Genomic DNA, 112,753 nt, shown 5'->3' with positions numbered 1-112,753 from the left:
ACGCGCGGTCCCGGAGTGAACGGACGCACCACGTCGGCGTATCCGGCGTCCACGATCGCGCGGAACCGGGCGCGCTCCGGTTCGGACGTGTGGGTCTTTCCTTCGAACAGCTCGGGATCCCACACGTCGTCGTCGGTCGGTGCGACGTTCCAGTCACCCACCAGCACGATCTGGGCATCGGGATCCGCCGCGAGCCACGACTGCGCGTCGTCGCGCAGGGTGTCGAGCCAGGCGAGTTTGTACTGGTAATGCGGGTCTTCGAGCGTGCGGCCGTTGGGCACGTAGAGACTCCACACCCGCACGCCCCCGCATGTGGCCGCGATGGCGCGCGACTCGACGACGGGATCGATCTCGGGATCCTTCCCGAAGGCCGGCTGGTTCTCGAACGCGACCTGCACGTCCTCGAGGCCCACCCGTGAGGCGATGGCCACGCCGTTCCACTGGCTCACGCCGACGTGCGCGACCTCGTACCCGATCTCCGCGAACCGCTCGTACGGAAACTGCGAATCCTTGCACTTGGTCTCCTGGATCGCGAGGACGTCGACGTCGCTGCGGGAGAGCCAGTCGACGATCCTGTCGACGCGAGAGCGGACGGAGTTCACGTTCCAGGTAGCGATACGCACGGGGGTGAACCCTACTCGAGCGGTACGGCGTATCTGTATCGGTGATGCGGGACGAATCCCATGGCCCGGTACATGGCGATCGCGGACTCGTTGGACGATTCGACCTGCAGGTAGGCATGCGTCGCGCCGCGCTCACGACCCCATTCGATGGCTGCTGCGCACACGAGCGTTCCGAGACCGCGGCGTCGGTGAGCGGCCGCCACCTCGACGGCGCTCAGGCCGACCCAGCGGCGGTCGTCGGGCGCCGTGGTCACCGCGGCGCGAGCGATCGCCAACGTCGTCGTGTCGTCTCCCAGTCGCAGGAACCCGACGACCCCCTGCCGAACCGCTTCCAGGACCGGGCCCGCGGCGTCGGGGGTGCGCTGGCCGCGGTAGTGATACGCGTCGAACCACTGCGGGTCCGGTGACGAGCTCACGACCACGGGCGGGCTGGGCGGCGAGACGAACTCGGTGACGTCGGCGGCCATCACCACGACGTCGAGCAGCGACTGCCACCCCGGCGGGACCGCGCCGAGACGGTCCGGCAACAGCAGCCGCGTCGTCAGGCCGCGGGCGTCGTACCAGGCTCGGATGGCGTCGAGCGATCGGTCGTCGGCCTCGGCGCCGAGCGGGACCGCCGAATTGGCACGGCCGGTGAACCCGCTCCCGGCCTTGAGCAACCAGCCGCCGATCCACTCCTGCTCCAGACCCGCCCACCCGTCGGCCGCAGCGTGCTCGAGTGCGCGAATCTCCGACGTCCGAATCGGCCGCGGCGCAATCTCTTTCATCGCGACGACCTGATCGCGGGTCACCTCGACACGGTCGCCTCGCTCCGAGATCACCACGATCGTGTCGTCGTCGATGTGGTCGACGACGCCGACGACGTCGGTCATGGGCCGCGGCGATCCGGCGGGGAGCCGGTATCGGACGACTACTCGCGGTCGGTCAGCCGTCATGCCCGAAGGGATCGTCGACGGTTCCGGGGGTCCAGCTCAGGCCGGGGACGCCCCATCCCATCTTCTTGATCGCCTTCTTGGCCGCGCGTGCGTTGCGGCCGACGAGAACGTCGACGTAGAGGAAGCCGTCGAGGTGGCCGACCTCGTGCTGCAGCATGCGGGCGAAGAATCCGGTGCCCTCGACCTCGACCGGTTCGCCGTGCTCGTCGGTGCCGGTGACCTTGGCCCAGTCCGCGCGGCCGGTGGGGAACTGCTCACCGGGGACGGACAGGCAGCCCTCGTCGTCGTCCTCGGGGTCCGGCATGGTCTCGGGAATCTCGGACGTGGTGAGAACGGGGTTGATCACCGCGCCCCGGCGTCGGCGCACCTTGCCGTCGGCGTCCTGGTCCGGGCAGTCGTAGACGAACAGCCGCAGCGACTCACCGACCTGATTGGCGGCCAACCCGACCCCGTTGGCGACGTCGAGGGTCTCGTACATGTCCGCGATGAGTTCTGCGAGTTCGGCCGGACTCTTGGACACTGTCTCGGTCGGGGTGTGCAGAACCGGATCGCCGACGATCCGAATCGGGAGAATTGCCATGGTCGACGAGAATACGCGGGGATCACTTCGGGTCGGTCGGGAGGACAGGCCGTTTCGTGCGACTCGCCGCCCCCGCCAAAAGCCGCGTGGGGGCTCCGACCGTGGTTGAATGTGCCTGAACAACAGTGATGTAATTCGGTGCGACAGTTGATGTGCGTTAGGCCGGCAGTCTTGGGTTCCGCGGGGGATGCGACGCACTGGGGTGACCCGGGCGCGAGCTATGGCAGGGCCTATGGCGATTGAGGAGCGAGATGGACAGCGCAGCAGCGCGTAGTCGCGGCCAGTCCGGCGGTGCCGACAAGGCCGCGGGCGAAGCAGGGGACGACGGACTGACCCGACGTGAACACGACATTCTTTCCTTCGAGCGACAGTGGTGGAAATACGCCGGCGCCAAGGAAGAAGCGATCAAGGAACTGTTCGACATGTCGGCCACCCGGTACTACCAGGTGCTGAACGCGCTCGTGGATCGCCCGGAATCGTTGGCCGCGGACCCGATGCTCGTCAAGCGTCTGCGTCGGTTGCGGGCGAGTCGTCAGAAGGCCCGGGCCGCACGGCGACTGGGATTCGAGGTCTGACCGGCTCACCGCCCGTCGAGGCGCCCTCGTCTAGGGTCGAACCCGTGACCCAGCCTGCTCCCGACTCGTCCGGGCCGCCTCTGCGTGCGCTCGCCATGGTCCTCATCTCGCTGGCCATCGTGTTCGCCACTCTCGGATTCTTCTCGCTCACCGGCGCGGGAACCGAGCAGACGCCGGCGGCGGCGAGCGTGAGCACCACGACCACGTCGTCGGCCCCCGCGGCCGCACCGAACTCGTCGGCCGCTGCGGCGCCCACGTCGTCGGGGTCCGCCACGACCAGCACCTCGTCCGCCCAGCCGTCCATCCGAGTGCTGAACAACAGCAACGTCAGCGGCCTCGCGGCGACCACGGCGAGCACCCTCGAAGCGGCCGGTTTCACGGTCACGGAAACCGGGAACTACAGCGACGGCACCATCCCGACCACCACCGTCTACTACGACGAGTCGTCGGCTCAGGAGCGCACCGAGGCGCAGCGGATCGCCACCACGCTGGGGGTGAGCGCCGAGCCGCGGTTCGCCGGCATCGCCGATTCGACGCCCGGCATCATCGTGATCGTCACCCAGTAGCCGAACGGACCCGAAGGCGCTGGTTATGATTTGCCCGAACACCCTCTGAACTCCCTAGGAGAAAAGCTGATGGCTCGCTGGCAGCAACGTCCGATCCGCTTTGCGGCACCACTGATGGCCGTCGCCGCATTCGGTCTCGTGGCGTGCAGCCCGGGCGAGGAAGCCAGTGACGTGCAGGGCACCACGCCGCCGATCTTCACCGGATCGCCCAACCCGAGTGCATCGGCGGAAGGCGGCGAGGGCGGCGAAGGCGGCGGTTCGGGTGAGAGCCTCGTAGGTGAGCTCGACTCTCCTTCGGGTCAATCCGTCGGCTCGGTGACCTTCACCGACGAGGGTGACCACCTTCAGGTGTCGGTCCAGGCCGAGAACCTGACACCCGGATTCCACGGCTTCCACATCCACCAGGTCGGTGTGTGCGAGCCGAATTCGGTGGCACCCACGGGCGGCGCACCGGGTGACTTCCTCTCCTCCGGCGGTCACCTCCAGGTGGGTGGACGTACCGAGCACCCGGCCAGTGGCGACCTCACCTCGCTGCAGGTGCGCGAGGACGGAACCGCGGAACTCACGACGACGACGGACGCAGTCACCCTCGACGATCTGCGCAAGGGCGTCTCGGTGATCGTGCACGCGGGTCCCGACAACTTCGCCAACATCCCCACCCGCTACACGCTCCCGGACGGTGCGCCGGTTCCCGACGAGACCACTCTGATGACCGGCGATGCGGGCGGCCGAGTTGCGTGCGCCGTTCTGAAGTAGTCACCGCAGTACCGTTCTCGTCGTCGCCCCGCCCGACCATCGGCGTCGAGTGGGAAATTGCGTTGGTGGACAAGACGACTCGTGACCTGTCCAATACCGCTGCGGAGATCATCGAGCGTGTCGGCGATACACCGCGCGTCACGAAGGAGTTGCTGCGCAACACCGTCGAGCTCGTCACCGGGGTGTGCGACACCGTTGCCGAGGCGATGGACGACCTCAGCGGCTCTCTCGCGATGGTGCGCCGTGCAGCGGAGCCGCTGAACGTCGATCTCTTCTGTGCCGGAACGCATCCCTTCGCCGAATGGTCGTCGCAGCAACTGACGAAAGCTCCGAGTTACGACGAGCTGATCGAGCGCACGCAGTGGTGGGGCCGGCAGATGCTGATCTTCGGCGTCCACGTGCACGTCGGTATCCGATCGGCCGACCGGGTGTTCCCGATCCTCAATTCCATTCTGCTGCAATACCCGCACCTGCTGGCGCTGTCGGCGTCGTCCCCGATGTGGGCCGGGTCGGACACCGGGTACGCGAGCAACCGCGCGCTCATGTTCCAACAGCTGCCGACGGCGGGACTGCCGTTCCAGTTCGAGGACTGGTCGCAGTTCGAGGGGTTCGTCCACGATCAGCTCAAGACGGGCGTGATCGATCAGCTCGGCGGAATGCACTGGGACATCAGGCCCGTCCCGCGCCTGGGCACGATCGAGATCAGGGTGTGCGACGGTGTGTCCACCAAGCGCGAGCTCGGCGCCCTCGTCGCGCTCATTCACTGCCTGGTGGTGCATCTCGACGAGCGGCTCGACGCGGGTGAGACCCTCCCGACGATCCCGCCGTGGCACGTGCAGGAGAACAAGTGGCGCGCAGCGCGTTACGGGCTCGACGCGGAGATCATTCTCGACGCCGACAGCAACGAACGTCTGATGACCGACGACCTGTCCGATCTACTGGAAAAGCTGACGCCGGTCGCGGTGCGGCTGGGCTGCGCCGACGAACTTGCTGCGGTGGCGGACATTCCGCGCCGAGGTGCGTCGTATCAGCGGCAGCGACAGGTGGTCGCGTCGGGCGGCGATCTGCGCGACGTCGTGGATTCGCTTGTCGCCGAACTCGATACGTAGTCTGATCCCGACAAGCCTCCGGCCTACTTCTTGTCGTCCGGCTCCATCTCGTTGATCGCGAACAAGCCGTCGCGACCTCGCTGCTCGCGGTAGGCGACCCGGCCCACCGAATGCGCGATGACCGGGGCGGTCAGCACGGTGAACATGCCGACGAGCACCAGCATCCAGATGTCGACGTTGCCGCGCAGGCTGATGATGGCGCCGATCAGAACCGACAACAGGCCCACCACTTGGGGTTTGCTGGCCGCGTGCATCCGCGAGAGCGTGTCGGGAAAACGGACCACACCGATCGCGGCGGTGAAGGCGAGTATTGCTCCGACCAGGATGAAAAATCCCGAGACGACGTCCAGCACGAGTTTCATCGGTCCTCCTTGGTGAGACCGTCGTTGGTCTCGATGTCGGCCACGCGGAAGCGGGCGACGCTGACCGAGCCGACGAACCCGACCAGAGACAGCGCCACGATGGCGGGAACCAGCGTCGTGTCGCGGCTGTAGACGGCCCACGTCGCGATGCCGCAGGCGGCGAGCGCGATCAGGGTGTCGACCGCGACCAAGCGGTCGAGCGTGTTCGGGCCGGCAAGAAGGCGGTAGGTGGTGATCACCGCCGCAACCAGCAGCAGCACACCGGAAATGGCCAGGACGACGATCACGATTGGTTCCCCTCGTACTCGTCGCGATGCAACGGTGCCGGCTTCCAGTCCGACGGGCGTTCGAACGACTCGATGAAGTACTGCTCGTACTTGCCGATGATGCGCCGGAACTGCTCGACCGACTTCTCGGTGCCCACGTCGAGCACGTGCACGTAGAGCAGTCGCCGACGCTTGTCGATCTCGAGCACCATGGTGCCGGGCACCAGGTTCAGAGCGTCGATCAGCAGAGTCAGCACCAGGTCGGACTGAATGGACACTCGATGCCGCAGAACACCGGTGATCGGCGGCGGTCCGGGACGCAGTGCGGCCCAGGCCACCTGAGCGCTCGAGATGACGGAGTAGTACACGACGACCGAGATCAGCTTGACCAATGCGCGCAGATGCACGCGGCCTTCGACGTCGACGCGCGGGAGCGGAAGGGTCAGCATGATGATGGCGCCGACTGCGAGTCCGCCGAGGATGTTCGCGGCGCTGACGTTGCCCCACAACAACACCCACACGAAGGTCAGCCACAGCAGAACGAACAGCCGTAGTACGCGAGTTCGGTTCAGCACTCTCATCGCTGCGCCTCCACGGGGTCGACGGTGGATCCGAGCACCGCAGTGATGTACACCGAGCGATCCCGAAGGTCGTCCGCCGCACGGTCGCTGATCCCGATGAAGCGTCCGGCGAAGACCGTCAGAGCGAGACCGACTCCCACCAGAGCGATGGTCGGCACCAGCATCGCGACCGGCATGCGGCCCACGTTCTCTCTCGTGGCGAACTCGATGTCGGACGAATCGTCGATCAGCGCAGAGGGAGTGGCGTCGGACAGATCACCGTCGGGGGCGTCCGCACGGGGGCGCCAGAACGCCTTGGTCCACACGCGTGCCACCACGTAGAGGGTGAGAAGCGACGTCACCGTGCCACCGGCGACGAGAACCCACGCGAGCGCGCTGCCCTGCGCCGCACCCGCCTGCAGGAGAGCGACCTTGCCGATGAACCCCGAAAACGGCGGGATACCACCGAGATTGAGGGCCGGAATGAGGAAGGTCAGCGCGAGCAGCGGGCTGGCGGCGGCGAGTCCGCCGAGACGCCGCAGCGACGACGACCCGGCTTGACGCTCGATCAAACCGACGACGAGAAACAGCGTCGTCTGCACGATGATGTGGTGCGCAACGTAATACACCGAGCCGGACAGGCCGGACCGCGTGGACAGCGCGACGCCGAAGATCATGTAACCGATGTGGCTGACGAGAGTGAACGACAGGAGTCGCTTGATGTCGCTCTGCGCGATGGCGCCGAAGATACCCACGATCATCGTCAGCAGACCGCAGACCATCAACACGTTGTCCAGCTGCCCGCCGGGGAAGAGCAAGGTGTGCGCCCGGATGACGGCGTAGACGCCCACCTTCGTCAGCAAGCCTGCGAACACCGCGGTGACGGGCGCCGGAGCCGTCGGGTAGGAGTCCGGAAGCCAGGCCGAGAGAGGGAACACCGCGGCCTTGATTCCGAACGCCACCAGCAGAAACGCGAAGATGGCCAGCCGGGTGCCCTCGGGGACGGTGTCCATGCGCAGCGCCATCTGCGCGAGGTTGAGGGTGCCCGTCGCCCCGTAGGCGAAGCCGATGCCCGCGAGGAAGATGAGCGAGGACACCATGGACACCATCACGTAGGACACGCCGGCGCGCACCCGATCGGCGCTGGCGCCGAGCGTCAACAACACGAACGACGCGGCCAGTAGTACTTCGAACCCGACGTAGAGGTTGAAGAGGTCGCCGGCCAGGAATGCGTTGCAGATTCCGGCCGTCAACGCGAGGTACGTGGGCAGGAAGATCGAGGTCGGTTGATCGTCACTGCCGTCGCGAATGCCCTGACCCACCGCGTAGACCATGACGGCGAGCAGCACGATCGTCGACACCACCAGCATCAGCGCCGACAGGCGGTCCACCACGAGCGTGATGCCGACGGGCGAATCCCAGCCGCCGACCTGCACGGCCGTCGTGCCGTCGCGGTCCGCGAGGTGGAGCAGAACTCCCGAGATGGCGACGACGGCCACCAATGCCACGAGTGCGAGCAGTCGCTGGGCGCGGGGACGGCGGCCCACGACGAGGCACGCCGCCGCGGCGAGCAACGGGATCAGAACGGGGAGCGGCGTCAGGATGCCGGTCAACGACGAGGAGAGGGTCACGACTTGCTCCTCTTCACGGTCGAATCGTCGGCATCGGGATTCGTCTCGAGGGCGAGATCGTCGTCGAGGTCGTCGTCGTCGTCGTCGTCGAAGTCACCGTCGTGCAGGTCGACGTAGCACTCCAGATCCTCGATGTTCTCCAGCTTCTCGAGTGGGATGGGATTTCCGCCGGAGTCGAACGCGTCGCCGCTGAAACTCGGCTCGCCGGTGATCGGGTCGTCGGACCGGTCGTGATCGGGCGCGTCGGCGGGTGTGCGGCGCTGGGAGATCTTCTTGTCCTCGGGGTCGTCCTCGAGGGTGTCCGCGACGTTGATCGTGTAGGAGCGGTAGGCGAGCGCCAGGACGAACGCTGCGATGCCCATCGTGATCACGATGGCGGTGAGGATCACGGCCTGAGCCAGGGGATCGGCGTCGCCCTGTGCGGTTTCGGACGTGCGGCCGAAGATGGGCGGGGACCCCGCCGTTCCGCCCGACATCAGGAGCAGCAGGTTGATGCCGTTACCGACGAGCATGAGCCCCAACAACATTCGCGTGATGCTGCGCTCGATCAGCAGGTACACCCCGGCCGAGACGAGAGCGCCGACGACGACGAGCAGAGCCAGGTTGGCGGTCATTGCTGCTTCACCTCCACCTGGGCGTCGAGGCGGGCGCCGAGACTTCGCAGCACATCCAGAACCAGTCCGATCACGATGAGGTAGACGCCGACGTCGAAGAAGAGCGCGGTCACCAGCTTGATGTCACCCAGAATCGGAAGCGTCACCTCGAAGGTGGCCGACGAGAGCACGGGTGCGCCGAGGAACAACGACACCAGGGCGGTACCGCCGGCGAAGAACAACCCGAGTCCGAGGATCTTGCCGGCGTCGATGGGAACGGTCTCACCGATCTCGTATCGCCCGCCGGCCAGGTAGCGGAGCACGAGCGCGAGTCCGGCGGTGAGGCCACCGGCGAATCCGCCGCCCGGCGCGTTGTGGCCGCTGAAGAAGAAGTAGATCGACAGCACCATCATCGTGGGGAAGATCAGCCGAGTGGTGACCTCGAGGACGAGGATGCGCTGGCGAGGGTCGAGCAGTTCGCTTCCGCTGAGCCAGGTGATCTCGTCGACCGCCTGCTCGGGGTCCATGGCGCCCGGTGCGTCGGACACCTTGGGGGCGCTGCCGAACCGCCGATTGCGGAACACCAAGGAGGCGACACCGGTTGCCGCGACGAGGAGCACCGAGATCTCGCCGAGTGTGTCCCAGGCGCGGATGTCGACGAGGAGCACGTTGACGGTGTTCCGGCCGTCGCCGAGGTAGTAGGCGAGATCGGGAAGCAGCTCGGCGATCGGCCGCGAATTGCGGGCGTTCACCGCGTAGCCACCGATGATGGCGACGGTGGCGCCGACGGCGAGCGCGAGCAGCACCCGCGGACCTCGGTGCCCGATCGACTTCCGTTCGTCGACCTCGGCGGGCAGTTTACGCAGCACGAGCACGAAGACCACGAGGGTCAGGGTCTCGACGAGGAATTGAGTGAGTGCGAGGTCCGGCGCGCCGTGCAGCGCGAAGATGACGCCGCAGCCGTAGCCGGTGATGCCCATCAGAACCACGGCGGCGAGACGGTTCCGCATGACGGTGGTACCGATCGCGGCGGCGATCATGACCACGCCGACGACGAGCTGAATCGGCGTGTCCCACAAGCGAAGCTCGATACCGGTGCGGGTGAAGGCGGCCAGCGCGATGACGGGGAACAGAACCGTGGTGGTCAGGATGGTGGCCTGGGTGAGAGGCAACGAACCGCGCTGCGTGGTGCCGGTCAGGCGAAGCGAGATCGTGTCCATCGCGCGCAGCACGCCATCGTAGATGCGGTCGGCGTTGCCGAGCGGCGGCTTGGCGAACCGCAACCGCGCCACCTTGCGGTGAGCCAGGTAGACGGCGAGGCCCGCGACGATCACCACCGCCGTCAGTGCGAGCGGGATGTTGAAGCCGTGCCACAACGCCAGGTGGTACTCCTTCTCGTTTCCGAGCGGCAGCGTCTTGGTGTACGGCGAGAGGATCGGGTCGACGAGGGGAGCGCCGAGCCCGGCAACCGCGCCGAGGACGGCGAGGAACAGCGGCGGGAACAGGAACAGCGGGCCGGGGGCGTGCATGTTCGCCACGGCCGGGCTCGGTTCGCGGAGCTGTTTGCGGCCGAACGCGCCCCACACGAAGCGGACGCTGTAGGCCAGCGTGAGGATGGAGCCGACCACCATGGCGGCCAGGGTCACGACAGCAACCGTCGGGTCGAGGACGTCGGTGTGCAGCACGGATTCGAACGCGGTTTCCTTGCCGACGAAACCGATGAAGGGCGGCAGCCCCGCCATGCTCGCCGCAGCCAGAGCCGCGATCGCGCCGAGCACGGGCGCCCTCTTTCCGAGGTGGGCGAGCTTGCGGATGTCGCGTGTTCCGGTCGAGTGATCGATGATGCCGACGACCATGAAGAGCGTCGCCTTGAAGAAGCCGTGCGCGATCACCATCGTGAGGCCGGCCAGCATCGCCGTCTGCGATCCGAGTCCGACCAGCGCCATCAGAAATCCGAGCTGGCTGACGGTGCCGAACGCGAGGACCAGTTTGAGGTCGTGGACGCGCAGCGCGCGCCAGCCGCCGAGCAGCATCGACCCCAGTCCGAGGACGAGGATCGTCACCCGCCACGGCGGGGAATCGGCGAACCCCGGTGCCAGTCGGGCGACGAGATAGATGCCGGCCTTCACCATGGCGGCGGCGTGCAGGTACCCGCTGACCGGAGTCGGCGCGGCCATGGCGCCCGGCAGCCAGAAGTGCATCGGAACGATGGCGGACTTGCTCAACGCACCGACCAGAATCAGCACGATCGCGACACCGGCCAGCCACCCCGTCGGAGGGTTCGCCACGAGGTCGGAGAGGTTGTAACTGCCGCCGACCTGACCCAGCACGATCATGCCGACGAGCATCGCGAGACCACCCGCCGTGGTGACCAGCAATGCCTGCGTCGCGGCCCGGCGGCTCGACGCACGCTCGGCGTAATGACCGACGAGCAGGAACGACAGGACCGTCGTCAGTTCCCAGAAGATGTAGAGGATCAGCATGTTGTCGCTGGTCACCAGGCCGAACATGGCGCCGGAGAACGCGACCAGCTCCGCCGCGAAGATGCCGAGACGAGGCTCGTCGTTCTCGAAATAGCGGCTGCAATAGATCAGAATCAACGCGCCCACGCCCAGGACGAGGGTCGACATGACCGCCGCGAGCGAATCGAACTGCATGTCGAAGTTCATCGACAGTCCGGGAGCCCACTCGATGTGCAGGCGCTGCTCGGTGTTCCAGTTCGCGACTACCCAGCCGAGGCTCGCAAGGGGAACCGCGGCCAGCACGAAGAACGAGTTGCGACCGAAGCGGTGAACGAGGGCAGGGGCGAGCAACGCTGCGACGACATGGGCAATGAGAATTACGAGCAACAGGCACTCCGTCGTAGAGATGGGCCGGCGGGGTGTCTTGTACGAAGACGCACTCCATACTACGGTGCGCGGCTCGGCTACATTGACCGGCAATGAGCCCGGGTGAGAGCGCAGTCATCAGGACAGCGGCGCTGGCCTACGTTTCCGGTGGGCGACTGTTGCAGGCTCGGTCGGTGGGGAAGACAGCGTTCTGGATGGTCGGCGGGAAGATCGATTCGGGGGAGAGCGCGGTCGACGCACTGCACCGCGAGGTTCGGGAAGAGTTGGGCGTCGACGTCGTCTCCTCGACGGTGGCGCTGCTCGACACGTTCGTCGCCGAAGCGTTCGGACACCGACCCGGCACGGCGCTGCACATGACGTGCTTCACCGCGGAGCTCACGGGTGAGCCGAAGGCCACGAGCGAGATCGCCGAGCTGCGCTACTTCACCGTCGACGAGTACGCAGCGATGCCCGATGTCGCACCGGGGTCGATGCTGGTCTTCCGCCGGTTGCAGCGAGACGGCATCATTTCCTGACATGCGCTTCGACAACGCGACCCTCGACGCGATCATCGCCGGCACGGTCACGATGACGTTCCGGACCTGGGACCGCCCGCGTGTCCTCGTCGGGACCCGGCTGCGCACGCGTCGCGGTGTCGTCGAGGTGACATCCGTCGAGAAGGCGGGACGGCTGACGAAGGCCGACGCCGCCGCGGCCGGATTCGAGTCCCTCGCCGTGCTGCGCGAGTTCCTCGCCAGGAAGGACGGCGACACCTACCGCATCGGGGTGGCGTTCGCGGGCGAGGATCACCGCATCGCGCTGCGTGAATCGACGGACGTCGACGGGTTGGACGACGCGCTGAAGCACAAGCCGTGGGCCATGGACATTCTGTACGCGATCGACGCGCAGCCGGCGGTGCTGTCGACGATCATCGCGGACCAATTCGGTTGGGAACGTGCGCCGTTCAAGCGTCGGGTGCGTCAGCTCAAGGAGCTCGGGCTGACGGAGTCGCTGGAGGTCGGGTACCGCATCAGCCCGCGGGGGAAGGCGTATTTGGAATCGAAGGCCTGATTCCCTGCACAGAGCGGAGGCCGCAGTACACCACCACCGCGAACATCAGCCACTGACCGAACCTGTCCGTCGACCCGAAGGTCTCCGGGGTGTAGCCCACGACGCTGGATGCACCGTCGAACAACTCCGCCAACGACGCACCCACCAGTGCGGTGTTGCTCGGCAACATTGCCGCCGTCGCAAACACCCCGGCCATCGCGGGCACGGCAACGGCCAGCGCCCGCACCGAATCGTCGCCGTCACCGGTGTCCGCAGGAATGGTCAGCGAGCCCAGGAGCAGCGTCGCTCCGAGTCCGGTGAGAACGACGGCCAGAACGGACTCGGCTTCGGATCGCACCAGTGCGGAGACGAGTGGGGACGCGGCGAGAAGAAGGAGGCCGATCCACGGCATCGCCCGCGCACGCACCCGCCACGCCAGCGCGGCCCCCAGAATCAGAGCGCCGACGCCGGCGAAGAACGGGATGGACTGCGGAAGCTGTTGCGCCGCACGCAGAGACGACCAGACCGACACCGCCGACGCCGTCACCGCGACGGTGGCCAGCGGTAGCCGGGCGTCGTGGTGGTCCCACCGTCTGCTCACCACGTCGACGGTGAGAACGAACGCCGCGACGGCCACGGCCGCAACCACCCACCGCCCGTAGCCCCCGTCCGGGATGCGGCGAACGATCACCGCCGCGGCGACCCGGCCGACCACAGCGACGACGGCTGCGTACATCACCATCCGCGCCGCGACCGATCGGTCTGGACCGGCCGGGACGTCGGACGATTGCGGTGGATCCACGGTGCACGCGGCGCCGGTCACGACGACGGCCACCAGCAGCCACCATGCCGCTTCACCGAACACGCTGGAGCTGTACGGGAACGACGGAGCGTACTGATTGGACAGCCCGTCGACCACGCCGTTGGTCGCGGACAGCAGATATCCGCCGCTCACGCCGCCGGCCAATGCGATCCACCCGAGCCTGGACCGCCTCGTCGCGTAGGCGGCGGTTCCGACGAGAGTGCCTGCGGCACAACACTTCAGGACGTGCAGGAAGGTGAGAACGTCGACACTTGCAGCGTCCGGGACGGTGACCTTGACGAAGGTCACGAGGATCGCGCATATCGTGATCACGACCCAGACCGGACGCGGGGACCGGGCAGCGAACCACGACCACGTGGCGTAGGTCAGGACGATCGCGAAGGCGCCGACGCTGGTGGCCGTCGCCTGTGCCGTCAGCCATCCCGCGGTGTCGTCGACCGAGGCGTTGAAGACCCAGCCGTCGCTGCGGGGACTGGCGAAGACGAAGCCGCCGAGCACGCCGGCGAGGACAGCGGTGACCGCGAGCAGTGCCGGGCGGGCGTACGCGAAACGTGTCATCCCAAAGGAATCTATCGGTCGATTCCGTGAATGGGGAATCGATCGACCACCGAGCGTGGTTGCATCGAAGCATGACGACTATTGGCTCGAAAGCAACGACGCTGCTCGAACTCCACCAGCCGGGTAACCCGGTCATCCTCCCCACCGTGTGGGACGCATGGTCCGCGAACCTGGCCGTGTCGGCCGGATTCACCGCGCTGACCGTCGGCAGTCACCCCGTGTCGGACTCGATCGGCAAGCCCGACAACGAGGGCATCACCTTCGACGAGCTGCTCGCCCGCATCGTTCAGATCACCAGCGCGGTCGACGTGCCCGTCTCGGTCGACATCGAGTCCGGCTACGGCGAGGACCCGAAGCGCCTGATCGACGGTCTGATCGAGGCCGGCGCGGTGGGCCTGAACATCGAGGACACGGTCCACGGTGAGGGTGGCCGTCTGCGCGAAGCGCAGGAGCACGCGGACCTCGTCGGCGCGCTGCGCGCTGCGTCGGACGCCACCGACGTCCACGTCGTCATCAACGCCCGCACCGACCTCTTCGTGAAGAAGATCGGCGACGAAGGTGATCGCGTCGACCGCGCCATCGAGCGGATGAAGCTGGCCGCAGCCGCCGGAGCCGACGTTCTCTACCCGGTCGGGTTCCACAGCGACGAAGACCAGAAGCGTCTGACGTCCGAGCTTCCGTTGCCGGTCAACGCAATCGGGCACGCGGGCAAGAGCGAGAAGGCGTCGTTCGGGCCGCTGGGTGTGGCCCGTGTCAGCTTCGGCCCGACGTGGCAGATGGTGCTCGGCGAGTACGCGAACGAGGTCCTGAACCGCTGGAAGTAGGGCCCACCTCCCCCCGCTGTGCGCGAATTCCGCCCCTATAGGGCACTAATTCACGCACGGGTGGAGTAGCGGCGCAACGACTCCACCTGAACCGGATCCAAGGACGGGCGGACAGCGAGTCTCGCAGCGTCGACGTCGGCGGCCGACACGGTCGCGGCGTCGACGCTGCGCCGCATTGCGGCCAGGGCCGCTTCGCGCAGTACCGCCGAGCAGTCGGCGGCCGAGTAGCCGTCCAGCTCCTCCGCGAGCGCGTCCAGATCGACCTCCGGCGCGAGCGGAATCGACTTGGACGCGGTGGCGAGAATCGCTTTGCGCGCCTGCGCATCCGGCGGCGGGACGAAGACCAACTTCTCGAGTCGCCCCGGCCGCAGCAGAGCGGGGTCGATGAGTTCGGGGCGGTTGGTGGCCCCGAGCACCACGACATCACGCAGTGGTTCGACGCCGTCCAGTTCGGTGAGCAGCGCAGCGACGACACGATCGGACACACCCGAGTCCGAGCTCTGACCGCGTCGCGGCGCGAGGGCGTCCACTTCGTCCAGAAATATCAGCGACGGTGCCGAATTGCGTGCCCGCTCGAACAACTCGCGCACGGCCTTCTCGGATGCGCCGACCCACTTGTCCATCAGCTCGGCACCTTTGACGGCGTGCACGCTGAGCTGACCCGAGCTGGCGAGCGCACGAACGACGAATGTCTTGCCGCAACCCGGAGGGCCGTAGAGCAAGACCCCACGCGGTGGGTCGACACCGAGCCGGGCGAACGAGTCGGGGTGTCGGAGCGGCCACAAGACCGCTTCGGTGAGCGCCTGCTTGGTCTCGACCATGTCGCCGACGTCGTCCAGCGTCAGACTTCCGACGGCGAGTTCCTCAGTGCCCGAACGCGACAGCGGCCTGATGACGTCGAGCGCACCGACCAGATCGTCCTGTGTGAGCTCGGGCTCCGTCCCGTCCCGGTTTGCGCGGGACGCTGCCCGCAACGCCGCTTCTCGGCAGAGCGAGGCCAGGTCCGCGACTACGAAGCCCGGCGTCCGCGACGCGATGTCCGCCACGTTCAGCTCGCTCTTCGGAACCTTGCGCAGCAGCACCTCGAGCAGCTGTGCCCGAATGGCGCCGTCCGGCAACGGAAGTGACAGCGCGCGGTCGCAGATGTCGGGCGAGCGAAGCCGTGCGTCGGTCGAATCGGGATGCGCCGTCGTGCAGATCACCGCCACGCCGGGTACGTTCACGACGTCCCGCAGTTGCTCCAGCACAAGCGCCGCAACGGGTTCCGGTGTCGAGGGCAACAGAGCGTCGACGTCGGTGATCAGCAGAACCCCGCCACCGCGGACGCGGTCGACGGCGGCAGCCACCGCGGATTGTCGACCCTCGGCGGCGAGCGAGCCCACCGTCGGCCCGTCGAGTTCGACGACGGTTCTCGTCGCGGCGACGGCGCGGGCCAGCGTCGCCTTGCCCACTCCGCCCGGTCCGGTGATCAGCACACCCAGGCGTGGGGACGCGCCCAGGGTGCGCAGCAGGTCGGGCTGATCCAGAGCGAGGTCCAGCCATTCGTCGAGCTTGGCCGCCTGTGCGCGAGAGCCGACGAGGTCGTCGACGGGTACGGCCGGCGCCAGTGGGGCGGCCGGTGCATCATGGACGACGGGTTCGTCGAGAGCGGCAAAGCCCTGCAGACCGGCGACAGTCCCAGCCCACCCGACGGCCGAATTGGGTTGCACGCTCACCGGTCCGCCCGCCGGGGTCACGTCGGTGACGGTCAGCAGTTCTGTGGTCCAGGTGAGACCGAAGGTGCGCGAGAGACTTTGGGTGGTCGCGCTGGTGCTGGTTCCGGGGCCGAGGTCGCGTGGCAGTAGTGACACCGTGTCGCCGACGGTCAATACCTTGCCCAAGAGCGCTTCTCGCAGAGTCGACGGTGCGATGGACGCCGTGGCCAGTGTCGATCCGGAGACCGTCACGGTCTTGGCTCCGTACACCGTCACCGGTGACACCACGACCGACGCGTTCTCCTTCAGCCCGACGTTGGACATGGTGACGTCGTCGAGAAGTGCTGTACCCGTGGGTGATCCGTCGGGAGCGAGGGCGACGACGGCGGCGGTGCGGCGCGCACCGACGAGCGCGACGGCATCCCACTCGCGCAGGCCGAGGGCGGCGAGCACCTCGGAGTGAAGACGCACGACACCGCGACGCGAATCGGCAGCAGAGGTGGTGAGGCGAATCGTCAGCGCCAGTTGTGCGGGCGGGCCGGAGGCCGGTGGGTGGTGATCGGTCGTCACCCGTCCCAGACTAGCCGCGATAAAGTGCGCACATGCCCCATGCACTCGTCGTCTTCCACGAACGCGATCACGAACTCGGACTCCGGAACATCGGGACGATCGCGCCCGCACTGCGCGAGCGCGGTTACGAGGTGGATGCCGTGACTTTCGAAGCCGGGCAGTCTGCGCCCTCCCTCGACGGCGTCGACGTGCTGGTGCTGATGGGCTCGCCGGACGCTGCGTACGACGACACGCTGCCGTGGCTCGGCGCCGAGATCGAGTTCGTCGAACAGGCTGTCGCGCAGGATGTTCCGACGCTGGGAGTGTGTTTCGGTGGCCAGCTGCTCTCCCGCGCCCTCGGAGGAAGCGTGCGCCGAGCGGACTCGGAGGAGATCGGTTTCGTCACCGTCGAATCCGACGACCCCGAACTGATCGCACCCGGCCCGTGGATGCAGTTCCACTACGACACGTTCACCGTTCCGCCGGGTGCGACGTCGGTTGCGCGGACCGCGGCGGCGGAGCAGGCCTTCGTGCACGGGAAGCACCTGGGAATCCAGTTTCATCCGGAGATCGACTCGGACGTGTTCGAGTCGTGGGCGCAGGGCTGGGAACGCCGGGGTGAGCGGGAGCAGGTGGAGGCGGAAGTCGATGTCCCGGCACTGACGAAAGACGTCGCTGCGCGCGAAGCGGAGTCGAAAATCGCCTGCGGGCGACTACTGGATGCGTTCCTGCGTCTGTAGCGAGAACGACAACCTCTAGCGCGGTCGACGCAGACCCAGCCGAGCCGACGACGCCCGTCGACCCGCGGGTTGCCGGCGTCGCGTCGCCCGTCGGACTGCCCGTCGCTCGGCCGGCTTGGCGTCCCAGGCCTCCGGGCGTGCCGCCACCCACCGCTGGGATCGCACCGCGAACGGGATGTGAATCAGGTACATCACGATCAGGATCATCACCAACACGAACGGGTAGGTGATCAGCAGTGCGGCGCCGAGTGCGACGAGCACGAGCAACCCGGCCGCGAGTCGCGGCGGCACGGACACGGTCTTGAGCGCCAGCGTCGGGATGCGGCTGACGATCAGGCCGGCGGTCAGGACCATCCAGACGGCGACGACGTAGAACGAGTCCCACCACCCGTCGCCCCACTGTTGATCGGCCGCCAGCGGGAAGAGAGCGACGAGCGCACCGGCCGGCGCCGGGACTCCGGTGAAGTACTCGCCGGCGAAGGACGGCTGGGTGTCGTCGTCGAGCAAGGTGTTGAACCGCGCCAACCGAAGAACGATGCTGACCGCGAAGACGAGCGCGATGACCCACCCTCCGCTGCTGCCCTCGAGAAGCGTCACGTACAGGACGAGGGCGGGGGCGACGCCGAACGAGATGGCGTCGGCGAGCGAGTCGAGCTCGGCGCCCATCTTGCTGGTCGCGTCGAGCAATCGGGCGATGCGACCGTCGAGCGAATCCAGCACCGCCGCCGCGCCGACCATGGCGAGAGAGAGCCCGGGGTTGCCGTCGAGAGCGAACTTGACTGCCGACAGACCGGCGCAGAGCGCCAGGATGGTGACTGCGCTCGGCAGCAGCCGAACGGGTCGCCTGCGCTCGGTCCTGGTGGCGCCCGGCTTGCTCACGCGGACTGTGGTGTCGGGAGGTGAGCGAGGACGGTCTCGGCGCCCACCGCGCGCTGACCGACGGACACCAGAAGGTGCGTCCCCGCGGGGAAGTAGGTGTCGACGCGTGACCCGAACCGGATCAGCCCGTACGTGTCACCGATCGGCAGCGTGTCACCGGCCTTCGCGTCGCAGACGATGCGGCGCGCGATCAGACCGGCGATCTGCACCACGGCGATGTCGTGACCGTCGGCGGTGCGCAGATGCATGCTGTTGCGCTCGTTGACCTCGCTGGCCTCGGCCAAATCGGCGGACAGGAACTGCCCTGACTTGTGGACGACCGACTCGACCACGGCAGTGACGGGACTGCGCTGGACGTGCACGTCGAGAATGGACAGAAAAATGCTGACCCGCGGGACGGGGTCGGTGCCGAGGGCGAGCTCGGCGGGCGGGACGGCGGTGTCGACCAGCGCCACGGTGCCGTCGGCGGGAGCGACGACCACTCCGGCGCGGTTCGGCGGAACGCGCGTCGGATGGCGGAAGAACGTTCCGACAGCGGCGGCGGTGAGAAGTCCGGTACGACGCAGGGCAGGGTGCTTGCGGCCGAGGGCGGCGAGAACCAGGGGCGGTGCGACGAAGCGCAGAGCCTCGGGATGTAGCGGCGGAACGGTGCTCCGGACGAGGTCGACGACGTGCCCCAGCCCGGAACTGTCGGGCGTGCCGTTCGGTTGTGGTCGGCGCGCCACGATCTCCTCCAACTGTCGAATTCGTCCCCCGGACACAGAAAGCGGGGCCCCCGACACTTTACGTGAGGGGCCCCGCGATCCGGACGACGAGTGGGATCAGACCCGACTGCGACCCGTCACTGCCTTGACGATGAACAGCAGGATGCACGCGCCGACGAGGCAGGTGATGAAGCTGAAGATCAGCCCGCCGCCGGCCACATCGACTCCGAGCACGCGCAGGAGGAAACCGCCGAGGAGGCCGCCGATGATTCCCACGACGATGTTCAGGATGATGCCCTGCTGAGCATCCGTTTTCATGATCTTGCTGCCGATCCAGCCAGCCAGTCCGCCGATGATGATCCAGCCGATGATTCCCAGACCCAACATGTGATGCCTACTTCCGAGTCGTGCAGGCTCGTGTTTCGAGCCGCGCACTGAGTCTTACCCCGGCGAATACGGGATCAATCGGTAACAGGGTCACGAAAAGATGTCACTTCGGGGTCACGACAAGAATTTCGTCTTCGTTGTCACCGTTGTCGGTCGTCACCAGCAGCGAGCCGTCCGGTTGCGCCGACACGGTCCGGATCCGCCCGTGAGTTCCGCTCAGCGCGTCGATCTTCGACTGCTCGGTCACCGTCTTGCCGTCGTCGGAGATCTTCAGCAACAGCACCTCCATGTCCTTCTGCACGCCGACGGCGAGGGCGCCGTTCCACGACCCCCACCGGTCTCCCGTCAGGAACGATCCGCTGGCCGTCGCGACGGTCGCCGGACCGGAACTCCACGTGGCCGCGACCGCGCCCGGTACCCGCTCGGGGTCGGTCATCGCGACGGACTCGTCGTATCCGCGGCCGTTGCGGTCGGGTCGGTACCCGTAGTTCGCGCCCGGCTCGAGGAGGTTGACCTCGTCGTCGCGCGAGGTTCCCTGCTCGACGGAGAAGACCTGGTCGGTGCCGGGACGAGCCGCGAGTCCCTGGACGTTGCGGTGTCCGAGCGTGAAGATCGGGCTCGTCGGATCCGGGTTGTCGGCGGGCGGCTGTCCGGTCGCCGCGTCGACGCGAAGTACCTTGCCGCCGAGCGAACCCCGGTCCTGCGGTACCGATCCCTGCGCGGAGTCGCCCGTTCCGATCAGAAGGGTGCCGTCCTCTCGGGGGAGGATCCGGCAGCCGCCGTGGCGGCCGGACGTCACCGGGAAACCGTCGACGACGGTGCGAACTGGGGTGAGCGACGACCAGTCCGCGGCGGCCGTCCACGACTGCACGCGGATGTCACGCGTCGACGAGTCCTCGAACCCCTGGCACGTGTAGAGGGTGCGGGTGGAGGCGAAGTCGGGTGCGAGGGCAATTCCCATCAGCCCGGTCTCGCTGCCCGCGAAGAATCCGGTCATGTCGGCGGCGACCGTCCGCTGCTGCCCGTCGGTTCCGATGGCGACGAAGCGGCCCGAGCGTTCGCCGGTGAGGATCGTGCCGTCGGGTGCGCGCACTACGTCCCACGGGTGATCGAGACCGGACGCGAGGACGGTGACGTCGACGTCCGGCGGGGGTCCCGCAGCGGGCTCGGTCGCGGGCGTGTCCGTGGAAGCGCTGGTGGGGGCCGCGGTGCTCGATACCGGACCGGCGTCGGCGGTGGTGTCGCCGGAACTGCACGCGGAGACGAAGGCGAGCGTGCCGACGGCGGAGAGGGCGGCCAGAGCCAGCCGCCGAGACTGGGATGTGTGCGTCATCCCTCCACGGTACGAGTCCGTTCTGCCGCATTCTTGATCCTGCGGAGCGTGGAGTTCATTCCGGCGACGAGTTCGTCGTCGAATCGGTCGATGCCGCCGAGCACGCGATCGATCAGAAAGTCCGACACTGCGCTCGTTCCGCCGGGTGCCTCGCGCCGCTCGGTCACCCGCGTTCCGGTCGGAATTTCCTCGAGGGTGTACGACCAGGTGGTCTTGTTCTCCGCGACGCGGAACGCCAGGGCCGTGTTCTCGTCGAAACGCACGACCTTGCTGGACGTCGGCCAGAACAGCGGCCCGCGCTGGTTCAGGTTGATCGTGCGGGTCCCGACCTTGACGTCACCGCCGAGGACCTTCATGACGCGGCACTGCGGGCTCCACTCGCTCATGCGCTTCAGGTCGGACACCACCGTCCACACCTCGGCGGGGGAAGCGTCGACGTCGATGGTGGCCGAGAGTGACTTGGACAAGGGTGACCTCCGGGAAACGTGTGCCGCGGACAAGTAAGTGTGAACGGAGGGTACAGGTTTCACTATTCGCCCGGAAGGGACACATCCCACACGTTCACGTCGACGTCGCCCGCGGTCAACTCCGTCCCGAGCGCGGTGTTGACCGAGTCGGCCGCGAGTCGGGCCACGGTCCGTGCCAGTTCCTGGATGTCGAATCCGTACTCCGCGGTCAGCCCGATCGCCACCCCGGTGCAGGTGTGGCCGTCGATCTGCAGGTCGACGGACGACACCGAGCACCCGGGAATGTCGACGCCGCGCAGGACTGCGAGGCGAACGACGATGTCGCTCACGCGCAGGGTGTCCCCGGCGTCGGGTGTCGGATAACGCGCGTCGAGTGGCCACGACCGGCGGGTGGTGTCACGGACGCTGCTGAGAATGCGGCTGCTCAGGTCGAGCCAGCTCGGCTGCTCCTCGTCGCGGAGTTCACGTGCGGCGCGGTCGAGGACCTCGTCGAACCGGCCGGATTCGTTCACTGCCATGTCGCCATCCTCTCTCTCAGCGCGGTGCGCGCTCGGTTCAGTTGCCCGCGTACGGCGCCGGGCGACATGGTCAGGATCTGACCGATCTCCACCTGTGACAGTCCCTCGACCTCGCGAAGCAACCAGCACGCTCGTTGCCGCTCGGGCAGGGTGGCGAGAGCGTCACGCAGGGCGGAGAGGAACTCCGAACCCGACAACTGTGCTTCGGGGCCGGAGGACGCGTCGGCGACCACCGTCTCGAAGATCCAGTCCTCGGCGGGTTTCGGTATTCGCCGCCGGCGTGCGTCGATCGCCTTGTGCGCGGTGATGCCGAACAGCCAGGTGCGTAGTTTGGCGTCGGACCTGAAGTCGTCCAACCCTTTCCAGGCCGCGACGAACGCGTCCTGAACCGCCTCTTCGGCCGCGCCGGGGTCCGACAGCATGTTCAGCGCGTAGCGGTACATCGCCGGGCCGTGCTTGCGGACGATGTCGTCGAACGCGCCTCGGTCGCCGAGTGTCGCGGCGCGGACGAGACTGTCGTCGGACCTCTCCGATGGGACCGTCGACCTCATTGTGTGAGCCACGTCACGGTAGCGTGCGGTTTCGGCGCGTTGTCGCGACTCATTGAGCGAACAACCACACGAACGGAAGGATCGACTTCGATGACCACAGCATCAAGTGTCGCCGACAAGAGCGACGCGTCCACCGGCACCTCCAAGGATCTGGTCGGAAAGCTCGTCGCATCGGACGGTCGCACCACGATCGCCGATGTCGTCGTCTCCAAGATCGCCGGTATCGCAACCCGCGAAGTCCAGGGCGTCCACGACGTCGGTGGCGGCGCGACCCGCGCGATCGGCGCACTGCGCGAACGCATCCCGGGCGCACGCGTCAACCACTCGCAGGGTGTCTCGGTCGAGGTGGGCGAGCGTCAGGCTGCGGTGGACATCGACATCGTCGCCGACTACGGCGTCTCGATCGCGGACCTGGCCGCCGGCATCCGTCGCAACGTCATCGCCGCCGTCGAGCGTATGACCGGTCTCGAGGTGACCGAGGTGAACATCACGGTGCACGACGTCTACCTCTTCGAGGAAGAGTCCGACGACCGCGGCTCCGAAGAATCCACCTCGCGAGTTCAGTGACCGAGTCCGTCGATCCCGTCGACACCATCGCCGCGGCCGTGACGGCCGTCGACGGTGTCGCGGGCTTGCACGGTGGAATGTTCGGTGAAGTCGGAACCTACCTTCCCGGTAGACGAGTCGCCGGTATCACGACTCGCTCCGACGTCACCGAGGTTCACGTGACGCTCGACTTCGGAAGCGACATTCGTGCCGTTGCCGATCGGGTTCGCCGTGCGGTGTCCGCGATCGTCGACGGGCGGGTCGACGTCGTCGTCGAGGACGTAGCTTCTCGGTAGATGGAACGTCGCGACGAGGGGTGTGCCGATGAGCAGCAACAGCGGTGAGTACCGCGCCGCTCGGCGTGCTGCGATTCGTGCCCACCACCCCGATGTCGGCGGCGACCGGGACTCGCTCGCGCGAGCACTGGCCGCCGTCGATCACGAATTTTCACGACGACAACCCGCACCCACCGTGGTGCGGGTTGCTCGCCTCTCGGCCCGGCGACGAGCGTGGGCCGGGCTGCGCACCACCGTTCGCCGCCTACCGTCCCGCCGCAAGTATTTCGACCTGTAAGACCCTGAAACCTTCTCGACCACAGAACTTCTCGCCACAGAACTTCTCGCCACAGAACTTCTCGCCACAGAACTTCTCGCCACATCACTCGATCGGAGCATCATGAGTTCATCCACCGTCGGCCTGTTGGCAGGCCTGCTGATCGCCGTTGCCGCTGCGGCAGGGGGCTTCACCGGATTCCTCATCGCGCTGATCCTCGGCGCCGCCGGGTTCGCCCTCGGTGCGTACCGCGATGGCGAGCTCGACCTCGACTCCCTGCTGAGAGGCCGCGGCCGTGGCTGATACGCCCGTCGCAGAAGCTGACACCCCTGCAACCGACACCCCAGCGCGAACCGACGCCCCAGCGCGACCGTCGGGCACCGAGACTCTCGCCGAGCCCGGCGAGCGGGGTCGACTGACTGTCAAGGACCGCGTCGTCGAGCGCATTGCCACGCGGGCGATGAGCACCACGGACGGCGTCGCGACGGGCAACTCCGGCCTGGCGCGGCGAAGCGTGTCACGAGTGCATGTGTCCAACAACAACTCTCACGTTCGTGCGCAGGCGGAGATCGGAATCGACTGGCCGCGCTCGGCGGCCGCTGTCGCCGCGGACGCGCACGAGAACATCACCCGTCACCTCGCCGACGCCGGAGTCGAGACGGACTCCGTCGACGTTCGCGTCACCAGCGTTCAGGACGCCGGTTCCTCCCGCGGTAGCGGTGCGGACGGATGGGACAAGTCCACTGCTGCACAGGATCTGAAGGCGGCTCTGCCGCCGCGCGCCCGTCCTGCGGCTGCGCCGATCGCGCTGATCCTGTCTCTGCTCCTCGTCGCACTCGGTGCGGTCGCGGTGCGAGATGCCCTGGTCTACGCGAACGCGATCACCGGGCAGCCGTGGATCGGATGGGTGATCGACCATGTCGACGGCACGACGGTCCAGCCGTGGATGCTCCCCGCCGGTATCGGCGTCGCGGTCGTGGGTCTGTTGATGGTCATCGCTGCACTCAAGCCGCGCGCCAAGCGTTTTCGGCCGGCCACGGCGCCGGACACGTGGGTGAAGAAGGACGACGTCTACAAGGTGGTTCGCAACGCTGTCGTCGGCGTCCCCGGTGTCGAAGCGGCGAAGGTCAAGGTGACGAAGCGGGCCGCGAAGGTTCGCGTCGTCGGAATCGGCGGCGACACGTTGCGTGCGTCGGTCGACGAGGCGGCCGGTCGCCGCGTGAGCGTGCTCGACGGCTCACCGTCGGTGAACGTCTCGGTGAAGGATCCGTCGGCCAAGCGAAAGGCAGCCGAATGAAGCGCGGTGCAATCGTTCTCGACCGAATTTTGGTACTGCTGATCGGCCTTGCGCTGGTCGCAGTCGGTGTCGGCGCGGCGGCGTGGCAGATGGACCGCCTGCCGTTCACACTCGACTCGCTGAACGTCTCCGGCTACACCGATGTGAGCGAGCAGGGTTGGTGGCCGTGGGCACTCGGCGCCGGCGGTGTCGTCGTCGTACTGCTCGGCCTCGCACTGCTGGTGAAGCAATTTCCCAATCGCCGAGCGCCCGCGGTGTCGGTCGCGCTGCCCGAGGGCAAGTCCGGTTCGCTGACGTTCGACGTGGACGCCGTCGGAGCGCGAGCGGCGAACGAGGCGTCCGAGATCGAGGGCGTCAAGAGTGCTCGCTCGCGCACTGCCGTGGAGAAGGGTGTCCGCGTGGTCACCCTGCTGGTCACGATGAACAAGGACGCGGACGTTCCCGTCGTCTTCGATCGCCTCTCCGACATCCGCTCCGGAATCGGCACGGTGGTCGAGGGGACGCCGTTGGCGGTGCGGGTGTTGGTGTCGGCGGCCTGAATTTCTACGATCCGACCAGCAACAACACGATTGCCAGCAGCGCCGGAATGCCCTGCACCGACGCGCCGCGGATGAGCTTACGGTCGGTCACGGCGAGCAGAGTCCCCGCCGCGAGCATCGAACCGGTGCCGAAGTAGATCAGCGTGGAGCCGACCGTGTGGTTGCCCGCGAGATGGACGACGACGCCGATGGCGGTGCCGACCGCCAGGAACAGGTTGTAGAACCCCTGGTTGAAGGCCCACCGCTCGACGACCGGCGCATCCGCGGCGCTCACGCCGAAGGTTTTCATCCCGGCGGGTTTGGTGATGAAGAACGCCTCCAGCACGAAGATGTAGACGTGGATGAGTGCCGCCAGTGCGGCGAAGGCAAGACCGATGTTCGTCACGCGAGAACCATACTCCGCTCTTGACTCAAGAACGGAATTAGCGTTCAGTTCTTGGTGTGGCGTACCGCAGAACTCCCGCAGTGCAGGATCGACTGGCGGCCTCGCGCGCCCGAATAGTCGACGCCGCAACGCAATTGGTGGCCGAACACGGCTACGCGGGCTGCGCGGTGTCCGCCGTGGCCGCCCGCGCGGACATCGGAACCGGCACCGTATACCGGCATTTCTCCAGCAAGGGCGAACTGTTCGCCGAGGTTTTCCGGACCTCCTGTACCCGCGAGGTCGACGCCGTGCGTGCCGCCCACGGCGACGGGTCGGCCGAATCCGTCGTCGCGTCGATGCTCGTTTTCGCCCACCGCGCACTGCGCGCACCGACCATGGCGTACGCACTTCTGGTCGAACCCGTCGATCCGTTGGTCGAGGCCGAGCGGCTCGCGTTCCGTCGCGCATTCCGAGATTCCCTTGCGGAGTCGATCGACGTCGCCATCGAGGACGGTTCCATCCCACCGCAGGACAGCGCCGTGACCGCTGCGTGCATCGTCGGCGCGGTCGCCGAAGCGTTGGTCGTGCCGCTGGCGCACCACGTGTCGAGCGATGCGGTGACGGACTCGCTGGCTGCATTCGTTCGAAGAGCTATCGGCACCAAGGAGCGGGATAAGTCATGAGCAGGACACACGAGGTCATCAATCAGGTTCCGCCCCTAGTCGATTACGACGTGGCAGACTACCCACCCATCCTCGAGGCGCTCGTGCGAGCCGGCGCCGACGACAGCCTGGGCGAGCTCCATCGCGTCGGCGTGCTGGCGGGCGGTGAGGAAGCGCAGACGTGGGGTGATCTGGCGGAGGCGCACCCGCCGCAGCTGCATACCCACGACAGGTACGGCAACCGGGTCGACGTCGTGGAATACGACCCCGCCTATCACCGATTGATGAGTACCGCAGTCGAATTGGGCCTCCACGGGGCGCCGTGGGTCGACGAGAACCCGCACGCCCACCTGGTGCGTGCGGCCAAGATGGCTGTCTGGGGTCAGACCGACGCCGGCCACGGTTGCCCGATCTCGATGACCTACGCGGTGGTCCCGGCGTTGCGCCACAACGCGAAACTTGCTGCCGCATACGAGCCGGCGCTCACCTCGCGTGTCTACGACCCGCATCTCGCGGTTCCGGAGACGAAGCTCGGATTGATCGCCGGAATGTCGATGACCGAAAAGCAGGGCGGGTCCGACGTACGCGCCGGAACCACCAGGGCCGTACCGCAATCCGACGGAAGCTACCTCCTGACCGGACACAAGTGGTTCACGTCCGCGCCGATGTCGGACGTGTTCCTGGTGCTCGCGCAGGCGCCCGGTGGCCTGTCCTGCTTCTTCCTCCCGCGTGTACTCCCCGACGGTTCACGCAACTCGATGTTCCTGCAGCGCTTGAAGAACAAGCTGGGAAATCATTCCAACGCGAGCAGCGAGGTCGAATACGACGACGCCGTCGCCTGGTTGGTCGGCGAGGAGGGCCGCGGCGTGCGAACCATCATCGAGATGGTGAACATGACCCGACTAGATTGCACCATCGCGTCCGCGTCGAGCATGCGGGTCGGCACCCTGAATGCGGTGCACCACGCCGTGCACCGAAGTGCGTTCGGTAAGCACCTCGTGGACCAACCGCTGATGCGCAACGTTCTCGCGGACCTCGCCGTCGAAGCGGAGGCGTCCACCACCGCTGCGCTGTGGCTGGCATCGCTGACCGATCGCGCCGCCGGCGGTGACGAGCACGCGCAGAGTCTGCGCCGGGTGTCACTCGCGGTGAGCAAGTATTTCGTCTGCAAGCGCGCGCCCATGCACGCCGCCGAGGCTCTCGAGTGCCTCGGCGGCAACGGGTACGTCGAGGACTCCCGGATGCCGCGGCTCTACCGCGAGGCGCCGTTGATGTCGGTGTGGGAAGGGTCGGGAAACGTGGCGGCGCTCGACACCTTGCGTGCCATGGCGAAAGCCCCCGAGTCGTTGCAGGTGTTCTTCGACGAACTCGACTCCGCCGCAGGTCACGACCGCCGATTGGACGCTGCGGTGGCGTCGCTCAAGGAGGGATTCGCCGACTTCTCCACCGTCGAGCACCGGGCCCGGCGGCTCGTCGGCGACATGGCGCTGGCTCTGCAGGGCGCACTGCTGGTGCGCACCGGGAATCCCGCGGTTGCCGACGCGTTCTGTGCGAGCCGGCTGGGCGGCGACTGGGGCAGTGTCTTCGGAACCCTGCCCACGGGCGTGGACACCGGGGCGATCATCGAACGATCTGTCCCGAAAACGGACGACTGAGACTGTGATCGTTCACTAAATATCGCTTTGACCTGCGCGAACGCTGGTGTGTGGCGTAGCTTTGTCGAGACGGTCACGTACGACTGTGTACCTCCTGTCGGGGAGCGCAAAGATGTTCGGTGTCAATGCAGGTCAGCTCGCGCTGGTACGCGCGATATTCAGTGACGAATTCACTCGCAACGGTGTCGATTACGACGCGTTGATAGACATCGCTCAGGGCGACATCACCGGGTGGATCGCCGATCTGCACTTCACGGGACTGTTCACGCCGTCCGAGTTGGACGCGATGACCTGCCTGTGGCGGCGTGATCCAGCTGCGCTTGCGTCCGTTCTTCTGGGCAGCGCGGACGAGGTCGGCGCCCGCGACGGCCAGCTCGCCCTGGCCTGAATTCTATGGGGCCTGAATTCTATCGGGCCTGAATCCAGCGGGCCTGACGTCAGCGATTCTTGGCAGGTCGGTTCGACGCCGCGCGCTTCGCTTCGCGTTCGGCCTTGATGCGCGCGTTGTCCTTCTGAACTTCGACGAAGCTGGCACGCTCGCGCACCAACCACTCCGGGGGATCGGCGACGAGTTCCGCGATCTGATCCTCGGTCATCGCATCGGACACACCGCCGCGGGCGAGCCCGGCGTTGGACACACCCAGCTTCTGTGCGACGACGTCCCGAGGAAACGGCCCGGTGCGACGGAGCTCTTCGAGCCACGGCGGCGGCGACTCACGCAGCGCGTCGACCTCGGCGCGGGTGATCGGCGAGTTCCGGAACTCCTCCGGTGTTGCGGGGAGGTAGATCCCGAGCTTGTTCGCCGCGGTCAAAGGCTTCATCGTCTGCGATTTCTTGTCCGGACTCACGCGCTCACCCTAACGTGCATTCGCCGTCACCTACGCTGAGCGCGTGAGCGCAGAGCCCCCCACCCACGCGGAACGTTTGCGCTGGTTCGTTGCCGTCGCGGACGAACTCAGCTTCTCGCGCGCCGCGAAGTCGTTGGGCATCGCGCGCCAGCGCCTCAGCGCCGCGGTCATCGCACTCGCCGACGAGGCCGGCACCCCGCTCTTCGAGCCCGGTGACGGACCGACCACGCTCACCGACGCCGGACAGTCTCTGCTCCGTGACGCCAGAACCGCGGTGGCGGAAGACGACCGACGGCGCGCCGAGGCAGCCGCCGCGGCTCCCGAGGTCCCCACCCTTCGCGTCGGGTTCGTGCCCGGGGTGACCGTGACGAAGTGGACGCGAATCTGGGCGGACCGGTTCCCGGACATCGCCCTCGAGGTCGGTGTCGTCGAGGCCGAGGATCAGGAACTCGCGCTGCGCGAGGAACGAGTCGACGTCTGTTTCGTGCGGACGCCGATCGACCGCGAGGGTCTCGACGTCGTCTCGCTCTACACCGAGCTGCCGGTGGTGGTGGTGCCGAAGGATCACCCGGTGTCCCTCTTCGCCGAGGTCACGCTCGGCGACCTGGCCGACGAACGGATCCAGGAGGTCACCGACACCGTGCCGACGGTGCTCGAGATGGTGGCGGCCGGTGTCGGTCCCGTGATCCTGCCGCACTCGCTGGCCCGTCTCCACAGCCGTCGTGACCTGGTGTTTCGCACCGTGACCGACGCGCCGACGACGCAGATCGCCCTGGCGTGGCGGCACGACGGAACAACCGAGGTCATCGAGGAGTTCCTAGGAGTGGTGAGGGGCCGGTCCGCGCGCAGTTCACGCTCGCCGCGCACCGCGGCCCCCTCCACTCCGAAAAAGCCGGCCAACAAGAAGCCGCCTCAGAGGAATCCGGCCCAGAAGAAGCCGGCCCCGAAGAGTCGCCGAGGCCGTCGATAGCCGTCGATGGAAAGGTCCCCCACATGCCCGACCGCACACTCGCCCCCAACGGCGTCATCGCCACCCAACCGCTGAACAAGCGTCTGCGCGTCACCTTCGCCGGGAAGGACGTCGTCGACACCACCGGGGCGATCCATCTGCTCGAGAAGGGCCATCGGCCCACGTACTACATACCGCTCGCCGACGTACGCAGCGAATTCCTGGAAGCCACCGACACGTCGACGGTCTGCCCCAGAAAGGGAACCGCGCGATACTGGAGTCTCGTTGTGGGAGAACGTCGTTCGGCCGACGCACTCTGGAGCTACCCCGATCACTACGACGATGCGCTCGATCTGTCCGAGTACGTCTCGTTCTACTTCGATCGGGTGGACGAGTGGTTCGAGGACGGGGTTCGCATCACCGAACCGTCGGCGCCTGCGGGCCCGACTTTTTAGGTCCATAATTTCCCCTGTCGAAAGGGACCCGTGACACAACCTGCGCAACAGAACAAGCCTGCGATTCTCACCGTCGACGACGATCCCGGAGTCTCGCGAGCGGTGGCACGAGACCTTCGCAGGCGGTACGGCGAGAAGTACCGCATCATTCGGGCGGAATCGGGTGCGTCCGCCATCGATGCGCTCAAGCAGATGAAGCTGCGCGGGGACGCGGTCGCGGTGATTCTGGCCGACTACCGGATGCCGGCGATGAGCGGAATCGAGTTCCTGGAGAAGGCCATCGACCTGTATCCGATGGCCCGGCGCATCCTCCTCACGGCCTACGCGGACACCGATGCGGCCATCGAGGCCATCAACGTCGTCGACCTCGATCACTACCTGCTCAAGCCGTGGGATCCGCCGGAGGAGAAGTTGTACCCGGTGGTCGACTCGCTGCTGGACGTGTGGGCGACGTCCGACTTCCGTCCCGCCGAGGAAACCAAGATCATCGGCCACCGGTGGGCGTCGCGGTCCTCGGACATGCGGGAGTTCCTGGCGCGCAACCAACTCGCCTACCGCTGGTACATGTCCGACGAACCCGAAGGACAGCGTCTGCTGTCGGCGGCGGGACTCGACGGCAGCCGGCTTCCGGTGGTCGTGTGCGCCGACGGACAGTGCCTCGTGGAGCCGACCGACGCCGAACTGGGGACTCATCTAGGCCTCAACACGTCGCCGTCGGAGAAGTTCTACGACCTCGTCGTCGTGGGCGGAGGGCCGGCCGGCCTCGGAGCCGCCGTCTACGGTGCGTCGGAAGGTCTGCGCACGGTGCTCATCGAACGGACGGCGACCGGCGGACAGGCAGGTCAAAGCTCGCGCATCGAAAACTACCTCGGATTTCCCGACGGCGTCTCGGGGTCGCAGCTCGCCGACCGCGCCCGTCGTCAGGCCACTCGATTCGGCGCGGAACTCATCACCACCAAGGACGTCGTGGCGCTCGAGGTCAACGGATCGGCGCGCACGGTGCGCTTCGCCGACGGCGACTCCGTCGACGCGCACACCGTCATCCTGGCGACGGGCGTCTCCTACCGCCGCCATCCCGCGGAGGGGATCGACGATTTCTCCGGCCGGGGAGTGTTCTACGGCTCCGCCGTCACGGAGGCGCCGCGCTGCACGGACCAGGACGTCTACATCGTCGGCGGCGCCAACTCCGCCGGTCAGGCCTCGATGTTCCTCTCGCGAGGTGCGCGGTCGGTGACGATCGTGGTGCGCGCACCCTCGCTCGAAGCGTCGATGTCGTACTACCTGATCCAGCAGATCGAGAACAACCCGCGCATCTCGGTGCGCACCTGCTCGGAGGTGATCGGCGTGGCGGGCAGCGATCACCTCGAGTCGATCACGCTGCGCAACAACGCCACCGAGACGGAGGAGACCGTCGACGCCGGTTTCCTGTTCCTGTTCATCGGCGCAGCGCCCCGCACCGACTGGCTCGACGGAATCGTCGTGCGTGACGAGCACGGCTTCGTCGTCTCCGGTCCCGACCTACTCGTCGACGGCAAACGTCCGGCGGGGTGGAGCCTGGAGCGTGCGCCGCACCATCTCGAGACCAGCGTGCCGGGCATCTTCGCGGCGGGCGACGTTCGGTCCGACTCCGCCAAGCGGGTCGCGTCGGCCGTCGGCGAAGGCGCCATGGCCGTCATGCTCGTCCACCGCTATCTGACATCGTCTTAGAAGGAACAGCTCATGACCGAGCTCGAATGCAACCCCGAGGAACTGAAGACGCTCTTCCTGTTCGAAAGCCTCACCGACCACCAGCTCGAGCAGCTGTGCGTGAACGGGCACGTCGAACGGATCGAACCGGGACCGGTGTACTCGGAATCGGACCCCGCCACGTGCTTCTACGTCCTCCTCGAGGGCGAGTTGGTGCTGTCCAAACAGTCCGGTGGCGACGACGTCGAGCTCAACCGCACCTCCCAGCGCGGGGCGTATTCGGGCGCCTGGCAGGCCTACCTCGGTGAACGGGCGCCGGCGAACTACCAGGGGTCGATGCGGGTGACCAAGCCGTCGACGTTCTTCGTCCTCGACGCCGACAAGTTCGGACCGCTCGTTCGCGAGTGGTTCCCGATGGCCGTCCACCTGCTCGAAGGGCTGTTCTTCGGAAATCAGAGCAGCAGGCAGGCTCTCGATCAGCGCGAGCGGCTCCTCGCCCTCGGGTCGCTGTCGGCGGGGTTGACCCACGAGCTGAACAATCCGGCGGCGGCGGCGGTGCGGGCCACCTCGTCGCTGCGAGACCGGGTGTCGCACATGCGACACAAGCTGGGAGTGATCGCGTCGGGCGTCTATTCGCACGACACCATTGCGACCCTCGTGCGGCTGCAGGAGGAGGCGGCCGAGCTGGTGGCCAAGGCTCCCGATCTGACCCCGATGGAGGCGTCGGATCGCGAGGACGAGTTGGGCGACTGGTTCGAGAGCCGCGGCATCTCCGGGGGCTGGGACATGGCGGCCACGTTCGTGCAGGCGGGCCTGGACGTGCCGTGGCTGGAGCGGGTGGTGGCCTGTGTGGACAACAACGACACCGTCGAGGGCGCTGTTCGGTGGCTGAATTACACCGTCGAAACCGAGCTGCTGATGAACGAGATCGCCGACTCCACGACCCGTGTCTCGACGTTGGTGAACGCGGCCAAGCAGTACTCGCAGATGGACCGTGCCCCGTATCAGCGCGTCGACCTGCGGGGACTGCTCAAGAGCACCCTGGTGATGCTGGGCCGCAAGATCGGCGACGACGTGAGCGTGGTCAAGGAGTTCGATCCGTCTCTCCCGCTGGTGCCCTGCTACGCAGCCGAGCTGAACCAGGTGTGGACCAACCTCATCGTCAACGCGGTACAGGCGATGGAAGGCCACGGGACCTTGACCATTCGTACGCGGCGTGAGGGCGAGTTCGCCGTCGTCGAGGTGTGCGATACAGGCCCGGGCGTTCCGGAAGAGATTCGGTCACGGATCTTCGAACCGTTCTTCACCACGAAGGCGGTCGGTGAGGGAACGGGCCTCGGTCTGGACATTTCCTGGCGCATCGTGGTGAAAAAGCACAAAGGTGATTTGAGGGTCGAATCGGAACCCGGAAACACGCGCTTCCAGGTGCGAATCCCCCTCGACCCCGAGCCGGGTGCAGAAATCCCGGTCGCGGAAGGATTCGATACAGAAGGTTCCGAGCAGGAAGGTTCCAAGCAGACGGAAAGGGCGTCATGACCGATATCGAGGGAATCGACACCACCGTCCCGCCGAGCGGGCCGGGTTGTGTCGAATGCGAACAGGCCGGCGGTTGGTGGGTTCATCTGCGCCGGTGTGCGCAGTGTGGACACGTCGGGTGTTGTGACTCGTCACCTTCCCGGCACGCGAGCGCCCATGCCGTGGACACCGGGCACCCGATCGTACGCAGCTTCGAACCGGGCGAGGACTGGTTCTACAGCTACACCACCCAGGAGATGTACTACGGACCTGAACTTGCTGCGCCGCAACATCATCCGCTGGATCAGACGACACCCGGCCCCGCGGACAGAGTTCCCTCGAACTGGCAGTCGCTCATTCACTGAATGATCGGCTTCGACAGGGTATGGTCCCGGGTGCGGCCCGCCGCATTCCACGCACCATCGCTACCCAGGAGCCATCTGTGCCCACCCGTTCCCTTTCTCGTTTCTCCCGCAAGACAATCCGCGTCGTCTCGGTTCTCGCAGTCAGCGTCGGCCTCGCCGGCGGCGGCGCAGCGCTCGGTTCCACCGTTGCCTCCGCCGCACCCGTCGTCTGTTCATCTCCTCCGTCCGCCAACGACATTCGCGTCGACGGCATGGCAAGTTGCGGGGCGCAGGCCACCGGTGCAGGCGTCGCCGGTGCCACCGCCACCGAGAGCGGCACCGCCGTCGCCGTCGCCGACACCGGCGGCCGGTCCAACGCGTACGCCACCGGGTTCGGCACGGCACTGAGTTCGGTGATCGGTCTGGGAACGTCCTACGCCATCTCGATCGGCGGCGGAATCACGCAGTCGCAGGCCGTCGACGGAAACACCACTGTCGCCATTGCCGGATTCGGCGGCGGCGCCACCGCGGTGGCCGCGGGCGTGAACTGCGAAGGCATCAATTCCTTCGCCTTCAATGCGCGTACCGGAATGGCGTGCATCGCCGGAAGCTGATTCCAGCGGTGATCTAGCCTTTTCGACATGGCTGATTCCGTTCTCGCGATCCTGTGCGCGCTCGCCGCGGCACTGTGCATCGCGATCGGAACGGTCGTTCGGCAACGATCGGCGTCCGAGGTCGCCGACCACCAGGTCGGCGCCCTCGGGCCCATCACCACGCTCGTACGCAAACCGTCGTGGTGGGTCGGCACCGTCGTCGGCTTCGGCGGGTACGCATTTCAGGCCGCGGCTCTCGGTCTGGGATCGCTCCTGCTGGTCCAGCCGCTGTTGGTTCTCTCTTTGCTCTTCGCGCTGCCGCTCGGCGCGCGTTTCTCCGGTCGCCCCGTCCGCCGAATCGATTGGCTCTGGGCGGCTGCTCTCACCGTGTCCATCGCCATTCTCGTGGTGGTCGGCGACCCCCGCCCTGGTGTCGCACGGGCCGAGACCCGGCACTGGGTCGTCATCTGTCTCGTCGGACTGCCCTTCGTCGCGCTGTGCCTGTGGGGCTCGCGCCACGGCAGCCGCAACCGTCGAGCGTTGCTGCTCGGGTTGGCCGGCGGCGCTCTCTTCGGTGTCGCCGCAGTGCTCACCAAAGGCGTCGTGCACCTCGCGGGCCGCGGACTCGGGCACGTGCTCGGGTCGTTCGAGTTCTACGCACTCGTCGTGGTCGCCGTCGTGGCCATCTCCATACAACAGTCCGCGTTCCAGGTCGGGGCGCTACAGGCATCCTTGCCCGCCACGACGGTGATGGAACCCCTGGTCGCCTCGATGCTCGGCTTCGTGGTGCTCGGCGAATACCTGCACGCCGACCGCGCCGTGTCGGCCGTCCTCGTCGTCGCGGTGGCGGCGATGATCGCGGCGGCGGTCGCGTTGGCGCGGGGGGCGGCGCACGAGGTGGAGCCGGGTGATCAAGCCGACCCCGGGGGCCGGAGGCCCTGAAGTTGACTCGGGGGCACCCTCACGCCGATAGATCGACTCGGGGCGCCCCTCACTCGGGCGGCGGCTACCTCGGAGCGCCGTTAGTCTGGCTCGCATGAGTTCGATCGCGGGCGTGCTCTTCGACATCGACGGCGTGCTCGTCACCAGTTGGAAGCCCATTCCCGGCGCGGCCGAGACCGTGGCGCTGCTCCGTGAACACGACATCGCGTGTGCGTTCCTGACCAACACGACGTCCAAGACGCGTGAGCAGATCGCCGAGTCGCTCGGTACGTCCGGCATCGAGGTGCACGCCGACGAGATCGTCACGGCAGCGACCCTCACCGCCGACCACCTGCGTGCGAAGCATCCCGGCGCCCGGTGTGTGCTGCTCAGCAGCGGAGAGATCGCGGCGGACCTGCCCGGCATCGACGTCGTCGACGAGGATCCGGACGTCGTCGTCCTGGGCGGCGCGGGACCGGAGTTCACCCACGAAGCGCTCAGCAAGGTCTACGACTGGATGTGTCAGGGCGTTCCCGTCGTCGCGATGCATCGATCGCTGATGTGGTCGACGGCCGAGGGGCTGCGCATCGACACCGGTATGTATCTGACCGGGATGGAGTCGGCGTCCGGGAAGACGGCCACGGCCGTCGGCAAGCCCGCGCCGCTGGGGTTCCGGACGTCGGCCGAGCGGATGGGCGTCGACCCCGACTACGTGATGATGGTGGGCGACGACCTGGACAACGACGTGCTCGCCTCGCAGGTCGTGGGCATGCACGGTGTTCTCGTCCGCACCGGGAAGTTTCGTCAGGAACGTCTCGATCGGCAGGGACGCGACCAGTTCGCGATGCAGCCCACCCACGTGATCGACTCCGTGGCGGATCTGCCGGGGGTCTTGCGGCTGTGAGTGGAGCCTGCGGAACGAACCGGAGCAGATGGCGTGAACCTTGCACTCTCGGGTGTCGAGTGCTAGAAATTGGAGTTGGCACTCGCGAACTGTGAGTGCCAGGTCGGGACGGTGAGATCAGGGATCCATCGACACCCCTGCTCGTCCGTCGCGGGCACCGAATCCGGCCGGCATGTGTCACCCCAAATCCGGAGGATCACTTCGCAATGGCCAAGATCATCGCGTTCGACGAAGAGGCACGCCGTGGCCTCGAGCGGGGCTTGAACAGCCTCGCCGACGCAGTCAAGGTGACGTTGGGCCCCAAGGGTCGCAACGTCGTACTCGAAAAGAAGTGGGGCGCCCCCACGATCACCAACGATGGTGTGTCCATCGCCAAGGAGATCGAGCTGGAGGACCCGTACGAGAAGATCGGCGCCGAGCTGGTCAAGGAAGTTGCCAAGAAGACCGACGACGTCGCCGGTGACGGAACCACCACCGCGACCGTTCTCGCTCAGGCACTCGTCCGCGAAGGCCTGCGCAACGTCGCAGCCGGCGCGAACCCGCTCGGCCTCAAGCGCGGCATCGAGAAGGCTGTCGAGGCCGTCACCGCCTCGCTGCTCGAGTCCGCCAAGGAGATCGACACCAAGGAGCAGATCGCTGCCACCGCCGGTATCTCCGCAGGCGACCCGTCCATCGGCGAGCTCATCGCCGAGGCCATGGACAAGGTCGGCAAGGAAGGCGTCATCACGGTCGAGGAGTCCAACACCTTCGGCCTGCAGCTCGAGCTCACCGAGGGCATGCGCTTCGACAAGGGCTACATCTCCGGTTACTTCGTGACCGACGCCGAGCGCCAGGAAGCCGTCCTCGAAGACGCCTACATCCTGCTCGTCAGCTCCAAGGTCTCGACCGTCAAGGACCTGCTTCCCTTGCTGGAGAAGGTCATTCAGTCGGGCAAGCCGCTCGTCATCATCGCCGAGGACGTCGAGGGCGAAGCTCTCTCCACCCTCGTCGTGAACAAGATCCGCGGCACCTTCAAGTCCGTCGCCGTCAAGGCACCGGGCTTCGGTGACCGTCGCAAGGCGCAGCTCGCCGATATCGCCATCCTCACCGGTGGCGAGGTCATCAGCGAAGAGGTCGGCCTGTCCCTCGAGGGCGCCGGACTCGAGCTGCTCGGCACCGCGCGCAAGGTCGTCATCACCAAGGACGAGACCACGATCATCGAAGGTGCCGGCGACGCCGACGCCATCGCCGGTCGCGTCAACCAGATCCGCGCCGAGATCGAGAACTCCGACTCGGACTACGACCGCGAGAAGCTGCAGGAACGTCTGGCCAAGCTGGCCGGCGGCGTTGCGGTCATCAAGGCCGGAGCGGCAACCGAGGTCGAGCTCAAGGAGCGCAAGCACCGCATCGAAGATGCCGTGCGCAACGCCAAGGCAGCCGTCGAAGAGGGCATCGTCGCCGGTGGCGGCGTGGCACTGCTTCAGTCGGCGCCTGCACTCGACAGCCTGAAGCTCGAAGGCGACGAGGCAACCGGCGTGAACATCGTTCGCGTCGCGCTGTCCGCACCGCTCAAGCAGATCGCGTTCAACGCAGGCCTCGAGCCCGGCGTCGTCGCGGACAAGGTCTCGAACCTGCCCGCAGGTCACGGCCTCAACGCCGCGACCAACCAGTACGAGGACCTGCTCGCCGCAGGCATCAACGACCCGGTCAAGGTCACCCGCTCGGCGCTGCAGAACGCAGCGTCCATCGCGGCTCTGTTCCTCACCACCGAGGCCGTAGTCGCCGACAAGCCCGAGAAGGCCGGTGCGCCCGCGGGCGACCCGACCGGTGGCATGGGCGGCATGGACTTCTGAGTCCCGTTCACTGAAAAGCCCGGCTCCCTCTCACGAGGGGGCCGGGCTTTTTCGTGCTCGGCAGGCAAGATGGTCGGCATGGAGTCGACGACGGTCCGTGCAGGCGTGCTCGACGTAGCGGTCGAGCGGTACGGCGACCCCGGCGGCCGCCCGGTGGTGCTGCTGCACGGATTTCCCTACGACACGCGCAGCTACGACGACGTTGCGCGACTTCTCGCCGACGCGGGGCGCGACGTGGTGGTGCCGTACCTACGGGGGTTCGGGCCCACTCGTTTCATCGAACCCTCGACGATGAGGTCCGGTGAACAGGCGGCACTTGCCCACGATCTGCGCGAGTTGATCGGCGCCCTGGGACTGCGCGAGCCGATCGTCGCCGGCTACGACTGGGGCGGGCGGGCCGCCTGCGCCGTCGCCGCGTTGTGGCCGGAGCTGGTGTCCGGACTGGTGAGCGCTACCGGCTATCTGATCCAGGACATCGACGCGGCCACTCGAACGCCCGCACCGCCGCACCTCGAGAAGCGCTACTGGTATCAGTACTACCTGCACTCCGAGCGTGGCCGGGCCGGTCTGTCCGAGTATCGCGCCGAGATCGCCCAGACTCTGTGGACGGACTGGTCGCCGACGTGGCGGTTCGGCGATTCCGAAATCGCCGCTACCGCACAGTCTTTCGACAATCCTGACTTCGTGGACGTGGTGGTGCATTCGTATCGCCACCGCTACGGTCTGGAGCCGGGCGATCCGGCGTATGCGCAGACGCAGGATGCGCTCGCAGCGCAGCCGTCGATCGATGTGCCCACCATCGTGATCGATCCGACCGAGGACACCGTGGCAGGGCTGTACGGCGCGAGAAACCACGGCGAGAAGTTCACGGACCTCCGAGATGTTCGGCAGGTCGACTCGGGGCACAATCCGCCGCAGGAGCTTCCCGGTCAGTTCGCCGACGCGATCCTGACGCTGTAACTGGGGGTTGACCCAGAGAGGTGTTCTGGGTCACTATACCTGTCAGACAGCCGGACAGGTTGAGTCGACAAGGAGCACAGAGTGACCGAGACCCGCATAGAGAAAGACCTTCTGGGCGAGCGCGAGATACCGACGACCGTGTACTGGGGCATCCACACTCTGCGCGCACTGGAGAACTTTCCCATCACCGGTCGCCCGATCTCCACCAATGCGCACCTGGTCCGGGGACTCGCAGCCGTGAAGTGGGCCGCCGCGGCGGCCAATCAGGACCTCGGCATTCTCGACGCCACCCGCGGCGAGGCCATCCGCACCGCGTGCGAGGAGATCCTCGCCGGTCAGTGGCACGAGCAGTTCGTCGTCGACGTGATCCAGGGTGGCGCCGGGACCTCGACCAACATGAACGCCAACGAAGTGATCGCCAATCGCGCACTGGAAATCCTCGGGCACGCCCGCGGTGATTACTCCAGGCTGCATCCGAACGAGCACGTCAACGCGTCGCAGTCCACCAACGACGTCTACCCCACCTCGGTGAACATCGCGACGGTCTTCGCGGTTCACGAACTGATCGCATCGATGAAGGTGCTCCGAGATGCGTTCGGGCGCAAAGCGACCGAGTTCGCGTCCGTCGTCAAGATGGGCCGCACCCAGTTGCAGGACGCGGTACCGATGACGCTGGGCCAGGAGTTCGGCACCTACGCGATCATGATCGACGAGGATTGCGCGCGACTCGACGAAGCTGCTCTTCTGGTGCACGAAATCAACCTCGGAGCCACCGCGATCGGCACGGGTCTGAACGCCCCGGCCGGCTACACGGAGTCGGCCGTCGCTCACCTGCGCACCGTCACCGGGCTGCCGCTGGTCACGGCGACCGACCTGATCGAGGCGACGCAGGACGTGGGACAGTTCGTGCACCTGTCCGGTGTGCTCAAGCGCGTGGCCGTCAAGCTCTCCAAGATCTGCAACGACCTTCGGCTGTTGTCCTCGGGCCCGCGTGCCGGACTGAACGAGATCAACCTGCCTCCGATGCAGGCCGGATCGTCGATCATGCCCGGCAAGGTCAACCCCGTGATCCCCGAGGTGCTCAACCAGGTGGCGTACGAGGTGATCGGCCACGACGTCACCATCACGATGGCGGCCGAGGCAGGACAGTTGCAGCTCAACGCTTTCGAGCCGATCATCGTCAAGTCGCTGTCCGAGGGCATGGCCCACCTGAGCGCCGCGTGCCGCACCGTGGCGCACCGCTGCGTTGACGGCACCACCGCCAACGTCGACCTGCTGCGCGAGCGTGTCGAGAACTCCATCGGACTCGTGACGGCGCTGAGTCCCTACCTGGGTTACGTCGAATCCACCGCCATCGCGCAGGAGGCGCTGGTCAGCGGACGGAACGTCGTCGACCTCGTGCTGGAGAAGGGTCTGCTCGGTCGCGAAGAGCTGGACCGATTGCTGAGCCCCGAGCATCTCGCCAACCTGCGGGTGGCTCCCACCGAGCACTCCGTTGCTCCCGAAACGTCGACGAGGTAGAGCCATGAGTATCGAGAACCCACCGCAGAAGCAGGCGTTCAGCGAGGAAGACCTCGGTTATCGAAAGGAGTTGGCGCCGCGGCAGATTCAGATGATCGCGATCGGTGGCGCCATCGGCACCGGCTTGTTCATGGGCGCCGGCGGCCGGCTGCGCGACGCCGGGCCCGCTCTGGTTCTGGTGTACGCGCTGTGCGGGTTCTTCGCCTTCCTGATCCTGCGCGCCCTGGGCGAACTGGTGATGCATCGCCCGACATCAGGATCGTTCGTCTCCTACTCCCGCGAATTCTTCGGCGAGAAGGTCGCTTTCGCGGCGGGGTGGTTGTACTGGATGAACTGGGCGATGACGGCCGTCGTGGACGTGACCGCCGTGGCGCTCTACATGAACTTCTTCAAGAAGTACTGGGCGCCGCTCGGCAACGTCGACCAGTGGGTGTTCGCGCTCGCCGGCCTGGTGCTGGTTCTGGGGCTCAACCTGGTGTCGGTCAAGGTGTTCGGCGAGCTCGAATTCTGGTTCGCGCTGATCAAAGTGGTTGCGCTGGTGACGTTCCTGGCCATCGGCGTCTATTACGTCATCTTCGGTACTCCGATCGACGGGCAGGATCCCGGACTGAGTGTTCTCACCGACAACGGCGGCCTGATTCCGAACGGCGTGCTGCCGGCGATCGTGGTCATCCAGGGTGTGGTGTTCGCGTACGCCTCCATCGAGCTGGTCGGCACCGCAGCCGGCGAGACCCAGAATCCGGAGAAGGTGATTCCGAAGGCGATCAACACGGTCATCGTTCGGATCGTGGTCTTCTACGTCGGATCGGTGCTCCTGCTGTCGCTTCTGTTGCCCTACAGCAGCTATCGCGCCGGGGAGAGCCCGTTCGTGACATTCTTCGGTGCCATCGACGTTCACGGTGCGGACGCGATCATGAACCTCGTGGTTCTCACCGCTGCGCTGTCCTCACTGAACGCAGGTCTGTACTCGACGGGTCGCATCCTGCATTCCATGGCGACAGCCGGGTCGGCACCGACATTCGCTGCGCGCATGAACAAATCGGGTGTTCCCTACGGTGGCATCGCGCTCACGTCGGTGGTGACGCTGCTCGGAGTCGTTCTCAACGCGGTCGTGCCGGCGCAGGCGTTCGAGATCGTGCTCAACTTCGCGGCACTCGGCATCATCAGCGCCTGGGCGGTCATCGTGGCGTGCCAACTGAAGTTGTGGTCGTTGTCCAGGAGAGGCGTGATGACCCGGCCGTCGTTCCGACTCTTCGGGGCTCCCTACACCGGATACGCAACCCTCGGCTTCCTCGTGTGCGTCGTGGTGCTCATGGCGTTCGACAAGCCCGTCGGCACCTGGACCGTGGCGTCGATCCTGCTGATCGCGCCGATGCTCGTCGGTGGTTGGTACTTGTGTCGCAACCGGATTCGAGAGGTAGCTGCGCGCAGTGAATGAGTTCGTGACCCTGCTGACCACCGGCGGCACCATCGCCAGCAGTCGAGACGAGCGCGGCGTGTCGCGCCCCATGTCCGGACTCGGTATCGAGCTCGACTGCGTCCGAGTACGCGAGGTGATGACGAAGGACAGCTCGGCCCTCGAACTGGGCGACCTCGACACGATCCGTCTCGCCGTGGTCGACGCCCTCGCGGAGGACGGCTGCGTCGGCGTGGTGGTGCTGCACGGAACCGACACGATGGAGGAGTCGGCGCTGCTCGTCGATCTGTTCCACGACGACGAGCGCCCAGTGGTCTTCACCGGTGCGCAGCGCACCGCCGACCACCCGGATCCGGACGGCTCACGCAACATCGCCGACGCCGTGGCGGCGGCGCAGTCCGAGCGCGGCGTGCTCATCGCATTCGGTGGACGTTTGCTTCCGGCTCGCGGTGCGATCAAGATGCACACCGCTGACCTGGACGCGTTCCGCTCGGCCGGGTCTCGCCGCCCGAAACCCCTGCCCTGGAACCCCATTGCCGACGTGCGAGTGGACGTCGTCGCCCTTTACCCCGGCGTCGACGGTGCGGCTATCGAGGCGTTTCGCGGGCAGGGGGCGTCGGGCATCGTCCTCGAAGCCATGGGCTCGGGCAACGCCAACCCACGGGTGGTCCGCGCGGTGAAAGACGCGGTGGCTGCGGGCATTCCCGTCGTCGTCACGACTCGGGTGCCGTTCGGGGAGACCTCGTCCACGTACGGCGGCGGAGGCGGTGGTCACGACCTGCTCGAAGCCAGAGCAGTGTTCTCCCGCGAGCTCCGGGCCGGTCAGGCGCGCATCCAGTTGGCCGCGCTGATTGCGGCGGGCGCATCCCCGGAGGCTGTGGTCGACGCGTTCGCGTGATCAGCGTCCCGGCACGTAATGCCGTGGGCTGTCTCGCTTGTCGACGGGTGGGAGGTTCCGGTCGGGCGTCTCGATCAGTGGAGCGTCGGAGGGCGCTCGCCCCGAGATGCGGTCGTGAGCCGCCCGGGCGCGCGGATGCAGCAGTCGGCGATCGGGTATCACCGCCGCGACGACGCGCACTGTTCGGCAGACGGCACGGAACCATCGTTCGTCTCGCTCTGTCCAGGTGTAGCCGAGCAGATCGCGCACGGACTGGTCGTACAGGCCGACGGTCATGCGAACCGCGCTGCGTTGGATAGGCTTTCGCAGAACAGCCCACACCGGCTCGGGTAGCCACGACATGGCCGGTGGCACCGCCAGAGTCGACAGGTCCAGAACGTCTCGCGCCGCCTTCGTGTCCTCCAGGACATCGCTGCACATGTGATCCCAGTACTCCTGGAACGCCTCCCAGCTCTCGGGCACCGGTCGCATACTCATTCCGTAGAGGCGATACCAGGTGACGTGTTCGTCGAACAGTTGCCGCTTGTCAGCCTCGGTGAGGCCGCCGACGAAGTGCTGTGCGGTGAGGACGGTGCCCATGAAGAACGTGGCGTGGGCCCAGTAGAAGGTGTCCGGGTCCAGCGCGTGGTATCTGCGTCCCTTCGCGTCGACACCCTCGATGTCGTTGTGATACTTGCGGATTCGTGCTCCGGTTTCTGCTGCCCGGTCGCCGTCGAAGACCACGCCGCCGATGGGGTAGAGCGATCGGAGCAGGCGTTGCCATCGCTCGGTGTAGAACGTGGAGTGTTCCTCGACCGCAGCGCCGAGTCCGGGGTGCATGTTCTGCATGGACCCTGCCCACAGCCCCTGAAGCATGCCCCGCCAGTCCCCGAAGTACTTCCAGGTCAGTGTGTCCGGCCCCAGCCCGGTCTGACTACGCATGTTGTCACAGTAAGGTTGACAACATGCGTAGTCAAGAGGAGCGGAACGACGAGCGACGCCGCGCGCTCCTGCGCGCGGGCATCGAACTACTGGGCGCGGCCGACGGTCCCGCGGTCAATGTGCGCGCGGTGTGCGGCGCCGCAGGCCTCACCGAGCGCTACTTCTATCAATGCTTCGGCGACCGTGACTCGTTCGTACGCAGCGTGTACGAGCACGTCGCGCGCGAGGCACACGATGCGCTCGCGGACACGTCGGGAGATCCGGCTCGCGCCGTGGACGCGTTCGTGACGCTGATGGTCGACGACCCGACGCGGGGACGCGTCCTGCTGATCGCACCCTTCGCGGACCAGGCGCTCTCGTCGGCCGGGTTCGGTGCCGTCCCCGCGTTCGTGGGGCTGGTGAGCGAGCACCTCCCCGCCGACCTCGACGAGGTGGACCGTCGACTCACCGCGACGGCGGTGGTCGGTGCGTTGACCGGGCTGTTCACCTCGTACCTGCGCGGGGAGCTCGACGTCGACCGGGATCGGTTCGTCGAACACTGCGTCCGCGTCACACAGCTGCACTCATGACACGGCGGCACTTCATGAAACAGCGCCGCCCCTGAGAGGGGCGGCGCTGTCCAATGCGACCTACTTGACTGCGAGTTCGCCCAACTCGTTCCAGTCGGACTGGTCGACCTCCTGGCTGATGATCTTCGGAGTCTCCTGCAGGTACGGCGGAAGATCCTTCTGCGCCTGCTTGAAGTGATCCGAATTCACATGTGCTGCACCGGCGTCGGGGTCCTTGAACGCCTCCACCAGAACATACTCGGTGGGGTCGTCCAGGGTGCGCGACCAGAAATACCAGAGGCATCCCTCTTCGGCCTGGCAGGCCTGCGTGAAGTCACGCGAGATCTCGGGCCAGTTGTCGGCGTGCTCGGCCTTCACCTTGAACTTTGCGGTGATGAAGATCAACGTATTTCCTTTCGTCCGGTAGGACTCTCACGGTACAAGGATGGCGCGGCCGCGAACCCGACCGTTGTCCAGATCGTCGATGGCGGTCTGGAAGTCGTCCAACGCATAGGTCTGGGTGTGCAGGTTCACGGCGCCGCGGGCAGCGAGCGACATCAGATCGCACAGGTCGTTGTACGACCCGACGAGGTTGCCGACGATGTTCTTCTCCGCCGAGACGAGGTCGATTGTCGGCACGTCGACGTTCTCGCCGTACCCGATGACGTGGTAGTCGCCGGCTCGGCGCGTCATCGCCAATCCTTCGGCGGTGGAACCGTTCTCGCCGACGAAATCGAGGACGACCTCGGCGCCGACACCGCCCGTGAGTTCCATGACCTGGTCGACCTGGCTGCCGTCGGCCACCACGGCGTGATCGGCGCCGAGTGTGAGGGCGAGTTTCACGGCGTCCGCGTTGCGGTCGATCACGATCAGTTCCGCGGGAGAGAGCGCCTCGAGCACCTGAATGCCGATGTGCCCCAGCCCACCTGCTCCGATCACGACGCACTTGTCGCGCGGAGTGAGGCGCCTGGCCGCCTTCGCCGCCGCGTGGTACGCGGTCAAACCGGCGTCCGCGAGGGCTGCGACTGCCGACGGTTCGAGTGAATCGTCGATCTTCACGACGGTCCGGGCGTTGGTGCGGAGGTAGTCCGCGTAACCGCCGTTGGTGTCGATGCCGGGGAAGTCGCTTGTCTCGCAATGGACGTCGTCGCCGGACCGGCATGCCCGGCACAGGCCGCACGTGACCAAGGGATGCAGGATTACCTTGTCGCCCTCGCGGACGTTCGTCACGGCCGACCCGACGGCATGTACCCAGCCGGCGTTCTCGTGTCCGATCGTGTACGGCAACGTGACGCCGGACTTCTCGGCCCACTGGCCTTCCAGGATGTGCAGGTCCGTGCGGCACACGCCGGCTCCGCCGATCTTGACGATGACGTCGAGCGGACCCTGTACCTCGGGGATGGGAACCTCGGTCATCTCGAGGTTCTTGTGGTACCCGACCACTTGAACTGCGCGCATCGAACTCATCGGTGATTCTCCTGTGTCGTAAGGCCTGTCACGGCGGTGAGCGGAACGAAGGCGCCTTCGAGCCGCGGAACTTGCTGCTCCTCGGATCCGGGATAGCGGGTCTGCAGCAGCCCACGGCAGAAGTGGGCGTTCCCGTCGATCGACACGCGAGTGGCGCGAGCCCGATGCATCACCATCGTCAGGTCGCCGGTGTGCGGGCGGCCGGTGTGATCGACGAGTGCCGGTGCGGCGGGGTCGACGCGCAGGCCCAACGCGTCGCGTCGGCGAAGCAACGCGGTGGACGTGCGATCGTCGGGGAGGTCGCCGAGAACTACTGTGGTCAGGTCGGATTCCGTCGCGTCGGCGTGCGCCCGCAGCCATGCGGTGAGCGATCGCTCCATCGCCGCCACGTACGCCTTGCGCCGAAAGGTTGCTCGTAACTCCTCGAGATCCTCCTCGGCCTCGTGCCCGAACGTTCCGCGGTAGCCGGCGTCGGCGGCGAGGCCGGCGTTGATCTTCTCCGAGTCGTGATGATCGTCGAGTTCGACGATCACGGTCTCGGTCCACGGCAGTTCGCCCAGTACGTCTTTCGCGTCCCCCGCCATCAGATACGCGAAATTCGGTGAGCAGAACGATGTCGGCAGGCGAAGGTGCACGTGCACTTCCCCGTCCTCGACCACCAGCGAGCGAACGAAGCCGAGATCGGTGATGGGCTCGTCCAGTTCGGGATCGAAGACCGCTCCGAGTGCCGCGTAGGCCTCGTCGTGCTTCGAGACTGCAACAGCCGCCGTCACGTCAGACCGCCGCCAGATCGGCGCGCTCGGGCTGACGCGGGCCGGTCTCGGTCTCGTCCGCGTCGGGAAGCTGCAGCTCTTTCGGTACCGGAATGTCGTACAGCTTGGCCGCATTGAGGCCGAGCACCTTCTTCTTCTGCTCGATCGTGATGGGCGCGTACTCGTCGAGCGATTCGGAGATCTGGAAGTCGACGAATCCTTCGACCAGCCACTTGGGTGTCCACAACGCGTAGTCGGAGGAGAAGAAGATGCGGTCCTCTCCCAGCCAGTACAGCAGCTCACCCATGATCTGCCCGAAGTACTTCGGACGGGTGTGCATGAACGGGATGGCGACGGCGAGGCCGGCGTACACGTTCGGCTCCTGGGTGGCGATCCAGCAGAAGTCCTCGAGCCGCGGCAGGCCGCAGTGCTCGACAACGAAGTTGAGGTCGGTGAAGTCGGTCGCCACGTGGTCGACGTCGGCCACGTCGAACGCGTCGCGGTCGAGCGGGCGGATGGTCGGTCCCTTGTGCACGTGGATGTTCTTGATGCCGACCTCGCGGCAGACCTCGAGGTAGCGACGCGTCCAGTCGTCGTCGAGCTTGTATCCGCGGGAGTCGCCGTGCCACTCGGCGGTGTACAGCTTGACGCCCTTGAGTCCGAAGCGTTCGGCGTCGGCCCGCAGCTGATCGAGACCACGCTCGCCGTTGCGCGGGTCGAAGTGATGGTTGTAGGTGAGCTTGTCGGGATGGGCCGCGGCGAGCGCGGACGCCTCGTCCGTCTGCCCGAAACCGCGGTGGTAGAACTCGCCGAGGTGAGCGGGCTGGAAGATGGCGTGATCGACGTGCCCGACCTCGAACAGGTCGTGCATCAGCCGCTCGCCGCCCTGGTAGAGGTACTCCTCGTACGTCCACAGCTCGCTCTCCGGCGACAGGTTGCGGTGGTAGTCGTAGAAGCAGTCGATGAACTGCTTGCCGTGAATGTTGCGCTGGTTCTCCACCCGCGCGTCCCACAGAGCGACGTGGGCGTCGACGATGAAGTAGTTCTCGCCGTCCTTGGTGTACATCCTGGTGCCTCCCGGTCCTCGAGTGACGTCCGTCACGTCGATCTGTCCCGACAGTAGGACCGCGAACCACGCCCGACGAGGTCTCCGCGTCTCAATTCGAGACGCAACCTCGAGTCCCGTGTCGGCGAGAGAATGTAACCTCGATCACATGACCGAAGCCGAAGGTCTGGTGCGCGCCAGGGTCCATTCGGAGCCTCTCGCTGCCGTGTCGCACCGACTTCTGGCCTCCTGGCATCGGAGCCAGGAGTACGGGGTCCCGCTCGACGAGGTCGTCCCCGTGTTCTCGGGAACCTACGACGGTGAGTCGCTCTTCTACCGCTGTGGCCGCGAAGTTCTCGACGGATTGCGCGACACCCTGGCGAACGAGCCGGTGTCGATGATGCTGACCGACGCGGACGGTCTGGTGCTGGACCGCATCAGCGCGAACCGCGAGCTCCTCGACGCACTGGACCGCGTGCACCTGGCTCCGGGCTTCTCGTATGCCGAAGACCGGATCGGTACCAACGGGCTCGCCCTCGCACTGGCCGATCGATCCCCGGCGGTGGTGCGGGCCGACGAGCACTACTCGCTGTCGCTGTCCGGCTACACCTGCGCCGCCGCGCCCGTGTTGGATCCGCTGACCGGAATGCTCGAAGGGTGCGTCAACCTCACCACCTGGTCCGAGTCGTCGTCGGATCTGTTGCTGGCACTCGCCCAGTCGGCGGCGAGCAACACCGCGGCCATGATGCTCGCCCGATCGCAAGGTCAGACGCCGCGGCCGGCTCCGCGTGGTGAAGTGTTCCGCGTCGAGACCGCACGCGGGGGCAGCAGCATCGACACGCTGTCGCAGGTCTGGAGGAATGCGCTCGGAGCCACGGAAAGTGCTCTGGAAGAACATGGTTCGGTGATCCTTGTCGGTGAGACCGGTACCGGGCGCGCCACGATCCTGGCTCGGGCGCTACGGCGGTTTCGCCCCCGTGGTCGCATCCTGAGCGCCGGTGTCCCCGCCGCTCGCGACGTCGACGCCTGGCTGGACCTCTGGACACCGGAGTTGCCGAAACCCGACACTGCCGTGATCATTCGCGACGTCGACCGACTGCCCGTGGGCGGCGCCGACACGTTGGCGGAACTGCTGCGCCGTGCGGGCGACGCGGTGCCGATCACTCTCACCGCCGCGAGCTACGACGATGTTCCCGCGTCGCTCACCCGCCTGGTCCGCTCGGTCGTCGAAGTGCCACCCCTGCGGACTCGACCCGACGACATTGCGCCGCTCGCGCTGCATCTGGCGGGTCGAGTGCGTGGCCGTGGGGTCAGTCTGACTCCGTCCGCGGAGCGCGCACTGCGGGAGTATTCCTGGCCCGGGAACGTCGCGGAGTTGGCGACGGTGATGCGGCGCGCCGCGGTGCGAGCCGACGTCGTCGGAGTCGATCACCTACCGCCGGAGGTGCTGTCGCGCACCACTCACCGGTTGACCCGCATCGAGACGTTCGAGCGCGACGAGATGATTCGCGTGCTCAGCAGGCCGGGGATCACGATGGCCGACGCGGCGGACGAACTCGGAATGAGCCGCGCGACCATCTACCGCAAACGTGACCGGTACGGCATTACGCTGCGTCCCTGAACTTCGGGTCCCTGAACTTCGGGTCCCTGAACTTCGAGCCCCTGAACGCCTACGCTTGACCGCATGGCAGCGAAGTCTCCGGCGATCGAGGTCGAGGTGGGCGCACGCACCGTCCGCGTGTCCAATCCCGACCGGGTGTACTTTCCCGAAAGTGGCGCCACCAAGCGTGATCTCGTGAACTACTACCTCGCGGTGGGCGACGGCATCGTGAACGCTCTGCGCGAACGCCCGTGCATGCTGCACCGGTTCCCCGAGGGTGTGGCGGGGGAGAAGGTACATCAGAAGCGGCTTCCCCACGGTGCGCCGGACTGGATGGAGACGGTGAAGGTGACCTTCCCGCGCTACAACCGTACGGCCGACGAACTCTGCGTCACCGAACTCGCGCACGTGATCTGGGCGGTGCAGATGTCGACCGTCGAGTTCCACCCGTGGAACAGTCGCCGCGCCGACGTCGAGATGCCCGACGAGTGGCGCATCGACCTCGATCCGATGCCCGACTGCCCGTTCGACCGTGTTCGCCGCGTCGCGGGCGTGGCGCAGGAGGTGCTCGACGATCTCGGCGCCACCGGATGGCCCAAGACGTCAGGAGGCAACGGTCTGCACGTCTACGTACGCATCGATCCCGCCTACGGCTTCAAGGACGTACGCAGGGCCGCACTGGCTTTCGCCCGCGAAGTGGAACGCCGGGCGCCCGACGACGTGACCACCACGTGGTGGCGAAAGGACCGCGATCCGACGAAGTTGTTCGTCGACTACAACCAGAACGCGCGCGACCACACCATCGCGAGCGCGTATTCGGTACGCGGAAACCCGAAAGGGACTGTCTCCACACCCGTTTCGTGGGACGAGGTGCCCGACGTCGAGCCCGCCGACTTCAGCATCTTCACCGTTCCCGACCGCTTCGCGAAACTCGGTGATCTGCACGCCGGCATCGACGACGCGGTGTTCTCGCTGGACCCGCTCATCGAATGGGCGGAGCGCGACGAGCGTGAAGGACTGACCGAACCCGAGGAGTGATCAGACCGAGAGTGCGGCGAGCACCTCCGCCGCGGCGCGGCGCCCCGACCGAACGGCGCCGTCGAGATAGCCCGGCCACTTCTCGGCCAAGTCGGCTCCGGCCCAATGGATTAGGCCGTGTCGCAGCTCCGTCGAGCGGATGACCCGGCCGCGCGCCGGGATCGAGGTGGGTGCGCCGAGCAGCCACGGTTGCTCGGACCACGTGAAGTCGTCGACGACCCTCGGTGCACCGGCCTTCGGTCCGAACAGCCGAACCAACTCCGCCAGAACCACCTCGCGGCGGTCGGGCAGTGCGAACAGTTCGGCTGCAGCGCGTCCGGCGCTGAACGCCACCAGCACACCCGGACCGTCGTCGGATCCGGCGTTGCCGTCCACGACCATCTGCACGGGTCCGTCTGCGTCGATCACGGTGCCGGTCAGTCCCTCTGCGCGCCACCAGGGCCTGTCGTAGACGGCGATCGTCTTGGCGTAGTCACCCATCGACGACGCCTGTAGGTGCTCGGCCACCGCGGCCGGCAGCGGTGGGTGGAAGTCCATGCCGGACGCGATGGGCAGCGGCACGGCCAGCACCATCGCCGACGCACGAACGGTGTCCCCGGCGGCGGTGACCATGTCGATGCCGGTGGCGTCCTGGTGGAGCGAGACGACCGGCGATCCGGTGCGGGGCGGCGACGACAGTTGCTGTGCCACAGCGTCGATCAGGGCGCCCGTACCCTCCACGAAGAAGCGTTCCTGCGCGCCGCCCTTCACGGACGTGAGGGCATGGACGCCGCCGGCGGCCTCGGCGTACGCCAGCGCGGCGTTCACGGGGACGTCCTCGGGGTCGGCTCCGAACACCAGGCGGAACACGCAGTCGAGAACACTCCGAGATTCGCCCGACCGAAAGCACTTGCGGGTCAGAACATCTGCCATCTCGTCGTCGGAATGGTTGCGTCGCGACAGCAGCGCCATGCGCGCGAGACCCAGGCCGAGCGAGAGCAACACCCGCGGAGCGAGCGGCGGAATGTCGCCGTGGTGGCGGTAGACGTGATCACCGAGGGCCATGATCTGATCCGCACCGTGCGACGGCAACGGCTCCGCAGCGGTGGCGATCTGCAGTTCGTCCGCCAGTGCGATGACGGCGGTCTGGTCGGCGCCGATCCAGTGCGCCCCAAGGTCGACGTGGACTCCGCCGACGTCTCGGGTGAGGACCTTGCCCCCGATCCGGTCCGCCGCCTCGAGCACCACCACACGGTGCCCCGCGCGCTCGATGTCCACCGCGGCAACGAGGCCGCTCAGACCGGCCCCGACAACGACGACGTCCCCCGACATGAAATGGAGAGTAGCCGAGGGACGTCGCCTGTGCTGCGGGTCTGGCGGCAGGTATCAGACCGTACGGGTCAACCGGTCCGCCAGGAGCTTGGTGAACTTGGCCGGATCCGCCAGTTCGCCGCCTTCGGCCAGAAGTGCCATGCCGTAGAGCAGTTCGGCCGTCTCCGCGACCCCGGCATCGTCGGGCCGCTCGCTCTGGGCCTTCTTCAAGCCGGTGACCAGCGGGTGGTCGGGGTTGAGTTCGAGGATGCGCTTCATGTGCGGAACCTCCTGCCCCGATGCCCGATACATCTTCTCGAGGGTGGGAGTGATGGAGAAGTCGTCACCGACGATGCAGGCGGGCGAGGTGGTCAGGCGCGACGAGAGCCGCACCTCCTTGATGTTCTCCTCGAGCGTCGAGGTCATCCAGGTGAGCAGGTCCGCGAAGTCCTTCTCCTGCACCTCACGCGAGGCCTCGGTGGCCTTCTTCTCGTCCTCCGACTCGAGGTCGACGGCGCCCTTCGCGATGGACTGGAACGCCTTGCCGTCGAACTCGGGGACCGAACCGACCCACACCTCGTCGACCGGGTCGGTGAGAAGCAGAACTTCGATTCCCTTGTCGCGGAACGCTTCCATGTGCGGGGACGACTCGATCTGCTGTCGGGACTCACCCGTCATGTAGTAGATCTTGTCCTGCCCGTCCTTCATCCGCTCGACGTACCCGGCGAGCTTGGTCAGGCCTTCCTCCGAATGCGTCGAGGCGAACGACGAGAGCTCGAGGATGGTGTCGCGGTTGTCGGTGTCCGCGAGGAGGCCTTCCTTCATGGCCTTGCCGAACTGCGACCAGAACGTGTCGTACTTCTCCACGTCGAAGTCCTTGATCGTCGAGAGCACCTTCTTGGTGAGGCGACGACGGATCGCACGGATCTGCCGGTCCTGCTGGAGGATTTCGCGAGAGACGTTGAGGGAGAGGTCCTGTGCGTCGACGACGCCCTTGACGAAGCGGAGGTATTCGGGGATCAGGTCGTCGCAGTCGTCCATGATGAAGACGCGCTTGACGTAGAGCTGAACACCGACCTTGCTCTCGCGCATGAACAGGTCGAACGGTGCCTGGGACGGGATGAACAGCAGCGCTTGGTATTCGAACGTTCCCTCGGCCTTCATGGGGATGACCTCGAGCGGTTCGTCCCAGGCGTGGCTGACGTGGCGGTAGAACTCCTTGTACTCCTCCTCCGACACGTCGTCCTTGGAGCGAGCCCACAGCGCCTTCATCGAGTTGACCGTCTCGTCGGTGACGGTCTTCTCTCCGTCGACCTCGGTCTCGGACTTCATGCGAATGGGCCACGCGATGAAGTCGGAGTACTTCTTGACGAGTTCCTTGATCTTCCACTCCGACGTGTAGTCGTAGAGGTGGTCCTCGTCGTCGGCCGGCTTGAGGTGCAGGGTGACCGAGCTGCCCTGCGGAGCGTCGTCGACCTCTTCGATCGTGTACGTGCCCTCGCCGCTCGATTCCCAACGGGTGGCGGTGGATTCACCGGCGCGGCGGGTGAGGAGAGTGACTTTGTCGGCCACCATGAAGGTCGAGTAGAAGCCGATGCCGAACTGGCCGATGAGTTCCTCGGACGCCGCCGCTTCCTTGAGCTTGGCGCGCACCTCGGCGGTGCCGGACTTCGCCAGCGTGCCGATCAGGTCGACGACCTCGTCGCGCGACATCCCGATTCCGTTGTCGCGGATGGTGAGCGTCCGCGCGTCCTTGTCGATCTCGAGGTCGATGTGCAGATCGGACGTGTCGACGTCGAGATCCTTGTTCTGATAAGCCTCGAGACGCAGCTTGTCCAATGCGTCCGACGAGTTCGATACGAGTTCTCGAAGAAACGAATCCTTGTTCGAGTAGACCGAATGGATCATCAGGTCCAGTAACTGCCGGGTCTCGGCCTGGAACTGCAGTTCTTCGACTTGTGCGGTCACGTCACTCCTCCTGCGGGCGGGCTGGTCAACACGGGAATTTTACTCTTGACGGTCGAGAGGAACCGCCGCGGCATCGTGTCGAGATCGGTGACCGAAGAGCCGTGGACCTACGGATCGATGGTCGTGGTGATCCGCGTCGTCGACGGGGCGGCGGGCGTGGACCCGAAGCCGAACGTCACCGGCGGGGTCACAGGCGCGAGGTGGCCCATGTCGTCGCCCTTCCAGATGACCTCGGCGGAGGTGACGCGGCGCTGATCGCGGGCGCCGTAGTACTCGCGTCGGCCGAATCCGGCGGTTCCGCGAGTGCGGACGCCGCGCAACACGATCCGTGCGATGGGGTCGGTGATCGTGGCGAACCAGGGCGCGGTGGCGATGGGGCCGGGAACGAGACCGAGTAGCCGGCCCAGGGCGGTCTGGCTGCCGACGACGTACTTCACGGTGAGGTCTCCGGCGACCACCGTGACGGTGTCTCCGGACACCGAGTGCGTCACCGGGTCGATGCGGGTCTCGTCGAAGGTGTAGGTGGTGGTGACGAAGTCGCGCACGGCCTCGCTGGGTGCCAACAGGACGCGGTGGCCGTCGGCGAATTCCATCATGACGTCGGTGAACTCGCCGAGATGCGAACTCGGCCAGTGACCCACCACGAGTCGGGTACCGCTGGAGGTGCCGATGCCCGTTATGTCGCCGTCGAAGCGGAGTCGTGTCACGTTGTGAGCCTAGCTGGGCACACAGGAGCGGAGCCTGCGGAGCGACCGAGGCACACTGGAGGTATGACTGCATCCTCCACGCTCGGCCCGACGGCCTTCGTCCTCTTCGGCGCGACGGGCGACCTCGCGAAGCGCATGGTCCTTCCCGCGTTCTACCAACTGGCACAGGCGGGTCTGCTGCCGACGCAGTGGACGTTGATCGGCAACGGTCGCGGACGCAAGACCGGCGACGAGTTCCGCGACCACGTGCACGAGGCGCTCACCGAGTTCGGCCCCAAGCCCGAGGACGGGCCCTGGGAAGAGTTCTCGAAGCGACTTCGCTTCGCGGGCAACGGTTTCACGGTCGACGACCCGGGCGATCTCCCGTCGGTCGTCGCGGAGGTGAAGAAGGATCTGGGCGAGGACGCGCAGCTGGTGCACTACATCGCGTTGCCGCCGAGCACGTTCGTCGACTACACCGACGCGCTCGCGCAGCACGATCTGGTGGAGGGTGCGCGCGTGGTGTACGAGAAGCCGTTCGGGACCTCGCAGAGCAATTTCGAGAAACTGGACGAGGCGGTGCACAAGGTTCTGAAGGAGGATCAGGTCTACCGAATCGATCACTTCCTCGGTAAGGAGAGCACGCAGAATCTGCACATCCTGCGTTTCGCGAACGGGATGATCGGCGGCGTCTGGAACCGCGAGCATGTGGAGCAGGTGCAGATCGATGTCCCCGAGACTCTCGACATCGACGACCGCGCCGAGTTCTACGACGCCACCGGCGCCGTTCTGGACATGCTGGTGACCCACCTGTTCCAGGTCGCTGCTGAGGTGGCGATGGAGCCGCCGCTGAGTCTCGGCGCCGAGGACCTGCAGACCGCCCGCGAGTCGGTGATCGCCGCGTTCCGTCCGCTGAACACAGACGAGGTCGTGCTGGGTCAGTACGAGGGCTACACCGACGTCGAGGGAATTGCCGACGACAGCACGACCGACACGTACGTCGCCGCGCGTCTGTGGGTGGACACCGACCGGTGGCGCGACGTTCCGTTCGTGCTGCGGACCGGAAAGATGCTGGGTGTATCGGCGCAGCGTGTCAGCCTGATCTTCCGTCGCCCGGAGGGACCGGTGAAGCACCTGCCCGCCGACGGGGCCGTCCTGACGTTCGACCTGTCGGGGAACGGGAAGATCGACATGGCGATGACCGTCAAGGAACCCGGTCCCGACGCCGATCTCGCGATCGGCCACCTGACGCTTCCGCTGGAATCGGTTCCGGAGGCCAACCCGCTGACGCCGTACGCGCGACTGATTCTCGACGTACTCGACGGTGATCGCTCTCTCTTCACCCGGCCCGACGGTCTCGCCTACGTGTGGGAGGTGGCTGCCCCGCTGCTGAACGCGAGGCCGGCGGTGCAGTCGTACGCAGCGGGCAGTATGGGGCCCGCAGCGGCGGATGCGCTCGCCGAACCCGCGGGGTGGCTTCTGCACGACTGAACGGGGCGAGTGACGAGAAAGATGCTCTGCGACAGAGCTTTTGCCTCGTTCGGCGTACGGTCCGTGCGGCCAGAACGGGCAAACGGACTTTTAGTCACGAAGTGCTCCTCGGGGCCGTTCGGGCGGCGATAGCATCGCCGCGAGTGCTACCGATCGGTTGCGCTCGACACCCCAGCGGAAGGCTTTGCACATGCTCGGAGAACTCATCAGTCAGATCGTCGCGGGACTCACCAGTGGCCTCGGCGAGAACCTCGGAGAATTTCTCGCCGATCTGTTCGGCACGTCCGGCAGCGGCTTCTCCAGCTAGCTCCAGCCAAACGTTCTGCGCCGGTTGCCTTTTAACGGCAGCCGGCGCAGACGTTTTCCGGCGCACGAGTGTCTCAGCGTTCGGGCAACAGCATCCATGCGGCGAGGTAGAGCAGCACGACGGTTCCGAGCGAGACGAAACCCCCTGCCACCACGAGCGCGCGGACGAGTGCGACGTCCCAACCGGTGACCTGTGCGATGCCGCCGCACACGCCGCCGATCCACTTGTCGGATCCGGAACGGAAGAACTCTGTATCGGTGATTTTCGTGTCGAATGTCATGACCGAAATCATGCGTCGCGGTGCGGCCCGGCACATCGGGGACAACCCGGATCTGTCACCCTGAACTTTGCCGACCCCGAGAGCGCGGGAAGGGTTTCGCGGCTCGGTTCGTTGCAAGGTCCATGACCACCAAGAGCGCAACCTTCGACTTCTCCGGCTCCGTGGTACTGGTGACGGGAGGCGGATCGGGTATCGGGCTTGCCATCACGCACGCGTTCCTGGATGCAGGTGCGAACGTCGTGATCACCGGCCGCAGCCAGGATCGCCTCGAGCGAGCGTTGGCGGACATCGGGTCCGACAACGGTCTGGCCGTCGCGGCCGACGTCGGAAAGTCCGACGACGTACGCACTCTCGTCGACACCGTGATGTCCCGGTTCGGCAAGCTCGACGTCGTCGTCAGCAACGCGGCAGGATACGCGTCAGGTGATCTGACCGAGTTGCCCGAAGACGAGTGGGAGGCCATGCGGGCAACCAACGTCGACGGGTTCTTCCATCTCGCGAAGGCGACGCTGCCGCTGCTCGCGCAGTCGGGTGGCAATCTTGTTGCGGTGTCGAGTGTGTCGGGCCTGCTGGGTGATTGGGGCCAGGCCGGATACAACGCAACCAAGGCCGCCGTCTCGAACTTCGTCCGCTCGCTGGCACTGGACTGGGGCCCGAACGGCGTGCGACTCAACGCCGTTGCACCGGCGTTCACGGTCACCGACCTCACGCGCGACGTCCTGGACGGCGGCCCCCGAACGGCAGCGCTGGAGAACCGTACGGCACTCGGACGTGTCGGTCAGCCCGTCGACATCGCTCCCGCAGTGCTCTTCTTGGCAAGTGACGCGGCGCAATACGTGACCGGTGTGGTGCTCCCGGTCGACGGCGGAACTTCCGCGTCGACCGGGCAGGCACACATGTGACCGCTGGGCCCTGATCGTCACACGAATGCGAAGGGCTCACCCTGGTGGTACTTCTGCAGTGTCTCGGAGATGGTGCGCCGCGACGGCGGATGAAACGCGAAGGCGTGGATCGCCGACGCCAAGTACCCGATTTCCGGATTGCGGATGAAGTTGATCCCGCCGAGCGTCTCGACGGCGGCGGCCGTGGCGCGAACCAGTGATTCGCGAATAGATATGCGCGCCAACAACAGTCGTACCGAAATGTCTTCGCCGCGTTCGCCCTCGTCCACGGCGCGGGCGATGGCCTCGATGGCGCCCATCCCGGCCTCGACGTCTGCCGCCGCCCGAACGTATCCCTCGTAGTCGTTCTTGCCCGCCGCGAGGACCCGCTCGAGGAGGTTGCTGGCCGCGCCGAGGTAACTGGCCGCGACGAGCATTCCGAACCAGAGGTAGCCGGTCATCTCGGTTTCGCCGTCCGGGTCGTCCTCGCCGTTGAGCAGAACGAGATCGGCAGGCACCTCGACGTTTTCGAGCACCACCTCTTCGCTCTCGGCCCCCGCGAGGATCGGACTGGTCCAGAATTCGCGAACGCTGATGCCCGGGAGCGACGCCGGGATGAGCGCGATCGCACGCTCTCCGGTGTCGACTTCCACACTCGCAGTGAGCAAGTCCATCGATCGGGACAGGCTGCACGGCTTCTTGGTGCCGTTGATCACGTAGACGTCGCCCGTGCGTACCGCCTTCATGGTCGGAACGAACACGCTCCCGCCGGTCACGCCCTCCGAGAAGCCGGACGCGACGATCGCGTTCTGCTCGACCAGAGACTTCACCAGCGCACGGTCGTCGTCGCTACCGCTCTGCGAGAACTCGTGCAGCGTGGCGAGCGAGAGGTGGTGCATGGTCGTACCCGCTCCGAGTGACGGTGACCGGCTTCCGAACACCCGCTGGATGCGCACCACGTCGAGGGCCGACGCGCCCAGGCCGCCGGCGTCGGCGGGGATCGTCAACTTGGTCCCGCCCGCCGATCGGAACTGTTCGATCACCTTGCTGTCGTGGCCCTCCATCTCCATGAGCGGCGTAGAGTCGAGGTAGTCGAGCAGATCCGGGAAATGTTTTCTGACGAGTTCCCGCTCTCGTTCCATAAATGCGGTCATCACAATCCTTCGTGTTCACGATGATATTTCTGCTCTCGACGATAGCAACAATTCCGCATCCATGAAATGGCCCTGTATTGGGTAAAGAATCAGTAAATCACCCAAACCGGCCAATGGATTGTTTCGAAACCGAAAGTGCCTTGAACAGCATCGATGCCACACCGACTGACACTGTGACGGCAAAATTTCGACAGCGGCCAATCTGGCCGCACCGACGCTACGAATAATGAATATCCAGCGGATTGCACGGTAGAAAAATACTGCCTGTGACGCACGATCTCTCAGCCCGACGACGGTTCTTTTCCGCATGCGTCCGGGTGAGCCGGAACACGAAAACAAAGGTGACCATGTCCACGAACAGATTGGTCAAGCGGCTGCAGGGCGACGACCGCGTCGAACTCTTCCGTGCGGCCCGCGCCAGCGACTTCAGTCCGTACTTCCGGGTTGCCGAATCCGTCACCGCACCCGTCGTCCGCATCGAGGGCGACGAGAAGATCATGCTCGGGTCGAACAACTACCTCGGTCTGGCCGACCACCCGGCGATCAGGGCAGGTGCGCACGACGCACTGAACAAGTTCGGCGCCGCGGTGACGGGCAGCCGACTGCTCAACGGCACCCTCGATCTCCACATCGAACTCGAGAACGAGATCGCCGAGTGGCACGGAACCGACGACGCGCTCGTCTTCACGACCGGCTACCAGACGAACCTCGGAACGATCGCGGCGCTCGTCGGACCCGCCGATCGCATCGTGGTCGACGGCGCCGCCCACGCGTCCATCCGCGACGGCGCCGCTCTGTCGGGGGCGCGAGTGGTGAAGTTCGCGCACAACGACCTCGTCGATCTCGAGCGCGTGCTGTCCCGGCCGATGGAGGGCGACGGCGCCGTCCTCGTCATCGTCGACGGCCTCTACTCCATGGAAGGCGACCTGGCCCCCATGGACGCAATCGCCGCCCTGTGTACCAGGTACGACGCAGCGCTCATGGTCGACGAAGCGCACAGTCTCGGCATCTTCGGGCCGAACCGCACGGGTGCAGCGGAACTGTTCGGAGTGGCGAATTCGGTGGACGTCAAGATGGCGTCGCTGTCGAAGGGCCCGAGCTCCACGGGCGGGTTCATCACCGGATCGACCGATCTCATCGACACCCTGCGCGTACAGGCTCGCGCGTACATCTTCACCACGTCCGGTGTGCCGGCGGCGGTCGGCGCTGCGCTTGCCGCGGTCAGGTTGATCAGAAGCAGTGAAGGCGCCGACCGCGCCCGACGCGTTCTGGACAACGCACGGGTCCTCCGAGAGGGCCTTGCCGCGCAGGGCGTCACCGTCGGCGCGCTCTCACCTGCCCCCGGCGGCGAAACGGCGTCGCCGATCGTTTCGGTACACGTCGGGGACGACCTGCTCGCCGTGGGACTGTGGCGCAGCCTGTTCGACAAGGGTGTGTTCGTCAGCACCGCAGTGCATCCCGCGGTTCCGCGCACCGGCGCCATCCTCCGGCTCTGCGTGATGGCCGACCACACACCGGCCCAACTGGCCGAGGTGACCGAGAAGATCGCCGAGACCGTCGCCGAGAACAAGGCGTGGGTGTGAGAGTCGCCGTCACCGGCGCCACGAGTGACTTCGGGGCGGCAATTCTGCCCGCCCTGCTGGATGAATCGGACGTCGATTCGGTTGTGGGACTGGGTCGTCGAGATCTGACGATCACCCATCCGAAGCTCGAGTTCGTGCGCCGCGACATCAGAGCGGACGATCTCGAACAGATCTTCGCCGGTTGTGAGGTGGTGATCCACCTCGCGTTCGTCGTGGAAGAAATCCGCGACAAGTCGATCACCCACGACATCAACATCAACGGTTCACGCAACGTCATCGACTCGGCGTATGCAGCCGGAGTCTCGCGCGTCGTCGTGGCGTCGAGCATCAACGCCTACGGCCCGCGGCTGCGTGACGAGCCGCTGACCGAGGACGACTACCCCGAGGGCGACCCGGACCGCTACTACTTCCACGACAAGGCCGAGGTGGAGCACTACGTCGAGTGGTGGCTGCGTCGGCACCCCGGCGAGATGACGATCTCGATGCTGCGGCCGACCTACATCATCGGTCCGGCATTCGACAACGACGGCATCGACCAGTTGACCGGCCCCGTCGGTGTCTTCCCGCAGGCCGACCTGGCTCGGTACCAGTTCTTGCATCAGAACGACATGGTCGACGCGTTCGTCCGGGCAGCCAAGACCGACCTCGTCGGACCGTTCAACCTTGGTCCCGACGGAAGTCTCGGAGTCCGTGAGCTGGCGGCCATGCAGGGCCAGATGATGTTCGACGTTCCCGAGCGACCCGCGATCGTGTTGGCCGACATCGCTTTCCGGCTCGGGCTCACTCCCTTCTCCGGTCAGTGGGTGACCGCGGGCGAAACCGAAGTCGACTCGACGAAGCTGAAGAAGACCCTCGGGTGGGAACCCAGCATGACGTGCAAGGACGCGGCCGCGGTCATGATTCTGCTGCAGGGCAAGTCGTTGCTCCGCACCGACGACGCACTCCGAACGCACGCTGCCTGCGAGGCCGCGCTCGAACCGGCCACCCGACACTGCGGGACGCCGTCGACCCGGTTCGAGCACCTGCAGATCGAGTGGGGCTCGGGTCGATCGAACGCAGCCGGCGCCGCACACGTGGAACTGCACGACCCGGGCGACGGGCCTGTCGCAATCGTCGTCGTGCCGGTCGGGTCCCACGCGCGTTACCACTCGGCGTTCGCCGACGAGATCGCCGCCGCCGGCATTCGGGTTGCGCTGGTCGACCTTCCGGGCCACGGGCTCAGCACCGGGCGGCGAGGCCGCGTGAACACCGCGCAGGTGACACAGGTGCTCGACGCCGTCTCCGCCGAGGTGACCGATCGCTTCGGCTCGGTGCCCACCGTCGTCACGATCCGCCGCAGTCGCGGGCAACAGGGAACACTCGACACGATACGAACGCGGGTCACCGGATTGCGGACGGCGACGCCGATCAACCCGTCCGACCGGTTGCTTCCCGGCGCCGTCACCAGCCTCGGCGTCGTCGCGACCCACCTGGTCGAACGTCCCGACGAGGTCGTCGAGCTCGTCTTGCACCGAGTGTCCTGAGCCCTCCTGTTCACCGAGTGGTCACCGATTCGTTGCCGACCCGGTTTAGCGTCTGCGCTCGTGACCGACCTCGACGACCGCTTCGACGCCTTCTCCGCCGTCGACCTGTCCGATACGTCGCGCTTCGCCGTGCGCGACGACGACGATGACGATCCGGTGCTGCTCACCGTGCCCGACGGCCGGGTGGTGGACACCTGGCGCGAGGACTACCCGTACACCGAGCGCATGACGCGCGAGGAGTACGAGATGCAGAAGCGGTTGCTGCAGATCGAGCTCCTCAAGCTGCAGATGTGGACGAAGGACACCGGGAAGCGTCACGTCATCGTGTTCGAGGGACGCGATGCGGCCGGCAAGGGCGGCACGATCAAGCGGTTCATGGAGCACCTGAATCCGCGCGGCGCTTCCGTTGTGGCGCTGGAGAAGCCGTCGCCTCGGGAGTCGACGCAGTGGTACTTCCAACGCTACGTCGATCACCTGCCGGCGGCCGGCGAGATCGTCCTGTTCGACCGCTCCTGGTACAACCGCGCCGGAGTCGAGCGCGTGATGGGATTCTGCTCCGACCAGCAGCACGCACTGTTCCTGAAGCAGACACCGCTCTTCGAGCGCATGCTGATCGACGACGGCATCAGCCTCACCAAGTTCTGGTTCTCCGTCTCGCAGCTCGAGCAGCGCACGCGCTTCGCCATCCGCCAGGTCGATCCGGTTCGCCAGTGGAAGCTCTCGCCGATGGACCTTGCCTCGCTCGACAAGTGGGACGCCTACACCTCCGCGAAGGAGGAGATGATCGGCGCCACCGACACCGACCTCGCGCCCTGGACGACGGTGAAGAGCAACGACAAGAAGCGGGCTCGCATCAACGCGATGCGCTTCGTGCTCAACAAGTTCGACTACGCCAACAAGGACGTCGAGGTGGTTGGCCCGACCGATCCGCTGCTGGTGGGGCGGTCCCGGGACGTGATCGGCGAGTAACCCCCTCTGTGCGCGAAAAACGCCCCTGGAGGGGCCTTTTTCGCGCACAGGCAGGCGTAGCCTGCCCCCATGGACACGGTGGCGGTGCAGGTCGGTGACGGTGCGGTCCTGACGGTTCGGCTACACCCCGGCCCCGACGGTGCGCCGGTGGTGGTGATCGTGCCCGGTCTCGGGGTTCCGCCGGAGTACTACGACTTCGTGGCGTCCGCCCTGGTGAAGCGCGGGCTCAATTCCGCGACTGTGGAATTGGGGCGCGGCGGCTATCAGTCGATGGTGGCCGCCGACTTCCCCGCCATGTTCGAGGTGGTGCGTGAACGGTTCGACCGCAGCACGCCCTATCTGCTCGGCCACAGTCTCGGTGGTCAGCTGTCCATCATGTACGCGTCGCGCATCCGGGGCCGGCTCGGCGGACTGATCCTGGTCGCGTCGGGGTCGCCGTTCCACCGCGGGTACGGATTACGTTCGCCGGGAATGTATCTCGGCGCCGCGGCCGTCTCGTTCACCGCTGCGGTGGCGGGTCACTGGCCCGGTGATCGGTTGGGAGCGCAGGGTTTCGGGCGCCAGTCGAAGGAGTTGGTGTCCGACTGGTCCCGATTCGCGCGGACCGGAAAGATCGACCCGGTGGGTGCCGACATCGACTACGAGGAGCGCATCGCGCGCCTGACGCTCCCGGTGCTGTCCATCTCTATCGAAGGTGACGACCTCACTCCTCCGCGGTCGATGAAGAACCTCGTTGCCAAGATGCCGAAGGCGGACGTGACGATCTGGCACGAGCCGAAAGACCTGGGGCACAACGGCTGGATCGTCGACTCCTACGGAGTGGTCGAGCGTACGGCGCAGTGGATCAGGCAGTGACGGGGCTCAAGCAGTGAGCGTGTTCCACAACCAGTCGTAGGCGAGAGCCGTCTTGAACGCCAACTGCTTGTTGTCGGCCGCGCCGCCGTGCCCGCCCTCGATGTTCTCGTAGTACCGCACCCGGTGACCCTGCTCTTCGAGAACCGCCGCCATCTTGCGGGCGTGACCCGGATGAACTCGATCGTCGCGGGTCGAAGTCATGATGAGGATCGGCGGGTAGTCCGCGTCGGGGTCCACGCGTTGGTACGGCGAGTACTCGGAGATGAACGCCCACTCCTCGGGGTCGTCGGGGTTGCCGTATTCGGCCACCCAGGACGCGCCGGCGAGGAGCAGGTGGTAACGCTTCATGTCCAGCAGCGGAACCTGACATACCAAGGCGCCGAACAACTCCGGGTACGAGGTGAGCATGATGCCCATCAACAGACCGCCGTTGCTGCCGCCCTGCGCGCCGAGCTGTTCCGGCGTGGTGATGCCGCGTGCGACGACGTCGCGTGCCACCGCCGCGAAGTCCTCGCCGACCTTGTGCCGGCCGGCCCGCAGCGCCTGTGTGTGCCAGCTCGGCCCGTACTCGCCGCCGCCGCGGATGTTTGCGACGACGTACGTGCCGCCCCGCTCGAGCCACGCCGCTCCCATGGCGCCGCTGTACGCGGGGGTCATCGAGATCTCGAAGCCGCCGTACCCGTACATCAGAGTGGGGCCGGGTCCCGAGTCCGGACGGCGCACCACGAAATACGGAACGGCCGTGCCGTCGTCCGAGGTGGCGAAGAACTGCTCGACGGTCAGTCCGGTGGAGTCGAAGAATGACGGCGCCTGCTTCAGCGGACCAGCCGCCTTCCCCACCTCACCGAAGAGAAGCGTTGCGGACGTGAGGTACCCACTCGAATTGAGGAAGAACTCGTCGCCCCCCTCGTCGCTGTCGGTGCCGATGATCTCGATGTCGGTGAGCTCGGGGAGTCCGGTCATCGGCTCGACGGTCAAACCGTCGTCGCTCGGGGTGGCGACGAGAACAGCCGACTTCACATCTCGCAGAACCACCATGAGCAAGTGGTTTTCGGTCCAGGCGTACTGGTGCAAGGAGGTGTGCTCGTCGGGAGCGAACAGCACCCGCAGTTCCCGCGAGCCGGCCAGGTAGTCGTCGAAGTTCGCGGCGAGCAACGTTCCCGCGGCGTGCTCGGTGCCGCCGACCGACCACGGCGTCATCGTGCGAACCAGAAGCCAATAACGGTGTACCGAGACCGACGCATCGGTCGGGACGTCGATCAGAACTCGGGTCCCGTTGTCTTGCAACAGGTACGTCTCGGAGTTGAAGAAGTCGGTGGCACGTTGAGCGAAGCTGCGTTCGTACCCTTCGGTGTTGTCGTACCAGGCCGAGACGGCCACGTCTTTCGTCTCGCCCTCGAAGACCACGTCGGCCGTCTCGATCGGGGTCCCGCGGCGCCACCGGGCGGCGAGGCGGGGGTACCCGGAGTCGGTCAACGTTCCCTCACCCAGATCGGTTCCGACGAAGACCGTGTCCTCGTCGATCCACCCGATGTCCGTCTTTGCCTCACCGACGACGAACCCGCCATCGGCTTCGTCGCGGAATGTCTTTGTCTCGAGAGAGAACTCGCGCACCACCGACGCGTCGGCGCCCCCGCGCGAGAGCGTCACCAGAGCCAGTTTCTGCGCGGGACGCAGAACGGCTGCGCCCTTCCACACCCAGTTCTCCCCCTCGGCGTCGGCGAGAGCATCGAGGTCGACGAGGATCTCCCACTCGGGGGAGTCGGATCGGTACTGCTCCATGCTGGTTCGACGCCACAGTCCCCGTGGGTGATCGGCGTCCTTCCAGTAGTTGTAGAGGTGCGGGCCGCGTGCGCGCACGTACGGAATCCGCGCATCGGTGTCGAGGATGCTGCGAATGCGGTTTTCGAGATCGGTGAATGTGGACCCCGACGCGAGGTCGGACACCGTCGCGTCGTTGCGTGCGCGCACCCAGTCGAGTGCATCGTCGCCGGTCACGTCTTCGAGCCAGAGGTAAGGGTCGGTCACCGCAACAGTCTGCCTGAAACAAGCTGTGCCCGATTGAGCTAGTTTCACCTCTGTGACCTACCTGTGGGAGCAACACACCTGCCTGCCACTGGAAGCAACGGCCGACGTCGCCGAGTTGGCGCGGTACCCGGCGCGGTCCTATCTGTCCGTGAACGTCGGGTATTCGCCGCATTCCTTCGCCGTCTCGAACGCGTTGCTCGACGACTTCCAGCGAAAGGCGTTGGACGACGGACGTTTCGACCTCGTCTCCAGCGCCTCGGACATCGATGAGGCGCTGGCTGCGGGTCGACGGGCGCTGGCGTTCGACCTCGAGGATTCCGGACCCCTCGCGGGTGATCTGGACAACGTGCGGCACTTCTACGCCCGCGGTGTCCGCTCGCTGCTGCCGTCGTACAACCACGCGAACGCGGCGGGATGCGGATGCCTGGACGCGACCGACACCGGACTGACGGCCCACGGCCGCGACCTGGTGCGAGAGATGAACGCTGTCGGCATGTTCGTCGACGGATCGCACTGTTCCGTTCGGACCGGACTCGACATCGCGGAGGTCACCGAGGTGCCGATGATCTACAGCCACTCCAATTTCGCGTCGGTGTGGTCGCACCCGCGCAACATCACCGACGATCAGGCGCGGGCGTGCGCGTCGACCGGCGGAGTGATCGGGATCAACGGGGTGGGGATCTTCCTCGGCGTGTACCGGCAGGACCAGCGGCGTGAGCGCGTCGAGGCCATGGCCGACCACGTCGAGTACGGCGTCGACCTCGTCGGAATCGGGCATATCGGTGTGGGATCGGACTATTCGTTCGATCACGCGGAGTTCAACGCGGCCCTCGCCGCACACCCGGAGGCGTTCTCCGACGAGTACACCAAATACGGACCGCTGCACTGGGTACCGCCGGAGGACACGGTCACTTTGCCCGATGTGCTCCGTTCGCGAGGGTTCGACGACGCGGCCGTCGACGCGGTGTTCGGAGGAAACTTCCGCCGAATTGCCGATCAGGTGTGGAAGTAGCCGCCGAGTGGGTACTACCCCGTCATGACTTCAGTTCCAGACATCACCCTGAACAACGGCAACACGATCCCGCAGCTCGGCTTCGGCGTCTTCCAGATCGATCCGGCCGACACGGCAGCAGCCGTGCGCACGGCCCTCGAAGTGGGCTACCGCCACCTCGACACCGCCGAGATGTACGGCAACGAGAAGGAGACGGGCCAGGGAGTGCGCGACGCCGGCATCGACCGCGGCGACGTGTTCATCACCAGCAAGCTCAACAACGGCTACCACAAGCCCGACGACGCGCGTCGTGCGTTCGACGAGACGCTGAAGAAGCTCGGCTCGGATTACGTCGACCTGTTTCTCATTCACTGGCCGCTGCCGACCCGCTACGACGGTGACTTCGTCTCCACCTGGAAGGTCCTCGAGGAATTCGCGAAGGACGGACGCGCGCGCAACGTCGGCGTCTCGAACTTCCAGCAGGCACACCTCGAGCGGCTCGAACGCGAGTGCGACCTCACCCCGGCGGTGAACCAGATCGAGGTGCACCCGTACTTCACCAACGGCCAGGTGCGTGCGTACGGCCAGGGCAAGAACATCGCCACCGAGGCCTGGTCGCCGATCGCGCAGGGCAAGGTTCTGGACGATCCGCGGATCACCGAGATCGCGAACGACGTCCAGAAGAGCACCGCTCAGGTGGTCTTGCGCTGGCACATTCAGCGCGGGGACATCATCTTCCCGAAGTCGGTCACCGAGAAGCGTGTTCGCGACAACTTCGACATCTTCGACTTCGAGCTGAGCGACCGGGCGATGGAAGACATCACCGCACTCGACAAGGGCGAGGAAGGCCGCACCGGCCCGAACCCCGACACGTTCGACATGATTCCCGACTGATTCGACGCATGAAATAAACACACGAAAGGTCCGGTTACTTCCTGGTAGCCGGACCTTTTGATGTGTGTCCGTATCGACCGGACTAGGGTGTGTTTTCGTGACCTCACACTATGACGTCGTTGTCCTCGGAGCCGGCCCCGGTGGGTATGTCGCTGCTATCCGCGCGGCACAACTTGGGCTCAAAACCGCCATCGTCGAGAAGAAGTACTGGGGCGGTGTCTGCCTGAACGTGGGCTGCATCCCGTCCAAGGCTCTTCTCCGTAACGCCGAACTGGCACACCTGTTCGCGAAGGAAAAGAAGACCTTCGGGATCTCCGGTGACGCGTCGTTCGACTTCGGTGCCGCGTACGACCGCAGCCGCAAGGTGGCCGACGGTCGCGTCAAGGGCATTCACTTCCTGATGAAGAAGAACAAGATCGACCAGTTCGACGGGTTGGGCAGCTTCACCGACGCCAACACCATCGAGGTCGATCTGAGCAAGGGTGACACCGAGACGCTCACCTTCGACAACGCGATCATCTCGACCGGCAGCGTGACGAAGCTGCTGCCCGGCACCGAGCTGAGCAAGAACGTCGTCACCTACGAAGAGCAGATCATGGACAAGGAGCTTCCCGGCTCCATCCTGATCGTCGGCGCCGGCGCGATCGGCATGGAGTTCGCGTACGTGCACAGCAACTACGGCGTGGACGTCACCGTGGTCGAGTACCTCGACCGTGCGCTGCCGAACGAGGACGCCGACGTCTCCAAGGAGATCGAGAAGCAGTACAAGAAGCTCGGCGTGAAGATCCGCACCGGTGCGGCTGTGCAGTCGATCGACGACGACGGCAGCAAGGTCACCGTCACGATCAAGGACAACAAGTCGGGCGAGACCGACACGGTCACCGTCGACCGCGTGATGCAGTCCGTCGGTTTCGCACCTCGCGTCGAAGGCTTCGGCCTCGAGAAGACCGGTGTCGAGCTGACCGACCGTGGCGCCATCGGCATCACGAACACCATGCAGACCAACGTGCCGCACATCTACGCCATCGGTGACGTCACGGCAAAGCTGCAGCTCGCTCACGTCGCAGAGGCGCAGGGCGTGGTTGCGGCCGAGTCGATCGCGGGCGCCGAGACGCTCCCCATCGACGACTACTCGATGATGCCGCGTGCCACCTTCTGCCAGCCGCAGGTCGCCTCGTTCGGGTTGACCGAGCAGCAGGCGAAGGACGCCGGCCACGACATCAAGGTCGCCACGTTCCCGATGACCGCCAACGGCAAGGCGCACGGCCTCGGTGACCCCACCGGCTTCGTGAAGCTCATCGCCGACACCAAGTACGGCGAGCTGATCGGTGGGCACCTCATCGGACCGGACGTCTCCGAGCTTCTTCCCGAGCTGACTCTCGCTCAGAAGTGGGACCTGACTGTCACCGAGTTGGCGCGCAACGTACACACCCACCCGACGTTGTCCGAGGCGCTGCAGGAAGCGATCCACGGCCTCGCGGGGCACATGATCAACTTCTAGGCTCCGCCACCTGTGCGCGATTCAGGCCCCTCCAGGGGCGGAAATCGCGCACAGGGGGGTCAGGGGTGAGCGGCGCTGTACGCCCTCCACCCGCCGAACTCGGTGATGTCTGTGCCGCGCTCCGATGCGTCGCGAGAACAACAAAAGCCGAGGACCCAGCGTCCGTCGGACAGTTCGACCTGTGTGAGCCCCATGGGCGCAGGCAATCCTGCAACGAAGGTGCCGAGGTGGGCCGCCGCCATCCGGTAGACCTCACCGGCGATGGGGGCGCCCTCGCCCACTTCGTGGCGCACCAACCCCGGTTTCGGCGGATCCGTGTGCAGGTCGACCAGGCGGTACGCGTCGGACGTGGTGACGTCGCCCATGAAACGTGCCCTGCGCGCGGTCAATTGGGGTGCGGCGGGGAATCCGCGCAGGTGGGCGCCGACAACGAGCACGTCCACGCCTTCGTCGCTCAGCATGTCCGCAGAATCTGCGCCGACTATCCGCGCAGCCACGTCGAGCGCTACCTGATCGGCGAACGCCGGAGTCACCGTCATCACTCCGAACGGGTGGCCGTCCGCGGTCTCCTGGCCGGGGACGGCGACAGCCGCCATGTCGAGCAGGTTGCAGAAGTTGGTGAAGGTTCCGAGTCGTCGGTTGATACCGATCGGATCGTGCTGCACCGCAGCGATAGTCGGATGTTCGGTCGTCGTCGGTAGGACCAACGCGTCGACGTCGGCGAGCAGGGTCGCGGCAGTCCGTCGGGCCGCCGTCAGCGTGGCGAGGTCGTCCACGTAGTCGTGGGCGGCAGGATTTTTCGCGCCCCGCACGATCGCCGAGACGGTGTGATCCAGACCGGCCGCGCCCTTCTCGACGAAGTCGCCGACGGCGGCGTACCGCTGGGCCACGATGGCGCCGTCGTACAGCAGGAGAGCTGCATCGAGCAACGGCTCGATGTCCACCTCGACCGTCTCGAAGCCCTTGTCCACCATGGACTTCACAGTTCGGTCGAACGCGTCGCGATACTCCGGGGCGAGAGCCGACAGGTTGGCCGACGTCGGGATCGCTACCGCGGGCGCGGCGGATGCAGACAGCGGGACGGTGGCCGGCCACGGCCGGCTGCGCGGGTCGTCATCGTGTGTGCCGATCATGTATCGCGTTGCGCGGGTGGCGATTGCGAGGTCGGCGGCGAACACGGTGACGGTGTCGTAGTCGACGCACGCGGGAACGACGCCGGCAGTCGGGATCAGTCCGAGCGTCGTTTTCACTCCGACGATTCCGTGGAATGCGGCCGGGACACGACCGGATCCTGCTGTGTCCGTGCCGATTCCGATGTCGGCGATCCCGAGGGCAACGGCGACGGACGAGCCCGAGCTGGAACCGCCGGAGATTCGCTCCGAATCCCACGCGCACCGGACCGGGCCGTACGGGCTTCGGGTGCCGACGAGTCCGGTCGCGAACTGATCGAGGTTGGTCTTGCCGAGAACCACTGCGCCCTGCTCGACCAGTCGCGCGATCGCCGGTGCTGTGACCGTGGGGGTGTAGGCAAACTCCGGGCACGCGGCCGTGGTGGGCAACTCGGCGACGTCGATGTTGTCCTTGACCGCGACGACCGTGCCGGCGAGGGGGAGGTCGGCGCCGTCCGCGAGGCGCTTTTCCACCGCCGCCGCGTCGGCGAGAACGTCGTCGCGGGAGCGGAGCGTGATCCAGACTTCCGGACGGTCGACCTGGTCGATGCGGTCGAAGGCAGCGTGAACACGCTCGGTAGGCGTCGTCGTCATGGTTCGAAACTCTACGAGCGCGGGATTTCTATCAAGTGATAGAAAGTAAAGAGGTTGTTACCGGAAGTCGCGCTCGATGCGCAGCGTCTGAATCACGGTGGCCAAGCCGTCGTACTGCGTGACGAGCAGGCAGAACTCGATCAGGCGACGGTCGTCGAAGTGTGCCGCCAGCGCAGCCCACGACGAGTCCGACAGATTCTTGGTGTCCACCAGCTCGTCGACGGACTTCAGAATGGTGCGCTGACGCTCCGTCAGTCCCTCCGCCTCCGGTCCCTCGAAGATGCGGTCGCGGATCTCCGCCGTCACCCCGGCGCGTTTGCCGATGCGGATGTGGTGATCGAGTTCGTACCCACAGTCGCGGCGATGGGCGACGCGCAGGATGATGGTCTCGGTGTCGTGACGGTTGATCTTCCCGCCCGGCATCAGCCTGCCGCTGTAAAGAAGCCACGCTTGGAACAGCGAACCGGTGAGACCCAGCGTGTTGAACAAATTGGCCGCCGGAACCTTGGCAACCTTGGCTGCGATCTTCGTGAGACCGAGATTGACGACGCCCAATTCCTTGCGGCGCGTGCCCGACTTGATCCGCGGAGTAGTCACCGTATGAAACTTACCCGACGGTAAGGAAGCTGGTTGCTCAGTACGTTCGAGGGATTCCGAGAACCTTCGTGGCGTCGACGGTCAGGCCGAGTCGCGAGGTGGGTTTCAGTACGGGCACATCGGGGGCGGCCCCCGAGGCGAGCGCTCCGACGACGTCGGCTCCGGCGATCACGAAGTCCGACGTGGCGCGCCGAATGTGGTTGGCCGACGTCGCGAGCACCACGGAGGTGGCGCCCAGCGACTTCACGATCGTCATCGAGTTCAGTGCGTTCTGCACGGTCTGATTGGCCTCGGTCTCGGCGTGCACGCGCTCGGGGTCGAGGCCACGCGAGACGAGCCAGTCACGCATGACCTCGCCTTCGGCGACGCCGTTCTGACGATTTCCGCCCGTGACGACGACGGGCGAACTCGGTGATGCCTGCGCCCCCTTCAGGCCGGCCTCGAGTCGGTCGACGAGTTCCGGGCGCATCGAACCGTCGGGCAGGAGCCCGAAACCGAGGACGACGATCGCTGTGTCGGCACCGTTCAGGACGGGGGCGTAGTCGATGGTCGATTCGGCTGCGGTGGAGATGGTGTCGAGTGCGGCGCGTACGCGCGTGGCAAGGTCGGGATCGAGGGTGTCCAGCCGGACGAGTGCGGCGTCGCGGGCTGCGGTGTCACCACCTGCGTTCGTGTAGAACGCCTGCAGCGCAACGACATTGGCGTCGGACGGGGCAGTGGCGGTGAGGGAGCCGAGGGCGGCGAGTCCCGATTTCGTACTTGCCGGTGACCAGGTCGGCCTGCGCGGAGTTGTACCGGTCGGCGGGTGCGAGCGCTGTCTCGGCGGCGGCAGCGGGTGCGAACGCGACGAGCATCGCTGCGACCACTGCGACGGAGGGCCCGGTGAACCGCATGATGTGACAGTAGCTCACGTATGTGGCTGATGTGAACCGTGGGACTCAAGTTACATTGCTGTGATTTGGGTTGAGCAGCAGCAGGTTTGGGCGGCAGTCCTACTTCAGAACGTACGGCGACACACTGCTGCGGTGCTCGTTGATGTCGAGCGCTTTGCCGAGCGGGGGGAACGCGCGCTGCGGGCAGTTGTCACGTTCGCAGACGCGGCAACCGGCTCCGATGGGTGTCGCCGACGCCGTGTCCCCGAGGTCCAGTCCGTCCGCGTAGACGAGCCGTGAGCCGTGGCGCACCTCGCACCCCAGTCCGATCGCGAACGTCTTGCCCGGTTCGCCGTAGCGCGCCGCCCGGCGTTCGACCGTTCGCGCGATCCACAGGTAGCGGCGGCCGTCGGGCATCTCGGCGATCTGCGTCATGATCTTGCCCGGGTACGCGAACGTCTCGTACACGTTCCACAGCGGGCAGGTGCCGCCGCTCGACGAGAAGTGAAAACCGGTGGCCGACTGACGTTTCGACATGTTGCCGGCGCGGTCGACGCGCACGAACGAGAACGGAACCCCCCGCAGCGACGGCCGTTGCAGGGTGGAGAGACGGTGGCAGATGGTCTCGTAGCTGATGGAGTAGAAAGCCGACAGCCGCTCGATGTCGTAGCGGAACGTCTCGGCCATGTCGTGGAAGTGCGCGTAGGGCAGCACCGTCGCGGCCGCGAAATAGTTGGCGAATCCGAGGCTCGCGAGCGATCGGGACTCGTCGGTGGTGAAGTCGCCTTCGTCGACCATCCGGCGAATGAGGTCGCCGCATTCGAAGTAGGCGAGTTCCGCTGCGAACCGGAACACCTTCTGTCCGCCCGACAGGCGCGGCGAGATCTCGAGCAACCGCGTCTTGGCGTCGAAGCGATGAAGGACGTTCTCGCCCAGATCGATTCGTTCCACGACCTGAACGTCGTACAGGGTGCGCAGGCGCTTGGAGATCTCGCCGGAGAAGTCGCCTCGGTGCGATCGCAGTTTGGTCGCGAGATCCTCTGCAGCTCTGTCGAGTTCGTCCAGGTAGTTCTGGCGCTCGTAGAAGTGGTCGCGCACTTCCTCGTGCGGCTTGCTGATGGCGCCGCTTCCGCTGCCGTCGGCGAACCTGTCCTCCGTTGCCAGGGCGAGCTGGGCGGTGGTGTTGCGGTAGCGACGATGCATGTTCACCATGGCCCGCGCGAGCGACGGATGTGACGCGACCAGATCCGAGAGCTCTTCGACATCGGCGTCCGCGCCGACGTCCTGATCCAGCACCACCTCGCGGAGTTCGGCCACCAGACGGGTGTCGTCCTGGGAGGAGAAGAACGTGGTGTCGACGCCGAACACCTCGGTGATCCGAGTGAGAACGGCGACCGACAGCGGGCGCACGTCGTGCTCGATCTGATTGAGGTAGCTCGCCGAGATGTCGAGTTGCTTCGCGAGCGTGACCTGACTGAATCCGCGCTCGGTACGTAGTTGTCGGAGCCTGGTCCCGACGAAGGTCTTGGCCATGCAGCCAGGGTACTAGCGGTGCGAAACCCGCCTTGGCAACGCTGTTAATTCTGTGAGGCAGCGGCGGACTGCAGCGCGAAGAGACAGGCATTCGAGTCGTTCGACCACGGGAAGCAATCGGGCGGCGCCCGGCAGATCGGCGGGAAGCGCGGTCATGCGCACCGCACGGTACTCACCCGTGGCCCATGCCTGCTTGAAGCCCGTGGTGCCGACACCCAGATCGATCCGATCGACGCCGATCTCGCGGGCGCGATCGAGCAGAGCTTCCAGCATCTGGTGTCCGGGTTGGGCGTCGGAATACGCAGGGTCGTAGTGGGTGAGCCAGCCTTCCAAGGTCGCATCGGAGCGCACCATGAACAACTGGCCGACACCGACGTCGCCGATCGTGAGGCGGGCGACGACGAGACGGCCGGCGTCGGCTTCTGCGTCGAGAACCGAGCGGACCAGATCGCCGACCGGCGGCGCGAGGTAGTCCGTACGGTCGTGGCCCTCGACGGCGACCGCGGACAACCGGGTCATGTCGTCCCAGCTCATGTCCAGTTCGGCAGCGCTGGTGAGGAACTCGACGGAGATGGGCGTTCCTGCGTCGACGTAGTCGCGGCGTGTCGACCGAAGCCGGCGACGCGCTCCGCGGCTGCGCAATCCGATCGCGCCGGGACCGCAGGAGGGCACGTCCACGACCGTGACGGCGGCGGAATCTCCCACCGTCGACCGCCACTTCGGGCTGGTCGTCACATAGGCGACTGACGGGTCGCGCCCGTCCATGGCGGCGAGATGAATCCCGATCCGCTGCGCCGCCAGTGCCGACCACAACGCGTCGACTGCACGTGCGTCCTCGGCCAGAATTTCGCCGATCATTCCCAAGCTGTCGCCCGTGACCCGCGCGACGCGCAGCGGACCGTATCGGCGCACGAGCAATGGAGCGAGTGCCACCAGCCGATTTCCGCGGTGAACCGTCACGAGCAACGGTCGACGCGATCGCCGCAGTCGGACCGAACCGCGCGAGTACTCCGGACGCGCCGCGACGTGCCGCCCGACCCGCGCCGCCAGGTCGTGCCATTCGGCCCACAGGGCATCGGTGAGCACGACGCCGATCGACGCGGTGTCGGCGAGAGACTCGACCGCGTGCGTCGGACTGTATGAATCGTTCACTACACAAACCGTACCGAAAGTTTGTTTTGGACGTTTAGTCCGAATGAATGAACCTCGACAACGTGCGGAGAAGTGATATGCGTCACACCAGCCGCCGTCGGCCGATCGTCGCGGTCGCGTGTGGCCATCAGCAAAAAGTACGCCTGTACTGCTATTTTCCATCTCGTCGGACGGTCATCTTCGCAAAATTAGCTCTCCTTGCGAAAATCGTAGCCTGTGTTCGCAGTCGTAGCTGGTAGACACCCCTTTTTGCGTGTGCCATTCTCGGAAAGTACATCCGATATGCCTGGCAAGGCTGCGAAGTCCCGCCAGGGAACAGAGTCAGCAAACAGAGACGGAGCTTTTGATGTCGACCACCGGCACCCCGAAGACCACCGAAGAGATCCAGCAGGACTGGGACACCAACCCCCGCTGGAAGGGCGTCACTCGCAACTTCACGGCACAGCAGGTCGCCGATCTGCAGGGCACTGTCGTCGAAGAAGCCACCCTCGCTCGCCGTGGTAGCGAGATCCTGTGGGACCTCGTGAACAACGAGGACTACATCAACTCGCTCGGTGCCCTCACCGGCAACCAGGCCGTGCAGCAGGTTCGCGCCGGCCTCCAGGCGATCTACCTCTCCGGCTGGCAGGTCGCCGGCGACGCCAACCTCTCCGGCCACACCTACCCGGACCAGAGCCTCTACCCGGCCAACTCGGTGCCGTCCGTCGTGCGTCGCATCAACAACGCGCTCCTGCGCGCCGACGAGATCGCCAAGATCGAGGGCGACACCTCGGTCAAGAACTGGGTTGCCCCGATCGTCGCCGACGCCGAGGCCGGCTTCGGTGGCGCGCTGAACGCCTACGAACTGCAGAAGGCCATGATCGCGGCCGGCGCAGCCGGAGTGCACTGGGAAGACCAGCTCGCGTCGGAGAAGAAGTGCGGCCACCTCGGTGGCAAGGTGCTCATCCCGACCCAGCAGCACATCCGCACGCTGACCTCCGCGCGTCTCGCGTCCGACGTCGCCGGCGTCCCCTCGGTCATCATCGCCCGCACCGACGCCGAGGCAGCCACGCTGATCACCTCCGACGTCGACGAGCGCGACCGCGAATTCCTCGACGGAACCCGCACCGCAGAAGGATTCTTCGGCGTCAAGAACGGCATCGAGCCCTGCATCGCGCGCGCCAAGGCATACGCCCCGTACGCCGACCTCATCTGGATGGAGACCGGCGTGCCGGATCTCGAGGTCGCCAAGAAGTTCTCCGAGTCCGTCCGCAGCGAATTCCCGGACCAGCTGCTGGCCTACAACTGCTCGCCTTCGTTCAACTGGAAGGCGCACCTGGACGACGCGACCATCGCGAAGTTCCAGAAGGAGCTCGGCGCAATGGGATTCAAGTTCCAGTTCATCACCCTCGCCGGCTTCCACTCGCTCAACTACGGCATGTTCGACCTGGCGCACGGCTACGCCCGCGAAGGCATGACCGCGTTCGTCGACCTGCAGGAGCGCGAGTTCAAGGCCGCCGAAGAGCGTGGCTTCACCGCCATCAAGCACCAGCGTGAGGTCGGCGCCGGCTACTTCGACCGCATCGCCACCACCGTCGACCCGAACACCTCGACGGCGGCGCTGAAGGGCTCGACCGAAGAGGGCCAGTTCCACTGATCCCCCTCTCGGCGTAATTCAACGCACCAGTCAGGCGGCTCGCGACATCCGTTGCGGGCCGCCTGACTCGTACCCGCCCGGTTCGCTCGTACCCCTGCAGGGTTACCCCCATCTTCCTTTTCCTTTGTGCTGCAACGCTTTTTAGGAGATTCTGTGACCGTCGAGAGGGTGGGGGTGGTCGGTGCCGGGCAGATGGGCGCCGGCGTCGCCGAAGTCTGCGCCCTCGCCGGGGTCGACGTGCTCGTGTACGAACCCACACGCGAACTGCGGCAGCTCGGGCGTGCCCGAGTGACCGACTCTTTGGACCGCGCGGTGCGCAGCGGGATCCTGACCGAACGTGAGCGCGCTCGATCGCTGAAGTGTCTGCGCTTCGCCTCCGACCTAGGGGAGTTCCGAGACCGCCAACTCGTCGTCGAAGCGGTGGTCGAAGACGAGAAGATCAAGTGCGACATCGTCGAAGAGCTCGATTCCGTCGTCGTCGATCCCGGTGCCGTACTCGCGTCGAGCACCTCCTCGATTCCCATCCTCACGCTGAGCAAAGCGGCGCAGCACCCCTGCCGCGTGATCGGTCTGCACTTCTTCAACCCCGTCACCGTCCTGCCGCTCGTCGAACTGATCTCCACCGACGCCACCGACGCCGACGTGATCGCTCGGGCCGAGGCCTTCGCGACCGACGTGCTGGGCAAACAGGTCGTCCACGGTCCGGATCGATCGGGCTACGTGGTCAACGCTCTACTCGTGCCGTATCTGCTGTCGGCCATTCGCATGCTCGAATCCGGAATCGCGTCCAAGAAGGACATCGACCGCGCGACGGTCCTCGGACTGTCGCATCCCGTGGGCCCGCTGGCCCTGTCCGACCTGATGGGCCTCGACACCGTCAAGATCATCGCCGAGAAGATGTACGACGAGTTCGGCGAACCGCTGTACCGCCCACCGGCGCTGCTCGCCCGCATGGTCGATGCGGGCCGATTGGGTCAGAAATCCGGCGAAGGGTTCTACGAATACCGTCGCTGAGTGACACGTCACAGTGACTCTCCTACAACTTCGCCGTCACACTTGTCGATCGTCACCCAACTGTCCCAAAAACAGGCTTCGATCCCGTTTTGGACGCTAGGTTCTAGCTCGACTCGCTCACCGCTGTGCTGAGTTCGGGGTGCAGTGCCCACTGGGGTGCAGGACGTAGGGGGATCGACATCGCAATCACAACAGTGTTCACGTCGCGGGTCACGACGGGAATGCGCACCTTCGGTCGCTTCGCGGATCTGTCCGTCGCGGCGTTCGTCTCCCTCGTCCGAGACATCGCTGGGCTGCGTTTCCCCACGCGTGAAGCAGTCGACCAGGCATGGTTCATGGTCACCGTCACCGTGCTTCCCGCGATCCTGGTGTCGATCCCGTTCGGTGTCATCGTCTCCGTCCAGGTCGGCAGCCTGACGACCCAGATCGGCGCGACGTCCATCGCCGGGGCCGCCGGCGGGCTGGGAGTGATCCGACAGGGCGCACCCATCGTCACGGCCCTGCTCCTGGGCGGTGCAGCCGGCTCGGCCATCGCCGCCGATCTCGGCGCTCGTACCGTGCGCGACGAGATCGACGCGATGCGCGTGATGGGTATCGATCCGATCCGTCGCCTCGCGGCCCCCCGCTTGGCGGCGATGCTCGTGGTTGCACCGTTGTTGTGCTCACTCGTGATCTTCATGGGCCTGATCGCCGGCTACGTGGTGAACGTCGGTTTCCAGGACGGCACCCCCGGCAGCTACCTCGCGTCGTTCGGTTCGTTCGCCTCGATGGCCGACCTCGTCGTCGCGCTGGTGAAAGCGGAGATCTTCGGAGCGATCGTGGTCCTGGTCGCCTGCCAACGTGGTTTCGAGGCCACCTCCGGCCCGCGCGGCGTCGCGAACGCGGTCAACGCATCGGTCGTCGTCGGTGTCATCTCGGCGTTCGTCGTCAACGTCCTTGCGACGCAACTCGTGTCCATGTTCCTGCCACAGAGACTTGGCTGATCCCACGTGACTATCTCTCGCTACACGCCCCCCGGGACGTCGCCCCTGATTCGCGCCGGACGCAGCGTCGTACGCGTGCCGTCCAGTGCCGTCGAGCACCTCGGGCATCAGATCACCTTCATGCTGCAGGTGCTGGCCGCCATCCCGCACACCCTTCGTGCCTACCGCCGGCAGACGATGCTCGTCCTCACCGACATCACCTGGGGCAGTGGCAATCTCGTCGTCGGCGGCGGCACCGTGTCGGTCCTGGTGATTCTGGGCGTCGCGGTGGGTTCCTCGATCGGCATCGAGGGCTACAACGCCCTCAACCTGGTCGGCATGGGTCCTCTCACGGGCTTCATCTCCGCGTACGCGAGTACCCGTGAGCTGGCACCGATGATCGCGGCCATCGGTTTCGCGGCGCAGGCCGGATGCCGAATGACGGCCGAGATCGGGGCGATGCGCATCTCCGAGGAGATCGACGCACTCGAAGTCGTCGGCATCCGCTCGATCCCGTTCGTGGTCACCACCCGTGTGATCGCCGGAATCGTCACCATCATCCCGCTGTACCTGCTGACGCTGATCCTGACGTACCTGTCGGCGTCGTTGGTGGTGTCCCTCGTCGGCAACCAGGCATCCGGGACGTACGACCACTACTTCTCGACGTTCCTACAGCTGACCGATCTGGGTTATTCGCTGCTCAAGGCGACGATCTTCGTCGCCGTCGTCATCATGATCCACGGCTACCAGGGTTACTACGCCACGGGTGGACCGGAAGGTGTCGGGCGAGCCTCGGGTCGCGCCATCCGGGCGTCGCTCATCGCGATCGTCATTCTGGACATGATTCTGACCGTGGTCATCTGGGGTGTCGACGTCGGCATCAGGATTTCGGGGTAGGGCGACATGGCTGTCTTCGACGATCTCTCCCGCCGTTCGGCCGGCCCCCGCATGCTGCGGCTGCGGGGTCTGGTGCTGGCCGTCGTGCTCGTGCTCGTGGCCGTGCTGCTGTACCGGTACGCCGTGGGCGACTTCAAGAGCAAATTCGACGTCACCATCGACACCGCCTCTGTCGGTGACGGTTTGGCCGTGGGGTCCGATGTCAAGTACCGCGGTCTGCCCGTCGGTCGAGTCGACGAGATCGAGTCGCTCGGCTTCGGGCAACAGCGCGTCCACGCGAGTATCGACCCCGCGTCTGCGGCCGCACTCACCGACGACACGACGGTTCGCTTCTCGTCGGCGACCGTGTTCGGTGCGACGGTCATCGAGCTGTTCTCCGAGGGCAAGGGGAATCCGCTTCGTCAGGATTCCGTCCTGAAGCTCGGCCCGGAGACCGAAACCGCAACGGTCACCGGCGTTTTCCGACGCCTCGCGACCCTCACGGACGTGCTGGACGCGGACAACACCAACCGCGTGCTCGACTTGATGTCGCGGGTGTCGAACGAGTTCGGTGACAATCTCGAGCCGTTCTTCGACACCGCTCAGATGCTGGCCGAAACGCAACGAGCTCCGCTCGGGTGGAAGCTTCAGCGCGGAGCTGTGCTGGCCGACGGACTGAGAACCTCGATCGGACCGGTGACCGACGTGATCAGCCAGGTGGTCGACAGCAGTGAGTACTTCCAGAACCCGGTGAACCGAGACCGCGCGATCAAGGCGATGTCCGGACTCGGCACCGGTCTCACCGTTCCTCTCGGTGACCTGTTCCGAGACAACAACGCCAACCTGAAGCCGGCCATCGACACGTTGTTGGACATCGTGTTGCCGGTCGCGCTGTCCGCGGGAACGCTGGCGCCGTCCTACCAGCGCCTTCCCGGAGTGCTGAAGGGGGTCGACGATGCGTTCCCCAACGTCGACGGAAAGGTCCAGTTGCAGCTCGCCGTGATCGTGAAGAACATGCCCACTCTCGCCGGCCCGGCGGCGACGTTCGCGAGCCTGGCCGGAGTGCCGCGATGAGCCGGCGCGCAGAGGTGAAGTCCACCGCTGCAGGCATTCCCACGGGAACGCTGGTCAAGCTGGGCGTCTTCGCGGTGGTGGCGATCCTGTGCCTCGTCCTCGTCGGTGGCGCCCTGGGCAACGGATCGGGCGCCGAGCGGTCGTCCTACGACGCGCGATTCAACGACGTGTCCGGTCTGTACCAAGGTGACGACGTCCGCATGTCCGGTGTTCTGGTCGGCACGGTCACCGGTATCGACCTCGACGGCGGACAGGCCAAGGTGTCCTTCGACGTCGATGCCGACCGCGGTCTGCGCTCGACCACGAAAGCCGCTGTGCGCTATCAGAACCTGCTCGGTCAGCGGTACCTCGAGCTGGTTCCGTCGGACGATCAGGGGTCGGAACTGCCGTCTGGGTCGACGATCAGCGATGACATGACCATCCCGTCGTTCGACATCACCACCCTGTTCGACGGATTCCAGCCGATCTTCGACACCCTCGACACGAACCAGGTCAACCTGTTCGCGCAGAACGTGTTGGACCTCGTGCAGGGCGACGGTTCCGGACTCGGTCCGGTTCTCCGCGATCTCGACGGCCTGACCACTTACGCCCAGCAGCGCGAGAACATCATCGTTCTGCTCATCCGCAACCTCGGAGCCATCTCGGGTGTGGTCGGCGAACGGTCCGAACAACTCGGGCGACTCTTCGCCGAGCTCGATCGGGTGGTGTCGACCTTCGGCAACCAGGCCGACGAGCTGCTGAAGGCGGTCGACGACATCAACACCGGTCAGGGTCCGTTCCTCGACATCGGTGAACAACTCCGCGACATCTACGACTCCTCGTACGGCCCGCTGGACGGCCAGTTCCATCGCCTCGTTCCCGGTGCGCAGCAGATCGTGGATCTGCTGGCCATGACGCCCGGCCTGCTGCGTTCCTTCGACGACTCGCTGAAGTCCGCACCGGGGGGCGCGACGTACGCCTGCTCGTCCGGCGACACCGACATTCCCGGTATCGGTTCGGTCGTGCTCGGAAACCAGAAACTGAAGGTGTGCAAATGAGTTCGGTTCGCGCCGGCAGTCAGACGCTGTGGGGGATCGTCGGCATCGTGGCCGTGGTGGTCGCGATCGTCGCCGCCGTCGTGGTGTACGTGCTTCCGATCGGACACGACACGTACACGGCTGCATTCGAGACCACCGGCGGTGCCCACGCGGGCGACGACGTCCGTGTGGCCGGCATCTCCGTCGGCTCGGTCAAGTCGATGGAACTGGTCGACAACCACGTCGAGGTGACCTTCGAGGTGAAGAAGGGCATGGTCCTCGGCGACGCGACGTCGGTGGGAGTTCGGCTTTTGACGCCCGTCGGCGGCCGCTACCTCTCGCTGGTACCCGCCGGGGACAACGAGCTGCCGAACGGTCAGATTCCGATCGAGCACACGCGGGTCCCGTTCACGCTGTCCGACACCATCGAGTCCGTCACCCCGATTCTGCGCGACCTGGACGGAAAGACGTTGCGACAGACGGTCGCCGAGATCGACAAGGCGGTTCAGGCTCAGCCCGACGCCATCCGTGACGTCACCAACAATCTGACGTCTCTGACCGGTGTGATCGCGGACCGCCAAGACGATCTGGACAAGAGTCTGAAGGTCGCGGACGAGTACATCGGCGAACTCGGCACCGATCGAGAGATCCTCCTCGGGCTTCTGAAGCAGATCGGCATCATCACCGCCAAGCTGGGAGCCAAGCGCATGGACGTCGCGTTGGCCGCCGACAAGCTGTATCGACTGTTCAACCTGCTGCACCGGCCCATCGTGGCCCTCGATCAGGGGCTCGGGCCGTCGATCGACGAGATCGAGAAGATCGTGGCCACTCTCAAGCAGTCGACGACGCCGCTCGACGATGCGATTTCGGCCGGCCGTGAGTTCGCGGACTCGATGTCGGGACTGCTCGACACCGGCAGGGGGCCCGTGATCGACCGTAGTGCCGCCGTGGTCACCGGGACGGACATCTGTGTCCCACTTCCAGGAAAGGTGTGCTGACGTGGCCGCTGGCAAGAAATTGGTCCTCGGCGCCGTGGTACTGGTGGTGGCGATCGGGGCGGGGACGGCGGCGTCGTCCGCAGCGCAGCTGATCGGTACGTCGTCGTCCGACGTGTGCGCCGAGCTGACCGACTCGGTGGGTCTGTACGAGGGCAACAACGTCACCCTGCTCGGCATCCCGGTCGGTGAGGTCAAGACCATCGAACCGCAGGGCGATCACGTGCGGGTGACGATGTCGGTGCAGGACTCGCTGCAGTTGCCGGCCGACATCGGCGCCGTGACCATGTCGGACTCGATCGTCACCGATCGCCGTCTGGAACTGACCAAGACGTACGGCGACGGCCCGACTTTCGATCGCAGCCAATGCATTCCGCTCGAGCGCACGCGTACGCCCATCGGCATCAGCGACACCCTCGAGGCGGTCAACAAGCTCGGTGCGGAGCTGCTCGGCACCACCTCGACCACCGATCCGAACAACCCGCAGCCGCCCAAGGAGCAGATCCTCGGCGACACCCTGCGGTCGCTGAACACAGCGCTGGACGGGAGCGGTAACGAGCTGGGTACCGCGCTGTCGCAGATCTCGTCGCTCGTGGGCAATCCCGCCGACAAGGACACCCTTGTTCGCCGCATGATGGACAACATCGACCTGCTGACGACCACGTTGGTCGATCGGTGGCCCGATATCACGTTGCTGATCGAGAACCTGAAGCAGGGTCTCGGTGCGGCGGGTGACTTCTCGGAGCGCTTCGCTCAGGCCATCGACCTCACGGTGGAGTTCCTCCCGATCCTCGGAAAGGTTCTGCCGAAGGTGGCGCCGACCGTCTACAAGATCTTCGACGTCCTGGTGCCCATCGTGGCCATCGTGCTGAACAAGGTGGGCGACATCGCGAGCATTCTCAGCCGCGTGCCCCGAGCGACCCAGCAGGTGAACACCATGTACGACCAGACGAATGCTGCTGCGGCACTGACGTTTGCTCCGCCGAGCTTTCAGCTGCCCGACGCCATGGGCAAGACGGTGAACGTTGATTTGGTTCCGCTGATCCTCGGTGCGGCGGGTACGCGATGAAACGCGCAGTCGCGGCTCTGCTGGCCCTCACCCTGACCGCCACCGTGTCCGGGTGCGGTGCGTCGATCGCGGACCTGCCGGTGCCGGGCAGCTACGTCTCCGGTCCCACCTACGACGTCGACATCCAGTTCTCGAGCGTTCTGAACTTGCCGGCCAAGGCGAAGGTGGTTCTCGACGGTGTGGACGTCGGGCTGCTCGACTCGGTGACACTGAACGGAAACTCGGCGGTGGCCCGTGTGTCCATTCAGGACGCGGTGAGTCTGCCCGCCATGACGCGTGCGGAACTTCGCCAGGGCACTCTCCTCGGTGAGATCTACATCGCGTTGGAGCGCCCGACGGACGGCGGCGGACAGGGGTCGTCGCTGCGCGACGGCGACGTGATTCCGCTCGATCGAACCAAACCGGCGGACAACGTCGAAGACGTCCTGCGAGGGTTGTCCGAGGTGGTTGCCGGCGGTCACATCGCCGACTTCCAACGGTCCATCGATCGGTTCAATCGGGCGATCCCTCAGGACCCTGCGACCGTCGATCTGATCAACAACAAGGCTCGTCAGGCCCTGACGGATCTTGCGACGCACTCGGGCGAACTCGACCGCATTCTGAACTCGGCGGAAACCGTGACGAAATCCTTCGTGGACAAGTCCGACACCCTCGAGACGATGCTGACCGTCGGTCCGGAACGGGTGGGCGGTCTCGCCGACGCGTTGCTGGTGGTGGTGAGCGCGCTCATCGACCTCGGGTACATGTCCCGCGGAATCGGCGACCTCGTCAACCCCATCGCGGGTGACCTGAAAAGCGTTCTGTCGACGCTGAAGCCGACCATCCTCACGGTCGCGAACGCCGACCTCAGCATCCCGATGCTGGCGTCGCAGATGGACGATCTGCTGCGCGAGAAACTGGTGCCGTTCTTCGCGTCGACTCCCAACGTGCGCATCACGTCGGTGTCGGGCGAGAGCAGTCCCGGTGCGGCGCCAGTGGATCGGGCCAACGAGATGATCACGGTACTGCGATCGATCGGAATCGTGCGATGAAGAACTCGATCCTCTCGGCGTCGGCCCTCGCGCTGGTCGCGGTGGTGGGCGTCGGTTACCTGGCGTTGGACGTTCTCGACATGGACCCGCGCCGGGACTACTCGGAGATCACCGTGCCCCTCACCACGTCCGGCGGCTTGACCGAGTCGTCGCGAGTGACGTTGCGCGGCACGGCGATCGGCACGGTCGACCACATCGACGTCGGTGCCGACGGGTTGCGCGCGGTAGTCAGAGTGGATGCATCGCAACAGATCCCGACCGGCACCGAGGTCAAGGTGTCGAACCTCTCGGCCGCCGGCGAGCAGTTCCTGGACTTCCGCCCCGCGTCCACGTCGGGTCCGTATCTGCGCGACGGGGACACCGTGGCGGCGGAGAACGTCGACGTCTCGCCCAGTGTGAGCGACACGTTGGCGGTGGCCGACGCTCTGACCGCGGAGATAGACTCCAACGCGATCGGCGGCATCGTGAACACGGTCGATGTGGCGACTCGGGGCCGGGAAAGCGATGTCGACAACATCGTCGAGGTGCTCAGGCTGCTCTCGCTCACCCTGTCCGACCGTAAGGATCAAGTACGACGGTTGTACTACAACCTGCAGGTGCTCGGTGAGAAGAACTACGCCGATCAGCTCGGGCCCCGCCTTGCCGATTCGGTTCCCGAGTTGTCCGCGTCGGGTGATGCGCTCGAGCACCTCATCAACTCGTATCAGGCGTATTCGTATGTCGGCGAGAACGTCTGGGACGGCGAACTGGGCCGCCTCGTTCCGAAGATCGACGAGTACATCAGCCAGCTCTCACCCGACCTCGGCTTCATCTCGACGGTGCTGCGTCCGGTGACCAAGCCCCTGAGGCCGCTTCGGTTCGACGCGGGTGCGCTGGTGAACATGCTCGAGCAAGTGTTCCCGCAGGGTGGTCCCGCGAGGGTCGCCGTGACGCTGCCGGACAAGTAGAAGCGTCACCGACAGATCAGCTTTGAACGCTCCACCGATAGAAGAGAAGGCACGCATGACCATCGATCTCGACAAGAAGACGTCCGACGACACCGCCGCGGCGAAGGACACCGAGGCTGAGCCCACCGAAGCCAAGGAGGCCGACGCCACGGACAAGGCGCCCCGATCGCGCGGGCGGATCGTCACCGTCGTCGCCGTGGTGGTCGCCGTGATCGCTGTCGTGGCCGCTGTGGTCGCGGGCCTCGCGTGGCGTTCCGCCGACAGCGCACTGACCGCCGATCGTGCGGCAGCCGCGGACCGGCAGACCGCGATCGACACGGCCCGTGCGTACACCGAACGGTCACTGACGTACGCCCACACCGATCTCGACGGATTCTTCGCCGGTGTCGAGGACGGCACGACCGACGCTCTGAAGGAGCGCTTCGAGGGTGTGCGAGACGTGTTGTCTCAGATCATGACTCAGTCGCAGGTGGTGGCGTCGGGCAAGGTGAACGCGGCAACGGTGACGGGCCAGGACGGTGACACGTACACCGTGTCGGTGTTCGCGACCCAGACGACGCAGAACCTGCAGCAGCCCGAACCCGGTGCGGTGCCGACGTTGCTGACCGTGACCGTCCAGCACGACGGTGACCAGTGGCTCGTCACCGATTACGGCGCCGACACCGGCCAGTGACGGTCAGCTGTTGGTTGCACTGACGAACTGCGCGACTCCTCGTAGATCCTGATCGATGTCGGTGAACCCGGCGTCGCGCAGGATGTCGGTGAAGGTCGTTTTCTCGAACATACGGATGCCGCTGACGGCCGCCCCGGCGGTGACCGCTGCTCTGAGCGGGGCGAACGAACCCCCGTAGCTGGTCATCAGGGCAATGCGTCCACCCGGTTTGACCACGCGCACGAGTTCGCCGACGACCGTGAACGGTTCCGGCACCAAATACAGTGCCGCGTAACAGCACACGGCATCGAAGGTCGCGTCGGCGTAGGGGAGTGTGCGAGCGTCGCCCCGAACGTAGGCGGCGCGGGGACCGCGATTGTCTCGAACAGCTCGGGCGAGCATCGGAGCGGAGATGTCGAAGCCGACTGCGATGCCGTCGCCGCCCAGTTTGCCGGAGAGGAACTTCGTGAAATTGCCGGGCCCGCACGCGACGTCGAGGACGGTCATGTCACCGCCGAGTCGAAGGTCGGCCACGGCGCGGCGTCGTTCGTCGTCGACCGACATGCTGGAGACACCCATCGCGATCCGGCCCAGTGCCGGGCGCCAGAGGTTCTCGTATATCGCGGCGACAACGGGATTGTTCATCGCGTGCTGCGCGATGGTCGGTGTCGGTGCGTTCGCAGCCTCGGGAAGAACGTCGACGTATCCGTCCGAGGTGCTCACGCGCGCGGCGCGCGCCGTGTCGATCATCTCGGCTGCGCGATGCAGTGCGTCGTCCGCGGAGGGCTGGGCGTGGCGGGCTGCGTCCATGTCTCACGGTAGCGCGCACATCGCCCGGGAGTCGATGGAGTTCGTCTGCACTACGGGACCGTCGGACGGTGCTGTTGCACGAAGTTTGTGGAGATAAACGGGCACGTCGTCCCATGAGCGAGCCAGACCCGGTAGGAAGAACAACAGCAGCGAGATCGTCGCGGATGGGGTGGGCACAGATGGGGTGGGTACAACAGTGGCAGTGATTCGGACACGAGTGTTGGTGATCGGTACCGGGTTCTCCGGAATCGGGATGGCCATCAAACTGAAGGAGGCCGGTCACCACGATTTCGTGATCGTCGACAAGTCCGACGACGTGGGCGGCACGTGGCGAGACAACACCTATCCCGGGTGTGCGTGCGACGTTCCCTCACACCTCTACTCGTTCTCGTTCGAGCCGAACACCGAGTGGTCTCAAATGTGGTCCGGGCAGCCCGAAATTCTGGCCTACCTGCGCAGGGTCGTCGACAAACACCAACTGCGCGAACACATTCGGTTCAACCGCACGTGCGCAGGCGGTCGGTGGGATCCCGAAGAGGCGGTGTGGCACATCGACACCGTCGAAGGTGACACGATCGTCGCGCAGTTCGTCGTGTCGGGAGTCGGTGCGCTCCACATTCCCAACGTCCCGGACCTGCCCGGTGCCGACAGCTTCGACGGTCCGGCGTTTCATTCGGCGCGGTGGGACCACTCCGTCGATCTGACCGGCAAACGGGTCGCGGTCATCGGAACCGGCGCCAGCGCAGTCCAATTCGTGCCGCAGATCGTGGACCGGGTCGCCGAACTGCAGCTCTATCAGCGGACCCCGGCGTGGGTGACACCGCGCAGGAACTTCCGCATTCCGTCGGCAGCACGGACCGCGTTCCGCTCGATTCCCGGTGCGCGACGGCTGTTCCGCGACGCCATCTACTGGTTCGCCGAGACGCTGGCGTTCGGGCTGAACGGTCGCCCGTACCTGATGCGGCCGATCGAGAAGGCGGCGAAGAAGAACATCGCCAAGGCAATTGCGGATCCGGCGCTCCGCACGAAGCTGACCCCCGACTACCGAATCGGCTGCAAGCGAATCCTGGGCTCCAACACGTACTACCCGGCTCTCGCGCGTGAGCACTCGCACGTGATCACCGACGGGATCGAGAAGGTGACCCCGCGCGGCATCGTCGCCCGCGACGGCGTCGAACGCGACGTCGACGTGATCATCTATGCGACCGGTTTCCACGTGACGGACGGATTCGAGAGCATCGACATCGCCGGCCTCGAGGGAACGCGTCTCGTCCCGCACTGGGAGGAGAACGGAATCCGGACGCACCTCGGCATCACCGCCGCCGGCTACCCCAACGCCTTCTTCCTGCTCGGGCCGAACACCGGGCTCGGGCACAACTCGGTCGTGTTCATGATCGAGCAGCAGATCTCGTATGTCGTCGAGGCGATCGGGCTGGTCGACTCGGCGTCTGCGCAGGCCATCGTCGTGCGCGACGAGGCACAGGACCGCTTCGACACCGAGCTGCACCACAAGCTCTCCCGCGGCGTCTGGTCCACGGGTGGATGCACCAGCTGGTACCTCGACGCGTCAGGTGTGAACCGCACCATCTGGCCGGGAGGTACGTGGCAGTACTGGCTCCGCACCCGCTCGGTCGACCCGAGCGACTACGAGTTCATCGGAGTACGCCGCGATACCCCCACCGAGATCACAGCACTCGAGGAGGTGTCGCGGTGAGGTCGTTCGACCGCAAGGTCGCGGTGATCACGGGCGCCGGTTCGGGAATCGGCGCGGCGTTGGCGCTCGAACTGGCGAGGCGCGGCGCGCGTCTCGCACTGTCCGACGTCGACTCCGCAGCCGTGGCGAAGACAGCCGCGGGATGCGAAGGCCTGGGCGCCGAGGCGGTCCCGTTCACCCTCGACGTGAGCGACCGCGCGGCGGTATACGCGCACGCCGACGAGGTTCGTTCCCACTTCGGAACGGTGAACCTCGTGGTCAACAACGCGGGCGTCGCGCTCGGCGGTGACGTGATCGACATGTCCTGGGAAGACTTCGAGTGGTTGATGAACATCGACTTCTGGGGAGTCGCGCACGGCACGAAAGCGTTCCTGCCTGCACTCGTGGAGTCGGGTGACGGGCACCTGGTCAACATCTCCAGCGTGTTCGGTCTGGTGGGGGTTCCCGGCCAGAGTGCCTACAACGCAGCGAAGTTCGCGGTCCGCGGGTTCACCGAAGCTCTGCGGCAGGAGATGCGGATCGCGGGACACCCGGTGGGCGTCACCTGCGTACACCCGGGCGGCATCAAGACCAATATCGTCAAGTTCGCGCGCGGCATGGACGACATGGGCGATCCGGAGACGCGGTCGAAGGCATTCCAGCGATTCGCCGTCACGAAGCCGACCCGAGCTGCCAACGTCATCCTGGCAGGAGTGGAGAAGAACAAGCCGCGGGTGTTGATCGGTCCGGACGCGCGCGGCTTCGATGCGGTGCCGAGGGTGTTCGGTCCTCGGTATCAAGACGTGTCTGCAGCCCTGACTCGCTTGGGAAACAGCGTGGGCAACACGGTGGGTGATCGGTTCACGCGGTCGTCCTGACGGCTACTGTAGGTGTAACCCTGTCGTCACAGACAGATTGATTCAATATTCGATCAACAGGAGAAGGATCACATCATGGCTTCGTCAACCGCTCCCACCGTGCTCGGAATCGGCCTCGCCGCCACCGGAGCCGCGCACTTCGTGATGCCCGACGCCTTCGCCGGCATCACCTCCGCAGCGTTCCCGAAAGACGTCCGGACCTGGACTTATCGCAACGGAGCCACCGAACTGGCCGTCGGCACCGCCATCGCGATTCCGCAGACCCGCCGACTCGGATTCCTCGCCCTCGCAGGCTACGTCGGATTCCTCGGATATCGGGCGTACACGGCACGCTGACCACCCGGGGCAGGGCACACTTGGTTTACGAGTCAACGATGCATGGGTAGACATGTATTCATGTCCACAGCTACCGCATACACAGCCACTGCCCCCGACGCTCCCCTGGAGAAGACGACGATCGAACGTCGCGATCTGGGCCCGAAGGACGTCCTGATCGACGTCAAGTTCGCGGGCATCTGCCACTCCGACATCCACACGGCTCGCAACGAGTGGGGCGGCACCACATATCCGGTGGTCCCCGGACACGAAATCGCGGGAATCGTCGCCGAGGTCGGTTCCGACGTCACCACCCGCAAGGTCGGCGACCGCGTCGGCGTCGGCTGCTTCGTCGATTCCTGCGGCAAGTGCGAAGCCTGCCTGGACGGTGACGAGCAGTACTGCACCAAGGGCGTCGTGCAGACGTACAACTCGAAGACCTACGAGGGAGAGTTCACCAACGGCGGCTACTCCACTCAGATCGTCGTGACGGAGAGCTTCGTGCTCGGCATCCCCGAGGGCGTCGAACTCGACGTCGCCGCGCCGCTCCTGTGCGCCGGCATCACGCTGTACTCGCCGCTCAAGCACTGGGGAGCCGGTCCCGGCAAGAAGGTCGCCATCATCGGCATGGGCGGACTGGGCCACATCGGCGTCAAGATCGCCCACGCCCTCGGTGCCCACGTCACCGTGCTCAGCCAGACCACCAGCAAGGAAGACGACGGCAAGAAGTATGGCGCCGACGAGTACTACGCAACCAAGGGCACCTCGGCGCTGAAGGATCTGCGCGGCAAGTTCGACCTGATCCTCAACACCGTGTCGGCCAACCTGCCCATGGGTGATTACCTCGGTCTGCTCGCCCGCAACGGCACGCTCGTCGAGCTGGGTGTTCCCGAGAAGCCCCTCGAGGTCCCCGCGTTCAACCTGCTCTCGAACCGTCGCTCGTTCGCCGGTTCCATGGTCGGCGGCATCGCCGAGACCCAGGAAATGCTGGACTTCTGCGCCGAGAACCACATCGGCGCCGAGATCGAGGTCATCCCGGCCGAGCAGATCAACGAGGCGTACGACCGCGTCGTCAAGTCCGACGTGCGCTACCGCTTCGTGATCGACGCGTCGACGTTCTGAACTTCGACGTTCTGATCCTGCCTTCCACCGACCGAGGGGCACCCTCACGTCGGTAGGTCGACCGAATGTGCCCCTGACTCCGTGAACGGAGTCAGGGGCACGTCGTCTGTTCCGGGACGATCACGCCGTGACGATCAAGCCTGCGCCAACCTCTTCTTCTCCACCTCGACGTCGAAATCGGCCGGCGGCCACTGCAGGTCGAACGACTCCAGCGCGTGGATCAGCAGTTCGGTGACGGCGAGATGGGCGAACCATTTCCGGTCGCTGGGCAGCACGTACCAGGGTGCGTATTCGGTGTTCGTGCGGTCCAGGACGGCTTGGTAGGCCTCCTGGTACTTCGGCCAGAACCCACGCTCGGTGACGTCGCCCGGGTTGTACTTCCAGAACTTGTCCTCGCGTTCGAGCCGCTCCTCGAGCCGCGCCTTCTGCTCGTCCAGGGACACGAACATGGCCACCTTGACGATGGTGGTTCCGCTCTCGGTGACCCGTCTCTCGAACTCGTTGATCTCGTCGTACCGCGCCTCCCACACCTCCTGCGGGACCAGGCCGTGCACCCGGACGACGAGAACGTCCTCGTAATGCGATCTGTCGAACACGCCGATCTGTCCGGCGGCGGGTAGTTCTTTCTCGATCCGCCACAGGAACGGGTGCCGCTTCTCCTCGTCGGTGGGCACGCCGAACGCGGAGTGCGAGACGCCCTGCGGATCCACCATCCCGATCACGTGCCGGACCATCCCGCCCTTGCCTGCGGTGTCCATGCCCTGCAGCACGAGCAGCACGCTGCGGTGATCGCCGGATCGCCCGTTCGCGTACAACTTCTCCTGCAGCGCGGCGAGGACGGCGCCCCGTTCGGCCAGCAACTCGCGGCCGTCGCTCTTGTTGCCGTCGAATCCCGGTGTTGCCCGCGCATCGATCTCCGCGACTCGGGTGTTCGCGTCTGCTCGCAGCGCGACGTGTGCTTCGGTACTCCAGGTAGCCATGGTGTCGAATGGTAAGGCGGAACGAGAAACGAGTAGTGCACTACTCGGGCGGCGGCCGAAATCGACAGTAATCTTCTGGCTGTGAGCGAGCAGGCTACGACACTGAGACTGACGTTGGCCATGCGCGGCGGGGTCAGCCTGGCGGTGTGGATCGGCGGCGCCGTCGCGGAGATCGACATTCTGCGCCGCGCCTCGTTGACACCCGACCCGGTCGATCCGCGAATGCGCCGCTACCGGGATCTCCTGGCCGCCGCCGGGTACGGCGCGGTCGAGGTCGACATCCTGGCCGGTGCCAGTGCGGGCGGTTTCAACGCCGTGCTCTACGGCCTCGCGCAGAGTTACGGAGCATCCCTCGAGCCCACGCGCGACCTCTGGGCGAACACCGGTGGCATCTGGCAGATGTTGCGACCGGTCGGCGTCGGGCCGCTGGAATCGTTCCTGCAGGGCGACGACTATTTCCTGCCGACGGCCCGAATGTCGTTGGAGAGGTTGACCTCTCGGCCCGGCGACCCTGCCGACTACGCGGCGGACAACGTCACCGTCGAGCTCGCGGCGACGCGGATTGACGACGGTACCGCCACCGCCTGGGGCAGCGCCGCGGCGTTCTCGTTCGTGCGGAGCCCCGGACCCCTCGGGTCGGGTTACTCCACCATTCCCGGAGCGGGAACGGATCCGTCGGATCCCGTGGTCTCTCGCGCGATCGATCGCCTGGCGCTGGCCGCGCGCGCCACGTCGTCGTTCCCGGGTGCGTTCGAACCGGCAACGATTCGATCGCTCGCCACGCTCGACGACGACGGTGACCGCCCGAACATGGCGACGGTGTTTCCCTTCGCCCACGGCACTGCGGACACGGAATCGTTCGCTGTCATCGACGGCGGTGTGCTGGACAACATTCCGGTCGATCGCGCCATTCGGGCGATCAGCCGCGCCTCCGCGTCCTCCGTCACCGAACGACGGTTGCTGTATCTCGATCCCGAACCGCCTCGCGATCCGCTGCCGATCTCACCGGTCAAGAAATTCGTGATTCACAGTGCGGTGACGGTCATCCGGTACGCGACCGCGTTGAAGAAACGCACCGAGAACGTGCAGGACGAACTCCCCGCTCTGCGGATCTACAACGACCGTGAGGAGAGGGCCCGCACCCGATCGGCGGCGCTCGCAGCGCTACTGGAACGGGACGGGGGCGAGGTCCACCGGCCACCCGCGGCCGACGAATACGCCCGCTTCCGTATCGACGTCGACGCGGAGCGGCTGGCCGATCTCTTCACCGATCCACCCCGGTTCGTCTCGGGCGCACCGGGGTTCGCGCAGCCCTTCGGGCGGGTGTCCGAGTCCGCGACGCTGCCGCTGCGCCGCCGCCTCGCGGCGCTGTATCTGAGTGACCCGTCGTTGGTCGACGGCGACATCCGTGCAGTCCGAGACATCGCGGCCCTGCTGATCGCGTGGGTACGCGAACTCGAGAGGTTGGCGACGACCGGCGGGGACGAGGTGCGATCGGCGGCTCGCGACCTCGGCCGTCTCAAGGCGCTTCTCTATCGGGTGCTGACCGTGACGTTCGACGGACGGCGCAGGACGGTCGACCTCGTCTTCGCCCGCGGTCTCGGTTCGAGCCCCGAGATCAAGGACGAGCTACCGAAGGTCGAAGCTCTGGTGGTGGAGAGCGCCGCCGCGGGGCGACGGTTGGCGCACCTGCCGCCGACGGTCGCAGACGCACTCCGGACCGGAACCACCGTGGACGACACCACCTTCTACACCGCACTCGCCACCTGGTCGTCGCTGCCCGACGGACCCGAAGGCGCTGCGCTGCAGTCCTTGTGGGCCGCCCTGACTGATGCGCGGACGTCGATCTACGCGTTGTCGGACCCCATTCTGCGGGAGACGCCGCCGGCGCCCGCGCGCGATCGATGGCAGGGCACGATCTTCTCGAAGCTGTACACGCCTGCGTGGCGAAGCGCGCCGACACCTGACCTGTTCACCACCTTCGCAGCAACGGGTGACGTGCCTGGCACCTCGTCGGTGGTGCGGTACGACGAGATCCGCGGTGATCAGTTCACTCCACTCGCATACAGCTACTGGTTGGACGGTCAGCCGCACCCCGACATCGACGCGCAGATCGAGACCTTGCTCGACGCGTCGATGGGAACCTGGACGGCGCGCTGGATTCGAGACCCGCAGGCGCCGGTCACGTTGCGCACGCGGGAGAAGGCACTGACCACGGACGCCAAGCTGGCGGGCAACGTCGTCGCACGATTCGGTGGATTCCTGCACGCCGGGTGGCGTGTGAACGACTGGAAGTGGGGCCGGATGGACGCGGCGGCCGGCATCGTCGACGCCCTCGGTATCGAGCCCACCGAGCGGGGTGCCGCGATCGCGGAGTTGCAGAAGTCGATTCTCGCCGACGCGGCCGACGTGGTGGAACGGCCCGGCACCGTGGGCGATTCGAATCTGAACGTGGGAGCGCAGGGGGTGCGAGACCTCGCGCCGTCGTACCTCTTCGCCCTCGTCACCCGTCTCGCCGTGCTGGCGCCGCGCGTGCTGTGGCCCTTGGAATCGCCGACGACGGTGAAAGGTCTGCTCGGGCGGGGGATTGCCCTGCTGATACGCCCGTTTCTGCCTCTCGTCCTGGTCTCCGACGTCGTCCGCCTGGCGCTGGCGGCGACCACGGTCGCCCTGGCGGCGCAGCTGATCGGAATGCACACCGCCACAGTCGGTCCCGTCGCCGCGCGGGTGCTGCTGGTTCTGGCGGTGCTGTTCGGGGTGGTGATGATCTCGCGGTGGCGAGCGGCGCGGAAGCGATGGACCGAGCTTACACAGAAGGTGCGCGACGCGGACGAGCCCCTCGACAAGACCAAACACCTCTGGGTCGCGTACGTCGATCGTCTACGCGCGCAGCATGTCCGGACGATTCGGTTCGGGACGGCAGCTGTCGTTCTGGGGTGCGTCGCCGCCGCGCTGCAATTCGCCGTTGTCGACGGTCCGGCTACGGTCGGTCTGGAAGCGGCCGTCCCCCTTGCGGTCACGATCGCCCTGGCGGCCCTCTGGTGTGATGCGCAGAGCCTCGGAGTGCGCCTGACCGCGCGCCGCATTCGTCCCCGTCGAATGGTCGGGTGCTGCGTCGCAGCCACTCTTACGGCGGCCACCGCGCTTCTTGCCGTCGCCGACGTCCGTGTCGGCGATTCGATTGTGGCGCAGGCACTTCTGGTCGGCTTCCTGGTATCCTTGCTGTCCGGCCTGTCGCTCTGGGGCTGGTCGGCACGGGGGCAGGCGATTGCCTGGATCATCGGGATCGGCATCGTCGGTGCAGCGATCTTCGTGGCGTGGAACCAGGGCCCGGCCGCCGCCGTACCCTTCGCGATCGGATCGTGGATCGTCGGCGTATCCGTCGCCTACCTCGTCGTCCCCGCGCGCGCGGCGATCGAGGGAGACGGGCTGCTGCCGAACGGTCAGTGAAGCTCCTCGCGCAGCCCTGCCAGCGTGCGCGCGAGAAGCCGGGAGACGTGCATCTGCGAGATGCCCATCTTCTCGGCGATCTGGGTCTGGGTCATGTTGCCGAAGAAGCGGAGCAGCAGCACGTTTCGTTCACGCTCGGGGAGTTTCGCGAGGAGGGGACGGAGGGCTTCGTGGTTCTCCACGTTCTCCATCTCCTTGTCGTAGTCACCGAGAGTGTCTGCGAGAGTGAGCCCTTCGGAGTCTCCGCCCGTCGAGGCGCTGTCCACCGACAGGGTCTGGTACGCGTTTCCGGCGGTGAGGCCCTGGGCGACTTCGTCGCGCTCGAGGTCGAGGTACTCGGCCAGTTCGGACACCGTCGGAGAACGTCCGAGTGTCTGCGCGAGGTCGCCGACGGCGCGACTGAGCTGCAGGTGAAGCTCTTTCATGCGGCGGGGGACACGGACCGCCCACCCGGCGTCACGGAAGTGCCGTCGAACCTCGCCCATGATGGTGGGCACCGCGAAGGACACGAAGTCGGAGCCGCGCTCGACGTCGAAGCGATCGACCGCGTTGACCAGGCCGACTCGGGCCACCTGAACGAGATCGTCGTGGGCCTCACCGCGTCCGTCGAACCGCCGCGCGATGTGTTCGGCCAGGGGCAGACAGCGGGTGACCAGTGCATCGCGTTTCACGCGACGGAGAGGGTCGCCCTCGGGGAGGGCGGAGATGGCGCGAAAGCGTTCCGCGACGTCCGCGTATTCGTCGCTTCGGCGCGACTTCTGCGGGGGTCCGGAGGTGGTGGTGGCGGACGTGTCCGTCACTCGTCCCAACCGTGCTTGCGCTTGGAGAACTCGATGGTGGTGGTGATGACTCCGTCGGTCGACTCGGACTGCGACGTCGACACCGAATCGGTGAGTGCGTTGAGAACGTGCCATCCGAAACCGTTGGCGTCGAGCGCGGCGCGGTCCGTGGTGGTGGTGGTGACCGAGACGTGGATCTCGGTGTCCGAGGGAACGAAGCGGCAGACCATGCGAGCACCGGGAGTGGCGCGCACGATGAGACGGCTGCACGCTTCGTCGATGGCGAGCCGGATGTCGGCGATGCTGTCGACGTCGAAGTCTTCCTGGGCTGCGAGCGTGGCCGCGACTGCGCGGGTGACGGACAGTTGACCGGCGTCGGCGTGCACTCCGAGCTCGATGGCCGAATCGCCGCCGTCGACGTTCGGCTCCGGTGTGATTGCCCGTGTCATGAGGCCTCCTGTAGTTCTTTCAGCGGCCGAAACGATCGCTACGTCGACTCTCGTGGGATTGCTGTACATCGGTAGTACCCGGTCGGAGCATGCGGGAAACTCCGAGAGCAGAGCCGTTTCCACGGTCGGTTGTTACTGCCGGGTGCATAGCGTAGCGTCGTAGTGAGGTTGAGTCAGCAGCCGGATTACGAAGCACCGACGATAGCTGCTCCCGCTCTCGGCGCGCCCACTTGGAAAAACAGGGCTGCGCGCCCTTTCTCTCAGCGGTTTTGCACCGTCTCTTCGATGTTTCTCCACGAGTTCCACGAACGGAGAACACCATGACTGTCTCTTTCACACCCGCCACCGACGTCACCACGTCGACCGAGCTCGGCACCACGGATATTCCGGGCGGCCGCGTCGTGTCGAGTCGACCGCAGCCCGGCACCGTGCTCTTCGCCGTGTCGGGGTCACTCGACCTCGCCAACGTTCACCTCTTCGCAGACTGCGTGTCCGAGACGGCCGGCCAGGCCGATGCAATGATCCTCGACCTGTCGGACGTCGAGTTCATGGGCACCGCCGCACTGTCCGTGCTGTCGGACATCGATTCGGCCTGCAGTGCCCGCAACACGGCAATGACGCTGGTGATCGGCCCGGCAGCCGAGCGCGTCATCACGGCAGCGCGGTGGGTGCCGAACACCGCGCCGACGACCTCCGTCGCCGACGCATTGGCCGCCGAGTAAGGATCGTTAGACTCCGTTTTCATGGAGCCGGTGACCGCGTTGCGCGAAGTTGCGTTCTGGCTCGAACGCTCGCGCGCGGAGACCAGGCGAGTGCAGGCGTATCGGAAAGCCGCCGACATTCTCGGCGGCTTGTCCGACGCCCGACGCGCCGAGCTGGCGCGAACCGACTCCTGGACCACCTTGAAGGGCATCGGACCGAAGACCGCGGCGGTGGCAGCGCAGGCTGCCGCCGGTGACGTTCCGGATTATCTGACCGAACTGCGAGACGCCGCCGAGCCGATCGGTGAAGGCGGCGCTGCGCTGCGCTGCGAGCTCCGCGGCGATCTGCACACGCATTCGAACTGGTCGGACGGCGGCAGCCCCATCGACGAAATGATGTCCACCGCAGCATCTTTGGGGCACGAGTACTGCGTCCTGACCGATCATTCGCCGCGCCTGAAGGTCGCGAACGGTCTCACTGCGGATCGGCTGCGCGAACAACTGGACGTAATCGACGAGCTTCGAGACCGGCTGGCCCCCTTCCGCATCCTCACCGGCATCGAAGTGGACATCCTCGACGACGGCTCGCTCGATCAGGAGGACGAACTGCTCGATCGTCTCGACGTGGTCGTCGCGAGCGTGCACTCGAACCTGCGTGCGGACTCCGCGGCGATGACGCGGCGCATGGTTGCCGCCGTCTCCAATCCCCGCGTCGACGTCCTCGGCCACTGCACCGGCCGTCTCGTCGAGGGCGGCCGCGGCACACGGCCCGAGTCGACGTTCGACGCCGACGCGGTCTTCTCTGCGTGCCGCGACGGCGGAACCGCGGTAGAGATCAACAGCCGACCCGAGCGACGCGATCCCCCGCAGCGCCTCATCGCCGCAGCTCTGGACGCCGGATGTCTGTTCTCCATCGACACCGACGCCCACGCTCCCGGCCAGTTGGACTGGCAGGGATACGGGTGCGAACGCGCGGTCACGGCCGGCGTACCGGCGGATCGTGTGGTCAACACCTGGTCGGCCGAGACGCTGCTGGAGTGGACACGGCAGTGAAATGGAGACGGCAGTGAATTGGAGACGGCGGTGAACTAGCTGCGGCGCCCGCGCCGAAACTGTGCGTCGGGCAACGCGGTGATGAGACAATACGGCCACGTCCAAACGGAGAGGGAGTCGGTTCGTGGACTTCGAACGAAGCGCGACCTACGCCGCCCTGCGGGCGGTGGCCGACTCCGCGTCGTCCGGTGTTGTGATCATCGACAGTTCCTCTCGCATCCGCTACTTGAACGCTGCCGGGCTGCAGATGATCGGCCTCGAGACCATGGACGGACTGGATTCGCTGAACGGGCGCAACGTGATCGCCGACAGTGTCCTGGAGCAACTCGAGGAAATCCGCATCGCGGTGGACACCGACGGAGTATGGGCCGGAAGAATGGACATCCTCGACGTGCCCACCGGATCGCCCTTTCCGGTCGAGATGACGGTCTACGGCCTCGGCGACACCGAATCCCAGTCCGTCGTGGCCGGCGTTTTTCGAGATGTCGACGGAAACGCACCTCGACTGGACCGCACCGAGGCGGATCTCGATCGCAGCCGGGAGCTCGAGCAGGAGGCCATCGCCGGTCTGAACCGGATCGCCCTCACCGGACGGGTCGACGAGGTGACGGCCGCCGCCGTGTCCGCGGCCATCGACGTGTTGGGTGCCGAGAACGCCATGATCTACCGGCCGGGTGGCAACGACGGGAAGCTGAGGTTCATTGCCGCCGCACTGCCGGCCCCGGCGGACGCGTCGGGCCTCGAAGTCTCGGACGATTCCATGGCCGGATACACCATTGCGCAGCGCGGTGTGGTGGTGTGCCGCGACGCCGAGCTCGAGACCAGGTTCGACACGACCCTGATGAAACGCTTCGGATTCCGGAGCGCCATCGCGGTGCCGATTCCGGGCACGGAGTCGGCGTGGGGCGCGCTGGCGGTGTACCAGACCGACATCGGTGCGTACTCGGTGCGCACCGTCATGTTCCTCACCACTGTTGCCGAGGTCATCTCGGCCACGGTTCGGCGGGCCGAACTCGAACGCCAGGTGCGGTTCCAGTCGCTCCACGATCCGTTGACGCAGCTGGCCAACCGCACGTTGGCCTACCAACGCATCGACGCCGCTCTGGTCCGCTCGCGCGCCGGGTCCGGAATGACCGCGGTCATGCTGGTCAACCTGCACGATTTCCGCGTCGTGAACGACAGTTTCGGGTTCGCCGCGGGCGATCGGGTGTTGGCCGCGGTGGCCGAGGTGCTCACCGAATCCGTCGCCATGCACGACACGGTGGCCCGGTTCGGCGGCGACGAATTTCTCCTCGTCTGCACCGGCCTCACCAACACCTTCGACGCGATCGCGGTGGCGCAGAGCATTCTGGCGCGGTTGCGTCGCCCCCTGGACATCGGCAACCGGGCGATCGAGATCTCGGGATGTATCGGCATCGCCGCCGGGTACGGCGAGGACACCGCGGCGGACATGGTTCGCCACGCCGACATCGCGGCGTCGGGGGCGAAGAAGGAGGGGCCGGGCACCTACGAGGTGTTCGACGAGGAACACGGCGCGCCCGCACTTCGCCGCTTGGCGATCGCGGATGCCTTGCGCACCGCGCTCGAGACAGATGCTCTGGCCATGGTGTATCAGCCGGTGTACGAATTGGCGACCGGTCGTCTGGTCGCCGTGGAAGCGCTTGCGCGCTGGGATGATTCGACGCTCGGCGCGATCGGACCGGACGAGTTCGTGCCGATCGCAGAGCGCTCGGGTCTGATCGTTCCACTCGGGGAATGGGCGCTGCGCCGCGCGTGCCTCGATTCGGTGCAGTGGAGCGGCGCCGCCGAACTGCGCGTCAACGTCAGCCCGCTGCAGCTCCGGCAGCCGGGGTTTGCCGCGTCGGTGTCGGCGCTTCTCGCCGAAACTCTCTTTCCCGCACAGCAACTCGGAATCGAGATCACCGAGTCCATCTGGGTCGAGGACACCGAGACGGTCAAACGCAACCTCACGGATCTGCACGAGATGGGTGTGTCGGTTCTGCTCGACGATTTCGGGGTGGGACACAGCTCGCTCAGCTACATCACCCGCTTCCCGATCGTCGACTTCGTCAAGATCGACAAGTCCTTCGTCTCGGAACTGCCGGGCACGCAACCGGAGTCGGTTGTCTCCGCCATCGTGACGCTGGCGCGCGCGTTCGATCTGACCGTGGTGGCCGAGGGTGTCGAGACGGTCGAGCAACTGAATTGCCTCCGCGAGGCCGGATGCGACATGGCCCAGGGTTTCCTGCTCGCCGAGCCGATGCCCGCTGCCGACGTGCAGGGCGCAATCGACGCCGCAGAAACGGGTTCAGGGCCTACAGGTGGTTCAGGGCCGACTGTGGAACGCGGTCCCGCCCGGCCGGTCTGAGGCACGTCGGCGCCGGCCGCCCGACAGGCGTTTCACGCGGTACATCACCGAGTCGGCGGCGTTCCAGGCGGCGACGGAACTGCCCGACGATGCGAACGAGGCAAAGCCCACCGACATCGAAATAGCTTCGTCCTCCAGCGAACCGGAGAGCTCGGCCACCTTGTCGGCCGTGGGCTTGTTTCCCGATCCGACCAGGAGAACGCCGAACTCGTCGCCGCCGAGTCGGGCCACGACGTCCGTGGGTCCCGCCCACTCCCGGAGGACAGCCGCGGTGCGGCGGATCAGCTCGTCGCCCGCAGCGTGCCCGTACCGATCGTTGACGTCCTTCAGGCCGTCGAGGTCGGCGACGACGATGGCTGCGGGGTCGCCGAACTCGAGCCACCGTCCGTTCTCGGGCTCGAGCCACCGGCTCCACCCCCGCCGGTTCAACAGGCCCGTGAGCGGGTCCGATTCCGCCTCGATCTCGGCGACCTCCGCCCGGCGTTCGGCGTCCATCCGCGCGTGATCGGAGTCGAGGACGGCCGAGAGAAGCGACGACAGCAGTTCGAGCAACGGCACCCGGTCGTAGAGCTCGGCCGTGTGCGGCTGCGTGTCGTATCCGCAGACCGTGCCGAACACGGTTCCGTCGGGCCGGTGGATGGGGATACCGACATAGGTACGAAGCGGCTTCCAGTCCGGGTCGTCGGAGTCGGCGATCACCGGTTCCAGTGCGGTGTCCGGGACCACGGACGGGATGTCACCGTCGACCATGAGCTTGCACATGGTGCTCTCCCACGGCCGCGCCTGGCCGTCGTGAATGGAGAGGGCGTTGTTCTCCGACGTTCGGAGGAACATCTGATTCTGGCCGTCGAAACGAGTCACCGACCACATCGACATCGGCATCGACTGCTGCAGAAACGCGACGACGGCGGCGCTCGCCTCGTCGAAGCGCGACAGAGTCGGAAGCACGCGAAGGTGATTCTGGGGCATCGGTGACGGTCCTTGTATCCATTCGTAGAAAAGGAAAGCGATCCCCGCGAACACGCATTCATACAGTTATCGCAGTTTATTGAAAATGGTTACGCCGCGGGCCCGCTCTACGCTGGGAGTCATGGCTACCGAGTTCGCAACAGCAGACCGCGTCTCCCACGACGAGTTGGTCGACTTCGTCCGTCCGCGTCACCGGGCCACCCTGGTGACGATCAAGCAGTCCGGGGGACTGCAGATGTCGCCCGTCTCGTGCGGAGTCGACTCGGAGGGACGCATCGTGATCTCCACGTACCCGCAGCGCGCGAAGGCCGTCAACATCAGGCGCAACCCGGCGGTGTCGGTACTGATCCACTCGGACGACTGGAACGACCCCTACGTGCAGATCGACGGGACCGCCGAGGTCATCGACCTCCCCGACTCGGTGGAACCCCTGGTGGAGTACTTCCGCAGCATCTCCGGCGAGCATCCCGACTGGGACGAGTACCGCGAGGCCATGGTGAAGCAGGGAAAGTCGCTGATCAGGATCTCGATCGACACGTGGGGCCCGATCGCCACCGGCGGCTTCCCGCCGCCCTCGTCCTAGTCCTTCGCGCGTCCTAGTCCTTCGCGCGTCTCAGTCTTTCGCGCGTCTCAGTCTTTCGAGGCGGGGGCCTGGTCGTCGACCAGCGGGTGTTCCATGGCGTTGAACCGTGCCGGCGAGCCCTTGACCTGCGCGACACCGTGGATTCCGCCCCACACCTGCATCGTCAGATAGTCGATCAGGTCCTCGGCGGTCATGGACTTGTTGGAGATCCACCAGTGAGTCGCCAACTGGACCAGGCCCACCACGCCGTAGGCCCAGGGCACCGATCCGCCCGAGTCCATCTCCATGCGGCGCAGGCGCTCGCCGAGCACCGCGGACAGCAGTTCCGCGATCATGCGCTCTGAGTCGGCGACCACGTCCCGGTTGGGTCCCGAGCTGTTGCTCATCACGTAGAGGTACACCTCGGGATCCGATGCGACGGTCTCGACGTAGGCGGCGATCACCTGCCGGGTCAGGTGGAACTCGTCGAGCTCGACGCTTATCGCGGCATAGATGCGCGGCGCGAGCGTCACCTCCACGTACCGTTCCAGCGTGGCGTTGGTCAGGTCGTTCTTGTCGTTGAAATAACGGTAGAGAACGGTTTTGGAAATTCCGATCTCGGACGCGATTTCGTCCATTCCGATGTCGCGTCCGCGCAACCTGATCGCCGCCAGGGTTCCGTCGACGAGTTCTTCGCGTCGAGCGATCTTGTGCTCGCGCCAGCGTCGCTTGCGACCGTCCTGCTTGTCCGCCTTCGGCGCCCTCTTCGCGGCCCGGTCGGCCCCGCTGTGGCCCGCTTCGGCGCGTTCGGCGTCGTTCACCGACGATTCGTTCGCCACGGCCAACGCACACTCCTCTTCGATTGCCCCCGACCCGCGCGTGCGGTTCTCTTTCGAGACTAGTGCGTCGGGCCAGGCACAATGGTGCTGGTGCAGCTCCTGAAAGCGGACGACGACGTCAAACGTCGCGATCTTCGCAAGATGAAGTCGGTGGCCACCGGGTTCCTGATCTTCGCCACCGTCGTGTATTTCTTCTGCCGCTGGCAGGAGTCGCAGGGAGCCGGGGCGTGGGTCGGGTACGTGCGTGCCGCGTCCGAGGCCGGCATGGTCGGCGCCCTCGCCGACTGGTTCGCGGTCACCGCGCTGTTCCGTCATCCGTTCGGCATCCCGATCCCGCACACGGCGATCATCAAGCGCAAGAAGGACCAACTCGGGTCCAGCCTCGGCAGCTTCGTCGGGCAGAACTTCCTCGCCGCCGAGGTCGTCACGTCCAAGATCCACTCCGCCCAGATTCCGCTGCGGCTCGGAACGTGGTTGTCGGACACGGCCCACTCCGATCGCGTCGCGGAGGAGACGTCGACCATTCTGCGCGGGGTCCTCGACCTGCTGGACGACGAGGACATCGCCCAGGTCATCGACAACACCATCGTCAAGCGGCTCGCCGACCCGCAGTGGGGTCCGCCGATCGGCCGGGTGCTGGCCTCGCTGCTCGAGGACAACCGGCAGAAGCCGCTGATCGACCTGCTCGCGCTGCGCGCTCACGAGTGGGCGCAGGGCAGCCTCGAGACGATCGACCGGGTCATCAGCCGGGACTCGCCGTCGTGGTCGCCCAAGTTCGTGGACGTGCTGCTCGGCGAGCGCATCCACAAGGAACTCGTCGAGTTCACGTGGAAGGTCCGCTCCAACCCCAACCACGAATTGCGCGCCGCCGCAGACAAATTCCTCGTCGACTTCGCGCAGGATCTGCAGAACGACCCCGACACCATCGCCAAGGCGGAGTCCATCAAGGCCGAGTTGATGGGCCGCGACGAGATCACCGGCCTCGCGGCAGCCACGTGGAAGGTCGCCAAGAAGCTCATTGTCGATTCCGTCGACGACCCGAACAGCACGCTGCGCTCCAAGGTCAGCGAGAACGTGCAGAAGTTCGGCATCCGGCTGCGCGACGACGAGGAGCTGCGGACGAAGGTCGACGGGTGGTTGCTGTCGGGCGTGCGCTACATCGTCGACAACTACACCGACGAGATCACGACGGTCATCACCGACACCGTCGCACGGTGGGACGCGGACGAAGCGAGCAAGAAGATCGAGCTGCAGGTCGGACGCGACCTTCAATTCATTCGTATCAACGGCACCGTGGTGGGTTCGCTCGCCGGTCTCGTGATCTACACGGTGTCGCAGCTGCTGTTCGGATAGCGTTCGTGACTCCCGTCACGGTGCTAGCAGAGTGCTTGCAATTGCTAGCAGCCCTGGTTAACGTGGTGTTCGTAGGCGAGAGCAGGCACGAACTGAGGAGCCGACAACATGCGGGACGAGAACAGTCAGGACGGTGACGAGGCCACCGTGGTCGGCGCAGCCGGCGACCTGGCCGCTCGCGTCGTCAACACCGCAACCGCCGACATCGGAGGCTTCATTCGCGCACAGCGTGAATCGGCCCAGGTGTCGCTCCGGCAACTCGCTCTGCTCGCCGGCGTCAGCAACCCGTATCTCAGCCAGATCGAGCGAGGGTTGCGCAAGCCGTCGGCAGATGTCCTCGCACAGATCGCCAAAGGTCTTCGGGTGTCGTCCGAGGTCCTCTACGTGCAGGCCGGTTTTCTCGAAGAGCGGCCGCACAGTCCCATCCGGGACGCCGTTCTGTCGGACGTGACCATCACGGAACGACAGAAGCAAGTGCTTCTCGAGATCTACGACTCGTTTCGACGCGAGAACGACAGCAGCACCGAAGAACACACAACCGAAGTCGACGAACCCGAAGTCGACAACACCGAAGACCCATCCGAAGGAGTGACCAGCTCATGACCGAGCCCAAGTTCGAGACCGTCAAGACCCCGATCTACGCCGCAGTCGGCGCCGGCGATGCCGTCGTCCAGGCCGTGGCCGACGTCGTCGCCCAGGTGCGTGCCCGTGCCGAGGAGACCACGTCCGACGTCAACGACCGTGTCGACACGGCTCGTGCCCGCGTCGCCGACCTGCAGGAAGACGTCACCGAGAGCATCGAGTCGCTCCGCGGACGCCTGCAGAGCCTGCCGTCCGAACTGCCCGAGGACATCGCGGAGCTGCGCGAGCGCTTCACCCCCGAAGAGCTGAAGAAGGTCGCAGAGGCCTACCTCAAGGTCGCGTCCGACCTCTACACCGCTCTTGCCGAGCGCGGCGAGGAGACCGTCGAGCGCATCCTCAAGAACCCGACCGTCGAAGAAGGCCTCGATCGCGCCAACTCCGTCGCCAACGACGCCGTCGACCTCACCGAGGACACCCTCGGCAAGGTTGCGTCGCAGACCCGCGCCGTCGGCGAGCGCGCCGCGAAGCTTGCCGGCCGTGCGTCGGACAAGGTTCAGGAAGGCGCGTCCGAGCTCAGCGAGAACATCGAGGAAGGCGCCGACGAGCTGAGCGAGAAGCTCGACGAGGCCGGCTCGAAGGCCAAGTCGCGCAGCACCGACGCGTCCGAGAAGGTCGCCGGCGCAGCCGGAACCGTCGAGGCCAAGACCCGCGGCTCGAAGGCCTCGCCCGTCAAGCGCGCACCGGCCGCCAAGGCCACCCCGGCGCCCGCCAAGAAGAGCACCCCGGCCAAGAAGGCTCCGGCCAAGAAGGCCTGATCCATCTCGAAGTCCGATAAGTCCGGCTCCCACGCTTAGTCAGGTGGGAGCCGGACTTATATGCTGGGTCCCATGTTCAATGCGAATACCGCCACCGGTTACGTCCTTCTCGCACTTCAGCTGATTGCGATGGCGGCCGCGGTGTTCGCGATCGTGCACGCGCTGCGCCAGCGCACCGACGCGTTCCCCGCCGCCGGCAAGCTCACGAAGCCGATGTGGCTGGGCATTCTCGTCGTCGCGCTGCTGATTCTGTTCGCCTTCGGGTTCAGCGGCTTCTTCGGCATCATCGGTGTCGTCGCTGTCGGTGTGTACCTGGTGGACGTGCGGCCGAAGGTCGAGGAAGTTCAGCGCGGCAGCGGCAACCGCTGGTAGTCCGTTCCGGAACCCACCGACCGTCTAGAAGCCACTGACCGTCAGGTAGAGAAGCGCGACGTTCAGGGTCACGATCAGTCCCGTCGCCAGCGTCGCCAACAGCACCGTCGTCCGTGAGTTGGTGCGCTCGCCCATCACGTCCTTGCTCGAGGTGATGCGCACCAGCGGAATCAGTGCGAACGGAATGCACATGCTGAGCACGACCTGACTCAGCACCAGCGCCAGCGTCGGATCGACGCCGATTCCGAGAATCACCAGAGCCGGGATCAGCGTGACCACCCGGCGCACCTGCAGCGGAATCCGCTTGCGCAGCAACCCCTTCATGATCTCGGCGCCCGCCGCGCAGCCGATCGAGGTCGACGCCAGACCCGACGCGAGCAGTCCGACTGCGAAGACGGCCGCGACACCGCCGCCGAGGTTGTTCTCGATCGCGGCGTGCGCCCCGTCGATCGTGTCTGTTCCGTCCGCGCCGAGGAACGCCGACGCCGCCAGCAACAACATCCCGATGTTGACGGTGCCCGCGATGACGAGGGCGAACGTCACGTCCCACTTGGTGGCACGGAGCAGGCGATCGAGCACGCGAGCGTCCTTCTGTACGCCGTGTCGGTCGCGCGCCAGAGCGGAATGCAGGTAGATGGCGTGCGGCATGACCGTCGCGCCGAGCATGCTGGCGGCGAGCAGGACGGAATCGGAACCGTCGAATCCCGGGATCAGACCTTGCGCGACGCCGGTGCCGGAGACGTCCGTGAACAGCAGCCCGGTCAGGAAGCCGACGGTGATGACGGCGAGCATCGTGATCACGACGAATTCGAACGTGCGCTGGCCCTGCCGACTCTGCACGCCGAGGATGATCATCGAGACGACGCCGGTGATGAGGCCGCCCACGAACAGCGGCAGCCCGAACAGCAGGTTCAGCGCGATCGCTCCGCCGATCACTTCGGCGAGGTCCGTGGCGATCGCGACCGCCTCGGCCTGGACCCAGAACAGACGCCTCGGCCACGGTCGTAGCCGGATACCCAGCATCTCCGGCAGAGACTTGCCCGACACCAACCCCAGCTTCGCGGACAGGTACTGCACCAGCACCGCCATGGCGTTGGCGGCGACCAGAACCCACACCAGCAGGTAGCCGTACCGCGCTCCGGCGGTGAGGTTGGCCGCAACGTTGCCCGGGTCCACGTAGGCGATCGCGGCCACGAACGCGGGGCCCAAGAGCGTCAACGTCCGCACGGGGGCGAAGGTGGTGGTCTGCGACATGCAAACACTATATTCGCTCAGCCGCACTCGAGAGTTAGTCAGCCCGAAATCAATTTCTACCGGTCTGCGTCGAGAGTCCCGTCGCGGGCACTACCCTGTTTCGGGTGGGCATGCGCTGAGAGTTGGGGACCGGCGCCGAGAATGTCAGTGACGAACATCAGGGGGCTTCGGTGGTCAGCAGAAACAGGGCGCTTCTTGTCGGTGCCGTCGCCGCGGGCGCGGTGGGCATCGCGTTGGCCGCCCGGAGAACGCCCGCGGTGCGCAGACTGCTCGACGGCGCGGACTGGCTGTTGCACGATCCGACCACCGAGTATCGGGTCGTCCCGGTCGTCACCGACGACGGCGCTCACCTGAACGTGCGTGAGTACGGCGACCCCGACGCCGAACCGATCGTGCTCAGTCACGGCTGGACCTGCTCCGCCGACTTCTGGGCCCCGCAGATCAACGCACTCGCCGATCGATACCGCGTGATCGCGTACGACCAGCGCGGCCACGGCAGCAGCGACCTCGGCACTCGCCACTTCGGGTCCGACGTGCTCGGCGACGATCTCGCCGCCATCCTCGAGGCAACCATCACCAGCGACACCAAAGCAGTTCTGGTCGGGCACAGCATGGGCGGAATGTCCGTCATGGCGTGGGCCGGCGACCACCCGAAACAGGTACAGCAGTACGTGAAGGCAATTCTGTTGGCGGACACTGCATCCGACTCGCTGATCGCCGAAACGACGGTGGTGCCCCGCTTCCCGCGGCTCCCCGAACGAGTGGCCGCATCCGTCCTGTCGTCGGGTCTTCCCATTCCCGCGACCCCGCTGTCGTCGCGCGCGGTCAAGTACGTGGCGTTGGGGCGAAACGCAACACCTGCCCAGGTTGCGTTCTGCGAGAAGATCGTTCGCGAATGCGAGCCCAAGACCAGGGGGCTGTGGGGAGCCGCGCTCAGCGCACTCGACATCCACGAGGCACTCGAGAACATCGACGTTCCGACGACGGTCATCGTCGGGACGGCCGACCGACTGACCCCGCCGATCCAGTCGCGCAAGCTCGCCGCCGCGCTCGAGCGAGCGGGTGTGCTCGATCGCCTCGTCGAGGTGCCCGGCGCCGGACACATGGTCTCCGTCGAGGCGATCGACGAATTCAACGCCGAGTTGGTCAGGCTCGCCGAGGAGAACTAGCTGAACGCACCTCTAGCTGAACACCACGGTCTTACGGCCGTGCACCAGCACCCGGTCCTCGAGGTGCCAGCGCAATCCTCGTGCGAGAACGAGCTTTTCGATGTCGCGGCCCTGCCGGACCATGTCGGTGACCGCGTCGGAATGGTCGACGCGGATCACGTCCTGCTCGATGATCGGGCCGGCGTCCAGTTCGGACGTCACCAGGTGACACGTGGCCCCGATCAGCTTCACCCCGCGCGCGAATGCCTGGTGGTACGGCTTCGCGCCGACGAAGGACGGCAGGAAGCTGTGGTGGATGTTGATCGCCCGGCCCGCCCAGTGCTCACACAGATCCGGCGGGAGCACCTGCATGAACCTGGCCAGCACGACGGCGTCGGGTTCGTAGGAGTCGACCAGATCCCGCAGCTCCGCGAACGCCGGACCGCGCTCGGCGGGATCCTTCGGAAACGGCACGTGGTGGAACCGAACTCCGTGCGCGATCGCCGTCTGCTCGAGCTCGGGGTGGTTACCGATCACCGCGCTGATCGTCGCTGGAAGCTCGCCTCCCGCGGCCCGGCCCAGCAGATCGTGCAGGCAATGCGCCTCCTTGCTCACCAGCAGGACGACACGCTTCGGTTCGCCCGAATCATGAAGCGCCCACTCGGTTTCCGGGCCGATCTCACGGGCGACATCGACGAAACGGGACCGTAGTTCGTCCGCCGAGATCGAGACCGACGACGCGGCCACCGCCTGACGCGTGAAGAACCAGCCGCTGTCCGCGTCGGCGTGATAAGCCGCCTCGACGATCGACCCGCCCAGGTCGGCGAGGAAGGTCGAGATGCGGGCGACGATGCCCGTGCGGTCGGGGCAGCCGAGGGTCAGGACGAAACGGCGATCGAAGGAACTCACCGGCGGATTCTCTCAGGTGCGCTCGTCTCGCCGATCACGGCATGCCAAGCTGGACCGATGACAGATCTCTCCAGAACCGACGTCGCTCGCATGGTCGACCACACGCTCCTCAAGCCCGAGGCAACGCGCGCGGACGTCGAGGCGCTGATCGCCGAGGCGACCGATCTCGGAGTGCTCGCCGTCTGCGTCTCGCCCTCGATGCTGCCGCTGCGAGCCCCCGACGATCTGGTGGTCGCCGTGGTCGCCGGCTTCCCGTCCGGCAAGCACCACTCGCTGGTCAAGGGGTCCGAGGCGAGGCTCGCCATCCAGCAGGGCGCGCAGGAGGTCGACATGGTCATCGACGTCGGCGCCGCGATCGAAGGCGACTACAACGCGATACTCGCGGACATCCTCACCGTACGAGAAGCCGTCGGGGACACGGCAATCCTGAAGGTCATCATCGAGTCCGCCGCGCTGACGGACGAAGCGATCGTCGAATGCTGCCGCGCCGCCGAGCAAGCGGGCGCCAACTTCGTCAAGACGTCCACCGGTTTCCACCCCGCGGGCGGGGCGAGCGTGGAGGCGGTACGGCTGATGGCCGAGACCGTCGGCGGCCGGCTGGGTGTGAAGGCGAGCGGCGGAATTCGGACCGCGGATGCGGCGCGCGCCATGATCGAGGCCGGTGCCACTCGGCTCGGGCTGTCGGGCTCGCGGGAGGTATTAGGCGGGTTCTTGGCATGAGTCTGTGCGCGATTTCCGCCCCCAGGGGGGCGGAAATCGCGCACAGCTGCGTCAGCAGCTGATCTGCTGCCCGTCCTGCGCCGCGGGCAGGGTGTACGCGCCGCCGGCCAGCGACATCTTCAACCCGGTGTCGGTGACCTCGATCGACTTGGGCGTCATGCCCAGCGGGTACGCCTGCAGGCTGTCGGTGAGCACGGAGACGACGCTGTCGGCCAGGTCGGTCGGGATGCCGAAACCGAGGATGTTCGCGTCGACGGTCTGAACCTCGATCTTGTCCCCGGCCACAACGGGCTCGACCGTCAGCTGCGCGAGCCCGCCCACGATGGCGAAGTTGAGCGTTCCGGCGGCCGCATCGCTGGTGACTCCGCTGATCAGTCCGCCGATGCCCTGCGACGCCAGCGTCGCCTGGATGCCGGAGTTGGACCAGTCGACGTCAGCGGAGGAGCTGCCGATCGTTCCCGAGCTGGTGTCGGACACGTTGTTCAGGTTCACGTCGTCGATCTCGGCGCTCACCTTCATGTCCTGCGCGGGCCCGAACTTGGTGTCGTCGCTGGTGATTTCGACCGAATTGAACTCCTTGGTCGCCAGCTGTACCAGCACCGGGTACAGGCCGAGGCTCACGTCGATCTGCGAGCCGAGCTCGGATTCGAACTGATTGGCCAGGCACGTCTCGACACGGTTGCGGGCGTAGAACTCGCCGCCGATCACCGCTGCGAGGAACGCCACGACGACGATCAGGGCGATGAGCGGAAGCCGAGATTTCCGCCTCCGAGTTTCCGAAGTGGTCATCCTGGAAGTGTGACCCACTTGTCTGAGTTAATTCTGTGAACCGTGAGCGTCCGCAACAGCTGTGACGTGTGACACATGAGGGGTAGGCTCGCCGCCATGATCGGCGACGGAATGACCGACCAGTTCCAGTGGATGGTGACGGAACAGGACGGCTACTTCACCACAGCTCAGGCCTCGGAGTCCGGCTACTCCGCGCTCGCCATCGCGACGGCTGTGGACGACGGCATCTGGAACCGCGTCGAGGCGGATCTGCTCCGCATCGCAGGGTGGCCGCCCAGCGAGCTCGAGGAGTACGCGAAGTGGTGCGCGTGGCTCGGAACCAGCGCCGTGATCTCGCACCAGAGCGCCGCCGAGCTGCACGGCCTCGGAAACCTGCACCCGCAGTTCGTCCACGTACGCGTCAGCGGGACCACCCGAGCGCACGATCAGCGACTCGCCGTCCATCGCGGCCGCCTCGACGGCCGCGACATCGAGTACACCGGATCCTTCCGCATCACCACGCCGATCCGCACCACGCTCGACCTCGCGGCCGGCGGCATCTCGCAGTTCACACTCGACGAGGTGGTGGGCGACGGACTCGTCCTCGGCCGACTGCAGGCGGACGAGTTGTTCGCTCGCGCCCTCGAATTCGGCGACCGAGTGGCCGAGCGGATCGAACTGGCGCTGTCGTCCAGGTAATACGGTCAGCTGGGTGAAACGGTCTTCCATGGAACATGAAGGATGTTGTCCCGCAACCGTCTTCGCGGAATCTCCACCCCCTGAAGTCCCACCCCCAAGATCTTCGACGCTTCCCGCCACCTCACCCGGGGCCCGAAAGGCGCGAGTGGGGCGGCTGTGTCCCACGCACGATCGGCCGCGACCAGCAGCTCGTGCACGGGCTGGCCGGGAACATTGTGGTGGATCAGCGCTTTCGGTAGCCGTTCCGCGAGGTCGGAGGGTCGGGGGACGGTGAACGGGTCCCACGCGAAGGTCACGGTCTGCGGGCCGTCGGCGGTGACGGTGATCCAGATGGACCGTCGGCCCAGTTCGTCGCACGTTCCGTCGATCAGCATTCCGCCGGGCGCCATGGCCGAGGTGATGCGTGTCCACGCGCCGTCGACGGCCTCTTCGGGGTACTGGCGCAGCACGTTGAACGCTCGCACCAGGATCGGGTGCAGGCCCGCGAGTTCGAAGCCGCCGCGGGCGAAGTCGACTCCCTCGCTTCCGGGCACCACTCGGGCCGGGTCGATTTCGAGGCCGACCATGCGGAGGTCGGAGCGGACGGTGCGCAGGCGCCGAGCGAGTTCGAGCGTCGTCGTCGGGCTCGCGCCGTAGCCGAGGTCGACCACCAACGGGTCGTCCGCAGCGGTCAGCAGCTCGCGGATCGCGGGACTGTGCATCAGCCAGCGGTCGCTGCGCCGGAGCCGGTTGATCCCCGTCGTGCCACGGGTGATCACGCCCTCGGGTTGACCGGCCGGCCTCCGGCCTTCCCGCGGCGGTTTCACATCAGGCGTGCTTCGTCTTCAGGTAGGTCTCGGTCACTTCACCCTCGCCGCGCCACAGGTCGACGAGGTTCACCAGCATGAGCTGCTCGAGCTTGCCGCCGATGAACGGCAGGTACACCTTCGCCTCGGAGGTCGTGCGCAACGTCGACCCGGCGTCGGTGGAGAACAGGGACACGACGCCCGTGAGGCTGCCCGGCCCGGCGGGGATGGACGCGTCGTACTTCCCGGCGGTGGTCTCGCCGTACGCGTCGTAGTGGATGTTGCGAGTGATGATCATGTCCTTCTTCATCACCGTCTGCGCGATGTCCGGCAACTCGGTACGCGGAATCGTGTGCAGCATGGTGATGTCGATACCGGCGTCGCTCACCTCGAACGTCTTCATCTCGTTGTGCGAGTACTTACGCATCTCCTCGATGATCGCGTCCCAGTAATCGCGCGAGCGCAGCGCGTCGTACACCTGCTCGGTGGTGAACGGCAGG

General features: G+C 66.2%; 117 protein-coding genes (2 of these 117 cut by a window edge). 69 read left to right on the top strand and 48 right to left on the bottom strand.

Translation table 11 applies throughout. From position 1 onward, the window contains the following. The 3 genes in view from AC59JP_RS17375 to AC59JP_RS17365 are tightly spaced (at most 11 nt apart) and all read right to left on the bottom strand, a layout consistent with a single transcriptional unit that may run on beyond the window. Positions 1-623, bottom strand: the 5' portion of a protein-coding gene (locus AC59JP_RS17375; RefSeq protein WP_497327037.1) for an exodeoxyribonuclease III. 178 nt of this gene lie to the left of the window's left edge; the window shows 623 of its 801 coding nt (coding positions 1-623); its start codon is at positions 621-623; its stop codon lies beyond the left edge, outside the window. An 11-nt stretch (positions 624-634) separates the two neighbouring features. Next, positions 635-1,558 (bottom strand): N-acetylglutamate synthase, CG3035 family, encoded by a 924-nt coding sequence (locus tag AC59JP_RS17370; RefSeq protein WP_497327036.1) that lies wholly within the window; start codon positions 1,556-1,558, stop codon positions 635-637. Then, complete coding sequence (locus AC59JP_RS17365) at positions 1,548-2,138, bottom strand: peptide deformylase (protein ID WP_497327035.1); 591 nt, start codon at positions 2,136-2,138, stop codon at positions 1,548-1,550. The genes AC59JP_RS17370 and AC59JP_RS17365 overlap by 11 nt, the downstream gene beginning before the upstream one ends. Before the next feature lie 251 nt (positions 2,139-2,389). Between AC59JP_RS17365 and napA the strand changes: the two genes are divergently transcribed. The 4 genes from napA (at position 2,390) to AC59JP_RS17345 (ending at position 5,144) form a co-directional block, all read left to right on the top strand. After that, positions 2,390-2,713, top strand: a complete 324-nt coding sequence (napA, locus tag AC59JP_RS17360) for a nucleoid-associated protein NapA (protein WP_497327033.1) — start codon at positions 2,390-2,392, stop codon at positions 2,711-2,713. Between the two features lie 44 nt (positions 2,714-2,757). Beyond that, on the top strand, positions 2,758-3,279 hold the full coding sequence (locus AC59JP_RS17355) for a LytR C-terminal domain-containing protein (protein WP_497327032.1): 522 nt from the start codon (positions 2,758-2,760) through the stop codon (positions 3,277-3,279). Positions 3,280-3,348: 69 nt separating this feature from the next. Next, positions 3,349-4,035 (top strand): superoxide dismutase[Cu-Zn], encoded by a 687-nt coding sequence (sodC, locus tag AC59JP_RS17350; protein WP_497327031.1) that lies wholly within the window; start codon positions 3,349-3,351, stop codon positions 4,033-4,035. After that, positions 4,017-5,144 (top strand): glutamate--cysteine ligase, encoded by a 1,128-nt coding sequence (locus tag AC59JP_RS17345; protein WP_497327030.1) that lies wholly within the window; start codon positions 4,017-4,019, stop codon positions 5,142-5,144. Before sodC ends, AC59JP_RS17345 begins: the two co-directional genes overlap by 19 nt. Before the next feature lie 23 nt (positions 5,145-5,167). On the opposite strand, the gene mnhG is transcribed toward AC59JP_RS17345, so the two are convergent. Genes mnhG through AC59JP_RS17315 form a run of 6 tightly spaced genes read right to left on the bottom strand, consistent with a single transcriptional unit; the run spans position 5,168 to position 11,405 of the window. Then, positions 5,168-5,506 carry a monovalent cation/H(+) antiporter subunit G gene (mnhG, locus tag AC59JP_RS17340; protein WP_497327029.1) on the bottom strand — a complete coding sequence of 113 codons (339 nt, stop codon included), beginning with the start codon at positions 5,504-5,506 and terminating at the stop codon, positions 5,168-5,170. Then, a complete protein-coding gene (locus tag AC59JP_RS17335) occupies positions 5,503-5,793 on the bottom strand; it encodes a monovalent cation/H+ antiporter complex subunit F (RefSeq protein ID WP_497327028.1) in 291 nt (96 codons plus the stop codon). The genes mnhG and AC59JP_RS17335 overlap by 4 nt, the downstream gene beginning before the upstream one ends. Beyond that, complete coding sequence (locus tag AC59JP_RS17330; RefSeq protein ID WP_497327104.1) at positions 5,790-6,344, bottom strand: Na+/H+ antiporter subunit E; 555 nt, start codon at positions 6,342-6,344, stop codon at positions 5,790-5,792. The genes AC59JP_RS17335 and AC59JP_RS17330 overlap by 4 nt, the downstream gene beginning before the upstream one ends. A gap of 5 nt (positions 6,345-6,349) precedes the next feature. Next, entirely contained in the window at positions 6,350-7,963 is a 1,614-nt protein-coding gene (locus AC59JP_RS17325; protein ID WP_497327027.1) for a Na+/H+ antiporter subunit D, read from the bottom strand. Next, on the bottom strand, positions 7,960-8,577 hold the full coding sequence (locus tag AC59JP_RS17320) for a Na(+)/H(+) antiporter subunit C (RefSeq protein WP_497327026.1): 618 nt from the start codon (positions 8,575-8,577) through the stop codon (positions 7,960-7,962). The genes AC59JP_RS17325 and AC59JP_RS17320 overlap by 4 nt, the downstream gene beginning before the upstream one ends. Beyond that, positions 8,574-11,405: a Na+/H+ antiporter subunit A gene (locus AC59JP_RS17315; protein WP_497327025.1), complete on the bottom strand. Its 2,832-nt coding sequence runs from the start codon at positions 11,403-11,405 to the stop codon at positions 8,574-8,576. Before AC59JP_RS17315 ends, AC59JP_RS17320 begins: the two co-directional genes overlap by 4 nt. Before the next feature lie 92 nt (positions 11,406-11,497). Here AC59JP_RS17315 and AC59JP_RS17310 point away from each other — a divergent pair, with 92 nt between their 5' ends. Together AC59JP_RS17310 and AC59JP_RS17305 are read left to right on the top strand one after the other, a co-directional pair. After that, entirely contained in the window at positions 11,498-11,920 is a 423-nt protein-coding gene (locus AC59JP_RS17310; RefSeq protein ID WP_497327024.1) for an NUDIX hydrolase, read from the top strand. Between the two features lies 1 nt (position 11,921). Next, positions 11,922-12,455, top strand: coding sequence for an ASCH domain-containing protein (locus AC59JP_RS17305; RefSeq protein WP_497327023.1), 534 nt, complete (start codon positions 11,922-11,924; stop codon positions 12,453-12,455). Here AC59JP_RS17305 and AC59JP_RS17300 read toward each other — a convergent pair. Beyond that, positions 12,415-13,815 (bottom strand): hypothetical protein, encoded by a 1,401-nt coding sequence (locus tag AC59JP_RS17300; RefSeq protein ID WP_497327022.1) that lies wholly within the window; start codon positions 13,813-13,815, stop codon positions 12,415-12,417. The genes AC59JP_RS17305 and AC59JP_RS17300 overlap by 41 nt on opposite strands. Before the next feature lie 71 nt (positions 13,816-13,886). Here AC59JP_RS17300 and AC59JP_RS17295 point away from each other — a divergent pair, with 71 nt between their 5' ends. After that, positions 13,887-14,639 carry an isocitrate lyase/PEP mutase family protein gene (locus AC59JP_RS17295; protein ID WP_497327021.1) on the top strand — a complete coding sequence of 251 codons (753 nt, stop codon included), beginning with the start codon at positions 13,887-13,889 and terminating at the stop codon, positions 14,637-14,639. A 50-nt stretch (positions 14,640-14,689) separates the two neighbouring features. On the opposite strand, the gene AC59JP_RS17290 is transcribed toward AC59JP_RS17295, so the two are convergent. Continuing rightward, positions 14,690-16,903, bottom strand: coding sequence for an AAA family ATPase (locus AC59JP_RS17290; protein ID WP_497327020.1), 2,214 nt, complete (start codon positions 16,901-16,903; stop codon positions 14,690-14,692). A gap of 32 nt (positions 16,904-16,935) precedes the next feature. On the opposite strand from AC59JP_RS17290, the gene AC59JP_RS17285 reads away from it, so the two are divergent. After that, the gene (locus AC59JP_RS17285; RefSeq protein WP_497327019.1) at positions 16,936-17,622 is read left to right on the top strand and encodes a type 1 glutamine amidotransferase; all 687 of its coding nucleotides are present in this window, start codon (positions 16,936-16,938) and stop codon (positions 17,620-17,622) included. Between the two features lie 15 nt (positions 17,623-17,637). Here the strand turns inward: AC59JP_RS17285 and AC59JP_RS17280 are convergent, their stop codons facing one another. From AC59JP_RS17280 to AC59JP_RS17250, 7 genes are all read right to left on the bottom strand, one after another. Beyond that, a complete protein-coding gene (locus AC59JP_RS17280) occupies positions 17,638-18,501 on the bottom strand; it encodes a CDP-alcohol phosphatidyltransferase family protein (protein ID WP_497327018.1) in 864 nt (287 codons plus the stop codon). After that, positions 18,498-19,226, bottom strand: coding sequence for a phosphatidylserine decarboxylase (locus AC59JP_RS17275; protein ID WP_497327017.1), 729 nt, complete (start codon positions 19,224-19,226; stop codon positions 18,498-18,500). Before AC59JP_RS17275 ends, AC59JP_RS17280 begins: the two co-directional genes overlap by 4 nt. Positions 19,227-19,322: 96 nt before the next feature. Then, positions 19,323-19,592: a GlsB/YeaQ/YmgE family stress response membrane protein gene (locus tag AC59JP_RS17270; protein WP_497327016.1), complete on the bottom strand. Its 270-nt coding sequence runs from the start codon at positions 19,590-19,592 to the stop codon at positions 19,323-19,325. A gap of 103 nt (positions 19,593-19,695) precedes the next feature. Further along, positions 19,696-20,925 (bottom strand): PQQ-dependent sugar dehydrogenase, encoded by a 1,230-nt coding sequence (locus AC59JP_RS17265; protein ID WP_497327015.1) that lies wholly within the window; start codon positions 20,923-20,925, stop codon positions 19,696-19,698. Beyond that, the gene (locus tag AC59JP_RS17260) at positions 20,922-21,392 is read right to left on the bottom strand and encodes an SRPBCC family protein (RefSeq protein ID WP_497327014.1); all 471 of its coding nucleotides are present in this window, start codon (positions 21,390-21,392) and stop codon (positions 20,922-20,924) included. Before AC59JP_RS17260 ends, AC59JP_RS17265 begins: the two co-directional genes overlap by 4 nt. A gap of 62 nt (positions 21,393-21,454) precedes the next feature. Continuing rightward, positions 21,455-21,910, bottom strand: a complete 456-nt coding sequence (locus AC59JP_RS17255; RefSeq protein ID WP_497327013.1) for an Asp23/Gls24 family envelope stress response protein — start codon at positions 21,908-21,910, stop codon at positions 21,455-21,457. Next, positions 21,901-22,473, bottom strand: a complete 573-nt coding sequence (locus tag AC59JP_RS17250; protein ID WP_497327012.1) for an RNA polymerase sigma factor — start codon at positions 22,471-22,473, stop codon at positions 21,901-21,903. Before AC59JP_RS17250 ends, AC59JP_RS17255 begins: the two co-directional genes overlap by 10 nt. A gap of 78 nt (positions 22,474-22,551) precedes the next feature. Between AC59JP_RS17250 and AC59JP_RS17245 the strand changes: the two genes are divergently transcribed. From AC59JP_RS17245 to AC59JP_RS17220, 6 genes are all read left to right on the top strand, one after another. Then, the gene (locus tag AC59JP_RS17245; RefSeq protein WP_497327011.1) at positions 22,552-23,028 is read left to right on the top strand and encodes an Asp23/Gls24 family envelope stress response protein; all 477 of its coding nucleotides are present in this window, start codon (positions 22,552-22,554) and stop codon (positions 23,026-23,028) included. Continuing rightward, on the top strand, positions 23,025-23,303 hold the full coding sequence (locus AC59JP_RS17240; RefSeq protein WP_497327010.1) for an Asp23/Gls24 family envelope stress response protein: 279 nt from the start codon (positions 23,025-23,027) through the stop codon (positions 23,301-23,303). Before AC59JP_RS17245 ends, AC59JP_RS17240 begins: the two co-directional genes overlap by 4 nt. 28 nt (positions 23,304-23,331) lie before the next feature. Beyond that, the gene (locus tag AC59JP_RS17235) at positions 23,332-23,580 is read left to right on the top strand and encodes a hypothetical protein (RefSeq protein WP_497327009.1); all 249 of its coding nucleotides are present in this window, start codon (positions 23,332-23,334) and stop codon (positions 23,578-23,580) included. 102 nt (positions 23,581-23,682) lie between these two features. Then, positions 23,683-23,862 carry a hypothetical protein gene (locus AC59JP_RS17230; protein WP_188543177.1) on the top strand — a complete coding sequence of 60 codons (180 nt, stop codon included), beginning with the start codon at positions 23,683-23,685 and terminating at the stop codon, positions 23,860-23,862. Then, complete coding sequence (locus tag AC59JP_RS17225; protein WP_497327008.1) at positions 23,855-24,856, top strand: DUF6286 domain-containing protein; 1,002 nt, start codon at positions 23,855-23,857, stop codon at positions 24,854-24,856. Before AC59JP_RS17230 ends, AC59JP_RS17225 begins: the two co-directional genes overlap by 8 nt. Further along, positions 24,853-25,395 (top strand): hypothetical protein, encoded by a 543-nt coding sequence (locus AC59JP_RS17220; protein ID WP_497327007.1) that lies wholly within the window; start codon positions 24,853-24,855, stop codon positions 25,393-25,395. The genes AC59JP_RS17225 and AC59JP_RS17220 overlap by 4 nt, the downstream gene beginning before the upstream one ends. 4 nt (positions 25,396-25,399) lie before the next feature. Here AC59JP_RS17220 and AC59JP_RS17215 read toward each other — a convergent pair whose 3' ends face one another. Next, a complete protein-coding gene (locus AC59JP_RS17215) occupies positions 25,400-25,780 on the bottom strand; it encodes a DUF1304 domain-containing protein (RefSeq protein WP_497327006.1) in 381 nt (126 codons plus the stop codon). 56 nt (positions 25,781-25,836) lie between these two features. Here AC59JP_RS17215 and AC59JP_RS17210 point away from each other — a divergent pair, with 56 nt between their 5' ends. The 3 genes from AC59JP_RS17210 (at position 25,837) to AC59JP_RS17200 (ending at position 28,464) form a co-directional block, all read left to right on the top strand. Then, entirely contained in the window at positions 25,837-26,442 is a 606-nt protein-coding gene (locus AC59JP_RS17210; protein WP_497327005.1) for a TetR/AcrR family transcriptional regulator, read from the top strand. Next, a complete protein-coding gene (locus tag AC59JP_RS17205; RefSeq protein ID WP_497327004.1) occupies positions 26,439-28,076 on the top strand; it encodes an acyl-CoA dehydrogenase family protein in 1,638 nt (545 codons plus the stop codon). The genes AC59JP_RS17210 and AC59JP_RS17205 overlap by 4 nt, the downstream gene beginning before the upstream one ends. Positions 28,077-28,188: 112 nt before the next feature. After that, the gene (locus tag AC59JP_RS17200) at positions 28,189-28,464 is read left to right on the top strand and encodes a hypothetical protein (protein ID WP_497327003.1); all 276 of its coding nucleotides are present in this window, start codon (positions 28,189-28,191) and stop codon (positions 28,462-28,464) included. Positions 28,465-28,513: 49 nt separating this feature from the next. Here AC59JP_RS17200 and AC59JP_RS17195 read toward each other — a convergent pair whose 3' ends face one another. Continuing rightward, positions 28,514-28,924 carry a DUF5997 family protein gene (locus AC59JP_RS17195; protein ID WP_497327002.1) on the bottom strand — a complete coding sequence of 137 codons (411 nt, stop codon included), beginning with the start codon at positions 28,922-28,924 and terminating at the stop codon, positions 28,514-28,516. A 43-nt stretch (positions 28,925-28,967) separates the two neighbouring features. Here AC59JP_RS17195 and AC59JP_RS17190 point away from each other — a divergent pair, with 43 nt between their 5' ends. The 13 genes from AC59JP_RS17190 (at position 28,968) to AC59JP_RS17130 (ending at position 42,919) form a co-directional block, all read left to right on the top strand. Continuing rightward, on the top strand, positions 28,968-29,894 hold the full coding sequence (locus tag AC59JP_RS17190; protein ID WP_497327001.1) for a LysR family transcriptional regulator: 927 nt from the start codon (positions 28,968-28,970) through the stop codon (positions 29,892-29,894). A 23-nt stretch (positions 29,895-29,917) separates the two neighbouring features. Then, positions 29,918-30,328 (top strand): DUF427 domain-containing protein, encoded by a 411-nt coding sequence (locus tag AC59JP_RS17185; RefSeq protein ID WP_497327000.1) that lies wholly within the window; start codon positions 29,918-29,920, stop codon positions 30,326-30,328. A gap of 30 nt (positions 30,329-30,358) precedes the next feature. Continuing rightward, positions 30,359-32,035, top strand: a complete 1,677-nt coding sequence (locus AC59JP_RS17180; protein WP_497326999.1) for an NAD(P)/FAD-dependent oxidoreductase — start codon at positions 30,359-30,361, stop codon at positions 32,033-32,035. A gap of 12 nt (positions 32,036-32,047) precedes the next feature. After that, on the top strand, positions 32,048-33,550 hold the full coding sequence (locus tag AC59JP_RS17175; RefSeq protein WP_497326998.1) for an ATP-binding protein: 1,503 nt from the start codon (positions 32,048-32,050) through the stop codon (positions 33,548-33,550). Beyond that, positions 33,547-33,894, top strand: coding sequence for a UBP-type zinc finger domain-containing protein (locus AC59JP_RS17170; protein WP_497326997.1), 348 nt, complete (start codon positions 33,547-33,549; stop codon positions 33,892-33,894). The genes AC59JP_RS17175 and AC59JP_RS17170 overlap by 4 nt, the downstream gene beginning before the upstream one ends. A gap of 77 nt (positions 33,895-33,971) precedes the next feature. Further along, positions 33,972-34,487 (top strand): DUF6764 family protein, encoded by a 516-nt coding sequence (locus tag AC59JP_RS17165; protein ID WP_497326996.1) that lies wholly within the window; start codon positions 33,972-33,974, stop codon positions 34,485-34,487. A 27-nt stretch (positions 34,488-34,514) separates the two neighbouring features. Next, on the top strand, positions 34,515-35,408 hold the full coding sequence (locus tag AC59JP_RS17160; protein WP_497326995.1) for a DMT family transporter: 894 nt from the start codon (positions 34,515-34,517) through the stop codon (positions 35,406-35,408). Positions 35,409-35,502: 94 nt separating this feature from the next. Beyond that, on the top strand, positions 35,503-36,291 hold the full coding sequence (locus AC59JP_RS17155; RefSeq protein ID WP_497326994.1) for an HAD-IIA family hydrolase: 789 nt from the start codon (positions 35,503-35,505) through the stop codon (positions 36,289-36,291). A gap of 206 nt (positions 36,292-36,497) precedes the next feature. Further along, entirely contained in the window at positions 36,498-38,123 is a 1,626-nt protein-coding gene (gene groL / locus AC59JP_RS17150) for a chaperonin GroEL (RefSeq protein ID WP_497326993.1), read from the top strand. 78 nt (positions 38,124-38,201) lie between these two features. Next, positions 38,202-39,083: an alpha/beta fold hydrolase gene (locus AC59JP_RS17145; RefSeq protein ID WP_497326992.1), complete on the top strand. Its 882-nt coding sequence runs from the start codon at positions 38,202-38,204 to the stop codon at positions 39,081-39,083. 81 nt (positions 39,084-39,164) lie between these two features. Further along, on the top strand, positions 39,165-40,604 hold the full coding sequence (gene aspA / locus AC59JP_RS17140; RefSeq protein WP_497326991.1) for an aspartate ammonia-lyase: 1,440 nt from the start codon (positions 39,165-39,167) through the stop codon (positions 40,602-40,604). A gap of 4 nt (positions 40,605-40,608) precedes the next feature. Beyond that, positions 40,609-42,042, top strand: a complete 1,434-nt coding sequence (locus AC59JP_RS17135) for an amino acid permease (RefSeq protein ID WP_497326990.1) — start codon at positions 40,609-40,611, stop codon at positions 42,040-42,042. Positions 42,043-42,046: 4 nt separating this feature from the next. Then, positions 42,047-42,919, top strand: coding sequence for an asparaginase (locus AC59JP_RS17130; protein ID WP_497326989.1), 873 nt, complete (start codon positions 42,047-42,049; stop codon positions 42,917-42,919). On the opposite strand, the gene AC59JP_RS17125 is transcribed toward AC59JP_RS17130, so the two are convergent. After that, positions 42,920-43,840, bottom strand: a complete 921-nt coding sequence (locus AC59JP_RS17125; RefSeq protein ID WP_497326988.1) for an oxygenase MpaB family protein — start codon at positions 43,838-43,840, stop codon at positions 42,920-42,922. 23 nt (positions 43,841-43,863) lie between these two features. Between AC59JP_RS17125 and AC59JP_RS17120 the strand changes: the two genes are divergently transcribed. Beyond that, entirely contained in the window at positions 43,864-44,409 is a 546-nt protein-coding gene (locus tag AC59JP_RS17120) for a TetR/AcrR family transcriptional regulator (RefSeq protein WP_497326987.1), read from the top strand. 60 nt (positions 44,410-44,469) lie between these two features. Here the strand turns inward: AC59JP_RS17120 and AC59JP_RS17115 are convergent, their stop codons facing one another. Genes AC59JP_RS17115 through AC59JP_RS17100 form a run of 4 tightly spaced genes read right to left on the bottom strand, consistent with a single transcriptional unit; the run spans position 44,470 to position 47,673 of the window. After that, complete coding sequence (locus AC59JP_RS17115; protein WP_497326986.1) at positions 44,470-44,793, bottom strand: putative quinol monooxygenase; 324 nt, start codon at positions 44,791-44,793, stop codon at positions 44,470-44,472. A 27-nt stretch (positions 44,794-44,820) separates the two neighbouring features. Beyond that, positions 44,821-45,846: an NAD(P)-dependent alcohol dehydrogenase gene (locus AC59JP_RS17110; RefSeq protein ID WP_497327103.1), complete on the bottom strand. Its 1,026-nt coding sequence runs from the start codon at positions 45,844-45,846 to the stop codon at positions 44,821-44,823. 5 nt (positions 45,847-45,851) lie between these two features. Next, positions 45,852-46,628: an iron-sulfur cluster assembly protein gene (locus AC59JP_RS17105; RefSeq protein ID WP_497326985.1), complete on the bottom strand. Its 777-nt coding sequence runs from the start codon at positions 46,626-46,628 to the stop codon at positions 45,852-45,854. A 1-nt stretch (position 46,629) separates the two neighbouring features. Continuing rightward, a complete protein-coding gene (locus tag AC59JP_RS17100) occupies positions 46,630-47,673 on the bottom strand; it encodes an amidohydrolase family protein (RefSeq protein WP_497327102.1) in 1,044 nt (347 codons plus the stop codon). A 148-nt stretch (positions 47,674-47,821) separates the two neighbouring features. Between AC59JP_RS17100 and AC59JP_RS17095 the strand changes: the two genes are divergently transcribed. Both AC59JP_RS17095 and ligD read left to right on the top strand, forming a co-directional pair. Next, positions 47,822-49,273 (top strand): AAA-type ATPase lid domain-containing protein, encoded by a 1,452-nt coding sequence (locus AC59JP_RS17095; RefSeq protein ID WP_497326984.1) that lies wholly within the window; start codon positions 47,822-47,824, stop codon positions 49,271-49,273. Positions 49,274-49,336: 63 nt separating this feature from the next. After that, the gene (ligD, locus tag AC59JP_RS17090; protein WP_497326983.1) at positions 49,337-50,290 is read left to right on the top strand and encodes a non-homologous end-joining DNA ligase; all 954 of its coding nucleotides are present in this window, start codon (positions 49,337-49,339) and stop codon (positions 50,288-50,290) included. Here the strand turns inward: ligD and AC59JP_RS17085 are convergent, their stop codons facing one another. The 3 genes from AC59JP_RS17085 to AC59JP_RS17075 form a co-directional block, all read right to left on the bottom strand. Beyond that, a complete protein-coding gene (locus AC59JP_RS17085; protein ID WP_497326982.1) occupies positions 50,291-51,601 on the bottom strand; it encodes a flavin monoamine oxidase family protein in 1,311 nt (436 codons plus the stop codon). It abuts the gene before it with no gap. Between the two features lie 54 nt (positions 51,602-51,655). Next, positions 51,656-53,548, bottom strand: a complete 1,893-nt coding sequence (gene htpG / locus AC59JP_RS17080; protein WP_497326981.1) for a molecular chaperone HtpG — start codon at positions 53,546-53,548, stop codon at positions 51,656-51,658. A gap of 107 nt (positions 53,549-53,655) precedes the next feature. Beyond that, the gene (locus tag AC59JP_RS17075; protein WP_497326980.1) at positions 53,656-54,255 is read right to left on the bottom strand and encodes a hypothetical protein; all 600 of its coding nucleotides are present in this window, start codon (positions 54,253-54,255) and stop codon (positions 53,656-53,658) included. Between the two features lie 63 nt (positions 54,256-54,318). On the opposite strand from AC59JP_RS17075, the gene AC59JP_RS17070 reads away from it, so the two are divergent. Then, on the top strand, positions 54,319-55,725 hold the full coding sequence (locus tag AC59JP_RS17070; RefSeq protein ID WP_497326979.1) for a glucose-6-phosphate dehydrogenase: 1,407 nt from the start codon (positions 54,319-54,321) through the stop codon (positions 55,723-55,725). 380 nt (positions 55,726-56,105) lie between these two features. On the opposite strand, the gene AC59JP_RS17065 is transcribed toward AC59JP_RS17070, so the two are convergent. Continuing rightward, the gene (locus tag AC59JP_RS17065; RefSeq protein WP_497326978.1) at positions 56,106-56,312 is read right to left on the bottom strand and encodes a PspC domain-containing protein; all 207 of its coding nucleotides are present in this window, start codon (positions 56,310-56,312) and stop codon (positions 56,106-56,108) included. A 122-nt stretch (positions 56,313-56,434) separates the two neighbouring features. Between AC59JP_RS17065 and budC the strand changes: the two genes are divergently transcribed. Continuing rightward, entirely contained in the window at positions 56,435-57,214 is a 780-nt protein-coding gene (budC, locus tag AC59JP_RS17060; protein ID WP_497326977.1) for a meso-2,3-butanediol dehydrogenase, read from the top strand. A gap of 17 nt (positions 57,215-57,231) precedes the next feature. Here budC and AC59JP_RS17055 read toward each other — a convergent pair whose 3' ends face one another. Further along, positions 57,232-58,347 (bottom strand): acyl-CoA dehydrogenase family protein, encoded by a 1,116-nt coding sequence (locus tag AC59JP_RS17055; RefSeq protein WP_497326976.1) that lies wholly within the window; start codon positions 58,345-58,347, stop codon positions 57,232-57,234. A 347-nt stretch (positions 58,348-58,694) separates the two neighbouring features. Here AC59JP_RS17055 and AC59JP_RS17050 point away from each other — a divergent pair, with 347 nt between their 5' ends. The 4 genes from AC59JP_RS17050 (at position 58,695) to AC59JP_RS17035 (ending at position 63,277) form a co-directional block, all read left to right on the top strand. After that, positions 58,695-59,930: an aminotransferase class I/II-fold pyridoxal phosphate-dependent enzyme gene (locus tag AC59JP_RS17050; protein WP_497326975.1), complete on the top strand. Its 1,236-nt coding sequence runs from the start codon at positions 58,695-58,697 to the stop codon at positions 59,928-59,930. After that, positions 59,927-61,453 (top strand): NAD-dependent epimerase/dehydratase family protein, encoded by a 1,527-nt coding sequence (locus AC59JP_RS17045; RefSeq protein WP_497326974.1) that lies wholly within the window; start codon positions 59,927-59,929, stop codon positions 61,451-61,453. The genes AC59JP_RS17050 and AC59JP_RS17045 overlap by 4 nt, the downstream gene beginning before the upstream one ends. A gap of 60 nt (positions 61,454-61,513) precedes the next feature. After that, positions 61,514-62,422: a polyphosphate kinase 2 gene (gene ppk2, locus AC59JP_RS17040; protein WP_497326973.1), complete on the top strand. Its 909-nt coding sequence runs from the start codon at positions 61,514-61,516 to the stop codon at positions 62,420-62,422. A gap of 69 nt (positions 62,423-62,491) precedes the next feature. Further along, positions 62,492-63,277, top strand: coding sequence for an alpha/beta fold hydrolase (locus AC59JP_RS17035; protein WP_497326972.1), 786 nt, complete (start codon positions 62,492-62,494; stop codon positions 63,275-63,277). Between the two features lie 6 nt (positions 63,278-63,283). Here AC59JP_RS17035 and AC59JP_RS17030 read toward each other — a convergent pair whose 3' ends face one another. Continuing rightward, a complete protein-coding gene (locus AC59JP_RS17030; RefSeq protein ID WP_497326971.1) occupies positions 63,284-65,305 on the bottom strand; it encodes a prolyl oligopeptidase family serine peptidase in 2,022 nt (673 codons plus the stop codon). A 52-nt stretch (positions 65,306-65,357) separates the two neighbouring features. Between AC59JP_RS17030 and AC59JP_RS17025 the strand changes: the two genes are divergently transcribed. The 3 genes from AC59JP_RS17025 (at position 65,358) to lpdA (ending at position 68,691) form a co-directional block, all read left to right on the top strand. Next, a complete protein-coding gene (locus AC59JP_RS17025; RefSeq protein WP_497326970.1) occupies positions 65,358-66,317 on the top strand; it encodes a dipeptidase in 960 nt (319 codons plus the stop codon). Between the two features lie 24 nt (positions 66,318-66,341). Further along, complete coding sequence (locus AC59JP_RS17020; protein ID WP_497326969.1) at positions 66,342-67,190, top strand: aldo/keto reductase; 849 nt, start codon at positions 66,342-66,344, stop codon at positions 67,188-67,190. Between the two features lie 97 nt (positions 67,191-67,287). Continuing rightward, positions 67,288-68,691 (top strand): dihydrolipoyl dehydrogenase, encoded by a 1,404-nt coding sequence (lpdA, locus tag AC59JP_RS17015; protein ID WP_497326968.1) that lies wholly within the window; start codon positions 67,288-67,290, stop codon positions 68,689-68,691. Between the two features lie 59 nt (positions 68,692-68,750). Here lpdA and atzF read toward each other — a convergent pair whose 3' ends face one another. The 6 genes from atzF to AC59JP_RS16985 all read right to left on the bottom strand — a co-directional run bounded on the left by atzF (position 68,751) and on the right by AC59JP_RS16985 (position 74,608). Further along, positions 68,751-70,454 carry an allophanate hydrolase gene (atzF, locus tag AC59JP_RS17010; RefSeq protein WP_497326967.1) on the bottom strand — a complete coding sequence of 568 codons (1,704 nt, stop codon included), beginning with the start codon at positions 70,452-70,454 and terminating at the stop codon, positions 68,751-68,753. 57 nt (positions 70,455-70,511) lie between these two features. Beyond that, on the bottom strand, positions 70,512-71,051 hold the full coding sequence (locus tag AC59JP_RS17005) for a carboxymuconolactone decarboxylase family protein (protein ID WP_497326966.1): 540 nt from the start codon (positions 71,049-71,051) through the stop codon (positions 70,512-70,514). 37 nt (positions 71,052-71,088) lie between these two features. After that, positions 71,089-71,559: a YdcF family protein gene (locus AC59JP_RS17000; RefSeq protein ID WP_497327101.1), complete on the bottom strand. Its 471-nt coding sequence runs from the start codon at positions 71,557-71,559 to the stop codon at positions 71,089-71,091. A 148-nt stretch (positions 71,560-71,707) separates the two neighbouring features. After that, positions 71,708-71,944, bottom strand: a complete 237-nt coding sequence (locus AC59JP_RS16995) for a hypothetical protein (protein WP_497326965.1) — start codon at positions 71,942-71,944, stop codon at positions 71,708-71,710. A gap of 99 nt (positions 71,945-72,043) precedes the next feature. Then, complete coding sequence (gene ramB / locus AC59JP_RS16990) at positions 72,044-73,456, bottom strand: acetate metabolism transcriptional regulator RamB (RefSeq protein ID WP_497326964.1); 1,413 nt, start codon at positions 73,454-73,456, stop codon at positions 72,044-72,046. A 12-nt stretch (positions 73,457-73,468) separates the two neighbouring features. Further along, positions 73,469-74,608 (bottom strand): GNAT family N-acetyltransferase, encoded by a 1,140-nt coding sequence (locus AC59JP_RS16985; protein WP_497326963.1) that lies wholly within the window; start codon positions 74,606-74,608, stop codon positions 73,469-73,471. Positions 74,609-74,954: 346 nt separating this feature from the next. Here AC59JP_RS16985 and aceA point away from each other — a divergent pair, with 346 nt between their 5' ends. The 11 genes from aceA (at position 74,955) to AC59JP_RS16930 (ending at position 85,901) form a co-directional block, all read left to right on the top strand. After that, positions 74,955-76,244, top strand: coding sequence for an isocitrate lyase (gene aceA, locus AC59JP_RS16980; protein ID WP_497326962.1), 1,290 nt, complete (start codon positions 74,955-74,957; stop codon positions 76,242-76,244). A 153-nt stretch (positions 76,245-76,397) separates the two neighbouring features. Then, positions 76,398-77,258 (top strand): 3-hydroxybutyryl-CoA dehydrogenase, encoded by an 861-nt coding sequence (locus tag AC59JP_RS16975; protein ID WP_497326961.1) that lies wholly within the window; start codon positions 76,398-76,400, stop codon positions 77,256-77,258. Positions 77,259-77,479: 221 nt separating this feature from the next. Then, complete coding sequence (locus AC59JP_RS16970) at positions 77,480-78,241, top strand: MlaE family ABC transporter permease (RefSeq protein WP_497326960.1); 762 nt, start codon at positions 77,480-77,482, stop codon at positions 78,239-78,241. 6 nt (positions 78,242-78,247) lie between these two features. Then, positions 78,248-79,117: an ABC transporter permease gene (locus tag AC59JP_RS16965; RefSeq protein ID WP_497326959.1), complete on the top strand. Its 870-nt coding sequence runs from the start codon at positions 78,248-78,250 to the stop codon at positions 79,115-79,117. A 6-nt stretch (positions 79,118-79,123) separates the two neighbouring features. After that, positions 79,124-80,170, top strand: a complete 1,047-nt coding sequence (locus AC59JP_RS16960) for an MlaD family protein (protein WP_497326958.1) — start codon at positions 79,124-79,126, stop codon at positions 80,168-80,170. Next, the gene (locus AC59JP_RS16955; protein ID WP_497326957.1) at positions 80,167-81,207 is read left to right on the top strand and encodes an MlaD family protein; all 1,041 of its coding nucleotides are present in this window, start codon (positions 80,167-80,169) and stop codon (positions 81,205-81,207) included. Before AC59JP_RS16960 ends, AC59JP_RS16955 begins: the two co-directional genes overlap by 4 nt. Then, positions 81,204-82,184, top strand: a complete 981-nt coding sequence (locus AC59JP_RS16950) for an MlaD family protein (protein WP_497326956.1) — start codon at positions 81,204-81,206, stop codon at positions 82,182-82,184. Before AC59JP_RS16955 ends, AC59JP_RS16950 begins: the two co-directional genes overlap by 4 nt. Position 82,185: 1 nt before the next feature. Beyond that, on the top strand, positions 82,186-83,250 hold the full coding sequence (locus AC59JP_RS16945; RefSeq protein WP_497326955.1) for an MCE family protein: 1,065 nt from the start codon (positions 82,186-82,188) through the stop codon (positions 83,248-83,250). Beyond that, positions 83,247-84,281: an MlaD family protein gene (locus AC59JP_RS16940; RefSeq protein WP_497326954.1), complete on the top strand. Its 1,035-nt coding sequence runs from the start codon at positions 83,247-83,249 to the stop codon at positions 84,279-84,281. The genes AC59JP_RS16945 and AC59JP_RS16940 overlap by 4 nt, the downstream gene beginning before the upstream one ends. Continuing rightward, a complete protein-coding gene (locus tag AC59JP_RS16935; RefSeq protein WP_497326953.1) occupies positions 84,278-85,228 on the top strand; it encodes an MlaD family protein in 951 nt (316 codons plus the stop codon). The genes AC59JP_RS16940 and AC59JP_RS16935 overlap by 4 nt, the downstream gene beginning before the upstream one ends. 55 nt (positions 85,229-85,283) lie before the next feature. Then, entirely contained in the window at positions 85,284-85,901 is a 618-nt protein-coding gene (locus AC59JP_RS16930; RefSeq protein WP_497326952.1) for an Rv1363c family protein, read from the top strand. A 3-nt stretch (positions 85,902-85,904) separates the two neighbouring features. Here the strand turns inward: AC59JP_RS16930 and AC59JP_RS16925 are convergent, their stop codons facing one another. Next, complete coding sequence (locus AC59JP_RS16925; RefSeq protein WP_497326951.1) at positions 85,905-86,690, bottom strand: class I SAM-dependent methyltransferase; 786 nt, start codon at positions 86,688-86,690, stop codon at positions 85,905-85,907. 154 nt (positions 86,691-86,844) lie between these two features. Here AC59JP_RS16925 and AC59JP_RS16920 point away from each other — a divergent pair, with 154 nt between their 5' ends. The 4 genes from AC59JP_RS16920 to AC59JP_RS16905 all read left to right on the top strand — a co-directional run bounded on the left by AC59JP_RS16920 (position 86,845) and on the right by AC59JP_RS16905 (position 90,698). Then, positions 86,845-88,404 (top strand): flavin-containing monooxygenase, encoded by a 1,560-nt coding sequence (locus tag AC59JP_RS16920; RefSeq protein WP_497327100.1) that lies wholly within the window; start codon positions 86,845-86,847, stop codon positions 88,402-88,404. Beyond that, complete coding sequence (locus AC59JP_RS16915; RefSeq protein ID WP_497326950.1) at positions 88,401-89,261, top strand: SDR family NAD(P)-dependent oxidoreductase; 861 nt, start codon at positions 88,401-88,403, stop codon at positions 89,259-89,261. Before AC59JP_RS16920 ends, AC59JP_RS16915 begins: the two co-directional genes overlap by 4 nt. Positions 89,262-89,336: 75 nt before the next feature. Then, positions 89,337-89,597, top strand: a complete 261-nt coding sequence (locus AC59JP_RS16910; protein ID WP_497326949.1) for a DoxX-related protein — start codon at positions 89,337-89,339, stop codon at positions 89,595-89,597. 60 nt (positions 89,598-89,657) lie between these two features. Continuing rightward, positions 89,658-90,698, top strand: a complete 1,041-nt coding sequence (locus AC59JP_RS16905) for an NAD(P)-dependent alcohol dehydrogenase (RefSeq protein WP_497326948.1) — start codon at positions 89,658-89,660, stop codon at positions 90,696-90,698. A gap of 134 nt (positions 90,699-90,832) precedes the next feature. Here AC59JP_RS16905 and AC59JP_RS16900 read toward each other — a convergent pair whose 3' ends face one another. Continuing rightward, entirely contained in the window at positions 90,833-91,678 is an 846-nt protein-coding gene (locus AC59JP_RS16900) for a polyphosphate kinase 2 family protein (RefSeq protein ID WP_497326947.1), read from the bottom strand. A gap of 81 nt (positions 91,679-91,759) precedes the next feature. Here AC59JP_RS16900 and AC59JP_RS16895 point away from each other — a divergent pair, with 81 nt between their 5' ends. Further along, positions 91,760-95,128, top strand: a complete 3,369-nt coding sequence (locus tag AC59JP_RS16895) for a DUF3376 domain-containing protein (protein ID WP_497326946.1) — start codon at positions 91,760-91,762, stop codon at positions 95,126-95,128. Here the strand turns inward: AC59JP_RS16895 and AC59JP_RS16890 are convergent. Together AC59JP_RS16890 and AC59JP_RS16885 are read right to left on the bottom strand one after the other, a co-directional pair. Beyond that, positions 95,122-95,928, bottom strand: a complete 807-nt coding sequence (locus AC59JP_RS16890; RefSeq protein ID WP_497326945.1) for a SigB/SigF/SigG family RNA polymerase sigma factor — start codon at positions 95,926-95,928, stop codon at positions 95,122-95,124. The genes AC59JP_RS16895 and AC59JP_RS16890 overlap by 7 nt on opposite strands. After that, positions 95,925-96,356, bottom strand: a complete 432-nt coding sequence (locus tag AC59JP_RS16885; RefSeq protein WP_497326944.1) for an ATP-binding protein — start codon at positions 96,354-96,356, stop codon at positions 95,925-95,927. Before AC59JP_RS16885 ends, AC59JP_RS16890 begins: the two co-directional genes overlap by 4 nt. A 320-nt stretch (positions 96,357-96,676) precedes the next feature. On the opposite strand from AC59JP_RS16885, the gene AC59JP_RS16880 reads away from it, so the two are divergent. The 3 genes from AC59JP_RS16880 to AC59JP_RS16870 all read left to right on the top strand — a co-directional run bounded on the left by AC59JP_RS16880 (position 96,677) and on the right by AC59JP_RS16870 (position 100,478). Continuing rightward, a complete protein-coding gene (locus AC59JP_RS16880) occupies positions 96,677-97,078 on the top strand; it encodes an STAS domain-containing protein (protein WP_497326943.1) in 402 nt (133 codons plus the stop codon). Between the two features lie 21 nt (positions 97,079-97,099). Next, on the top strand, positions 97,100-98,110 hold the full coding sequence (locus AC59JP_RS16875; RefSeq protein WP_497326942.1) for a PHP domain-containing protein: 1,011 nt from the start codon (positions 97,100-97,102) through the stop codon (positions 98,108-98,110). 124 nt (positions 98,111-98,234) lie between these two features. Further along, positions 98,235-100,478, top strand: coding sequence for an EAL domain-containing protein (locus AC59JP_RS16870; protein ID WP_497326940.1), 2,244 nt, complete (start codon positions 98,235-98,237; stop codon positions 100,476-100,478). Here the strand turns inward: AC59JP_RS16870 and AC59JP_RS16865 are convergent. Continuing rightward, positions 100,437-101,447, bottom strand: a complete 1,011-nt coding sequence (locus AC59JP_RS16865; protein ID WP_497326939.1) for a sensor domain-containing diguanylate cyclase — start codon at positions 101,445-101,447, stop codon at positions 100,437-100,439. The two genes, AC59JP_RS16870 and AC59JP_RS16865, sit on opposite strands and share 42 nt — an antisense overlap. Before the next feature lie 121 nt (positions 101,448-101,568). Between AC59JP_RS16865 and AC59JP_RS16860 the strand changes: the two genes are divergently transcribed. Continuing rightward, entirely contained in the window at positions 101,569-102,030 is a 462-nt protein-coding gene (locus AC59JP_RS16860) for a PPOX class F420-dependent oxidoreductase (protein WP_497326938.1), read from the top strand. A gap of 47 nt (positions 102,031-102,077) precedes the next feature. Here AC59JP_RS16860 and AC59JP_RS16855 read toward each other — a convergent pair whose 3' ends face one another. After that, positions 102,078-102,848: a TetR/AcrR family transcriptional regulator gene (locus tag AC59JP_RS16855; RefSeq protein ID WP_497326937.1), complete on the bottom strand. Its 771-nt coding sequence runs from the start codon at positions 102,846-102,848 to the stop codon at positions 102,078-102,080. A gap of 81 nt (positions 102,849-102,929) precedes the next feature. Here AC59JP_RS16855 and AC59JP_RS16850 point away from each other — a divergent pair, with 81 nt between their 5' ends. The 4 genes from AC59JP_RS16850 to AC59JP_RS16835 all read left to right on the top strand — a co-directional run bounded on the left by AC59JP_RS16850 (position 102,930) and on the right by AC59JP_RS16835 (position 105,970). Then, positions 102,930-104,201 carry a DUF445 domain-containing protein gene (locus AC59JP_RS16850; RefSeq protein ID WP_497326936.1) on the top strand — a complete coding sequence of 424 codons (1,272 nt, stop codon included), beginning with the start codon at positions 102,930-102,932 and terminating at the stop codon, positions 104,199-104,201. A gap of 108 nt (positions 104,202-104,309) precedes the next feature. Further along, positions 104,310-104,804, top strand: a complete 495-nt coding sequence (locus tag AC59JP_RS16845) for a helix-turn-helix domain-containing protein (RefSeq protein WP_497326935.1) — start codon at positions 104,310-104,312, stop codon at positions 104,802-104,804. Beyond that, positions 104,801-105,598 (top strand): heparin-binding hemagglutinin, encoded by a 798-nt coding sequence (locus tag AC59JP_RS16840; protein ID WP_497326934.1) that lies wholly within the window; start codon positions 104,801-104,803, stop codon positions 105,596-105,598. The genes AC59JP_RS16845 and AC59JP_RS16840 overlap by 4 nt, the downstream gene beginning before the upstream one ends. A gap of 72 nt (positions 105,599-105,670) precedes the next feature. Continuing rightward, the gene (locus AC59JP_RS16835) at positions 105,671-105,970 is read left to right on the top strand and encodes a DUF2516 family protein (protein ID WP_497326933.1); all 300 of its coding nucleotides are present in this window, start codon (positions 105,671-105,673) and stop codon (positions 105,968-105,970) included. A 24-nt stretch (positions 105,971-105,994) separates the two neighbouring features. On the opposite strand, the gene AC59JP_RS16830 is transcribed toward AC59JP_RS16835, so the two are convergent. Beyond that, entirely contained in the window at positions 105,995-107,224 is a 1,230-nt protein-coding gene (locus AC59JP_RS16830) for an Nramp family divalent metal transporter (protein WP_497326932.1), read from the bottom strand. A 170-nt stretch (positions 107,225-107,394) separates the two neighbouring features. Between AC59JP_RS16830 and AC59JP_RS16825 the strand changes: the two genes are divergently transcribed. Continuing rightward, complete coding sequence (locus AC59JP_RS16825) at positions 107,395-108,393, top strand: alpha/beta fold hydrolase (RefSeq protein WP_497326931.1); 999 nt, start codon at positions 107,395-107,397, stop codon at positions 108,391-108,393. A 12-nt stretch (positions 108,394-108,405) separates the two neighbouring features. Here AC59JP_RS16825 and purU read toward each other — a convergent pair whose 3' ends face one another. Then, positions 108,406-109,281 (bottom strand): formyltetrahydrofolate deformylase, encoded by an 876-nt coding sequence (gene purU / locus AC59JP_RS16820; RefSeq protein WP_497326930.1) that lies wholly within the window; start codon positions 109,279-109,281, stop codon positions 108,406-108,408. 57 nt (positions 109,282-109,338) lie between these two features. Here purU and deoC point away from each other — a divergent pair, with 57 nt between their 5' ends. Then, the gene (gene deoC, locus AC59JP_RS16815; RefSeq protein WP_497326929.1) at positions 109,339-110,001 is read left to right on the top strand and encodes a deoxyribose-phosphate aldolase; all 663 of its coding nucleotides are present in this window, start codon (positions 109,339-109,341) and stop codon (positions 109,999-110,001) included. A gap of 51 nt (positions 110,002-110,052) precedes the next feature. On the opposite strand, the gene AC59JP_RS16810 is transcribed toward deoC, so the two are convergent. Beyond that, on the bottom strand, positions 110,053-110,790 hold the full coding sequence (locus AC59JP_RS16810) for an LmeA family phospholipid-binding protein (protein ID WP_497326928.1): 738 nt from the start codon (positions 110,788-110,790) through the stop codon (positions 110,053-110,055). Between the two features lie 96 nt (positions 110,791-110,886). Here AC59JP_RS16810 and AC59JP_RS16805 point away from each other — a divergent pair, with 96 nt between their 5' ends. Then, entirely contained in the window at positions 110,887-111,468 is a 582-nt protein-coding gene (locus AC59JP_RS16805) for a type IV toxin-antitoxin system AbiEi family antitoxin domain-containing protein (RefSeq protein WP_497326927.1), read from the top strand. A 5-nt stretch (positions 111,469-111,473) separates the two neighbouring features. Here the strand turns inward: AC59JP_RS16805 and AC59JP_RS16800 are convergent, their stop codons facing one another. After that, the gene (locus tag AC59JP_RS16800) at positions 111,474-112,274 is read right to left on the bottom strand and encodes a class I SAM-dependent methyltransferase (RefSeq protein ID WP_497326926.1); all 801 of its coding nucleotides are present in this window, start codon (positions 112,272-112,274) and stop codon (positions 111,474-111,476) included. A 1-nt stretch (position 112,275) separates the two neighbouring features. Continuing rightward, positions 112,276-112,753, bottom strand: partial view of a DUF2505 domain-containing protein gene (locus tag AC59JP_RS16795; RefSeq protein WP_497326925.1) — the 3' portion only. The gene runs 29 nt beyond the window's last position; the window shows 478 of its 507 coding nt (coding positions 30-507); the start codon falls outside the window, past its right edge; it ends in the stop codon at positions 112,276-112,278.

It is taken from the genome of Rhodococcus sp. 320_ES, from assembly GCF_059691855.1.
Note: the sequence above shows the minus strand (reverse complement) of the source record. Positions and strands in the feature narration are given on the sequence as shown.

What these genes read in the sequence shown, in the direction of transcription:
- ligD (WP_497326983.1), top strand. Translation starts at nt 49,337, where the DNA reads ATGGCAGCGAAGTCTCCGGCGATCGAGGTCGAGGTGGGCGCACGCACC.
- AC59JP_RS17300 (WP_497327022.1), bottom strand. Translation starts at nt 13,815, where the DNA reads ATGACACGTTTCGCGTACGCCCGCCCGGCACTGCTCGCGGTCACCGCT.
- AC59JP_RS17145 (WP_497326992.1), top strand. Translation starts at nt 38,202, where the DNA reads ATGGAGTCGACGACGGTCCGTGCAGGCGTGCTCGACGTAGCGGTCGAG.
- AC59JP_RS17155 (WP_497326994.1), top strand. Translation starts at nt 35,503, where the DNA reads ATGAGTTCGATCGCGGGCGTGCTCTTCGACATCGACGGCGTGCTCGTC.
- AC59JP_RS16950 (WP_497326956.1), top strand. Translation starts at nt 81,204, where the DNA reads ATGAGTTCGGTTCGCGCCGGCAGTCAGACGCTGTGGGGGATCGTCGGC.
- mnhG (WP_497327029.1), bottom strand. Translation starts at nt 5,506, where the DNA reads ATGAAACTCGTGCTGGACGTCGTCTCGGGATTTTTCATCCTGGTCGGA.
- AC59JP_RS16905 (WP_497326948.1), top strand. Translation starts at nt 89,658, where the DNA reads ATGTCCACAGCTACCGCATACACAGCCACTGCCCCCGACGCTCCCCTG.
- AC59JP_RS17365 (WP_497327035.1), bottom strand. Translation starts at nt 2,138, where the DNA reads ATGGCAATTCTCCCGATTCGGATCGTCGGCGATCCGGTTCTGCACACC.
- AC59JP_RS16900 (WP_497326947.1), bottom strand. Translation starts at nt 91,678, where the DNA reads ATGGCTACCTGGAGTACCGAAGCACACGTCGCGCTGCGAGCAGACGCG.
- AC59JP_RS16960 (WP_497326958.1), top strand. Translation starts at nt 79,124, where the DNA reads ATGGCTGTCTTCGACGATCTCTCCCGCCGTTCGGCCGGCCCCCGCATG.
- AC59JP_RS17270 (WP_497327016.1), bottom strand. Translation starts at nt 19,592, where the DNA reads ATGTTGGGTCTGGGAATCATCGGCTGGATCATCATCGGCGGACTGGCT.
- AC59JP_RS16995 (WP_497326965.1), bottom strand. Translation starts at nt 71,944, where the DNA reads ATGCGGTTCACCGGGCCCTCCGTCGCAGTGGTCGCAGCGATGCTCGTC.
- AC59JP_RS16810 (WP_497326928.1), bottom strand. Translation starts at nt 110,790, where the DNA reads ATGACCACTTCGGAAACTCGGAGGCGGAAATCTCGGCTTCCGCTCATC.
- AC59JP_RS17235 (WP_497327009.1), top strand. Translation starts at nt 23,332, where the DNA reads ATGAGCAGCAACAGCGGTGAGTACCGCGCCGCTCGGCGTGCTGCGATT.
- AC59JP_RS17020 (WP_497326969.1), top strand. Translation starts at nt 66,342, where the DNA reads ATGACTTCAGTTCCAGACATCACCCTGAACAACGGCAACACGATCCCG.
- AC59JP_RS17305 (WP_497327023.1), top strand. Translation starts at nt 11,922, where the DNA reads ATGCGCTTCGACAACGCGACCCTCGACGCGATCATCGCCGGCACGGTC.
- AC59JP_RS17245 (WP_497327011.1), top strand. Translation starts at nt 22,552, where the DNA reads ATGACCACAGCATCAAGTGTCGCCGACAAGAGCGACGCGTCCACCGGC.
- AC59JP_RS16940 (WP_497326954.1), top strand. Translation starts at nt 83,247, where the DNA reads ATGAAACGCGCAGTCGCGGCTCTGCTGGCCCTCACCCTGACCGCCACC.
- AC59JP_RS17295 (WP_497327021.1), top strand. Translation starts at nt 13,887, where the DNA reads ATGACGACTATTGGCTCGAAAGCAACGACGCTGCTCGAACTCCACCAG.
- atzF (WP_497326967.1), bottom strand. Translation starts at nt 70,454, where the DNA reads ATGACGACGACGCCTACCGAGCGTGTTCACGCTGCCTTCGACCGCATC.
- AC59JP_RS16925 (WP_497326951.1), bottom strand. Translation starts at nt 86,690, where the DNA reads ATGGACGCAGCCCGCCACGCCCAGCCCTCCGCGGACGACGCACTGCAT.
- deoC (WP_497326929.1), top strand. Translation starts at nt 109,339, where the DNA reads ATGACAGATCTCTCCAGAACCGACGTCGCTCGCATGGTCGACCACACG.
- AC59JP_RS17160 (WP_497326995.1), top strand. Translation starts at nt 34,515, where the DNA reads ATGGCTGATTCCGTTCTCGCGATCCTGTGCGCGCTCGCCGCGGCACTG.
- AC59JP_RS17070 (WP_497326979.1), top strand. Translation starts at nt 54,319, where the DNA reads ATGACTGCATCCTCCACGCTCGGCCCGACGGCCTTCGTCCTCTTCGGC.
- AC59JP_RS16860 (WP_497326938.1), top strand. Translation starts at nt 101,569, where the DNA reads ATGGCTACCGAGTTCGCAACAGCAGACCGCGTCTCCCACGACGAGTTG.
- groL (WP_497326993.1), top strand. Translation starts at nt 36,498, where the DNA reads ATGGCCAAGATCATCGCGTTCGACGAAGAGGCACGCCGTGGCCTCGAG.
- AC59JP_RS17265 (WP_497327015.1), bottom strand. Translation starts at nt 20,925, where the DNA reads ATGACGCACACATCCCAGTCTCGGCGGCTGGCTCTGGCCGCCCTCTCC.
- AC59JP_RS16910 (WP_497326949.1), top strand. Translation starts at nt 89,337, where the DNA reads ATGGCTTCGTCAACCGCTCCCACCGTGCTCGGAATCGGCCTCGCCGCC.
- AC59JP_RS16805 (WP_497326927.1), top strand. Translation starts at nt 110,887, where the DNA reads ATGATCGGCGACGGAATGACCGACCAGTTCCAGTGGATGGTGACGGAA.
- AC59JP_RS17185 (WP_497327000.1), top strand. Translation starts at nt 29,918, where the DNA reads ATGCCCGACCGCACACTCGCCCCCAACGGCGTCATCGCCACCCAACCG.
- AC59JP_RS17100 (WP_497327102.1), bottom strand. Translation starts at nt 47,673, where the DNA reads ATGTACACCAAGGACGGCGAGAACTACTTCATCGTCGACGCCCACGTC.
- aceA (WP_497326962.1), top strand. Translation starts at nt 74,955, where the DNA reads ATGTCGACCACCGGCACCCCGAAGACCACCGAAGAGATCCAGCAGGAC.
- AC59JP_RS17255 (WP_497327013.1), bottom strand. Translation starts at nt 21,910, where the DNA reads ATGGCAGTGAACGAATCCGGCCGGTTCGACGAGGTCCTCGACCGCGCC.
- AC59JP_RS16880 (WP_497326943.1), top strand. Translation starts at nt 96,677, where the DNA reads ATGACTGTCTCTTTCACACCCGCCACCGACGTCACCACGTCGACCGAG.
- AC59JP_RS16830 (WP_497326932.1), bottom strand. Translation starts at nt 107,224, where the DNA reads ATGTCGCAGACCACCACCTTCGCCCCCGTGCGGACGTTGACGCTCTTG.
- AC59JP_RS17370 (WP_497327036.1), bottom strand. Translation starts at nt 1,558, where the DNA reads ATGACGGCTGACCGACCGCGAGTAGTCGTCCGATACCGGCTCCCCGCC.
- AC59JP_RS17220 (WP_497327007.1), top strand. Translation starts at nt 24,853, where the DNA reads ATGAAGCGCGGTGCAATCGTTCTCGACCGAATTTTGGTACTGCTGATC.
- AC59JP_RS17125 (WP_497326988.1), bottom strand. Translation starts at nt 43,840, where the DNA reads ATGCGTAGTCAGACCGGGCTGGGGCCGGACACACTGACCTGGAAGTAC.
- AC59JP_RS17170 (WP_497326997.1), top strand. Translation starts at nt 33,547, where the DNA reads ATGACCGATATCGAGGGAATCGACACCACCGTCCCGCCGAGCGGGCCG.
- AC59JP_RS17065 (WP_497326978.1), bottom strand. Translation starts at nt 56,312, where the DNA reads ATGACATTCGACACGAAAATCACCGATACAGAGTTCTTCCGTTCCGGA.
- AC59JP_RS17230 (WP_188543177.1), top strand. Translation starts at nt 23,683, where the DNA reads ATGAGTTCATCCACCGTCGGCCTGTTGGCAGGCCTGCTGATCGCCGTT.
- AC59JP_RS17085 (WP_497326982.1), bottom strand. Translation starts at nt 51,601, where the DNA reads ATGTCGGGGGACGTCGTCGTTGTCGGGGCCGGTCTGAGCGGCCTCGTT.
- AC59JP_RS17135 (WP_497326990.1), top strand. Translation starts at nt 40,609, where the DNA reads ATGAGTATCGAGAACCCACCGCAGAAGCAGGCGTTCAGCGAGGAAGAC.
- AC59JP_RS16875 (WP_497326942.1), top strand. Translation starts at nt 97,100, where the DNA reads ATGGAGCCGGTGACCGCGTTGCGCGAAGTTGCGTTCTGGCTCGAACGC.
- AC59JP_RS17095 (WP_497326984.1), top strand. Translation starts at nt 47,822, where the DNA reads ATGACCGAAGCCGAAGGTCTGGTGCGCGCCAGGGTCCATTCGGAGCCT.
- AC59JP_RS16930 (WP_497326952.1), top strand. Translation starts at nt 85,284, where the DNA reads ATGACCATCGATCTCGACAAGAAGACGTCCGACGACACCGCCGCGGCG.
- AC59JP_RS17055 (WP_497326976.1), bottom strand. Translation starts at nt 58,347, where the DNA reads ATGACCGCATTTATGGAACGAGAGCGGGAACTCGTCAGAAAACATTTC.
- AC59JP_RS16850 (WP_497326936.1), top strand. Translation starts at nt 102,930, where the DNA reads ATGGTGCTGGTGCAGCTCCTGAAAGCGGACGACGACGTCAAACGTCGC.
- napA (WP_497327033.1), top strand. Translation starts at nt 2,390, where the DNA reads ATGGACAGCGCAGCAGCGCGTAGTCGCGGCCAGTCCGGCGGTGCCGAC.
- AC59JP_RS16935 (WP_497326953.1), top strand. Translation starts at nt 84,278, where the DNA reads ATGAAGAACTCGATCCTCTCGGCGTCGGCCCTCGCGCTGGTCGCGGTG.
- AC59JP_RS17200 (WP_497327003.1), top strand. Translation starts at nt 28,189, where the DNA reads ATGTTCGGTGTCAATGCAGGTCAGCTCGCGCTGGTACGCGCGATATTC.
- AC59JP_RS17205 (WP_497327004.1), top strand. Translation starts at nt 26,439, where the DNA reads ATGAGCAGGACACACGAGGTCATCAATCAGGTTCCGCCCCTAGTCGAT.
- AC59JP_RS17035 (WP_497326972.1), top strand. Translation starts at nt 62,492, where the DNA reads ATGGACACGGTGGCGGTGCAGGTCGGTGACGGTGCGGTCCTGACGGTT.
- AC59JP_RS17310 (WP_497327024.1), top strand. Translation starts at nt 11,498, where the DNA reads ATGAGCCCGGGTGAGAGCGCAGTCATCAGGACAGCGGCGCTGGCCTAC.
- budC (WP_497326977.1), top strand. Translation starts at nt 56,435, where the DNA reads ATGACCACCAAGAGCGCAACCTTCGACTTCTCCGGCTCCGTGGTACTG.
- AC59JP_RS16970 (WP_497326960.1), top strand. Translation starts at nt 77,480, where the DNA reads ATGCGCACCTTCGGTCGCTTCGCGGATCTGTCCGTCGCGGCGTTCGTC.
- AC59JP_RS17320 (WP_497327026.1), bottom strand. Translation starts at nt 8,577, where the DNA reads ATGACCGCCAACCTGGCTCTGCTCGTCGTCGTCGGCGCTCTCGTCTCG.
- AC59JP_RS16835 (WP_497326933.1), top strand. Translation starts at nt 105,671, where the DNA reads ATGTTCAATGCGAATACCGCCACCGGTTACGTCCTTCTCGCACTTCAG.
- sodC (WP_497327031.1), top strand. Translation starts at nt 3,349, where the DNA reads ATGGCTCGCTGGCAGCAACGTCCGATCCGCTTTGCGGCACCACTGATG.
- AC59JP_RS16865 (WP_497326939.1), bottom strand. Translation starts at nt 101,447, where the DNA reads ATGCCCCAGAATCACCTTCGCGTGCTTCCGACTCTGTCGCGCTTCGAC.
- AC59JP_RS16845 (WP_497326935.1), top strand. Translation starts at nt 104,310, where the DNA reads ATGCGGGACGAGAACAGTCAGGACGGTGACGAGGCCACCGTGGTCGGC.
- AC59JP_RS16955 (WP_497326957.1), top strand. Translation starts at nt 80,167, where the DNA reads ATGAGCCGGCGCGCAGAGGTGAAGTCCACCGCTGCAGGCATTCCCACG.
- ramB (WP_497326964.1), bottom strand. Translation starts at nt 73,456, where the DNA reads ATGGCCAAGACCTTCGTCGGGACCAGGCTCCGACAACTACGTACCGAG.
- AC59JP_RS16840 (WP_497326934.1), top strand. Translation starts at nt 104,801, where the DNA reads ATGACCGAGCCCAAGTTCGAGACCGTCAAGACCCCGATCTACGCCGCA.
- AC59JP_RS17050 (WP_497326975.1), top strand. Translation starts at nt 58,695, where the DNA reads ATGTCCACGAACAGATTGGTCAAGCGGCTGCAGGGCGACGACCGCGTC.
- AC59JP_RS17175 (WP_497326998.1), top strand. Translation starts at nt 32,048, where the DNA reads ATGACCGAGCTCGAATGCAACCCCGAGGAACTGAAGACGCTCTTCCTG.
- AC59JP_RS17120 (WP_497326987.1), top strand. Translation starts at nt 43,864, where the DNA reads ATGCGTAGTCAAGAGGAGCGGAACGACGAGCGACGCCGCGCGCTCCTG.
- AC59JP_RS17285 (WP_497327019.1), top strand. Translation starts at nt 16,936, where the DNA reads ATGCCCCATGCACTCGTCGTCTTCCACGAACGCGATCACGAACTCGGA.
- AC59JP_RS17110 (WP_497327103.1), bottom strand. Translation starts at nt 45,846, where the DNA reads ATGCGCGCAGTTCAAGTGGTCGGGTACCACAAGAACCTCGAGATGACC.
- AC59JP_RS16885 (WP_497326944.1), bottom strand. Translation starts at nt 96,356, where the DNA reads ATGACACGGGCAATCACACCGGAGCCGAACGTCGACGGCGGCGATTCG.